This is a genomic window from Bilifractor sp. HCP3S3_D3 (assembly GCF_052063915.1).
Classification (GTDB): Bacteria; Bacillota; Clostridia; order Lachnospirales; family Lachnospiraceae; genus Bilifractor.
Genome location: NZ_JBQHWP010000012.1, coordinates 1 through 115,343, shown reverse-complemented (window position 1 = coordinate 115,343; position 115,343 = coordinate 1). Strand labels below are relative to the sequence as shown.

Annotated in this window: 120 protein-coding genes, 1 rRNA gene and 2 pseudogenes (1 of these 123 running past the window's edge); 17 read left to right on the top strand and 106 right to left on the bottom strand. The window is 48.0% G+C overall.

Annotation, left to right across the window (positions count from 1 at the left end):
• The 8 genes from ACTNDI_RS08965 to ACTNDI_RS08930 form a co-directional block, all read right to left on the bottom strand.
• A protein-coding gene (locus ACTNDI_RS08965; RefSeq protein ID WP_441100643.1) for an EAL domain-containing protein crosses the window boundary here: on the bottom strand, positions 1-136 show its beginning. Its footprint begins 1,469 nt before the window's first position; 136 of the gene's 1,605 nt are visible here — the first part of the coding sequence; it begins with the start codon at positions 134-136; its stop codon lies beyond the left edge, outside the window.
• 83 nt (positions 137-219) lie between these two features.
• Positions 220-540: a type II toxin-antitoxin system RelE/ParE family toxin gene (locus ACTNDI_RS08960; protein ID WP_441100642.1), complete on the bottom strand. Its 321-nt coding sequence runs from the start codon at positions 538-540 to the stop codon at positions 220-222.
• Positions 540-818, bottom strand: a complete 279-nt coding sequence (locus ACTNDI_RS08955) for a type II toxin-antitoxin system Phd/YefM family antitoxin (protein WP_441100641.1) — start codon at positions 816-818, stop codon at positions 540-542. The genes ACTNDI_RS08960 and ACTNDI_RS08955 overlap by 1 nt, the downstream gene beginning before the upstream one ends.
• A 245-nt stretch (positions 819-1,063) precedes the next feature.
• Entirely contained in the window at positions 1,064-1,498 is a 435-nt protein-coding gene (locus tag ACTNDI_RS08950; protein WP_441100640.1) for a hypothetical protein, read from the bottom strand.
• Between the two features lie 197 nt (positions 1,499-1,695).
• Entirely contained in the window at positions 1,696-1,923 is a 228-nt protein-coding gene (locus tag ACTNDI_RS08945; RefSeq protein ID WP_441100639.1) for a hypothetical protein, read from the bottom strand.
• Between the two features lie 290 nt (positions 1,924-2,213).
• The gene (locus ACTNDI_RS08940; RefSeq protein WP_441100638.1) at positions 2,214-2,534 is read right to left on the bottom strand and encodes a helix-turn-helix domain-containing protein; all 321 of its coding nucleotides are present in this window, start codon (positions 2,532-2,534) and stop codon (positions 2,214-2,216) included.
• Positions 2,535-2,757: 223 nt separating this feature from the next.
• Positions 2,758-3,231, bottom strand: coding sequence for a transposase (locus ACTNDI_RS08935; protein ID WP_441100637.1), 474 nt, complete (start codon positions 3,229-3,231; stop codon positions 2,758-2,760).
• Positions 3,232-3,695: 464 nt separating this feature from the next.
• Entirely contained in the window at positions 3,696-4,127 is a 432-nt protein-coding gene (locus tag ACTNDI_RS08930) for a Panacea domain-containing protein (RefSeq protein ID WP_441100636.1), read from the bottom strand.
• A gap of 289 nt (positions 4,128-4,416) precedes the next feature.
• Between ACTNDI_RS08930 and ACTNDI_RS08925 the strand changes: the two genes are divergently transcribed.
• The gene (locus ACTNDI_RS08925; RefSeq protein ID WP_194611575.1) at positions 4,417-4,659 is read left to right on the top strand and encodes a type II toxin-antitoxin system Phd/YefM family antitoxin; all 243 of its coding nucleotides are present in this window, start codon (positions 4,417-4,419) and stop codon (positions 4,657-4,659) included.
• Between the two features lie 29 nt (positions 4,660-4,688).
• On the opposite strand, the gene istA is transcribed toward ACTNDI_RS08925, so the two are convergent.
• The 46 genes from istA to ACTNDI_RS08695 all read right to left on the bottom strand — a co-directional run bounded on the left by istA (position 4,689) and on the right by ACTNDI_RS08695 (position 44,302).
• Positions 4,689-5,519: an IS21 family transposase gene (gene istA / locus ACTNDI_RS08920; protein ID WP_441100635.1), complete on the bottom strand. Its 831-nt coding sequence runs from the start codon at positions 5,517-5,519 to the stop codon at positions 4,689-4,691.
• Positions 5,520-5,899: 380 nt separating this feature from the next.
• Positions 5,900-6,673, bottom strand: coding sequence for a hypothetical protein (locus tag ACTNDI_RS08915; protein ID WP_441100634.1), 774 nt, complete (start codon positions 6,671-6,673; stop codon positions 5,900-5,902).
• A 1-nt stretch (position 6,674) separates the two neighbouring features.
• Positions 6,675-7,058: an SMU1112c/YaeR family gloxylase I-like metalloprotein gene (gene gloA2 / locus ACTNDI_RS08910; RefSeq protein ID WP_227617353.1), complete on the bottom strand. Its 384-nt coding sequence runs from the start codon at positions 7,056-7,058 to the stop codon at positions 6,675-6,677.
• 103 nt (positions 7,059-7,161) lie between these two features.
• Positions 7,162-7,494, bottom strand: coding sequence for a hypothetical protein (locus tag ACTNDI_RS08905; RefSeq protein ID WP_441100633.1), 333 nt, complete (start codon positions 7,492-7,494; stop codon positions 7,162-7,164).
• Between the two features lie 45 nt (positions 7,495-7,539).
• Complete coding sequence (locus ACTNDI_RS08900) at positions 7,540-7,845, bottom strand: hypothetical protein (protein WP_441100632.1); 306 nt, start codon at positions 7,843-7,845, stop codon at positions 7,540-7,542.
• Positions 7,846-7,972: 127 nt separating this feature from the next.
• Positions 7,973-8,875 (bottom strand): sugar phosphate nucleotidyltransferase, encoded by a 903-nt coding sequence (locus ACTNDI_RS08895; protein WP_441100631.1) that lies wholly within the window; start codon positions 8,873-8,875, stop codon positions 7,973-7,975.
• Between the two features lie 241 nt (positions 8,876-9,116).
• Complete coding sequence (locus ACTNDI_RS08890; RefSeq protein WP_441100630.1) at positions 9,117-9,563, bottom strand: VanZ family protein; 447 nt, start codon at positions 9,561-9,563, stop codon at positions 9,117-9,119.
• A 261-nt stretch (positions 9,564-9,824) separates the two neighbouring features.
• Positions 9,825-11,150: a Gfo/Idh/MocA family oxidoreductase gene (locus tag ACTNDI_RS08885; RefSeq protein WP_441100629.1), complete on the bottom strand. Its 1,326-nt coding sequence runs from the start codon at positions 11,148-11,150 to the stop codon at positions 9,825-9,827.
• A 14-nt stretch (positions 11,151-11,164) separates the two neighbouring features.
• Positions 11,165-12,241 carry a pyridoxal-phosphate-dependent aminotransferase family protein gene (locus ACTNDI_RS08880; RefSeq protein ID WP_441100628.1) on the bottom strand — a complete coding sequence of 359 codons (1,077 nt, stop codon included), beginning with the start codon at positions 12,239-12,241 and terminating at the stop codon, positions 11,165-11,167.
• A 16-nt stretch (positions 12,242-12,257) separates the two neighbouring features.
• Positions 12,258-13,457 carry a CDP-glycerol glycerophosphotransferase family protein gene (locus ACTNDI_RS08875; protein WP_441100627.1) on the bottom strand — a complete coding sequence of 400 codons (1,200 nt, stop codon included), beginning with the start codon at positions 13,455-13,457 and terminating at the stop codon, positions 12,258-12,260.
• Between the two features lie 20 nt (positions 13,458-13,477).
• Positions 13,478-13,627, bottom strand: coding sequence for a hypothetical protein (locus ACTNDI_RS08870; protein ID WP_441100626.1), 150 nt, complete (start codon positions 13,625-13,627; stop codon positions 13,478-13,480).
• A gap of 14 nt (positions 13,628-13,641) precedes the next feature.
• A complete protein-coding gene (locus ACTNDI_RS08865) occupies positions 13,642-14,202 on the bottom strand; it encodes a hypothetical protein (RefSeq protein ID WP_441100625.1) in 561 nt (186 codons plus the stop codon).
• Positions 14,202-15,647: a lipopolysaccharide biosynthesis protein gene (locus tag ACTNDI_RS08860; protein ID WP_441100624.1), complete on the bottom strand. Its 1,446-nt coding sequence runs from the start codon at positions 15,645-15,647 to the stop codon at positions 14,202-14,204. Before ACTNDI_RS08860 ends, ACTNDI_RS08865 begins: the two co-directional genes overlap by 1 nt.
• Positions 15,648-15,800: 153 nt before the next feature.
• Positions 15,801-16,151 (bottom strand): acyltransferase, encoded by a 351-nt coding sequence (locus ACTNDI_RS08855; RefSeq protein ID WP_441100623.1) that lies wholly within the window; start codon positions 16,149-16,151, stop codon positions 15,801-15,803.
• Positions 16,148-17,332, bottom strand: a complete 1,185-nt coding sequence (locus ACTNDI_RS08850) for an O-antigen ligase family protein (protein ID WP_441100622.1) — start codon at positions 17,330-17,332, stop codon at positions 16,148-16,150. The genes ACTNDI_RS08855 and ACTNDI_RS08850 overlap by 4 nt, the downstream gene beginning before the upstream one ends.
• Positions 17,316-18,038, bottom strand: coding sequence for a glycosyltransferase family 32 protein (locus ACTNDI_RS08845; RefSeq protein ID WP_441100621.1), 723 nt, complete (start codon positions 18,036-18,038; stop codon positions 17,316-17,318). Before ACTNDI_RS08845 ends, ACTNDI_RS08850 begins: the two co-directional genes overlap by 17 nt.
• Before the next feature lie 3 nt (positions 18,039-18,041).
• Positions 18,042-18,581, bottom strand: a complete 540-nt coding sequence (locus tag ACTNDI_RS08840; protein WP_441100620.1) for an acyltransferase — start codon at positions 18,579-18,581, stop codon at positions 18,042-18,044.
• Positions 18,578-19,168: an acyltransferase gene (locus ACTNDI_RS08835; RefSeq protein ID WP_441100619.1), complete on the bottom strand. Its 591-nt coding sequence runs from the start codon at positions 19,166-19,168 to the stop codon at positions 18,578-18,580. Before ACTNDI_RS08835 ends, ACTNDI_RS08840 begins: the two co-directional genes overlap by 4 nt.
• Entirely contained in the window at positions 19,168-20,250 is a 1,083-nt protein-coding gene (locus ACTNDI_RS08830) for a glycosyltransferase family 4 protein (RefSeq protein ID WP_441100618.1), read from the bottom strand. Before ACTNDI_RS08830 ends, ACTNDI_RS08835 begins: the two co-directional genes overlap by 1 nt.
• A gap of 21 nt (positions 20,251-20,271) precedes the next feature.
• Positions 20,272-21,009: a WecB/TagA/CpsF family glycosyltransferase gene (locus tag ACTNDI_RS08825; protein WP_441100617.1), complete on the bottom strand. Its 738-nt coding sequence runs from the start codon at positions 21,007-21,009 to the stop codon at positions 20,272-20,274.
• Between the two features lie 16 nt (positions 21,010-21,025).
• Complete coding sequence (gene manA, locus ACTNDI_RS08820) at positions 21,026-21,985, bottom strand: mannose-6-phosphate isomerase, class I (protein WP_441100616.1); 960 nt, start codon at positions 21,983-21,985, stop codon at positions 21,026-21,028.
• Positions 21,985-23,322, bottom strand: a complete 1,338-nt coding sequence (locus ACTNDI_RS08815; RefSeq protein ID WP_441100615.1) for a sugar phosphate nucleotidyltransferase — start codon at positions 23,320-23,322, stop codon at positions 21,985-21,987. Before ACTNDI_RS08815 ends, manA begins: the two co-directional genes overlap by 1 nt.
• Positions 23,323-23,335: 13 nt before the next feature.
• A complete protein-coding gene (locus ACTNDI_RS08810; protein WP_441100647.1) occupies positions 23,336-25,003 on the bottom strand; it encodes a phospho-sugar mutase in 1,668 nt (555 codons plus the stop codon).
• Between the two features lie 686 nt (positions 25,004-25,689).
• Positions 25,690-26,091 (bottom strand): hypothetical protein, encoded by a 402-nt coding sequence (locus tag ACTNDI_RS08805; RefSeq protein WP_441100614.1) that lies wholly within the window; start codon positions 26,089-26,091, stop codon positions 25,690-25,692.
• A gap of 161 nt (positions 26,092-26,252) precedes the next feature.
• Positions 26,253-26,435, bottom strand: coding sequence for a hypothetical protein (locus ACTNDI_RS08800; RefSeq protein ID WP_441100613.1), 183 nt, complete (start codon positions 26,433-26,435; stop codon positions 26,253-26,255).
• Positions 26,436-26,526: 91 nt separating this feature from the next.
• Positions 26,527-28,239 (bottom strand): recombinase family protein, encoded by a 1,713-nt coding sequence (locus ACTNDI_RS08795; RefSeq protein WP_441100612.1) that lies wholly within the window; start codon positions 28,237-28,239, stop codon positions 26,527-26,529.
• Complete coding sequence (locus ACTNDI_RS08790) at positions 28,239-29,141, bottom strand: hypothetical protein (RefSeq protein WP_441100611.1); 903 nt, start codon at positions 29,139-29,141, stop codon at positions 28,239-28,241. Before ACTNDI_RS08790 ends, ACTNDI_RS08795 begins: the two co-directional genes overlap by 1 nt.
• Before the next feature lie 180 nt (positions 29,142-29,321).
• Positions 29,322-29,474, bottom strand: a complete 153-nt coding sequence (locus ACTNDI_RS08785) for a LysM peptidoglycan-binding domain-containing protein (RefSeq protein ID WP_441100610.1) — start codon at positions 29,472-29,474, stop codon at positions 29,322-29,324.
• 48 nt (positions 29,475-29,522) lie between these two features.
• Positions 29,523-30,596, bottom strand: a complete 1,074-nt coding sequence (locus ACTNDI_RS08780; RefSeq protein ID WP_441100609.1) for a glycoside hydrolase family 25 protein — start codon at positions 30,594-30,596, stop codon at positions 29,523-29,525.
• A gap of 118 nt (positions 30,597-30,714) precedes the next feature.
• On the bottom strand, positions 30,715-30,984 hold the full coding sequence (locus ACTNDI_RS08775) for a phage holin family protein (protein ID WP_441100608.1): 270 nt from the start codon (positions 30,982-30,984) through the stop codon (positions 30,715-30,717).
• A gap of 3 nt (positions 30,985-30,987) precedes the next feature.
• Positions 30,988-31,317, bottom strand: coding sequence for a hypothetical protein (locus ACTNDI_RS08770; protein ID WP_441100607.1), 330 nt, complete (start codon positions 31,315-31,317; stop codon positions 30,988-30,990).
• An 18-nt stretch (positions 31,318-31,335) separates the two neighbouring features.
• Positions 31,336-32,196 (bottom strand): hypothetical protein, encoded by an 861-nt coding sequence (locus tag ACTNDI_RS08765; RefSeq protein WP_441100606.1) that lies wholly within the window; start codon positions 32,194-32,196, stop codon positions 31,336-31,338.
• Positions 32,186-32,980 (bottom strand): hypothetical protein, encoded by a 795-nt coding sequence (locus ACTNDI_RS08760; protein ID WP_441100605.1) that lies wholly within the window; start codon positions 32,978-32,980, stop codon positions 32,186-32,188. The genes ACTNDI_RS08765 and ACTNDI_RS08760 overlap by 11 nt, the downstream gene beginning before the upstream one ends.
• Positions 32,977-34,365, bottom strand: a complete 1,389-nt coding sequence (locus tag ACTNDI_RS08755) for a hypothetical protein (RefSeq protein ID WP_441100604.1) — start codon at positions 34,363-34,365, stop codon at positions 32,977-32,979. The genes ACTNDI_RS08760 and ACTNDI_RS08755 overlap by 4 nt, the downstream gene beginning before the upstream one ends.
• Positions 34,362-36,491: a hypothetical protein gene (locus ACTNDI_RS08750; RefSeq protein ID WP_441100603.1), complete on the bottom strand. Its 2,130-nt coding sequence runs from the start codon at positions 36,489-36,491 to the stop codon at positions 34,362-34,364. Before ACTNDI_RS08750 ends, ACTNDI_RS08755 begins: the two co-directional genes overlap by 4 nt.
• 38 nt (positions 36,492-36,529) lie before the next feature.
• A complete protein-coding gene (locus ACTNDI_RS08745) occupies positions 36,530-36,898 on the bottom strand; it encodes a hypothetical protein (protein ID WP_441100602.1) in 369 nt (122 codons plus the stop codon).
• A gap of 3 nt (positions 36,899-36,901) precedes the next feature.
• The gene (locus tag ACTNDI_RS08740) at positions 36,902-39,553 is read right to left on the bottom strand and encodes a phage tail tape measure protein (RefSeq protein WP_441100601.1); all 2,652 of its coding nucleotides are present in this window, start codon (positions 39,551-39,553) and stop codon (positions 36,902-36,904) included.
• A gap of 54 nt (positions 39,554-39,607) precedes the next feature.
• The gene (locus tag ACTNDI_RS08735; protein ID WP_441100600.1) at positions 39,608-39,742 is read right to left on the bottom strand and encodes a hypothetical protein; all 135 of its coding nucleotides are present in this window, start codon (positions 39,740-39,742) and stop codon (positions 39,608-39,610) included.
• 32 nt (positions 39,743-39,774) lie between these two features.
• Positions 39,775-40,149 carry a hypothetical protein gene (locus ACTNDI_RS08730; protein WP_441100599.1) on the bottom strand — a complete coding sequence of 125 codons (375 nt, stop codon included), beginning with the start codon at positions 40,147-40,149 and terminating at the stop codon, positions 39,775-39,777.
• A gap of 15 nt (positions 40,150-40,164) precedes the next feature.
• Positions 40,165-40,818 (bottom strand): major tail protein, encoded by a 654-nt coding sequence (locus tag ACTNDI_RS08725; RefSeq protein WP_441100598.1) that lies wholly within the window; start codon positions 40,816-40,818, stop codon positions 40,165-40,167.
• 1 nt (position 40,819) lies between these two features.
• The gene (locus ACTNDI_RS08720; RefSeq protein ID WP_441100597.1) at positions 40,820-41,146 is read right to left on the bottom strand and encodes a hypothetical protein; all 327 of its coding nucleotides are present in this window, start codon (positions 41,144-41,146) and stop codon (positions 40,820-40,822) included.
• Between the two features lie 15 nt (positions 41,147-41,161).
• On the bottom strand, positions 41,162-41,533 hold the full coding sequence (locus ACTNDI_RS08715; RefSeq protein WP_441100596.1) for an HK97 gp10 family phage protein: 372 nt from the start codon (positions 41,531-41,533) through the stop codon (positions 41,162-41,164).
• Positions 41,530-41,862, bottom strand: a complete 333-nt coding sequence (locus ACTNDI_RS08710; RefSeq protein ID WP_441100595.1) for a phage head closure protein — start codon at positions 41,860-41,862, stop codon at positions 41,530-41,532. Before ACTNDI_RS08710 ends, ACTNDI_RS08715 begins: the two co-directional genes overlap by 4 nt.
• 12 nt (positions 41,863-41,874) lie before the next feature.
• Complete coding sequence (locus tag ACTNDI_RS08705; protein ID WP_441100594.1) at positions 41,875-42,189, bottom strand: head-tail connector protein; 315 nt, start codon at positions 42,187-42,189, stop codon at positions 41,875-41,877.
• 36 nt (positions 42,190-42,225) lie between these two features.
• A complete protein-coding gene (locus tag ACTNDI_RS08700; protein WP_441100593.1) occupies positions 42,226-43,419 on the bottom strand; it encodes a phage major capsid protein in 1,194 nt (397 codons plus the stop codon).
• Between the two features lie 13 nt (positions 43,420-43,432).
• A complete protein-coding gene (locus tag ACTNDI_RS08695) occupies positions 43,433-44,302 on the bottom strand; it encodes a head maturation protease, ClpP-related (RefSeq protein WP_441100592.1) in 870 nt (289 codons plus the stop codon).
• 328 nt (positions 44,303-44,630) lie between these two features.
• Between ACTNDI_RS08695 and ACTNDI_RS08690 the strand changes: the two are divergent.
• The 3 genes and pseudogenes from ACTNDI_RS08690 to ACTNDI_RS08680 all read left to right on the top strand — a co-directional run.
• Positions 44,631-45,641 (top strand): annotated as a pseudogene (locus ACTNDI_RS08690) (IS110 family transposase); the annotation flags it as partial.
• A 129-nt stretch (positions 45,642-45,770) separates the two neighbouring features.
• Positions 45,771-47,087 carry an IS30 family transposase gene (locus tag ACTNDI_RS08685; RefSeq protein ID WP_441100591.1) on the top strand — a complete coding sequence of 439 codons (1,317 nt, stop codon included), beginning with the start codon at positions 45,771-45,773 and terminating at the stop codon, positions 47,085-47,087.
• 253 nt (positions 47,088-47,340) lie between these two features.
• Positions 47,341-47,601 (top strand): annotated as a pseudogene (locus tag ACTNDI_RS08680) (IS110 family transposase); the annotation flags it as partial.
• 93 nt (positions 47,602-47,694) lie between these two features.
• Here ACTNDI_RS08680 and ACTNDI_RS08675 read toward each other — a convergent pair.
• The 13 genes from ACTNDI_RS08675 to ACTNDI_RS08615 form a co-directional block, all read right to left on the bottom strand.
• A complete protein-coding gene (locus ACTNDI_RS08675) occupies positions 47,695-49,035 on the bottom strand; it encodes a phage portal protein (RefSeq protein WP_441100590.1) in 1,341 nt (446 codons plus the stop codon).
• Positions 49,036-49,049: 14 nt separating this feature from the next.
• On the bottom strand, positions 49,050-50,645 hold the full coding sequence (locus ACTNDI_RS08670; protein WP_441100646.1) for a terminase large subunit: 1,596 nt from the start codon (positions 50,643-50,645) through the stop codon (positions 49,050-49,052).
• Positions 50,646-50,665: 20 nt separating this feature from the next.
• Positions 50,666-51,139, bottom strand: a complete 474-nt coding sequence (locus ACTNDI_RS08665) for a phage terminase small subunit P27 family (RefSeq protein ID WP_441100589.1) — start codon at positions 51,137-51,139, stop codon at positions 50,666-50,668.
• A 139-nt stretch (positions 51,140-51,278) separates the two neighbouring features.
• Positions 51,279-51,506, bottom strand: coding sequence for a DUF7678 domain-containing protein (locus ACTNDI_RS08660; protein WP_441100588.1), 228 nt, complete (start codon positions 51,504-51,506; stop codon positions 51,279-51,281).
• A gap of 180 nt (positions 51,507-51,686) precedes the next feature.
• Positions 51,687-51,917, bottom strand: a complete 231-nt coding sequence (locus ACTNDI_RS08655; RefSeq protein WP_441100587.1) for a hypothetical protein — start codon at positions 51,915-51,917, stop codon at positions 51,687-51,689.
• A 64-nt stretch (positions 51,918-51,981) separates the two neighbouring features.
• Positions 51,982-52,416, bottom strand: a complete 435-nt coding sequence (locus ACTNDI_RS08650; protein ID WP_441100586.1) for a DUF7698 family protein — start codon at positions 52,414-52,416, stop codon at positions 51,982-51,984.
• 129 nt (positions 52,417-52,545) lie between these two features.
• Entirely contained in the window at positions 52,546-52,725 is a 180-nt protein-coding gene (locus ACTNDI_RS08645; RefSeq protein WP_441100585.1) for a DUF5049 domain-containing protein, read from the bottom strand.
• A gap of 1 nt (position 52,726) precedes the next feature.
• The gene (locus tag ACTNDI_RS08640) at positions 52,727-52,951 is read right to left on the bottom strand and encodes a DUF4314 domain-containing protein (RefSeq protein WP_441100584.1); all 225 of its coding nucleotides are present in this window, start codon (positions 52,949-52,951) and stop codon (positions 52,727-52,729) included.
• The gene (locus ACTNDI_RS08635; RefSeq protein ID WP_441100583.1) at positions 52,948-53,655 is read right to left on the bottom strand and encodes a virulence protein; all 708 of its coding nucleotides are present in this window, start codon (positions 53,653-53,655) and stop codon (positions 52,948-52,950) included. The genes ACTNDI_RS08640 and ACTNDI_RS08635 overlap by 4 nt, the downstream gene beginning before the upstream one ends.
• A 121-nt stretch (positions 53,656-53,776) precedes the next feature.
• On the bottom strand, positions 53,777-55,033 hold the full coding sequence (locus ACTNDI_RS08630; protein ID WP_441100582.1) for a site-specific DNA-methyltransferase: 1,257 nt from the start codon (positions 55,031-55,033) through the stop codon (positions 53,777-53,779).
• 580 nt (positions 55,034-55,613) lie between these two features.
• Positions 55,614-55,940 (bottom strand): type II toxin-antitoxin system HicB family antitoxin, encoded by a 327-nt coding sequence (locus ACTNDI_RS08625; RefSeq protein WP_441100581.1) that lies wholly within the window; start codon positions 55,938-55,940, stop codon positions 55,614-55,616.
• A complete protein-coding gene (locus tag ACTNDI_RS08620; RefSeq protein ID WP_441100580.1) occupies positions 55,930-56,193 on the bottom strand; it encodes a type II toxin-antitoxin system HicA family toxin in 264 nt (87 codons plus the stop codon). The genes ACTNDI_RS08625 and ACTNDI_RS08620 overlap by 11 nt, the downstream gene beginning before the upstream one ends.
• Positions 56,194-56,224: 31 nt before the next feature.
• Positions 56,225-56,584 (bottom strand): HNH endonuclease, encoded by a 360-nt coding sequence (locus ACTNDI_RS08615; RefSeq protein ID WP_441100579.1) that lies wholly within the window; start codon positions 56,582-56,584, stop codon positions 56,225-56,227.
• A 71-nt stretch (positions 56,585-56,655) separates the two neighbouring features.
• Between ACTNDI_RS08615 and ACTNDI_RS08610 the strand changes: the two genes are divergently transcribed.
• Positions 56,656-57,303, top strand: a complete 648-nt coding sequence (locus ACTNDI_RS08610) for a SprT-like domain-containing protein (RefSeq protein WP_441100578.1) — start codon at positions 56,656-56,658, stop codon at positions 57,301-57,303.
• A gap of 351 nt (positions 57,304-57,654) precedes the next feature.
• On the opposite strand, the gene ACTNDI_RS08605 is transcribed toward ACTNDI_RS08610, so the two are convergent.
• The 6 genes from ACTNDI_RS08605 to ACTNDI_RS08580 form a co-directional block, all read right to left on the bottom strand.
• The gene (locus tag ACTNDI_RS08605; protein WP_441100577.1) at positions 57,655-58,077 is read right to left on the bottom strand and encodes a sigma factor-like helix-turn-helix DNA-binding protein; all 423 of its coding nucleotides are present in this window, start codon (positions 58,075-58,077) and stop codon (positions 57,655-57,657) included.
• Positions 58,067-58,339 carry a hypothetical protein gene (locus ACTNDI_RS08600; RefSeq protein WP_441100576.1) on the bottom strand — a complete coding sequence of 91 codons (273 nt, stop codon included), beginning with the start codon at positions 58,337-58,339 and terminating at the stop codon, positions 58,067-58,069. The genes ACTNDI_RS08605 and ACTNDI_RS08600 overlap by 11 nt, the downstream gene beginning before the upstream one ends.
• Complete coding sequence (locus tag ACTNDI_RS08595) at positions 58,333-59,763, bottom strand: SNF2-related protein (protein WP_441100575.1); 1,431 nt, start codon at positions 59,761-59,763, stop codon at positions 58,333-58,335. The genes ACTNDI_RS08600 and ACTNDI_RS08595 overlap by 7 nt, the downstream gene beginning before the upstream one ends.
• The gene (locus tag ACTNDI_RS08590) at positions 59,753-60,097 is read right to left on the bottom strand and encodes a VRR-NUC domain-containing protein (RefSeq protein WP_441100574.1); all 345 of its coding nucleotides are present in this window, start codon (positions 60,095-60,097) and stop codon (positions 59,753-59,755) included. Before ACTNDI_RS08590 ends, ACTNDI_RS08595 begins: the two co-directional genes overlap by 11 nt.
• A gap of 257 nt (positions 60,098-60,354) precedes the next feature.
• Complete coding sequence (locus tag ACTNDI_RS08585; RefSeq protein ID WP_441100573.1) at positions 60,355-62,922, bottom strand: VapE domain-containing protein; 2,568 nt, start codon at positions 62,920-62,922, stop codon at positions 60,355-60,357.
• Positions 62,906-63,412: a hypothetical protein gene (locus ACTNDI_RS08580; protein ID WP_441100572.1), complete on the bottom strand. Its 507-nt coding sequence runs from the start codon at positions 63,410-63,412 to the stop codon at positions 62,906-62,908. The genes ACTNDI_RS08585 and ACTNDI_RS08580 overlap by 17 nt, the downstream gene beginning before the upstream one ends.
• A gap of 448 nt (positions 63,413-63,860) precedes the next feature.
• On the opposite strand from ACTNDI_RS08580, the gene ACTNDI_RS08575 reads away from it, so the two are divergent.
• From ACTNDI_RS08575 to ACTNDI_RS08535, 9 genes are all read left to right on the top strand, one after another.
• The gene (locus ACTNDI_RS08575) at positions 63,861-64,319 is read left to right on the top strand and encodes a hypothetical protein (protein ID WP_441100571.1); all 459 of its coding nucleotides are present in this window, start codon (positions 63,861-63,863) and stop codon (positions 64,317-64,319) included.
• Positions 64,309-65,448 carry a DUF2800 domain-containing protein gene (locus tag ACTNDI_RS08570; protein ID WP_441100570.1) on the top strand — a complete coding sequence of 380 codons (1,140 nt, stop codon included), beginning with the start codon at positions 64,309-64,311 and terminating at the stop codon, positions 65,446-65,448. The genes ACTNDI_RS08575 and ACTNDI_RS08570 overlap by 11 nt, the downstream gene beginning before the upstream one ends.
• A 139-nt stretch (positions 65,449-65,587) precedes the next feature.
• Positions 65,588-66,154: a DUF2815 family protein gene (locus ACTNDI_RS08565; RefSeq protein ID WP_441100569.1), complete on the top strand. Its 567-nt coding sequence runs from the start codon at positions 65,588-65,590 to the stop codon at positions 66,152-66,154.
• Between the two features lie 119 nt (positions 66,155-66,273).
• The gene (locus ACTNDI_RS08560) at positions 66,274-68,268 is read left to right on the top strand and encodes a DNA polymerase (RefSeq protein ID WP_441100568.1); all 1,995 of its coding nucleotides are present in this window, start codon (positions 66,274-66,276) and stop codon (positions 68,266-68,268) included.
• A gap of 169 nt (positions 68,269-68,437) precedes the next feature.
• Positions 68,438-69,433, top strand: a complete 996-nt coding sequence (locus ACTNDI_RS08555) for a hypothetical protein (protein ID WP_441100567.1) — start codon at positions 68,438-68,440, stop codon at positions 69,431-69,433.
• Positions 69,434-69,456: 23 nt separating this feature from the next.
• On the top strand, positions 69,457-69,618 hold the full coding sequence (locus ACTNDI_RS08550; RefSeq protein WP_441100566.1) for a hypothetical protein: 162 nt from the start codon (positions 69,457-69,459) through the stop codon (positions 69,616-69,618).
• 124 nt (positions 69,619-69,742) lie between these two features.
• On the top strand, positions 69,743-69,922 hold the full coding sequence (locus ACTNDI_RS08545; protein WP_441100565.1) for a hypothetical protein: 180 nt from the start codon (positions 69,743-69,745) through the stop codon (positions 69,920-69,922).
• Positions 69,923-70,275: 353 nt separating this feature from the next.
• A complete protein-coding gene (locus tag ACTNDI_RS08540) occupies positions 70,276-70,611 on the top strand; it encodes a DeoR family transcriptional regulator (RefSeq protein ID WP_441100564.1) in 336 nt (111 codons plus the stop codon).
• 306 nt (positions 70,612-70,917) lie between these two features.
• Complete coding sequence (locus ACTNDI_RS08535; RefSeq protein WP_441100563.1) at positions 70,918-71,658, top strand: hypothetical protein; 741 nt, start codon at positions 70,918-70,920, stop codon at positions 71,656-71,658.
• A gap of 200 nt (positions 71,659-71,858) precedes the next feature.
• Here the strand turns inward: ACTNDI_RS08535 and ACTNDI_RS08530 are convergent, their stop codons facing one another.
• From ACTNDI_RS08530 to ACTNDI_RS08400, 27 genes are all read right to left on the bottom strand, one after another.
• Positions 71,859-72,305, bottom strand: a complete 447-nt coding sequence (locus ACTNDI_RS08530; protein ID WP_441100562.1) for a hypothetical protein — start codon at positions 72,303-72,305, stop codon at positions 71,859-71,861.
• Between the two features lie 81 nt (positions 72,306-72,386).
• Positions 72,387-72,860: a VanZ family protein gene (locus ACTNDI_RS08525; protein WP_441100561.1), complete on the bottom strand. Its 474-nt coding sequence runs from the start codon at positions 72,858-72,860 to the stop codon at positions 72,387-72,389.
• Positions 72,861-72,875: 15 nt separating this feature from the next.
• Complete coding sequence (gene rfbC / locus ACTNDI_RS08520) at positions 72,876-73,490, bottom strand: dTDP-4-dehydrorhamnose 3,5-epimerase (RefSeq protein WP_441100560.1); 615 nt, start codon at positions 73,488-73,490, stop codon at positions 72,876-72,878.
• A 261-nt stretch (positions 73,491-73,751) separates the two neighbouring features.
• Positions 73,752-74,777 (bottom strand): dTDP-glucose 4,6-dehydratase, encoded by a 1,026-nt coding sequence (rfbB, locus tag ACTNDI_RS08515; protein ID WP_441100559.1) that lies wholly within the window; start codon positions 74,775-74,777, stop codon positions 73,752-73,754.
• Positions 74,778-74,781: 4 nt separating this feature from the next.
• On the bottom strand, positions 74,782-75,270 hold the full coding sequence (locus ACTNDI_RS08510) for a GNAT family N-acetyltransferase (protein WP_441100558.1): 489 nt from the start codon (positions 75,268-75,270) through the stop codon (positions 74,782-74,784).
• A gap of 6 nt (positions 75,271-75,276) precedes the next feature.
• On the bottom strand, positions 75,277-76,731 hold the full coding sequence (locus ACTNDI_RS08505) for a lipopolysaccharide biosynthesis protein (protein ID WP_441100557.1): 1,455 nt from the start codon (positions 76,729-76,731) through the stop codon (positions 75,277-75,279).
• Between the two features lie 7 nt (positions 76,732-76,738).
• Positions 76,739-77,821: a DegT/DnrJ/EryC1/StrS family aminotransferase gene (locus ACTNDI_RS08500; protein WP_441100556.1), complete on the bottom strand. Its 1,083-nt coding sequence runs from the start codon at positions 77,819-77,821 to the stop codon at positions 76,739-76,741.
• A gap of 21 nt (positions 77,822-77,842) precedes the next feature.
• A complete protein-coding gene (locus ACTNDI_RS08495; RefSeq protein ID WP_441100555.1) occupies positions 77,843-78,301 on the bottom strand; it encodes a sugar 3,4-ketoisomerase in 459 nt (152 codons plus the stop codon).
• A gap of 51 nt (positions 78,302-78,352) precedes the next feature.
• Positions 78,353-79,267, bottom strand: a complete 915-nt coding sequence (locus ACTNDI_RS08490; protein WP_441100554.1) for a glycosyltransferase family 2 protein — start codon at positions 79,265-79,267, stop codon at positions 78,353-78,355.
• A 56-nt stretch (positions 79,268-79,323) separates the two neighbouring features.
• Positions 79,324-80,646, bottom strand: a complete 1,323-nt coding sequence (locus tag ACTNDI_RS08485; protein WP_441100553.1) for an O-antigen polymerase — start codon at positions 80,644-80,646, stop codon at positions 79,324-79,326.
• Between the two features lie 15 nt (positions 80,647-80,661).
• Positions 80,662-81,573, bottom strand: coding sequence for a glycosyltransferase family 2 protein (locus tag ACTNDI_RS08480; protein ID WP_441100552.1), 912 nt, complete (start codon positions 81,571-81,573; stop codon positions 80,662-80,664).
• Between the two features lie 2 nt (positions 81,574-81,575).
• Positions 81,576-82,352: a DUF4422 domain-containing protein gene (locus ACTNDI_RS08475; RefSeq protein WP_441100551.1), complete on the bottom strand. Its 777-nt coding sequence runs from the start codon at positions 82,350-82,352 to the stop codon at positions 81,576-81,578.
• Entirely contained in the window at positions 82,349-83,209 is an 861-nt protein-coding gene (locus tag ACTNDI_RS08470; RefSeq protein WP_441100550.1) for a glycosyltransferase, read from the bottom strand. The genes ACTNDI_RS08475 and ACTNDI_RS08470 overlap by 4 nt, the downstream gene beginning before the upstream one ends.
• A complete protein-coding gene (locus ACTNDI_RS08465; RefSeq protein WP_441100549.1) occupies positions 83,206-84,021 on the bottom strand; it encodes a glycosyltransferase in 816 nt (271 codons plus the stop codon). Before ACTNDI_RS08465 ends, ACTNDI_RS08470 begins: the two co-directional genes overlap by 4 nt.
• A gap of 72 nt (positions 84,022-84,093) precedes the next feature.
• The gene (locus ACTNDI_RS08460) at positions 84,094-85,599 is read right to left on the bottom strand and encodes an exopolysaccharide biosynthesis polyprenyl glycosylphosphotransferase (protein ID WP_441100548.1); all 1,506 of its coding nucleotides are present in this window, start codon (positions 85,597-85,599) and stop codon (positions 84,094-84,096) included.
• Positions 85,600-85,831: 232 nt separating this feature from the next.
• Complete coding sequence (locus ACTNDI_RS08455; RefSeq protein WP_441100547.1) at positions 85,832-86,767, bottom strand: hypothetical protein; 936 nt, start codon at positions 86,765-86,767, stop codon at positions 85,832-85,834.
• 167 nt (positions 86,768-86,934) lie between these two features.
• Positions 86,935-87,669: a CpsB/CapC family capsule biosynthesis tyrosine phosphatase gene (locus ACTNDI_RS08450; protein ID WP_441100546.1), complete on the bottom strand. Its 735-nt coding sequence runs from the start codon at positions 87,667-87,669 to the stop codon at positions 86,935-86,937.
• 2 nt (positions 87,670-87,671) lie between these two features.
• Positions 87,672-88,403 carry a CpsD/CapB family tyrosine-protein kinase gene (locus tag ACTNDI_RS08445; protein ID WP_441100545.1) on the bottom strand — a complete coding sequence of 244 codons (732 nt, stop codon included), beginning with the start codon at positions 88,401-88,403 and terminating at the stop codon, positions 87,672-87,674.
• Positions 88,403-89,227 (bottom strand): YveK family protein, encoded by an 825-nt coding sequence (locus ACTNDI_RS08440; protein ID WP_441100544.1) that lies wholly within the window; start codon positions 89,225-89,227, stop codon positions 88,403-88,405. Before ACTNDI_RS08440 ends, ACTNDI_RS08445 begins: the two co-directional genes overlap by 1 nt.
• A gap of 147 nt (positions 89,228-89,374) precedes the next feature.
• Positions 89,375-90,931 (bottom strand): LCP family protein, encoded by a 1,557-nt coding sequence (locus tag ACTNDI_RS08435; protein ID WP_441100543.1) that lies wholly within the window; start codon positions 90,929-90,931, stop codon positions 89,375-89,377.
• A gap of 236 nt (positions 90,932-91,167) precedes the next feature.
• A complete protein-coding gene (locus ACTNDI_RS08430) occupies positions 91,168-92,124 on the bottom strand; it encodes a ComEC/Rec2 family competence protein (protein WP_441100542.1) in 957 nt (318 codons plus the stop codon).
• Positions 92,121-92,864, bottom strand: a complete 744-nt coding sequence (locus ACTNDI_RS08425; protein WP_441100541.1) for an IspD/TarI family cytidylyltransferase — start codon at positions 92,862-92,864, stop codon at positions 92,121-92,123. Before ACTNDI_RS08425 ends, ACTNDI_RS08430 begins: the two co-directional genes overlap by 4 nt.
• A gap of 1 nt (position 92,865) precedes the next feature.
• Positions 92,866-93,957 carry an NAD-dependent epimerase/dehydratase family protein gene (locus ACTNDI_RS08420; protein ID WP_441100540.1) on the bottom strand — a complete coding sequence of 364 codons (1,092 nt, stop codon included), beginning with the start codon at positions 93,955-93,957 and terminating at the stop codon, positions 92,866-92,868.
• A gap of 54 nt (positions 93,958-94,011) precedes the next feature.
• Positions 94,012-97,059: a YfhO family protein gene (locus tag ACTNDI_RS08415; RefSeq protein WP_441100539.1), complete on the bottom strand. Its 3,048-nt coding sequence runs from the start codon at positions 97,057-97,059 to the stop codon at positions 94,012-94,014.
• A 29-nt stretch (positions 97,060-97,088) separates the two neighbouring features.
• Entirely contained in the window at positions 97,089-98,843 is a 1,755-nt protein-coding gene (locus ACTNDI_RS08410; protein ID WP_441100538.1) for an S-layer homology domain-containing protein, read from the bottom strand.
• A 536-nt stretch (positions 98,844-99,379) separates the two neighbouring features.
• Positions 99,380-100,075: a response regulator transcription factor gene (locus ACTNDI_RS08405; protein WP_441100537.1), complete on the bottom strand. Its 696-nt coding sequence runs from the start codon at positions 100,073-100,075 to the stop codon at positions 99,380-99,382.
• Positions 100,076-100,338: 263 nt separating this feature from the next.
• Positions 100,339-101,808, bottom strand: a complete 1,470-nt coding sequence (locus ACTNDI_RS08400; protein ID WP_441100536.1) for a sugar transferase — start codon at positions 101,806-101,808, stop codon at positions 100,339-100,341.
• 388 nt (positions 101,809-102,196) lie between these two features.
• Between ACTNDI_RS08400 and ACTNDI_RS08395 the strand changes: the two genes are divergently transcribed.
• Positions 102,197-103,402, top strand: a complete 1,206-nt coding sequence (locus tag ACTNDI_RS08395; protein WP_441100535.1) for a GGDEF domain-containing protein — start codon at positions 102,197-102,199, stop codon at positions 103,400-103,402.
• 508 nt (positions 103,403-103,910) lie between these two features.
• On the top strand, positions 103,911-104,783 hold the full coding sequence (locus tag ACTNDI_RS08390) for a nitroreductase family protein (protein WP_441100534.1): 873 nt from the start codon (positions 103,911-103,913) through the stop codon (positions 104,781-104,783).
• 269 nt (positions 104,784-105,052) lie between these two features.
• On the opposite strand, the gene ACTNDI_RS08385 is transcribed toward ACTNDI_RS08390, so the two are convergent.
• The 5 genes from ACTNDI_RS08385 to ACTNDI_RS08365 all read right to left on the bottom strand — a co-directional run bounded on the left by ACTNDI_RS08385 (position 105,053) and on the right by ACTNDI_RS08365 (position 113,051).
• Positions 105,053-106,444 (bottom strand): glycoside hydrolase family 25 protein, encoded by a 1,392-nt coding sequence (locus ACTNDI_RS08385; RefSeq protein ID WP_441100533.1) that lies wholly within the window; start codon positions 106,442-106,444, stop codon positions 105,053-105,055.
• Between the two features lie 131 nt (positions 106,445-106,575).
• Positions 106,576-108,498, bottom strand: a complete 1,923-nt coding sequence (locus tag ACTNDI_RS08380; protein ID WP_441100532.1) for a phage tail tip lysozyme — start codon at positions 108,496-108,498, stop codon at positions 106,576-106,578.
• Between the two features lie 207 nt (positions 108,499-108,705).
• Positions 108,706-109,926, bottom strand: a complete 1,221-nt coding sequence (locus ACTNDI_RS08375) for a hypothetical protein (RefSeq protein ID WP_441100531.1) — start codon at positions 109,924-109,926, stop codon at positions 108,706-108,708.
• 118 nt (positions 109,927-110,044) lie between these two features.
• On the bottom strand, positions 110,045-111,469 hold the full coding sequence (locus ACTNDI_RS08370) for a hypothetical protein (protein ID WP_441100530.1): 1,425 nt from the start codon (positions 111,467-111,469) through the stop codon (positions 110,045-110,047).
• Positions 111,470-111,833: 364 nt separating this feature from the next.
• A complete protein-coding gene (locus ACTNDI_RS08365) occupies positions 111,834-113,051 on the bottom strand; it encodes a hypothetical protein (protein ID WP_441100529.1) in 1,218 nt (405 codons plus the stop codon).
• 1,060 nt (positions 113,052-114,111) lie between these two features.
• On the opposite strand from ACTNDI_RS08365, the gene ACTNDI_RS08360 reads away from it, so the two are divergent.
• Positions 114,112-114,903, top strand: coding sequence for a YoaK family protein (locus tag ACTNDI_RS08360; protein ID WP_441100528.1), 792 nt, complete (start codon positions 114,112-114,114; stop codon positions 114,901-114,903).
• 355 nt (positions 114,904-115,258) lie between these two features.
• Here the strand turns inward: ACTNDI_RS08360 and ACTNDI_RS08355 are convergent.
• A 23S ribosomal RNA gene (locus ACTNDI_RS08355) occupies positions 115,259-115,343 on the bottom strand; the annotation flags it as partial.

Genomic DNA, 115,343 nt, shown 5'->3' with positions numbered 1-115,343 from the left:
GGGCAAGCGCCTCGGCGCCCGCAAAACTATTCGTTATTGTACGGATAATTGGCTGAAAATAAGGTGTAACCCATCCCTTCGCCAATGCCTCCTCCACATGCGAGGCAATATACTGATCTATATCATGTGTGTCCATATGAAAATATTCCTTTACTGAATTTCATCAATATCTTTCATTCCGCAGCAGTCTGTTTTTGAAAAGTCTCATGCTTACGGACTTCACAGTCCAAGAATAACGTTCAAATAATCCTGTCTCTGATCGACGACCGCATACACAATTACTCTTCTTCTATTTTCGTCTATCTTATAGAATATAAGGTCCTTTTCCAGAATAAGAACCTTATATCCTTCGCGTTTCAACACCAGATATCGCGGATCAACTCCTGCAGAGGGATTGTCCCCCAGAGACAGAATGCTTTTCTCCATATCGTCCAGTTTTTTCAGCGCAACCTCCGCTCCAAAATTCTGTGCAACATAAAGTATGATGCGCCGGATTCCCTCATCTGCGGTATCTGTTCTTACAATCTCGTACTTTTCCATTAGCGCACCTGAAGCTGCTTCCTCAGATCATCGAATGTTTCCGTAATCGGTGCCACACGACCGTTCTTCACGTCGTCCTCACCTTGTGCCAGAAGCTCCAGCAATTCGATCCGGGCTCTCATATTCTGATATTCTTCATAGGAGATCGAAACGGTATCGCCCCTGCCATTTACTGTAATAATTACTGCCTCTCGGTTCTCCTTGCACTGCTTTGAGATCTCATTGTAATGATTTCGTAGATCAGCCGATGGTCTGATGGATTCCTTCAAAGTCATCATGTCAAACACCTCCCAACAAATCTATATGCAAATTATATCATTGATTACATATATCTTCAACGCCAGTTATCGCATCCGCACCACCGCACAAATACATCTCTTCAACTACAGCTGGGATTCCTCATCTCCGATCTTCCGGTCGTTTCCATTTACACGGATTGTTTACCGTTTACAACCCATCCGAAAAAGGCAAAAAAGAAGATCCCCACAGAAGGGATCTTCCTTAGAAAAGATGATTTAAATTTTTATGCAGGCTGTTTGGTTGCCAGTTCCTTTACTTCGTCAACGGTTAGTCCTGAATATTGAGCTATCTTCTCATAGCTTAAATCTCCGTCTTTGATCATCTCACGAGCCGAACGAACGGCGTTTTCTTTTGAACCTTCAGCTCTTGCTTCATTTCTCATATCTTCCATAGCCTTGCACATAGCCGTCACTCCTTTCTCGTCTTCTTTAAAATATCTGACCCGATCCGCCAACACATGATAATACATGTCCTTTGCTTCGGTACAAGCGAAATCATGCATCAGCTTTCCGAAAGAAGTTTCATCTTTAATCTGTGAGTTCACATAAACGATATGCTCTTCATCTTCAAACGGCTCTCCGGTTTCCGCAATCATGCGCTCAATGTGATAAATCGGAAGGCTCTTCCCCAGCACATCGTTTTCTGTGATGAAGATCACATAGCTTTCATTGAGCGCTTCATATTGTGCTCCCGTCAACTTCCTGAAAAAATAACCCTCAAAGCTGCATGCTCCCTCATTCCTCGTCTAAATCCGATTTTCCGGCAAGGAATTTTATGATCTCGTCGTAGGATCGTGGGCTTGCTTCGATTGCCTTCAGCAATTCCTTCATGAAGCATTCACAGACATATCTAATGTCAGGAACGAAGTTTTTCCAGTGCCTGGTCTATGGTAAGTCCTTGTGCCGTGATCTCTGCCATTACTTCGTCCACACGCTGTTCATTCAGTTCATCTTCGATCTGCTTTATCTGATCGTTTATTACCTGAAGTTTCTGTGTATACTTTACCTGATCTTCCTTTAACTTTTCCAGTTTGCTCTGCAATACCTCTGAGCGACTGCGACGTGTACGTTTTCCTTCTGCCATGTTATACCCTCCTCCACGCAAAAAATATTCTGTGACTTTTATTAAGAAATTACAGTAGGTATCTCATGAAATTCATATTAACATAAGGGAACAGCCTCTGCCAGACTTAATAAAGGCAATCCTTTACGAATTGACCTCTTCGCAATATTAAATGGTGACGTTTTCCGGATCTTCTTCGATAGAGATATTTCCATGTTCCTATAATGAATAGCAAAGGCCGTCGCGGTGCAGCAGATTGGAAGCAGGAGATACTTTTCTTCAAATAGGGCTTGCAAAAAACATTCTATTCTTTACGCTTTAACTTCAACAAAAGGATATTCCCTTGTCAGATTGTCATTCTCTTCCATCATGCTAAGGAGCCTGCTTGAGCTTCCAGATGGATGATTTCGTCCTGACTCCCATGCTTCCACTGTTTTATCAGAAACTCCCATGTACTCAGCAAACAACTGCTGAGACATTCCTGTCCTCTTTCGAATCTCCTTTACTTCATTTGCTGTGTACGTTTTTACTGGCGTCACAGAAACAATTCTTCTTTGAAGCTTTCTTTTCCCTTTGGCGTCATCAACAGCTTCCTGAAGGCCACGCATGATGCTGTCATAGATTTCATTCATCCCCATCACCTCCATGTAGTTCTCTTGCCTGTTCTTCTAGCATGGCAATCATCTATGTTGAATCTCTTTTCACTTGTATATAAAAAAGTATACCCTATCAGATAGGGTATTGTCAATCAGTACCGATACGTCGGATTGCTGTCCTCTGTGAACTTCCAGAGATTTTGCAACTAAAACTCATTGATCTTTTGCTCCAGTGCATCTCTGCTAATTGTTCTTGCCATTACTTTGTTCCCTCCTTTAGCGCACTGCTGATGCAGGCAGCCTTATATTTCACATGAGATGCATCAATTCCAAAGACGCTCAGGATTTCTTTCTGTGTCTTCGTCACCGCATGATCCATCCTGTATACGTTATCCAACTGCCTGCACATCTCGATTTTTTCAAGTGTGTGAACCGTCTTCCCGTACACGCCGAATTCCGCGATCTGATTACGCCAGTCGTTTTCAAAGGAGCCTTTCTGCTGACGGATCTGATCATGAATAAAGTTCTTGATGCCTTTCACCATGATAATAAATGCAAATCCGTTTTCATCCATAAACTTCTGGTTTTCTTTGCTGAAATAGCCCCGATCCAGAATAAAACCAATGTTGTTGTACCCGTACCCTTTTGTCTTCGCGGTCATGTACTGCAGCTGCGAAACGTCATTGATGCTTCCCGGATACTTCTCGTACATCAGTGGCTCACGGTTGTTCACATCGTAACCAATGGAATAATCGCTTTCAGCTGCTTTTCTCGATTCGATATTTTAGGGTTAGATGCCTGAGGGTTAAAAAGTTAGAAAAGTTTAGGAAAGTTAGGAAGCTTCAGGAATTCATCAGCAATTCTTGAAATGGCTTGCACTTAATCCCGGTCTGTGTTATATAAGTAATACGAATTGCGGTGGTCGTCTTCGGACAACACCTAGAGGGAGCCTGATGCGTCGGGCTCCTTTTTTGTTCACTTCTCCCTGAACATCGGCTTACCCAGAACCACCTGATACTCTTCCATCATCAGGTAGGCGTTGCCCTGCTCATCGAACTTTCGGGTAAACGGCAAACAATCCGTACCTTGAAAAATGGGGCTGTGAAAAAAGCATAGCCTGAAAATCGCTCAGGATCTCCACCCTGAGCGATTATTTTCCTTTGGGAACTTCTTTTCTGTTTCACTTCCTTTTTTCTCTTAGAGCCCGCCATAGTATACCGCCATGCTTTCCTTTGTAATCACATTGTTACATCCTGCACCAGACGGAACACCTTCTCTCGCTTTTATCCACGGATCTTCCATATGTGTCAATTGGCTAAGCCATTGAGCGTTGTGGCTGCCATAATGCTCTAGCACCTTATCTATGGTGTCTTTTTGATTGTCCGATAAATCGCCTTCTCCGCCAGTCTCATCACTCGCACTTGCCGAATACTTCCCTTGTGTTTTGAAAAACAATTCAGGACATACAGGACCATTAGCCCACGCCTGAAAGTCTTCCTCAAATAAAGGAGAATCATCCCAAACAAGTGACCATGCCTGAGAATAATAGCACAGTTTCTGAAGCTTCATCGTTGACATAGAGCCAGACTGCTCTAGAATATATTTTGCTGTATCAAAAACATTTGCCATTTTTTTGCTCTCCATTGATATAATATACCACAACTACAGGATCCTAAACAGTAGGCAAATTGTGAAATTTGTATGGTGGAGAAAGCCACTATCATGTGAACTTCCAGATATTTTGCAACTAAAACTCATCCTTTGCAATAATCTGCAAAATGTAGGTGCAACGACCTACAAAACCATTTTGCAACGACCTACATTTTCATTTTGCCTTTGGGGGTGCAAAAAACAAAATAATCCATTGAATTTATCCTAGAATTTATCTGTAATCAAAAATACCAAGGAGGTACTCATTATGATTATTGACACTGATAAAACTGTTTCGATGACAGAAGCTAATCAGAACTTCTCCAAGGTTGCCCGTATGGCAATGGAATATGGTGACGTCACGATTCTGAAAAACAACAAAGTTTTTCTAACTGTCCACTATGCTCCACAAGATGATTCTGTAAAAGCTGCATCTGATGCAGATGTGCTTGCTTCCTCAGCAAAGCTATTAAAACGAAACAAACACGTTTATGAGGAACTTGCGAAATAAATATGCTGACAAAGCAGCAGATTCTTCTGTTACATACACAATAGCTGCTCAGCCTGAAATCTGCCGTGAACATCGGACTTCAGGCTGAGATTGCCGATAACACTTTTTCGCCGATAATCTTTCGGATGGCGTATCCGCGCAGGAATGATTGCAGTTCCATAATGTTCTGCCAGTTCATGGTAGGAGCGGTTCACCTGCGGATCTTCCCAGCGTTTATTGTGGACTACTGCAGTCTTCGTATTATCAGGGACCAGGATCTTTGGTACACCGCCGAAGAACTGGAACATATGTACATGAGCGGTGTTCCATGCGGCTTGCTTTTCATCGAGAAAGGCTTCCGCGTAGGTGTACTGACTATAGGGCATGACCCCGACGAAAACGTAGGCATTGACAATTTCGCCGGTCGCAGGATCGGTGAAATGAGCCGGATCTCCGGCCCAGTCGACTTCCACACGTTCACCAGGCTTCCGGTTGATGTGCATTGTTGCACGCCGTTTCTCCTCGTCCTGCTGGATGTAATAGCAGAACTGGGAATACATCAGCGGCTCATCGCCAGCCAGCTGGCATTCGTTGACATACTCGGTCCAAAGCAGCTTCTTGGTTACGCCGTTTCGCATCAACTCCTTTCTGACGCGGTTATAATCCGGCAGCCTTTTGTGGCTGTCAGTTACTGGAGGATAAAGGATCTTCTTCAGGTCCGCATTGGTTACATTTGCGGACAGCGGCCAGGTAAGGCCATGATCCTCAGCCCTCTGTAATACTTCGGAAACAGTGTTCCGGGAACACGAAGCAGCAAGAGCTATATTTCTCTCGCTGTACCCCTGGCTTTTCAGCCGGAGGATTTCTCTGTAGTTCGTCACTTCTGTGACCTCCTTTGAATGAATCTCAACGCACTATTGCGTTTGTCATCATTGTAGGAGTCCCAAACAAAAGTGGCTCAGTTATCGCCGGAATGGTGGCTCTGTTAATAACGAAATGGTGGCTCAGTTGCACCGGACAGGGTGCTCAACGGGCTCCGGATTCTTCAAACTGTGTTTTTCTCTACTGGGTTGTTCTCCGTGTAATGCTCGTAGATCAGATCAAGCAGGTTCTCCACTGGCGGATAATACTCTGGTTCCGTTTTCTTCAAATACTCCTCCAGCATTTTCTTCAATTTTTCTATAATGCTACCATCCTTCCCAACTGAGATTCACATCCTCAGTTACGGCACATCTTACCGTAGACTTTTGCACATAGCAACCTATTTTTTGCGGTCTTTCGGATGCCCCATCTTCTCCTTCACTTCATCCGGCACATCGATCAATCCGAACCGATAGAACATTCCGTAGATGTAATTCACTCCCCGGATATCGCCCAGAGCTTTCGGGCGGTCTACCACTTCTCCTTTAATATTCTTCAGCGCCAGCAGCACTGAACTCCATGCTAGACTTTTACTCTTCTCCCGGCGGTCGATCCACAGCTCTTTTGTGTACTCACCGTTCCTGCCTTTTTTAATTTCGTAAGAGAATGACAATCCAGAGTAGGTTTTAAATCCTACCCCGGCATAGGACACAACCATGCCCCAAAAGTTTTCTTCTGTCGGATCAACCCTCCACCGCTTCATTGCTCTGTATCTCCGCTGCCGCTCTGCTCCGACACTGATCTTCCCTTTTTCTGCTGTGCTTGGGAAGTACACACCTTTCCGATATGGCAGGTACGAGGTGACGGAGGCTTTGGAAAGTTTCAGAGTGTTTGCAGTTGAGAGTATGGAGGTTTTGTAGTCTTGTGTTTCACGGTATTCTTGAAAGGTAGCTTGCACCTTCTCCGCCACTTCAGATTCGTACACATCGGCCGTGATGAGCAGCTTTCTTACTTTGATTGGATTTAATCCCAGTTCTTCGCCGATGGCCTGCAAGGACATCTCAGAATCATAAAGTGCCACAGCACTTTCCATCTGCTCTTTCAGATTTTTCCCGGCATCGTACTCTGGCTTCAACTTCTTCCGGCCACCCCCTGGTTTTCTTGTTTTCTTCATTTTACTCATGCAGCTCCAACGGCAGTCCGTCCGGGTCATGGAAGAAGGTCATCTTCTTGCCGGTGTAATCATCCACACGAATTGGCTCACATTCAATTCCTACCTCTGCCAACTCATTCACTGTCTGCTCCACGCTCTCCACACAAAATGCAAGGTGACGCAGCCCACAGGCCTCCGGGTGGTTCACACGCTTCGGCGGGTTTTCTTCTGCAAAAATCTCCAGCTCTGTGTGTTCGTTAACACGCAGATCCAGCTTCCAGTCTTTACGCTCTGGGCGATAGTTTTCTCTGATGACAGAGAATCCCAGCTTGTTCACATAGAAATCCTTAGCTGCTTCATAGTCAGATACAATGATTGCAATATGATGTATTTTTGATAAATTCATTTTATGTCACACTCCATTTCTTTTATTTCCGTTATAAACTATATAGCGACCTTCAAAAAAAACGTGTGAACTTCTGGAGTTCAGTTTGTCCACACGGCCGATCTTATTTCAGTTTTTCGAGGATTTCGTCCGCACTCATGCCGCTGGCCAGCAGCTTCTTCAGCACAGCCTCTGCTTCGGTCTTCTTAGCTTCTTCAGCGGCCTTAGCATCTGCCTTTGCCTTCTTCGCTTCCAGAGATGCCACTTCTTTTTCGGCCTTCTTCAGAGCAGTCTTCTTCTCCTTCAAATCAGCCTTCAAAGTGTCAATGTTGGCGGTGATGGATGCGATTTCAGTATTCAGAGACGCAATAGTCTCTTGCTTTTCTGCGATCTGGGATGCGTAGTCTTTGGTGATATTGGTTTTGGGACGGTTTTTGCTGCCTTTCGTTCTGGGCATATTAATTCAGCCTTTCTTTTACATACACTCATTTACCATTGATCTTTAAATGTACTGCTTGACAATAGAACTGAGCTCATCAATATAATTTCTTACCTCATCGGCTGCATTATTCTCGTCCGGATATTCAAAAATAGTCTCATATTTATTGAGAAACTCATCAAACTGGTATGGACCGCGCTCACGATGATTAGCATGAATATAAGAAACAACCAAAACTGCTGCCTGAATTGGATGATCTTCAAAATAATCTGCATCAGCCATACCAGAGATGCCACCTCGATCACAGCCATAAAGCCTTCTAACCTGATGTTCCAACTCAATTGCGTCATTGTGATTAATTCTATACATTTTATTGTCCCCCAATCTAATTTTCTTTTCTCACATCTTCGCCGACCATAAGATCGTTGCCTGCTGCTCACCACGGAGAGGTGTGCAAAGTTTCAAGCAGCGTAGGGAGCTACCACTCCCCTTTATATCACAAGTCTGCAAATAAATCAGTCATGTATACGCCATCCGCTAACATTTTCTCGAAGCTATCCCTTACTGCTGCGACATCTTCATGATAGGTCATTCCGTACCAGGTGTCGTTGGTCTTCAGGACCTTTACGGACATCTTTCCCTGCTCCAGCAGTTCACCGATGAAGATAGGAATCAGATATTCTGCTTTCTGCGGATTACCCGGTACTTCTTTCTCGAAGAACTCCTTGAAGCCCTCCTCCAGCACATCCAGAAAATCAGGAGTCAAGCCCCACATATTCATGGATACCAGAGAATTCACATCAACAACAACACCGTCTGCCTCTGCTCCATCTGCAGTCTTTACGATGTTCTTGGTTTCCACAACCTCAGTCAAGTTTCCATTCTCATCCATCTTGCAGATACCACGAGTCACACCACCGTTATCAGACAGCGTGTTCTTCAGAACGAAACCAGCCATGCAGGACTTGTCGCCATTCACCAGATACTCATGGACGGCCTTGAAGCCTTCCTTGCCATAGTAATCGTCTGCGTTAATGACGATGAACGGAGTTTTAATTACGTCCTTCGCTGCAAGAACAGCCTGACCGGTTCCCCACGGCTTTGTACGGCCTTCCGGAAGTTCTCCCGGAATATCGTTGATATCCTGGAAAGCGTAATCTACTGTTACGTTATGAGAAGAGCAAATGGAGGCAATTCGATCCCCAATAATCTCTTTAAACTCTTTCTCGATATCTTTGCGGATGATAAACACTACATGGTTAAAACCTGCCTCAATCGCATCATGGATTGAGTAGTCCATAATGATATGTCTAGCATCATCCACTGGCTCCAACTGCTTAATTCCCGTTCCGAAGCGGCTACCGATACCGGCTGCCATGATAAGTAATGTTGTTTTCATTTTCTCTCCTATGCTCGTGTGTTGGTTTATAATTAAAACTGACCCATGTTTAACGTTTAAAACTGACCCACCCCTGGAGATGGAAAGTACCTGGCCAGTGCAACAGCATGAAACCGCTCTATTTTTATTCTATCGTGCTGCCATAGCCTCCCCCATCCACCTGTTACTAGGATAGCAGCTACAGCGTTACTTATTCAGGATGCGGAGGAAGTACGGGTATTGAGAAGCAGAGTGAATCACATCACCTCTGTTTGAACTTATGCCACTCATGGCTCGCTACATACACGAATAAGATTCCGATCAGATATCCCATCACATCGAACGGAATGTCTGTAATGTCGAATTCGCGTCCTGGTACAACGATCTTACTGAGCTGGTCACATATCGACACAACAGCGCAGAATACTACAGCCAAAAGATATGGATGTTTCTTGCCCCACACAAGGAAGAAAAAACTTGACGCTACTCCCATCACCAGGTATTCTACTGAATGGGCAAACTTTCGGACGAGAATGTAGAAGGAATACCAATCTGCCGTGGTGTGATTCAATTTATTATTCACCTTCGCAATAACGTTGACAAAATGCATAGCAAGCGCAGCTGACGCCGAGCCTGGTTGTAGCGTAAATGCAATGATGAGGAGGATGGATAGGATTACAAGTAGGATGGAAATATACTTTTTAAACAATAAATCAAGTTCACCTCTATCATTAGTTATTGTGGAATAGAGCCGGTGCGGGAGTAATTGTGAGGGGAGATATCTACGGTATCAGTATTCCGGACAGGATGAAGAGGAATGTTGGCAATCTGGTAGCGGAGTCGCGGTGGTGCGCCCGGATTGGCGGCTTTTTAAGTGCGGAATATTCATCAAGTCACCTTTAAACGGTTTATTTTTAAACTTTCTTTCAACAAATGTTGCTGTTATATCGTTCCTTCAAATGTTCTTATATTAGCAATACTGATTTGTGAACCTCTCCATCACATCCACGATAGCTCCGGTAACATTTCGGTTAATATAGAATTCTGCATCACCTTTCTGTATTGCATGAGCGAATTCTACCAATTCATACCGGATGCCATCGCCTTCCAACTGATAGAACTGCCGTTTGTTGTCTTCTGGATGTTCGTAACGCACTTCAAAGTAATCCGTCTTCCACCACGGAGCTGGTACATAAATATACCCTTTTGTTCCTGATACAATTAGCTCCCCTTCTGACTTCACTCCAGTACCAACCTTAATGGTTGCTGTGGCGTCCGGATAACTGACATTTACTTTTGTGAAAGCGTCTGTACCTGGATATTTATTATCTTCAATGGAAAAGAAATCCACCTCAGTATATCCTGTACCGAGGATCTGGAACACAGGAAGAAGCGCCGTCGGACCCCAATCTTCAAGGCTTCCCCATTTCTTACTATTCTCTCCAAAATTTCCATAAGTACTAAGGCTGGTACAAGTTGCATCTACAGACACTACTTTTCCAATCTTTCCACCTTTTACAATAAGAAGTAATCTAGAGTAAGCCAGCATATAAGCTGTTCGAATCGCTTCCATAAGAATCAGATTATTTTTACCAGCGAGCTGAAGCAACTCATCATATTGTTTCTTTTGGAGTACGACTGGGCTCTCGCACAGAACATGTTTACCTGCCTCAAGAGCCTTATGAATCTCATCATAATGCAGAGTTGGGTGCGAATGAATATATACCGCATCCACATTATCCAACATTGCGCTATAATTATCAGTACACTGTAGAGTTTCTTTTCTGATATCTTTCAACTTGGTAAAATCCGATGAGCAAATAGAAGTTACATCGACTGCATTGACGAACTTGGATTCTCTGTAAACCTTATTTAAAAAGGACGAATAGCCCACCATCCCGATTTTTACTGAGCTCTTTTCCGCACGTAGTTCAGAGCTGGATACGCCCTGTGTTCGAGGGAGATATACTACTTTACAGTATTCATTCAAATAGTCAAAATAACCTTCCCAGTCAGACCCCACCGTGAAGATATCCACACCATAGCGTTTGATGTCGTCAATCTTCTGACCTTCATACTCCTCAATGATAATTTTATCTGCAATTCCGGTTTCTTTAACTGCTGCAACACGTTCTTCCAGTGTCTGTTGGACATTGATCTTACCGCGCTGTCTATCAAAATCATCTGCTGTAACCCCGACAATCAGATAATCTCCCAATGCTTTGGCTCTTTCAAGCAGCCTGATATGACCATAATGCAGCAGGTCATAAGTGCCATATGTAATTACTTTGATCATATCAGTCCTCCTTCTTATCCTAAAAGTCCCTTGCTTTGCATATCCTTAAACGCTTCTACCAGGGTTGTATTGTCATCATGATTCAGATATCCTATATGGCCGACTCTGAATATAGTATCTTTCATATCACCACCGTTCGGACAGATCCAAATACCATATTCATCCTTCAACTTCAGAAAAATATCATAGGCATTTGCATGAAGCGGATGAAGTGGCGTTACTCCATTCGCAGGCGATTCTGAAACCATTTCAAACGGCAGATCTTTAATCTTCTCACGAAAATCAGCTGCCTGTGCTGCAACTCGAGCAACTTCTACATCCTCTCCGCCAGCGGTCTCGATCTCTTTCATTCTTGTGTTGATCTGAAGAAGGATTCCAACTGCGGGTGTGAACGGTGTCTGCCCACGCTCCATATTTTTCAGAGCATCCGCTAAATTAAAGTACATTGATCTAACATGTGCGTTCTTGACTCTCTCCACTGCATCAGGTGCCATTACAACAATAGAAATTCCAGGAGGACATGCAAGAACCTTCTGTGATCCTGTCAGCATAACATCAGCACCACATACTGCCATATTGAATGGATCTGCAAGGAATGAAGATACGCAGTCACAGACATAGAATAGATGATTCTTCTTACAAAACTCACCGATCATCTGTGTATCGTACAAAACACCGGTCGAAGTTTCATCTACATTTACCAGAAGCCCAGTAAATGGCTTGCCATCATACTGATACAGCATCTCTTTTGTAAGTTTCTGCCCATGCTGGAGTCTAATTTCTGTGTGTGGAATATCATGGATTTTGCACATCTGGGCGAATCGAGTGCCAAAGCTTCCACCATTAACTACCAGAACGTTGTCATTCTCCGTAAAGCAGTTCATAATAACTGCTTCCATTGCACCTGTTGAAGAATTTGTCAGAAAAACTGCCCTAGAACCCTCCGAGGCCTTAGCAAACTTAAGCATCAGTTTTTCATTTTCGAACATAGTTTCTGAAAATTCAGATGTTCTAAAATATGGAACCTGTTCTGCACCAACTGCTCGAACAGCTTCTGATGACATAACCGGACCAACTGTAAAATTTAACATAATGTTTCCTCTCATCTCATAATTTCAATAATTCAGCCAATCTCTGACAACTATTACCATCATGAAATTTGTATGACTTGTTAAAAACTTCGTGCCGCTTTTTTTTGTACGGATCTTTATTATTTAAAACATCGTTAATAAAGCTTACAAAATCATTCTTATCGTTAATGATCTGCCCTCCAATTAACTCATCAGGATTATCAACAATGAATCCCAATTTATATTCGTTCGCATCATCCATCGTAAAACCAACTGGTCTATCTAAATGCATGTAGTCATAAGCAGCAGATGAATAATCGCTAACTAATGCATCAGCATCTTTCATCAACCTATCATTATCAACGCCTAGCTTTTTTACCGAATGACCATTCAACACCTTGATATTAGAATAGTCATGTAATTTTATAGAACTGAGATCTTGCATTGGATGAATTTTTATAACTAGTAGAGCATTATTAGTTTTTAGATAACCATTTAAGTCTTGTACTTCATCCATTGTTTTAAATATAGGAATTCCAAGCGGTTCGATAGCGGTAGAGTCTTCTCTTCCAAATGCAACCCCCTTTCTGAATGTAGGCATCCATAAAATTACTTTTCTGAATTTATCGGAAGTGATTTTATGCAAATCTCCTCTTTCAGATGTATACAAACAATCATGCTGAGGATAGCCTAGAATTTCGGCTTTAATTTTACTATTTTCTATTTCATACTGATCATTTAGAATAGGCAATAAGTATTCAGAAGGCATTAATATATATGTTAGATTTCCCGGCAAATCGCATTTGCCTTTGAAAGCTTTAAGTCCAAGAGGGCCATGCGTCATGTATACCGAAATCTGTCCCTCTCTAACCGAGCCAATCGCATCCTGGCATGTGAGGATGTATTTCGCTGTACAGATCGTCATTTGCTTTCTCAGACTTGGCTTATACAAGTAGTATGCAGATACATTCTTTGGAAGATGATCTGGCTTCTTGTTCTTCAGCAACCAGACAATTTTATATTTATCGTTATAATGATTTTTAATAAGATAGTCATAAAAAGCACCACCATTTGAATCAAAATCATTGTGACTCTCGATGACAATAGTATCCTTTAAAGGAGTATTAGCGGTTATTTTTATAGCAATCTTGCGTAGAACCTGATTTATTTTATAACGATAAACAATATCCCATGTACCTTTGATGCCATGGTTTTTAATATAATTAATTGGATTCATATTTATTTCCTATGCGTAAATTAATTTTCGTCTGCTTCTTTGTCCTTTCCAGAATCGTCTTCATGTGAAAACGTTTTAAATGCAGTCATCGGTTTTTGGGGGATTTTAACGTCTTCCATGGGACGTTTGCCTTTCTTATCTTTTGTTTCACTCTTATTATCTTTACTCATTGAATACCTCCAATTCAAAATACACTGACTCCTATTAATGTCCATCCAATAATAAACACAATAGATAAGTAAAAGAAATATCTTGAAATCATTACTAGTATTACTCTCCTATCATTAGCCACTGTTACATCTTTATCGATATCAATCATCATTGTTACCCATTGTTTATCCTGTTGCGCTTTTGATCCCAAAAGTTCACAATTATCATTAATATACTTCTCGATATCTTCTACATTCAACATAACATGTCGTTTGACTCTAAACTGAGCGAATGAGGCCATGAGCAAGCTGACAAGCAATGCCAAGAGAACGCTTCCAAAGGCGACAAATAAGAATCTTCTACTAATTTGTGGTTTTATATTTACAAATATATCAGCGGCTGCCATAATCGCTGCAGACATAAACGCAAATGCAGTTTGCATTGAATTAGATTGCTGTATCAATGATTCTTCTCGGCGGATCTCCTCGTGATACTTTTCGTTCGATAGCTCTTTTGCGTATTTGTATAATAGTTCTGCTGTAGAAGGCTGTTCTGTGCTTTTGAATTCTGAGTTGATTTTCTTTTTCTTCTTCATTAATTTTTTGCCTTAAATTGACTTAGCATCTTCTTCAGTTCATCTCTCTTGATATATTCGATCACACAAATCACCGTAATAATTCCGTATCTGAGCCATATCTCTTTATATGTCAATGTCATAATAAACATCACAGCAAGAACCAGAATCGCACTAAGCATAATTGCCCTCATATCGTACAGATTCTCATCTGCATGTGCTTCTTCTCGTAGTACGCTTCGATAAAAACGATAGTGTAGAAATGCTAGAAGTATATAGCTGACAAGTGTTGTATATCCGGCTGCGTAATACCCAAAGGCTTTGATGAACACATAATTGAGGACAACATTAAGTGCTGCTGAAATAAATGTTGCAATTGCGATTCTAACAGTCTTCTGATAGTAATATTCAATCGTGCTAAACATTCCATACAAAAATATAAAATATACGGAGGCAGCCACTGGTGGGACCACATAAATCGCCTGCGTATACTTCTTTCCTGCAAAAATCATTATCAGCTCAGGTGCAAAGGCCATAGTAACAATGCACATTAGAGCCATAATAAAAAATGCTGGTGCAGTCGTTTTTTTTATTTCTTTACTTTTCCCAGCATTTATTGACTGATAAATATATGGTGTCAAAGCATTATTAATTGCAGTAACCACCAGATTCATCATCGTAGCAATTGTATAGGCTACGCTATAATATGCCGCTTGTGCGTTCCCAATCATCCTGCTGATCATCAGGCGGTCGGACTGATTTAATGCATAGTTTGAAAGGTAGTGTGGAATCAACGGCAAGTTGAACAGGAAATTGTACTTCCAGAATTTCTTGTTAAAAAGTGTACGTCCTTTGGCAATTAGCAGGATAAATATCGGAACAGCTACCGTTGCTTTTGCAAAAATATCCGCATCTACCCTTGCCACAACGCGATGTGAGTTCGTCAGTACAGCAATCACGCCAAAAATGATACTAGACATGCTCATCCAAACAGAAGCAAATACGACTGTTTTATATTTGTATGCAAATCTAGACTTTGATGACCATAATTCGTATGCTGGCATAATTAATAGTTCAATGAACATAGCGGCCATCATATGTGGAGTGAGTTCAAATATATTTGTCCAAAACGATATATTGATGAGATAAACGATACTCCAACAACAAGTAATAAAAGTCGTCATTGATAAGGAAGATGATGTATAGGAATCCACCTCGTCCTTATATTTCAAGAGACCTTTTGTATATCCCCCTAGAAAAATATTCAAAGATGTAAATATAAGAATTATTCCGTACCATGATTGAAAAATAGAGTAAGTACCATACTCTGTCTCAGTCATAACTCTGGTAAAGATAGGAGTCGATAATAACGCCACTCCTTTTACTAGAATATTTGCTATCGTATACCACAGTGTCGCTTTTGTCACAGTTGTTAAATTCTTATATTTAGTAAGAATTTTCCTCATACTAATGGAATCTTCCTTCTAATTTCAGTTTTTTATAATGTTCAATGTCACGGTATTTGAACGGAACTGCAGGATGTCCCCCGGCAATAGCATAGGCAGGAACATCTTTGCACACTACGGATCCCGCCTGAATAATTGCTCCTTCCCCTATATTCACCCCCCCAGAATAATTACATTATTTCCTAGCCAAACACAATCACCAATAATGACATCTTTATCAATATACTGATTATCATAAGGGATCTGTTCACCTTCGTATTTGTGAAATGATGTGATTATCTGACAGCCCGGTCCAGAATGAAAATAGTTACCAATTTTTATATGCCCTTTTCCAGACATAGCCATGCCATTAAAATTAACATGATCTCCAAGTTCCGTATTTGAAGTCACATAAGAATTGCCGCCCACATATAATCCAGTACCAACACTTTTGGCTACTTCTATAATTCTCTTTTTGCAGTGCGATTTAACAAAATTCTGGCACCAAGTCCTAATAATATTCATGTCGTTGATTCTCCTTCAAGTTCTCTCATATAAGGAATAAGAGATAAAAACATAAAGAAATAATAATATTCGGTTATACTTTCAAATTGTCCAACAAATAAGAATGTTATAAAAAGTACGTATATCACATATTTAATATTATGATCTTTTATATTTTTTTGGGTATGATGTAAATATGTAAATAATACAATTATAAACATTGTCATTAATACAATTCCTCCATCCAGCAATAACTGAAGAATTGTATTATGTGCATAGTTAAATCCTAATCCATTGTTTGTCCACTGTACCCAGAATGGCCTAATCTCTGCTCCATAAGCACCATATCCAAAAAGTGGTTTTTCTTTGAATAACTCTATTCCCTGATTCCAGATAAATGTTCGTCCATTTGAATAAAGAACTAAAGCATTATGGAACCTTGAAAAAATTGAAATATTATCAACGTTGATCCACATAAATGTTAATGCAATTAATATCACAGTAATCAACTTTATGTGTCTAACAGTAAATTCTTTAATCTGTACAACTTTCCCAATCAGAAGTAATACCGTTATCAATGCAATAGAAGCATAAGATGCTGTCGTTTTCGAATATATCATCGTAATAAATGACAATACGATGAGTAACGTGGCTTTGGCCTTATGCATTCCATGTTTATATTCTGCATAGGAAATCAATACTCCTAGTATTCCTATTTCGGCAGCAACCTGAACATGTCCTATGAATGTAATATGATTATTAACTAAAAAATAAGAAGGAAAAAACCATTGATTAAAAATCAGAATGTTAAGCAGAAATTCTATTATTAAAATATTACAAGTTGCATCAATAATATTAAAAAGATTTCGCCTACCGCCCTCAGCTAACAACAAACAAACAGCTGGTGCTACAAATATTTTTTGAAGACCCTCAGTTATTGTTCCTTGTTCTGATATAGTTATCACCAATAAAACGATATGATAAAGCAATATCAACATTAACGGAACGTTTAACTCTATAGTCCAGTGGAAACATGCGCCAATAACAAGTTCGCGCGCAAGGATTATAAATGTAGCAATGCCAAGGATCAAAACACTGAAAGCTTTATAGCTAGAAAAATATTCGGCAAAGCCCTTCGGAAATAAAAATGGTATCAGAGCCAGATACCATATAAAATTGGATGTATTAATCTTTATCTTCATTTTTGCTTAATAATTTTTTCAGCTTATAAATCCGTTCCTGTCCAACAGCATCAAATATCTTTCTCTTCAGCCTGTTAGGTGTCGATGTCCAACTGGCTGAATAATGATGAATCGAAATTGTGTCTTCACATAAAAGATTTTTGCTATCCCCCGGTGATAAAGGATCCATATACCTAGGAGGTAAAATTGTCATACCATTGACTTTAATCATCTCATTGCACAGTTTATAACCGAATGATTTTACAACTGAATCATTGATATACGGACAAGCTAGTTGATCTTTCTTCTCTTGATCAAATTCCATAGATTCATAAACTTCCATCATCTTCCTTACAACAGGATTCCCAGCTTCAGCTCCATAGCCCAACCCTGAGCTGCAAAGATTCTCGACCTGACTGACACACGCAAAGAATGAATTATCTAGAAGGAAGTCTAGATTCTTCAGAAGTTCTACATCAGTGTCTAAATAAATGCCACCATTATCATAGACTATCTTTAATCTCGCATAATCAGATACAAAAGCCCACGCTCTGTTGTCATAGGCCTGCCTAACAAATTTGCAACAATCTATATCGAAATTTGATTCATTCCATTCCTTAATCTCGTAGTCAGGGCAATACTTTTTCCATGTTTCAATATATCTCTTTGTATCGCTCGGAAGTTTATTATGTCCGAACCAGCAATAATGAATGACCTTGGGAATCATCAATTAAATCTCCTTTAATATTTTGATTGGCACTCCGCCAACGACTGTATGCGCGGGAACGTCTTTATTTACAACTGCCCCTGCTGCTATCACAGCTCCATCACCGATGGATACCCCAGAAAGAATCGTTGCATTTGCGCCAATCCAAACCTTGGATCCTATAATTACAGGTTTCGTTACATACTCGTTCCTAATACCATTTTGATCCACCATATGATTATGGTCGACAATCACAATATTGTTAGCAAAATTGCAGTCATCACCAATTATGATATTGTCTGCACAAGTAATAGAGCAGTTGTGATTAAAGAAAACTCTATTTCCAATCTGAAGATGCCCCTGCTGAAAAGTCTTAATATAAAGAGGACCAGCCGACATTAAAAACTTTCCTATGCTAAGTTTTGTTCCTGCAGCTAACTGTATAATCAAATTTCCTCGAATGGCATTTAAGCAATGCCACTCAATTCTGGATCCATATTTTGCTTTATATTTAAGATATAGAATAGTAGACTTGATCCCATGAAGACACTTGATAATCTTCATAGGGCGTTACCCTCTAATGAAGGAGCGGCGCAGCTCCAATCTGATATCTTAATTCTGTAGTTCTGTCTCGAATTTTTCTTGCCGGGACACCCTCCCCATATTTCATAAGGCGGTATATTTTTTGTCACAACGGCTCCGGCTGCTACAACTGCCCCATCCCCGATTGTGACCCCCTGCAGCACAATAGCTCCAGTCCCAATCCAGCAGTGACTTCCAATCTTTACAGGTTTAAAATCCGCAGTATAATCAGGATCATCAACATCATGACTCCCCGTAATTATCTTCACATGACTGGAAATATTTGTATTGTCTCCGACCTCAATACCACCTCTTGCATCTAACTCAGCAAACCAGCCAACTGCAACTCCATTACCAAGTTTCAATCCCATAGGCAATAACACTTCTACTCGTCTGCACGGAAGAGTTCTCTTACCAATTTTGGCGCCAAACAGTTGTAGCCACCATTTACGAAGATGTCGACTAGGGATCTTATTGATGACCACATTACCAAATAAGACAAGCGCATAATATGCTGCCTTTTTCGGCTTGGACATTGAGTTTCCGAGGCTCTTATGATGTTCTTTCATTACAGCTCCTCATAGTACTTGATAAATCTATCTTTAAACGTCTCAAACGAGAACTCCTTCTGGAACTTTTCCTGCGCAGCTAATTCAAATTGTTCCAGCTTATTTCGATTCTCAGCTAATTCTACACTCTTCTCTGCAATTACATTTCCGACTCTTGGCGGTACCAAATATCCATTTATGCCGTCGTCTATTATTTCTACTGTCCCATCAACTGCAGTGGCTACAACTGTTCTTCCAACACTGAAGGCCTCGATTGGCGTCAGAGGTAACCCTTCCCAAAGAGAGCTAAGAACAACCAAATCTAGCTGGCTCATAACGTTCTGAACATCCTTACGGAAGCCAAGCCAGATCACATCCTGCTCAAGATGCCGTCTTGCAACTCTCTCTTTTAGTGATTGTTCTAATTCTCCGGCACCAACAATAATGAATTTCGTTTTTGGGTGTCTCTTTAAGATGTCTGGCATCGCATCAATGAAGTACTCGAAGCCTTTCTGCTCAGTTAGTCTACCAATATTTCCTATTAAGAAATAACCTTTATCATGAAGTGCTGTCAAAGTTAAATCTGGAGCAACTGGCCCAGCAAATTTCTTGACAGCATTATGGATCGCAGTTACGTCATGCAGATTGAAGATTTCTCCCAGATTCTTTTTTACCATCTCACCACAGGCGATCAGATGAGCGTGCCTATATGAGAATTGCGTCAGCTTTATTTTATTATAAAAGGTGTTATGACTTGTATTGATAAAGATTCGGTTCCGATATAATCCAAGAAGCGATACATAGAAAGCAGCCATTCTGTGATGCGTATGAATGACCGTGATCTTTTCTTTCTTTACCACATGTCGAAGAGTTTTTGAAACGGTCAGTATTGTCCCGATGCTTTTTTTCTCGATATCCGGGATCTCATAAAACTTGATATGGAGTTTTTCCAGTGCTTTTTGATCAAATCCTTTTCCTGCGCAAACGACGATTTTGTTCACAAGAGGATTGAAGATCTCGCAGAGTTGAAGAATGACATTCTCTGCACCGCCATGAAAATTTGCTCTTGATATAAATAAAATATTCTGATCTGCCAGGTTCATTGATAACACACTTTCATGGATTTATTTATATTTCCACACCAATTTGAATATAATTCTGTCATCTACTAAATACCGCTTTGCCAGTCTCTTCGGATCCTGTGTGATCCTGAACAACCATTCCAGTCCATGATCCGCCATCCACTTTGGAGCTCTCTTGATATGTCCGGCTTCGAAATCCAGACTTGCGCCAAGTCCGAGCGAGATCGGTACCCCTAATCTTTCACGATTGTGATATATGAACTTCTCCTGCTTCGGAGCGCCAAGACCAACAATCAGGATATGCGGTTTTGTCTCGTGGATCATATTGATGATCTTATTCATTTCATCTTCGTTTTTCTCGAATCCGTAAGGCGGTGAATAAGTACCAACCACTTGCAGTCCCGGATAGCGATTGGAGAGATTAATAGCAGCCTTCGCTGCAATCCCCTCTGCTGCCCCAAGAAAGAACATCCGGTAACCCTTTTTAGCAGCTCTTTCGCAGAGGCGCGGGAACAGGTCCGACCCGGAGATCTTCTCCTTAATCGGGGTGCCATATAACTTAGAAATCCAGATCAGCGGCTTTCCATCGCAGAGAATAAGATCTGCATTCTTATAGACTTCTACAATTTCTCCTCCACGCTCCAATTGGATGATGTGGTCCACATTTGGAGTGACAACGTAAGCGTTCTTATTCTGCTTAATCAGATCGTCAATCGCATCGAGAGCCTCATTCATTGTAAGATTGTCTATTTCTGTATTCATAAACTTAATACGCGACATATCTACCCCCACCTACTTAACATCTAATCTTCAACAGGTCACATTCGCCAATTACATGGCATCTTCCAAGTCCTGCGGGAAGGAAAATGCAACTTCCCTTTTGGAATCTCAACGGTCTGTTGCTTCCGTCTGTCTCCAGACCACCTTCTCCATTTGTACAGAGAAGCACCTGGAAAGAGTTCTTCATCACCGAGAAAGAAAATCCTTTAGTAACCTGAATTTTTTCTGTTTCAAAATACTTGCACCGACAAAGCATTTCTCTGGAGCATCCGTAGAAATACCGGACATAGCGTGGTTTCTGACTGGTATCACCGATGGGATTCATATTGAGAACCTGCACCGCCTTGCCAAAGTGAAGCTCTCTGAGGTTTCCATTCTTATCTCTCCGGTTGTAGTCGTAAAGCCGATAGGTCAGATCGGAACTCTCCTGAATCTCTGCAAGAAGAATTCCCTCTCCAATCGCATGAACCGTTCCAGACTCAATGAGGAACACATCGCCTTTATGAACCGGCACATAATGGAGATCGTTCTGCAAAGTGCCCTCTGCGATATCCTTCTCTAGGATCTCCTTTGTAACCTTGTGCTCAAATCCCCAGACGAGCTTTGCCCCTTCTTTTGCCTCGAGCACATACCACATTTCCGTCTTGCCGTTTTGTCCGTTTTCATATTCTCTGGCATACTCATCAGAAGGATGCACTTGAACAGAAAGATCCTTTGCTGCATCAATAAACTTAATGAGTACAGGGATCTTGGTATTCTTGTTTCCCACATACTCCGGATGCATCTTGATGATCTCAGCGAGCGTCATTCCTTTATACTCTCCTGAGATGGCATAACATGGGCCGTTTGGATGAACCGAACACTCCCATGTCTCTGCAAGTGGAGTTGATTTAATGTCCTTCCCATATTCTGTTTTCAATCGGTTACCACCCCAGAGATAATCCTTCCCTGACGGTGCCAGCAAAATAGGCGACATTAAATTCTTCCTTCTACAAACCTGCTATCAAGTGGAAATTTCTTCTTATCGTCAAAAGTGATTTCTTCCCCAACTTGTGTTTCCAATGCAATGATTTCAGTCTCAGCAATGAGAGTATGTTTGCATCCAGCTGCCATGGTAACGATGTCACCTGGACGAACAATTTGCTCCATGCCGTCGATGACAGTCTTTCCATTACCACTTAGAATTGTGATGGACTCGTCTCTTAACTCATGACAGTGATAGGAGGTTCGTCTTCCGGCAGTCAGTTTAACCTTTAGAAGACGGTATCCTTCTCCAGCGTCCAGTACATGATAAGATCCCCATGACTTCTCAATATACTTTGCCTCTGTGGCAATCTTCTCCACATATGGCTTCATATATCCGGAGCGCTCTTTATCAGCGACAAGAATTCCGTCACCGGATGCAGCGACCACCATGTTTTTCTCGCCCATAACAAGGATAGGAATATCCAGCTCGTTTACGATATTTACGTTCTCACAGGTCTCATCAACAATTGCATTACCCTTGATCGGATTCGCCATAACCTCGGACATGGTGTTCCATGTGCCGACATCCTTCCACTCTCCGGAATAGCGAGTCACCCGAATGGAAGGCTCTTTCTCTACTACTGCATAATCAAAGGAAATTTTCGGACACGATGCGTATTTGGCATAGAGATCCTTATAATCTTTAAAGTCAAGCATCTCGTGTGCTTTCTTTACGAGATACTCCAACTTGAAGGCAAATACACCAGCGTTCCAAAGAGCACCTCGTTTTAAATATTCTTTTGCTGTTTCACTATCCGGTTTTTCCTTGAATTCTTTTACGATGCTGACCTGATTCTTGGTCTCCGGGATGATGTATCCATACTTTTCAGAAGGATATGTAGGCTCAATGCCCATAAGAGTCAGATTAGATCCACCGTTCTTTACTAATATCTCCAATCCTGCTACTGCCTCATAGTAGGAATCATCCACATACGGATCGACCGGGCAAACTACAACTGCTTCATCATCACTTACATTCAGTTCATCATGCAGATAAGTTGCAGCCAGTGCGATTGCCGGGAAAGTATCTCTTCTCATCGGCTCAATACAGACTGACACAGAATCGCCTAGCTGGTTGTGGATAGCAGCAACCTGCGATTTGGATGTTGCGATCGTAACCTTGGCATCCTTATCCACTCTGGAGATTTGACGGAAAACTCTCTGAACCATGGATTCATAGTTTCCCTCCTCATCTTTAAAGAGCTTGATGAACTGTTTGCTTCTTACATCATTAGATAACGGCCACAGTCTTTTGCCGGATCCGCCTGAAAGTAAAATGATATTCACGACTTATCTCCCCTTACTGCATGTATTCTGTCATCTGGTCTGCGATCTTCTGTTCTTCAGACTTCGCTGTCTCCATAGAGTTCGCAGAGATGGAAATGTAAACCTTGAGCTTCGGCTCTGTTCCGGAAGGACGGACTACCACCGAACTGTTGCCCTCGATCAAAAATTTCAGAACATCCGACTTCGGAAGGCCGTTCAGCCCTTGACTGTAGTCCAGTGTGTTTTCTATCTTTTTATCGCCAAACTCAGTCATCCCCTGGTGAAACCTCTTCATAATCTCCTGCATCTTCTCAAAGCCTGCAGATCCATCGAACTCATAGGAATGAAGGGTGTTAAGACGATATCCGTATATCCTATAAAGCTCATCCAACTTATCCAGGAGAGAGATTCCGCGTGTCTTGTAATATGCGAACATCTCACAGATCATGAATGCCGCATCCACAGCGTCTTTGTCGCGGACATAACCACCAGTCAGATATCCGTAGGATTCCTCAAAACCGAAGATGTAATCATCCACATGTCCCTGCTTCTCCAAGATGCCGATCTGCTCACCGATAAATTTGAATCCCGTAAGGACATCAATCGTTCTCACACTGTAATGGTCAGCGATCTGCTTCCCCATATCGGAGGTAACAATGGTCTTGATCATCACCGGGTGCTCCGGCATAGTTCCATTCTTGATCCGTTGACTGCAGATGAAGTCAAGAAGGAGAAGCCCTGTTTCATTACCAGTCAGCAGCTGGTATTCCCCTTCGCTGTTCCTTACCGCAATGCCGCAACGGTCACAATCAGGATCGGTCGCTAGCATCAGATCTGCGCCAACCTTCTTGCAGTACTCAAGCCCCAATTGCATTGCTTCGCGTATCTCCGGATTCGGATATGGACAGGTTGGGAAATTTCCATCCGGCTGTTCCTGTTCCTTCACTACGTTGATATTGGTAAATCCAGACTCCTTTAATGTCCTCGTTACGGGTATCAAACCTGTGCCGTTAAGAGGACTGTAAACAATAGCAACATTCCGGTCGATGTCTTCCTTTACGACGGACTGTTTCTTTACCTCTTCGATAAAGGATGTCAGCACTTCATCCGGGATATAAGTGATCTTGTCCTCTGCCTTGAGCTCCGGAATCTGCACATCAAAAAAATCAACGGCTTCGATCTCTTTCAAGATTTCCGTCGCTGCTTCTGTAGTGATCTGACAGCCATCATCCCCATATACCTTGTATCCGTTATACTTGGATGGATTATGGGATGCGGTTATCATCACACCTGCTGATGTATGTAAATAACGTGTAGCATAAGAAACGGTCGGAACCGGATTGAGCCTCGGCCAGATATTCACAGAAATGTGATTTGAAGAGAAGACAGATGCTGCAACCTTGGCAAATACATCTGATTTGATACGGGAATCGTAACCTATTACGACTGATGCCTTTGTACCATATTTACGAAGAAGATAATTACTGAGGCCCTGTGTGGCTTTTGCAACCGTATAGACATTCATCCGGTTTGTACCTGCCCCGATCGTGCCTCTCAGTCCGCCAGTGCCAAATGCAAGATTCCTGTAAAATGCGTCCTCGATACCTGATTCATTCAATCCCTTTAACTCTGGAATCAGATCCGCATCTGCTGTTGCTTTTTGACACCATCTTTGATATTCCTCGCGGATCTTTTCACTAATCATCTACTCTTCTCCTTAAATTTATGCTATTCTTCGGGTTAGCATTCTATCCCTCATCTTCGTTTTATAAGCCAGAAAGTCTTCCAAACTTCCCGTGAATGAATTCCATAAGAATCCCAGTACCTACTCTTCCATTCACCCGCGGGTCTAATTATTCTCTCGCCGTTCAATCACTGACCAACCCATGAATGAATGCCGGAGTATGGAATACAAACGTTCATAAGCAAGCGATTGTTAAGCTCAGTGAGGAAAAGGCACCCCACGAATCGGTTCATCGCTATATATTGCGGTATCGAATTCGTACAGCTACTAGATATTGATTTGTTAAGGGGTATTACCACGATATGAGGGAAGGATCGTGGGAATCGGCAGAAATGCCCGGGAATAGGAGATTTTGAAAAAGGAATAGATAGGTACTATAGTCTATAAGTCATAATCACCCCTATCGTGATTATGAGTCTGATTATGAGCTTGATTATGGACTATATATAATAAGGAAGAAACTCGTTCCTGATTAGGGGCTTAAGAATGATGGAGCGACTCTGGGAGGTGAGACTAGATTCCTCCTCCCGGAAGGTGGCAGCAGCTCGCTCGAAATGTGTATATATAATAAGGAAGAAACTCATTCGAAAAGGACAAAAAAAGAAGACCCCCACAGAAGGGATCTTCCTTGGATAAATAGCATTTTAGTACACGCCCTTGATCATCTGAACCATTGGCATATCCTGATCCGGAACTTTTGTCAAAGTCTTAAATCCATTGTTCTCATAAAAAGAGATCAGCTTTGGCTCATTGTGGCATTCGATCATTGCGTATCTACCGCCTACTGCATTCACAGCACTCGCGATTACATCAATAGCACACTGTAGCAATTCACTTCCAGAAAGATCGGAATTGGTATATCGTGAATCTCTCGCCAGCTGTCCGATGAGATAAACCGGGAATTCTTGAATTGGAATTCCATGCATCTTTGCATTGAACCCGTCCAACTTCTTCCGTATTCTGTTTGACTCATGCTCTGAAATCGTCAGGATTTTTAATGCAAGTGAAATATACCCACAAATCACAAATTTGCTGTCTTCAGCCATCAACTTATCTGCATCAACAATAAGATAGGTTCTTGCTTTTGATATTTTTTCAAATTCAATGGCACGATTGTGCAGGAAGTTTTCGATATCCTCATCCTCCTTGCACACAAAAGAAGACAGGATTTCTGAAACCCTGTCTTCGGAAAAGTTCTCGTCATCAATTAACGTTTTGAGTGGGAAAGATAATGTCTTAATAGTTCTTCACTCCTTTTCCTATCTTCATAAGAAAAAGGATGTCTGGATGAAGGCTTCTTCGGCTTATCGGCAGTGAGAATTTTAATTAAATTATCCGCAGACTCGTCGTCATTGATTACGATTTTGCGATCAAATGTACTTGTTGCCATAGTGCAGTCCTCCTTTCTCTTGACATACTTCTTTAACTTAAGTATACACAAAATTGCAAAAAAATCAAGCCCGCCTTGTCTTCTGCTCCGCTCACTTCTCCCTAAACATCGGCTTATCCAGAACCACCTGATACTCTTCCATCACCAGGGAGGCGTTGCCCTGCTCATCGAACTTTCGGTATCCCATGAATGCATTCAGGGTTCGCTGATTCCTTATGCTCCTCAGTTTCACACCAAACCTTGTGGTGTACTCTGCCTCATCGCCGATCAGGTCCATGTTCGTAAAGTACCTCTCTGCAAAGGCTCTGTCGAAGGTTAAGATGTCAGGAGTTTTCTGGATCTTGTCGTCTGTCACCTTGGTCCTTCCGTGCTTCACCATGGAGTAGGCTCCGGGGATGATGTACCCTTCCACGGTCCGCATCAATGTTCCCTGCGCGTTGACTCCGTTGACCATGAGCGGCCTTCCGGTCTTTGTGGTAGTCGGTAACTCCGAGAGCGCCTTCAGAAAGTCCTGGTACTCTTCCATCATCTGGTCTACTTCACCCTGTGGAGCTTTGCTCAACCGTGCCGCATCGTACTTCTCGTTGAAGTCCATCGCAATATCCGATCCGTCTCCGTAGGTCTCGTAGTCTTCCTTGCAGACGTAGAGCATTTCCATAAAGCTCTGCTCCAACGTAAACGCATACCATTTCTCGCCGGTACTGTGCTTTCTTATAAATTCTCGCCGGAAGTAGTAATGCCCTTCTCCCCGCTCGTCTTCATAGTTCTGTACTGACCGTTCATTACGAGATTTGTAATAGTCTTTGTCGTGTATAAGGTTCAACAGCTTAAACGGCGGTTTTGCCCGGTTCTTTTTAAAGTTCTCAAGTTTTGCCGCTTCCCTGTCCTTTGTGATCTGGTTACATTCCTCCCAGAGTTCCCGGGAAACCAGCGGTACGTGATGATCCTTGATGTAGTAGGATTTGGCTTCTCCTTCATTCTTCTTGCAGATCTTGTTCTTCCGGTCGACGGTGATCGTCTTTTGCATCTGGACATCGCCCTTATACTTCTCGTTCTTCATCAGCTGGATCACGGTAGACGGATACCAAATCTTCCCACCCGGTGCCGGAACGCCTCTATCCATCAGGTCTTTTGCGATGTCCCTGGATGCCCAGCCCTCCCGGTATTTCTCATAGATAAAGCGAATGGCTTCCCCCTGCTTTGGATCAATCTCCCAGCTTCCATCTTCGCCTTTCCGGTATCCGTAGATTCGGTTCGGGTTGACCAGCGGATCTCCGGCAGCAAACTTTCTGCGGATCGTCCAGGTGATGTTCTCTCCCGTAGAGTCGCTCTCGCTCTGGGCAATGCCGGTCATGATTGTGAGCAGAAACTCAACACCCTTCTGCATGGTGTCCAGATTTTCCTTCTGGAAGTAGACCCCGACCGGCGGGTCCTGATGCAGAAGTTCATTCACAATGGTTAATCCATCTACCGTGTTTCTGGTAAAGCGGGAGATGGACTTTGTGATGATGTAGTCGAACATTCCCGCCTTTGCGTCCGCGATCATCTGCTTGAAGCCGTCTCTTCCCTTGGTGCTCATGCCGGAGATACCGTCGTCTGCATAAATTCCCGCGAAGATCCAGTCTTTCTGCGCTGCAATGTACTGCTTGTAGTAGTCCATCTGGTTCTGATAGGAGTTTTCCTGATCTTGTTCGTCTGTGGAAACCCTACAGTAAGCAGCCACACGGACTCCTTTGGACCGCTCCAGGGTATCGGCAGTCTGGAAGAATTTCTTGGTTGCCGGTAGTACAGTTATCTCACTCATTACATGGCCTCCTCTCTTCTTAGCAGTCTCTCAGTCCTTAATGCTTCCCGGTTTTTCCTTGTCCTTTCGAGGATCTTTGGCATGGCCTCCTCTTTCCAGGCATCATACTTTTCTTTCGTAGGAAAGCCAGTGTATCCGGTAAGGTGGCGGTACAGTTGCTTTCGATCCTCTTTATACTCCGGGCCTGTCATGCCAAGGCGTACCAGCCAGCTTCGAAAGATGAACTTGTCGCTCCCGTCCCGGTTCTCGAAGCTGCTTGCCTTTCTCTGATTGATCGCCGCCGCATTGATGAAATTGGTAAGGGTCTGACAGGCATGAAGATCAACATCTCCGTATCCGGTGTAGATCAGAAGGTCTCCCTTTATGGTAAGGCCCTGAATCGCTTTTCCGTGTTCTTCCTCGTAGGTTTCCACAGCGGTAAGGAAGTTTCGGACTCCATAGACCGCCTCATCCTGCATGTTGATCCATGCAATGAAATCATCATCGATCGCAAAGTGCCCAAGCGTGGCATGGTTCAAGACAGTCTGGTGTGCGCGGATCAGGTGAACTAGCCTTAGCAGGCTGTTTCCTGTGTGCTGGTTCAGCGGCACGGCGATCCCGACTTCGGTTTCCTTTGATTGTGGCATCACCAGCTTTTTCTCTGGCCTTTTTGGCTCTTCCGGTACCTGTTCCGGCTTGGTCTCCTCAAACACCTCATCTGTGAGGATCATCCTCTCCCTCGCAAGAGTCGGAACCACATTTTGCTCATCCTCTTCAAAGGACAAAATCATGTTGCTGTCCACCGTGTAGTTTCCGACCTGGTAGGCCATACTCGGAATTCCGAGATACTTTGATTTCTGTCCGGTAAGATCCATCATCCGTTTGATGATTTTTTTCTTATCGGTAATGATTGTGTATTCCATGTTTGCATGTCTCCTCTCTGGTCTATTCATCACTCTAAAACCTGTTTATAGCAACGAATAAATCCCGCAGAAACCACCAAACCTGACCATTCACAAAAGGTCAGAAATTGGTAGATCTGCGGGGTAATGCAGGCACTATATCTTCGGTTACTTCACTCTGATCTTCCATCCCACCTGAATCTAGTTTACATTTCTGATCAGAGAGGCATTCATCTTCTGGATCGCAGAAACACTCGTTCCATATCTTGCTGCGATTGTGGAGAGTGTATTCCCTCTCTGCACCGTATAGTAAATGCCCTGCGGCCTGCTCTGTGCGTGAAGCAGTTCATTCACCTTTAAGCATCCTTACCGGGTGCTTTTCATTTTACCCAGTTGCCCGATTTAAACCTTCTCGATGCTGCTCCGTTTGACTGCCGCCGTGACTGTCCCGTTGACACCAATGACTACACGATCACCAGTGATTTCCATCACCGTATAGGTGCCATACCAGACAGTGAAGCGTCTGCCATCATAGGTCACAGGATGGATAACTTTTACCTGGTCACCGACAGAAAGATTATCACCAGAGGAAGGAGCATTCCCTCCACCAGATACTTTGGTAAGGTTAGCTGCATTAACTGCTGCTGTCACCTGACCGCCGATGCCAATCACAACCCGGTCACCTGACACTTCCATCACGGAGTATTCGTTGTACCAAAGTTTGAAAGGTACTCCATCATAAGTCACTGCATTGGTAACCTGAACAACATCGCCAACGGCAAAGCCGGAACTTCCTGGCTGTGATGGTGCAGGAGAAGGTGCTGGTGTAATCTGCACCGGTTTACTTCCCTTGCCATAACCATTGAAGCCTCCGGCAGTGATGACAGAAGGATAATCCTGATAGGAAATATCCAGATCCACATTGCCATTAATACCGAAAATTCTGCCAGAAGATGAATACTGCCAGATTCCGTATGCTCCGCCATAGGTGCACTTTGAAGCATACTGGGCTACCCAGTGCGTGAAAGACGTGAGTCTGGAATCATCCATCCGGTCACGGAATCCGGAATAGGTAGATCCATAGATGCCAGCAAAGTATCCTGCCGCCTCAAGTGCCCGACAGAATGCGATCGTTGCCTCTGTAATTCCTGCTTTTGCAGATACAGGCTGTGCTTCGTTATCCATAAAGACTGGATATTCAAGCTGCTTGCCCTTAAGCTGCGCAAGAAACCTCTGGGCATCAGCTTCACCATCCTCTGCCGATGTGCAGGCAGGTCCTACAAAGTAGTATGCTCCGACAGCAATCCCATTTGCTTTTGCTTCCCGATAGTTTTCTTCCCATCTGGGGTCCGTATAGAAGCCAGCATCCGATCCGCCCGCCTTGATGATCGCAAACTGGATGCCTGCAGCCTTTACCTTTGCCCAGTCAATGTCTCCCTGCCAGTGGCTTACATCAATTCCTCTGAATTCACTCATGTGTTTCTCCTCCTTCATTCCAACAAGAAAAGCCCTCCGGGTTTTGGAGCCCGAAGAGCCAAACGTAACATTGCTCCCTTTACGGAAGGAGCTTCCGAGATATGAGGATCACCTCCTCTCACGCATCTGTCTTGGTGAGCTGCTTGTAGATCTGGTTTACACCAGTCGCTGCAAGACCGGACACGATGCCGACAGCGAGGGCATTGATGACATCCTTTGCCGGAAAGTCCGGCATGAGATACAGTCCCGCAACGCCGAGCACCGCACCAACGCATCCGCAGATCACCGGGATCAGCTCATCCTTCACCGAGCCAGCTGCCTTGCAGCCGATGCCGACAAGGTAGGCGATCACTGTGATTGCCGCCACACTTGCAATTCCAAAGTCCATAAGTCATTCCTCCTTTTCTTTATTTCTGTCTGCCGAAAGCGGCAGTTCCAGACACTTCTTGTACAGGGACTCTCCGGTGCCATTCCCACCGAGTGCCTTGTACGGCTTGTACAGGTACTCAAGGTTGCTCCGATCCTCAGGAGAGCACCATCCCCGAGCAATAAAAAAGCTGCAGGCCTGATAAATACGGTCATGCAGCAGTGCCATCATTCCTTCTTTAATTTCATCGTTCTCCTGCTTTCGCCGGAGCAGCGTCCGCCAAAGCCACGTGAGGACGGCAAGGATCATGGCAAAGAGCTCCTGAATCCAGTATTTCAAGATAAAGTCGATCAATGGAATCACCTTCCTTCTTTAATCTTCCACATACACCATGAGGTACTTGTACTTGAGCGTTGCCTGGTTATAAGCCATCAGAGTTGTCTCATCGTTAGCAACACCATCGGCAAACTTGAAATGCCCGATCTGATCCGCATCTGGATAACTTCTTGTTCCGTTATCTTCGCTATCTATGATGCACTTTCCTGTTGTGGCGTAGAAGCGGAATCCGTTATAGGTATCCATGTCCGTTGACAGGGTTCCGTCCGAAAGCTGTACTTCCACGACTTTCAGGCGGATATCCGGATCACTCTTCGTGATTGAGGATCTCTTCAAATGCACAGCGCTGTTTGCGGGATAGGTAATGAAGCCCCTCCCGTCATCCACGTCCAGCGCAAGCTTTGTCACCGCAGCGACGTTCTTGATGTGATCGAAGGAGGGCTTGCCTACTTCCGTGACCTCCCCGGAAGATCCTCCAGATCCGGATACCGGAAGAGTCAGCACCTGTTTGGTTCCTTCCGAGGAGCGGATGGTGAGCTTGCCGTCACTTAGTTCAAAGGTGTAGGTCGTATCCGTAAAGAGGGCTCCTTCTGGGACATCGGATTTTACAGTATGACCGCCAAGGGCTTCTGCATTTTTCTGGATGGCATTGGCGTTTTCCTTCACGGCAGCTTTGATTTCCGTATCGTCATAAGCGGTATCCGTAAAGACCGCATTCTCAGGTACGTCGCAGGCCACCGTGTGCCCGTTCACCTTTGCGGCATTGTCCACAACTCCGTCCCCGTCGGCATCAAACTCCGCTACTTGTTTCACCTCATCAATCAGCTGGTTCACTGCCTCGCAGAGCCGCTTGATCACCTTGTGCGCTCCACCATACTGGATCTTCTTAATCGACATTGAAGTACGCCTCCTCCCGCTTCTGCGCACCGGTGTTCCGCGAGACATACCGCTCGAGATCAGTGAGGATCTGGTCCGTTGTATTGAGGCGATCCACCAGTTTGTAACTGTCGATATACGGATCAAAGTAGGAAAGATTCTCCGGCTCGATAAACGAGGTATCCTGCATATCATGAACGCACTTCCGGCACAGCCTCGTGGCTGCCCTCTCTTCTTCCCGGCTTGTGGCAAACCAGTGTGCATCATGCCATTTGCAGTTCCAGTAGCAGTCCGTGTTCGGAATCAGAATATAGCGGTACTTCTTTGGCAGATTTCTCAACGCATCGAGGTGACGGGAGAACCAGTAGAACAGCACGATGTGGTCGTACATGGAGAGATCCCGGCTCTGGATGTCTGCCGCTGTAAGAGCGCTTGTGATCGAAAGTGTGACCGAGATCTCCGGATGTCTGCTCTTTGCGGCAATCGCCAGCGCATCCTCGCTGATCGTGAAGATCCGAATACCAAGGTTGTAATACTTCTCCAGAGCGTCCAGTGTCGCATCTCTTTGCATCAGCACGCAGAGTGGAAGCCCCAACTGCTGCAGGCATTTCAGGCGAAGAACATACTCCTCATAGGATTTTGGATACTCCTCTCTGGTCTCGATGTCCTGTCGTGTGCTTATGGCATCCTCCTTCCATGCCGGAAGGTAAATGCAGCGAATGTACGAAAAAAGCTCCCGTTGTCGCGAGAGCTTTGGAATAAAGTCGTAGGAAAAGTTGTAAGGGAGTTCATACTGCTTCTTCATGCGTCCTCCTTATCCGTCAGCGTATACGTGATCTTCATAGTCTGTGAGGCGTTCTTTGTGATTGGCGACGACAGGTTGTTGATCGTGCCAAGATAGGCGCATCGGAGTGCGGTGCGGATCCGGTCGTTGTCGTAATACCCGTCGTAGTGATAGGTGGCAAGGAGCTTCCCATCAGAATGAAGAATCGGTGGAATCTCGATTGCAGCTCCGTCAACCGCCTCCTCGGAGTGAGACGCATCCGGATAAAGGAAGCCGGTCTTGTAGTAGCTGTCCCCGTCCTTCTGGTACCGATACTGGTACTGAATGCCTCCGTTATAGAGCATCGGCGTCATCCCATCGAAGGTTCCGCTGTTATCAAAGGTAAAGGTCTTGATGTCCACCGGATTGGACAGGTTCACGATGTAGATACCGTGCTCGTCATAAGATTTGGCATAGAGATATCCCTTGTTGACCACAATCGAATAGTCACTTCGTGAAGCCAGATGTACCCCGGCTAATGTGATCACTTCCTCCGGCTGTTTCTCAAAGGAAAGATCGGACATCTTGTACTTCGTGAGATAGAGCTTCGCATCGTTCTTCTCGTTCCCCTCATCGTAATAATAGTTGTAGTAGGTGTTCCCGTAAGAGGTGTAGCTGCTGATCCGGTTGTTCTGCGTGATGAGGTAAAGGTAGCCGTCCGTGCCGGGCATCCAGTATTTTGCCGGGCCGATATTGCTAAAGTTCTGGTAATCCGGAAGCTTAAGCGTCGTCACCGTTTCATACGGGAGAGTAAAGGAACCATAGGTCTGGTCTGCGACCTTCACCGCATAGGGATCAAATCTTCCCCGCTGCACCGTCACACCATCTGAGTTCAGCCAGTACACAAACTCATCCTGAACGAGGAAGGGTCTCCCGTTATGCTCTTTGTTCTCGATGGTGTCCATGTCACAGTAGAAATCCCCGCAGACCTGTCTCTGGAAGGGATTTACTCCGGCATAGGCACTCGTCAGAGCAACCGACTGGATGGTTCCGTTTGCCTGTGCAGTGCCAAAGTCCCAGACGGAAACATAGCCGGTATCCGTTTTATGTGTCTCGATCGCATTCAGAGATCCCCGCATCGCATCATCCGTGTTGGTATCTCGGGAAGCGTAGCCCACAAGCTTTGCCTCTGTCGGGAAGTTCGTATTGTTCACGTCTTCGGTGAGCTTTCCATCAAAAAGCAGGATGCCGCCGAGCGCATTCTTTGCGATGGGAAAGACGTTATAATTCATCGATCTTCCCATCATGGTCTGGAAGGCAATCAGCTCCTGCACAGCATTGGTGACGAGGTTATCTTTCTCGTATTGAAATTCGCGCTCTCCGGTATCCGCATTAAAGAGCTCGATTTTGGTATGTCCTTTGATCATTCTTCCACCTCTTTCGTAAAGATCTGGATGTCCGTAAGTGTTCCTTTCTCGTGGATGATTGCCTTCAGCTGAATGGATCCATTGAGCTTTTCTGCCCACTGCTTTTTGGTGATCTCCTTCATTGCTGGAGCAAACATGCCATAGGATTCCTTCGTGGTATCCGGCGTGATCCAGCCATTGGCGTATTCCCACCAGGTACTGCCGTGATCGAAGGAGGCGAGGAAGTTTACGTTATTGCTGTCACAGTTCGAAGTAACGGAAAGGATATGATCCGCGGCATTGTCCGACGTCACAAGTTCCGCGATCGTCACACCATCCTTCAGCTTCCATGCGCCATCCTTCACCTCAATCTCATCGTTGCTGTAGGTGACGGTATCGAGATGCTCCGTATCAAACCGGTGCAGAAACTTCACCGCGCCAATGGCAGCCGTGATCGGCTGCAGCACGCTCGCAAGAGACATCGACGGAACGATATCGGAATAGCCTGTGGTTTCAGGCGAGAGCAGGCCAACGGTTACGGAAGCATCAAAACTGCGATACACCGGAAACAGGTTCATCTCCGGAACCGTATCATAAACAGAAATGGTGCCATCCCACGCACCGCTTCCTGCGAGTCCCTGTCCTGCCATGTAAGCTCTTGCATCCCCACGTGCGATGTGACAGCTTCCTCCTGAAGCGGAGAGCCACACCTCAAAGTTTCCGGTAAGGTTTGCCGTGCTGTTCCAGGTGAACAGAAGATGCAGAAGGTGCGTCCCGTCCGGCAGCATTTCCACCGGGATGTAGTCTTTGATCTCCTCCCCATTCAGGTAGTAGGTGACTGTCATCACCACATCGGTATCAGACAGGAGTTCCTCGGTTTCCGTCTCCATCGTGTCGAGCGTCAGCTTGATCTCCGCGTGGAAGTCAATGTGGGTATCCTTCACCGTGACATAGCGGATATCGATGATCTTGGCTTTTGCTGTATCCGCGATGTCGAAATCAGCAGCGTTCTGGTAATCGTAGTAGCGGATATAGTCCTGATTCTCATTGGAGGACAGGATCCCCTGCAGGTTCTTGTCCGTCTTAGACTTTGCCGATGCCAGAGCCGGATCCTGCCCTACGCCCTGCATCGTGAAGGACTTGTTGTACTGGAACGTGAACTTTGTCATGCAGAAGAGCTTATCCTTATCAGCAAGCCCATCGGTAAAGCGGAACACGTCCATGAGATCATAGGCGGGATTCCCGATCAGCTCCGCCTTAAACGGCACGTAGTCAACCTTCGAAAGTGCGGTGAGGATAGCCCTTCTCTGTGCGTCCTTTTTCTCCTCCACACCATACTGGAGGAAGGGATCCGAGCCGATGTTGTAGGTAAGGCCGTCATCCGTATCAAGGGCATAGTAGGATGTACTCTTCGCATCAATATTCACAACAGAGAAGCCGGTGTATCTGGTTGAGAAATCGGAGAACTCACACCCCATGAAGCGGTGCTCTGTGTCGATCTCATCCACCACTGACTGATCGTAGGCACGGACATAGATCTTTCCATCCCGTCCGGCGTAGACATTGGCGGCAATCGAGGCAGCCACCCACGAAACAAAATCCCGCCAGGTTTCGATATCTGATTCACTATAAAGGGAAAGCTCATCCGAGCCGTTTGCCATTGCCGCGAACGCTTCACTGGTAGTTCCAAGAGAGAGGCCACAAGCCGTACAGGCTGTCAGCATCAGGTTGTAGGCGGTACCGTTGATGGACGTGACGGAGCAATTCTTATCGAACTTTGCCATGTGATCGTAGGCTTTGATCACCACACCGGAAGCGGTATGTTTCGCAGAGTCTATGGTGAACACGCCAAGCGGCACATCCTCGAAGCTTCCGTCTGCAAGCCGCATTCCGAAAATCGGTGCGATCTCCTGGCCCTTCCAGCTATACCGAGGAATCTGCAGATTCATGAGCGTCACATCCAGTTCCCCGATGTAGACCTGTCCGATCTGGACGGAGGAATCATCCGAGCACTGGTTCGTGATGGAGAAGGATCCGGATAGGATGTTGTCATCTGTAAAGGACACCCTCCCGACTTTTCCAGTCATCCGAAATCTCTGCACCGGCTGCTTCATGGCAGCCCTATATGCATCACTTACGCTGTACATTCCACAGCCCTCCTTTCCCACTGTCTCATCACACTCTCTTAGAACTCTTCCAGATCGAAGCTTACGGTATAGAGCCCATTTGTTTCTCTCGTCTTCTCTGAATTCTTTTCCGGTCCGGTCTTGAAGTTCCGCATCCGCATGGTTCTTGTCTTGTAGCCCTGTGTCTTCAGGTCATAGAGCCTTACCTGTATCGAATCCTTATCCCGGAACGTGGCAAAGGCCGCCGCCCACCGACTCGAACACGGAAAAGAGGCAGAGACGGACAGCTTGTCATACCTAGTGACAATGACCTGATCCGTTCCTGCCTCGGTCTGATTGGTACTCTCAACGACAGCGTAGCTCTCCTCCCAGCTTTCCGGTGTGAAGAGCTTTACATCGTCAAAGTAAATTGGGTAATCACTTAACATGCATCATCGACCTCCTGACCGATAGTTGCTCCGCTGGGTCGCCCGGACGACGATCTCATCAATCCGCTCCTGCCCGATGTAGACAGGGATAATGATGTCACCGCCACCTACTCCTGCGAGGGCACCCTGCACAATTTCCACAAGCTTATCCGTACCAACCACGGCTTCCTGCCCTGCTTCACCGCCTCCAAGGAGCCTTCCTCCGGAAGCTCCGAAGATCGTCGGACTGTTTAAGAGATAGGCATCATCCATAGCCTTCCGGTACCAGCTGACCGACAGGTGCGGAACCGAAGGCGGATCAATGGAGAGTTTTCCACTGATCGAAAAGTGCGGGAGCTTGATATGCGGAAGCTCCAGATGGCAGCCAGAGAAGAATCCCTTGATCCGATCGAGGCCGCCACTTACGATGCTCTTGGCATTCTCGATCATGGAGGAGAAAGCTCCCTTGATCTCACCAAGTTTCCCCTGTGCGGAAGAAAGCGCATCGCCAAGCTTGCCGCCTGTGAGATTGTTGATGGTAGTAAAGCCCGCCTCCCAGATCGACTTGTAAGCATCCACAGCCGTTCCGATGATGCCCTTGATCCCGCCTCCGTGCTGATCGATGGATGACTGAATCGCATCCCATGCATTCCCGGTGTTCGTCTTTACGGTCTCCCACGCGGTACTGATTGTGGTCTTGATGTTGTCAAAGGTCGTGCCTGCTGTCGTCTTGATCCCGTCCCACACACCGGAGAGAGTGGATGTAATTCCATTCCATGTGTTTGATGCCGTGGTGCTGATGGTCGTCCAGGTAGTTCCGAGGAAATCCGAAATGCCAGTAAAGACCGTGGTAGCTGTCGTGCTGATCCCTTCCCAGAGTCCTGTGAAGAAGCTGCTGATGCCATTCCAAACCGATTCTGTAGTAGATTTAATCCCATCCCAGAGGCCGGAAAAGAAGTCGCCGAGGCCTTCACCAACGCTCTGTACACCAGAGCAAACGGTAGACCAGACACCACCAAACCACTCGGAGATTTCTCCCCAGTGCTTTACGATCTCGATCACTGCGACTACAGCAGCCACCACCGCCGCGATGATTCCAATGATCGGAAGAATCGGAACGGAAACTGCTGTGATCGCCGGGATTGCCGTTGTGGAAAGGAAACCGACCAACTTTCCGACCACACTTGTGACGGAACCCACAGCGGTGACAACCTTACCAACGCCAACGACGACTGGGCCGACAGCGGCAGCGATGAGGGCGGCCTTGACGATTGCCTCCTGCATTCCCGGGGACAGACCATCCCACGCACCTTTCAGGGCCGTCACCACATCTTTGATCTGGGTCATCGCTTCCGTGATCATCGGTGCCGACGCATCTACGATCTCCGCGCCGAGGTCTTTTAAGTTGTTCATCACAACTGTCATCTGGTCGAGCGGATCCAGAGTTTCATTGAACGTACTCTCCACCGATCCCGCATAATCTCCTAGCGTGGTAGAGAGGTCGCTTAAGGAGAGCTTCCCCGTCTGCACCGCATTGTAGATCGCGCCACCGGCACGGGAGCCAAAGAGGTCGTAGGCCGCCTGCAGCTTCTCGGTATCGGAGGCATTGCTGTTCATGGTTTTGGAGAAATCCTTCAGCGCATCGCTTAAGGACTGTCCATTCTTTGTTGCAACCTTCTGCGCCTTGGTAAGGCCGGTGAGCATCGTCGAAGTATCAAGACCGGACATCTCCACCGCGCCCATAAATCCTGCCGCCTGTTCCGCAGAAAGTCCCATCGACTGGAACTGTGCGGCATTCTTGGAAAGATCCTGCGAGAGCGTATCCATTGACACACCGGTTGCCTGTCCGACCTGATTTAAGGCATCGAGGAGGTTCCCGGCATCATCGGACGACTGCCCGAAGGCGTTGAGGACGGAAGATACGTTATCGACAGAAGTAGAAACATCGGTAGAATTCAACGTCGAGAACTCCACGAACTTCTTAGAGAGGTCTTCAAGTGCATCACCCGTCAAACCGAACCTGGTGTTTACTTCGCCAATGGCGTCCCCGGCAGTCTGGAAGTCTGTCGGAATGGTCTCCGCGATCGACTTGGCGCGCTTCTGCATGTCCTCAAGGGCTGCACCGCTTGCTCCTGTTTTCTGCGTCACGGTATCGAGCGCTTCATCGACTTCCTTCCAAGCGGCAACCGAGGCAGCACCAACCGCAGCGACAGGGACCGTGATGCCTTTGGTGAGTCCTTCACCGACATCACTGATCTTGCCGCCGACTTCCTTCATCTTGTCCCCGGCAACCTGAAGCTGCTGTCCGGCAATAGAGCCAAACTTCTTATACTCGTCCTCGAGTCCTTCGAGGGACTGCTTGGTCGCCTCGATCTCCCGGGTCAGTGCTTCCTGCTGTTTTTGCGTCTCCTCAGTCTGAGGACCAGCCTTTAGCTGAGCGAGGGCTTCCTTCTCCTCGGCAAGCTTTTTCTTTGTCGCATCGATCGCTTCGGTCAGGTACTTCTGCTTCTGTGCCAGAAGATCTGCATTGCCCGGATCCATCTTGAGAAGCTTGTTCACGTCCTTAAGGTTACTCTGGGTATCCCGGATCTCCTTGTTCACGCCTTTCAGGGCATTGGAGAGCTTGGTCGTATCGCCGTCCAGCTCAATTGTGATTCCTTTAATGCGATCTGCCATAGCCTACTCCTTCCTTCATGGCATGAAAAAGCACCGGCTCATCACCGATGCGAATTAAAACGAATCGAAGTCCTCCTGTGTCGCCACCTGCCGGTACTCATCGTCGCAGAAGTCATTCCCGGACTCAATGATCATATCCATCACAGTCCCCTCATCCAGTTCATCCAGCTCAGACAGTGTCAGTCCCATCTGCTTCGCCCTCAGGAGAAACACTGCCGTGTTTACTTCCCGCTCCGTTGGGCGGCTTCTTTTTTTGGCTTGGAGCTTGTCCTCCGCGATCCAAGATAGAGCATAACGAACTCCTGCATGTGAAGAAAGAGCTCTGCCCCGTCGAACTGATCCGCCCATTCGAGGAAGGCGTCCTCGTTCAGCTGGTTCATGTCACGCTTTTCTGCCTGCGCGTTCATGATAAAGGCCAGCTTGTCGCCGACGGTCATATCCGTCTGGTCATCCTCGCTGTTCTCCATCTTGTTTAAGAGGATCATAAGATCCTGGTGGAACACCTGCTTAAAGCGATACGCTGTGGTCCCCGTTGCGAGAAACGGGAACTTCTGCTCCGACCCATCATTGAGCCGGAGGGAAATTTCCTGATACATGTTTGCTCCTCCTTATCACTTGCTGGAACTTGTCGTTGTCGACGGTGTAGTACTACCGCCAGACGCAGAAGAACCTCCAGATGCTTTCCCTGCAGCAGGCGTATAGACCTTACTGTACCAGTTCTGGTAGGTGGCATCGGTGGTATCTGCACTGGAGCGCGCCTTCACGATGTTCTTCCCAAGCGTCGCATCCTTGATCGATGTCGCGTTGATCGTAAGGCTCTCGGTCTGTACCTCGATGGAATCCTCCTTGGTGCTGGATGCCACGGAAGGTCTCGATGCCGTGCAGTTATACATGACGTGGCGGATCTCGTTCACATCGCCATCAAACTCAAAAAGAAGCGCAAAGTGAATGGGCTGCGCATCAGCATCCTCGATCAGAACCCCGTTGCCGTCCTTAATCTCTCCCAGCACGTTCTCACGGAAATCCTCCGGTACCATTGCCGACTCGAAGTCTCCGTTATAGCCGCTGTTCGCATTCGTGACATAGTACTGCACGCCATCCGCCCAGAAGATCGTCTGGTCTCCCTGTGCATCCAGCGAGAGAGATACCGCACCCGGCCATGCAATCGGATCCGCAAATGTGGCGGTCCCATCCTCCGCAATTGTCGCGATGGCATAATGTACGTTTTTCAGGTTGTACTTGACCTTGTTCTTTTTACTTGCCATTTCAGGCCTCCTGTTCAAATGAATACAGGACCTCGTAGAGCTTCTCAGAATCTATCCAGGTCTCTGTCTTTTCAAAGAAGATCCCGCTTTGGATCAGCTGATCTTCCAGTCTCTTTTCTATCTCCGGATCCTTCTTATCCGTGTAGAGCTCGATATCGATCTCTGTGATCGGGAAATACACGGTTCCGTCCGCAGCGAAGTTGTCGCTGTTCGGACAGCGGAAGCAGAGAAAGGGAGGATCCGGCCCTTCCCCTTCCGCAAAGTGATCATAGGCATAAGGGATGCCCTGCTTCTCCAGTTCTTCCAGAATCTTTATGATCTTATCCATTGCTTCCTCCCATCCTCAGCCCTTTAATTCCTTCTCAATCTCACCTGACAGCTTCCCGGTGATCTCTTCTTCGACCGGAGCGATGTGCGGGATGCCCGCAACCCTTCCGCCTCCACGCTTGGCATGGCCTTTCTCCAAGAGGTGTGTCAATCCATAGATCTTATTGTGAACAACCACTTCTGCGCCAACCGCCGTCTCCTTCTGGACGGTAGATCGCCATCCTTTTGCGTACTTTCCGGTGCGCTTTGGCGATTTCTCCTTCAGCTCTTTTACAGCTTCTTTCCCGGCATCTTTAATCTCCTGCCTTACGATGTCGTTCACATCCTCCGCGTAGTCCGAGAGGGTCTTTTCCACCGTCGCCGCTAGATCATCTACTTTCACCTTCATCGCTTCACCTTCTCACACTTAAACTTCAGGCTCCGTTTCTTAAATCCCATCGGGTCAATGGCGGTCACGTTGTAGATCGCATTTCCCAGTCGGATCCGAATCTTTGTGGAATCCAAGTCTTCGAGACACTTTGCATACCGGACGGTAAAGTCGATCGCATCGATGCTAGTCGTCGTTCCGGCTTCCAGTTTCTCAGATCCACCACTCTGTACCGGTGTCGCCCAACAGGTGTAGAAGTCTGTCCAGGTGTTAGTATGGTTCCCATACTTGTCCTTGATGACCTCATGCTTCTGGATCGTAAGCCTTACATTCATTGCCGCGATATTCATCCCGCACCTCCATCAGAACCTGGCATCCCGTTCTCCGAAGAGGAGGTTTCGAAGCGTGATGGTCAGGGCGTGATGATCCGCTTCCTCCCGGTGTTCGTTAAGATAGGCAAGGGCATAAAGGACTGCCACAACGACAATCGGACTACTTTCGTCCTCGAGACTGTCCTTTCGGAGCACCGATGCCACAAGGCTCTCAGCAGCGTCCAGTTCCTGCTGGATCACATCGTCCTCATCGTTTGCGTCAACCCGGAGATATTTCTTTGCTTCCTCCAGCGTGATCATCCTGTCCTCCCTTCGAATCACAAAGAAAGCCCAGAGCTTTGACACTCTGAGCCTCCATCATTTCTGAATTACTTCTGCAGATCAGGCAGATGCTCCTGCCTTCAGGATCTGCACGGCTTCCGGAAGAACCAGAAGTCCATCGACACGCTCCTTGGCGACATACCCGATCATGCCGTTTCCGGCAAAGAGCTCACGAAGCTCCTGCATGGAACGACTGCCGCGATCGCCGATGTTGTAGTAGCTGTAGTCACCAAAGGCCATCACAGGCTTTCCTGCCGCAAGCTCCGGTGCAAAGGCGCTGGTGTGAACCGCATAGCCAAGAAGTCTGTCCGGCTCCCCTGCCTGATAGGACGGCTGCCAGATGTAGGCGCCGTTGTTGTCCTTGAGCTTCCGGAGAGCTGCAAGGGTCTGGTCGTTCATGATGAATGATGCCTTCTTCCGGTACGGACGCTTCAGGGCGTAGACCAGATCCAGCACATCATCGGTGCCAAGCTTGGTGCCGGTGAGGGTCTTTGCGACCGTGCCGCCATTGGTCTCATCAAAGAGACCTGTGGGCTTTCCCTTCCCATCGCCGTTTAAGAAAGCATCCTCCTCGGCATTGGCGATGGCGATTCCGAACTGGGTGGTGATGTAGCTTGCAAGGTCAAACATGGAGTCATACAGAAGCTCCTCGGTAACCTTCACCGCCACATGGAGCTTATGCGCATCCATGATCTTCTGTCCGAACTTCGCGTCGGTAAACTGCAGTGCACCGCCCTCTTCAATCCATGCTGCCGTCGGTTTGGCTCCCGCGATGTTGATCTTGTGCTCACCGGAAGTCGTGATGTGGGTTGCAAGGCCCCGCATGATGTTCTCTTCATTCAGGACATCGATGAGGCGGTTGTCCCACTCCTCCGGAACGAGGTATCCGCCATCGGCATCCACACCCTCCTGCAGGATGTCGGAAACCTGATGGAAGTTCGTGCGCATGGCGGTCAGCATATCTTTTGCATACTGATCGGAAGCGCGTCCCTGCTTCTTCGGCTTATCACTGCCTGCGGAAGGCATGTTGGAAAGAGGAGAAGAAGTCGGCTGACTCAGCTGTGCCTCAATAGCAGCCTGACGATTCAGACGGTCGATCTCCTTCGTAAGATCTGTGATCTCCTTTTCCATGCGGTCATAGGTTTCTCCATCGGCGGCAGAAAGGACGCCGTTCTCTCCCCGGTGTGCTTCGAGGAAGGCCTTTGCTGCCTCCCACGCTCTTGCTCTCTTTGCAATCAAATCCTGTACGTTCATTGTGTTCTCCTCCTCACATCATCGTGTGCAGCAGATTCAGGCGATCCATCAGAGCATCCACGCTCCGGCCTTCCTCTACTTTGCTTTCGGCATCAGGACCATCCTGTGCCTTGTTTCTAACCTTGTAGTGTTCCTTCACCTTGTTGGTGAAGGCAGCCGCCATCTGACGACTGGAATAAAGAAAACCCGCAGCAAGCAGATCCTTGTTCTTCTTGGGACCATCTGGTTCTTGCTCGGTTTTCTCTTCAGATTCCTCCGGATTCTCCTTGGCAGGATCGTCCTCTTCCGGTTTCTCTTCCTGTTCCCTGCGATAGAGATCCGGTCTCTCCATCACACGGTCTGCAAAATGAAGCTCCACCGCCTTGCTCGCATCCATCCAGGTCTCATCGTCCATGAGCTTACTGAGCTTGTTCTTGGAGAGCCCGGTCTTCTTGACGTAGGCATTCAGGATCGAATCCTTGACGGAATCGAGCATCGAGATGGCCTGTGCAAGATCATCCTTGTCCCCCATTGCCATCGTGGACGGGTTGTGGATCATCAGCATGGAGACCGGGCTTACAAGAACCTCATCTCCTGCCATCGCAATGACCGATGCTGCCGATGCTGCAAGGCCGTCGATCTTCACGGTGACCTTCCCGGAATAAGATAAGAGCATGTTGTAGATCTGTGCCGCCGCCCAGACATCCCCGCCCGGAGAATTGATCCAGACCGTGATCGGTCCTTTCCCGGAATCAAGGTCAGACTTAAAAAGAGCTGGTGTGACGTCATCGTCAAACCAACTCTCCGAAGCAATGGTTCCGTTTAAAAACAGCGTGCGTGCTGCAAGGTCCGGATCTTCTCCATCTGGTGCCTTGTTCCGCACCCACTTCCAAAACTTGTTCATGTGTATTACCCGTCTTTCTGCGAAAGACACCGATGGGGTTATGAAACTAGTGATCGGCTCTCTCGCTACTTTGTAAATTTTCTAAAGTTTCTTCCTTCTGTTATTATTCCCCTATAAGGCTGACACACTACAGAACACGTGGAGGTGAGTGGCGGGGCTGTATAGCGGCAACCCCGTATGTGTATATGTTGTCGGTCATCCGTTAAAGGCATCAATGAATGGCGCATTACCATAGCCCGTAAACTTATCTCTTCCGAAGTCGGCTCGATCTCGCCGGATGACCAGTCCCTGTCAGTCTTATAACTATAAAGAACAGGAGGTTATTTTATTGTCGTTTAAAATCATCAAAAACAATTGTTGCGGACTCGATGTCCACAAAACATGGATTTATGCTTGTATCGGCATCACCGACTCACACCAACGCACAGAATACAAGGAAGCTCGCTTTTCGTCCTTTACCAAAGGTCTGAATGAGCTGTGTGACTGGCTCTCCAAGTACAACTGTAAGGATGTGTGCATGGAATCTGCCAGCAAGTATTGGATCCCTGTCTTCAACGTCTTGGAAAAGCGTGACTTTTGGGTGACGCTGTCACATCCTAAATACACCAAACCGATGAAAGGAAACAAGACCGACCGCAAGGATGCCAGATGGATCTGCGACCTGTATATGTGTGGCATGGTGAAGCCGTCCTTTATTCCACCGTCGGACATCCGAGAGTTAAGGGATTTGGTAAGGTACCGTTTCAAGCTCACCTGTATGATCACAGGAGAGAAAAACCGTGCCCAAAACTGCCTCACCGTGTCCAATCTTAAGCTCGACGATGTCTTTTCGGACGTATTCGGTAAATCATCCCGCTCTATAACAGAGCAGATTCTACAACACCCTGGGGAAACATTTGATGTGGCACCTTTTGTTGATGGCAGATGCAAAACTCCTATTGAGGAGATACAGGCAGCCGTTGATGGTGCGATATCCAAGGAACAGGCTGTTAAGCTTAGACAGTGCCTTAATCACATCGATGAATTGGAAAAGCACAAAGCAGAAGTAGAACGGGAAATCTTTCGTCTCAGTGAAAAATATGAGGCTGCGCTCGATTTAATGAGAACCGTTCCCGGATTTGATAAAAATCCGCTGACTGCAATTCAAGTGCTTTCAGAGATCGGTGGTGATATGTCTGTCTTTCCCACAGCTAAACACCTTGTCTCATGGGCAGGATGCTGTCCTCGTAATGATCAAAGCAACCAGAAAATCAAATCGACCCGGATTTCCCGTGCTGGCTCTTATTTTAAGCCGGTTCTGGTGCAGGTTGCAAATGCTTTGATCAAATCCAAAAAGCATGAAAAATGAAATTTTAAATTCCACTCTTGGTTTTATATGTGGAAGTTAGTCTTGCATAGGTAGCATTTACTCTTTCATATAATTGTACTATGATTGCCCTGTCCTTCTGACAGCAGTAGAAGGAAATCAATGAGTAAGTTAATACCAGGCAATCAAAAACATTTGACACTCAATGACAGACTGTACATTGAAAATAAGCTGAACGAAGGTAGTACCTTCAAGGATATCGCTAAGAATCTCTGCAAGGATCCAACCACCATCTCAAAGGAGGTCAAGGCTCACCGTCTCAGCGTGTGGAAAGATCATGGCCTCTTCGTAAACCTGAAGAATTTCTGTGAGCATCGCTATCATTGCAGGAAGACCAATGCATGTGGAAAGATCATTCGCTGCGGGATCAAGTGTGCCTCGTGCCCAACCTGCAATCAGCACTGCCCGGACTTCAAGCGAGAACGCTGTCAGCGCCTCGATAGGGCACCCTATGTCTGCAATGGATGTCCTAAGCAGCTCACACCATCCAAGTGCCATATCAGCCAGAAGTACCGCTATGATGCCAGATTTGCGGACCGGAAATATACCGAGCTGCTCTCCAGTTCACGAGTCGGCATCAACCGCACACGAAAGGAGCTACAAGCCATTGACCGGGTCGTATCTCCTCTGATCGATCAAGGCCAGTCTCCCTATCAGATCCTGACGAATCATCCGGAGATCGATATGTCTGTACGAACCCTGTACCAGTACATCAATGACGGCCTTTTCTATGCCAGAAATATTGACCTCAAGCGGAAAACGAAATTTAAGCCCAGGAAGTGCCACAAAATTCAGATCACCGATCGAGAGGTCTTCATTGGGCGAACCTATGACTGTTTCCAGAAACTGCAGCTTCCAAAATGGGTCGAAATGGATACCGTAAAATCCACAAGGGACAGTCGAAAGTGTCTACTGACCTTTTATTTTACGCAGGAGCGACTGTTTCTGGCCTTCCTGATGAATCGATGTACTCCCGGAGCCGTACGCCTTGTTTTTAACCATCTCGAAGGTAGGCTTGGAACTTATGAGTTCACACGGTTATTCGGTACGATCCTGACGGACAGAGGAATCGAATTCGGGAAACCACAGGATCTTGAGACAGGGATCCAAGGCATCGAGCGCACCAGTATCTACTTCTGTGATCCAATGAGAAGCTGCCAGAAGGGTGGTGTGGAGAATGTTCATACCATGCTGCGAATGGTCCTGCCCAAAGGTACCAGCTTTTCGTTTTTGACCCAATGGGATGTCAAACTGATCGTAAATCACATAAACTCTACGCCTCGAAAAAGCCTGAACGGGCGTACACCCTATGACATTGCTGCCGAGACATACGGCGAAGATGTCTTAAAAAAACTACAGCTTAGACGCATTGACCCGGATGAAGTCAAACTCTCGCCTAAGCTGATTCGAAACAACTAACCAGACAAAAATCTGCTGTCAGACTGGAAGTAAACTTTTCACATTTTTTCGATGTGGCTGGTGGAATTCAGTCTCGCATACTGCATTTCCAGCGGCTTACCAAGTATGCCTAAATTTAGGTTTTTGTCGGAGAAGTTATCCTAATTATATGTATTTCAAACGAGAATTGCATCTGAAATATTAAAAAAATGCAGTTTTTTAAGATGTAGTAGAATTTACTTCTGCACTGGAATTTACTTTTTCAATTCACGAATCCAAAAAGCATCCCGAGTTCGTCTCTCGCTACAGACGCATAAAAGCACGCCGTGGTCACAAGAAAGCCATCATCGCTATCTGTCGTATGCTCCTGACCGCTATCTGGCACATGCTCTCAGATTTAAATCCCTACACTCCTGAAGGCTTTCTTGAACAACGGCCTGTGAAAGAGAACAAGGTTTTGACCACTTCACAGGCACTTAATCTTCTCAAGCAAAGAGGCTATACCATTAAAGACGAGCCTGCCGCTGCTTCCTGATTAGGTGTTGTGTCTATATTCAGTTTTTCGCGCCACCGAAAGATGGCTTATTTGTTATGCCGGTAGGTATACCCTACCCACTACCTTTCTGTTTCAAACTTTCCTCCTTCCCCTTCTGTGGGGCTTTTTGTTTTCGGTATCTTCCTCAGGTTCTTCATCGGGCTCATCCTGCTCCGGAGGATCACTACCTCCAGAACCGCTCTGGTAGGCTGCGCCAGCACTCCGAAGAGGCGTCATGGTTCCGTTTACAAGAAACAGGTTCCCGCCCTCTTCGTCGGGCACGAGGTCCATGTTCTCTAAGCGCCGGACATCGTTCACACACAAAAAGCCGTTACTGATGCCAGTCGCGTATCCCTGCATGCGGCTCTCATAGTTGCCGCGAAGAAGACCATCCACGTTGAAACGCGCATAGTAGATCTTCTTCTCCTCCGGGGTAAGAAGCGACCTTGAGATCGCAGACTCGATTCTGGCAAGCCACGGCTGCAGACTGTACGTCACGAATTCCAGCGACTGTTCCTCAATGTTAGAAAAAGTCGCATGTTCAAGATCTCCAATCATGTGCGGCGGCACCCGGAAGATCCTTGCAATCTCATCGATCTGGAACTTTCGGGTATCCAGAAACTGCGCCTCCTGCGGATTGATGGAGATCGGCGAATACTTCATGCCCTCTTCGAGGACTGCCACCTTCCCGGCATTCTGGCTGCCGCCAAAGGCTGCCTGCCAGCTATCCCGTACCTTCTCCGGATCCTTCAGGATGCCGGGATGCTCGAGAACACCGGATGGCGCTGCACCGTTCTCAAAGAACTTGCTGCCGTATTCTTCACAGGCCATCGAAAGACCGATACTGTTCTTTGCCATCGCAATCGGGCTGTATCCCACAAGGCCATCAAAGCCAAGGCCCGGGATCTGCATCACCTCATGGGGAGAGAGCTTGACGATCGTCTCTTTCATCGTCGGTGCATCGGATCCCTTGGACCAGAGGTACTGATAATAGATGTGGCCGTTCTCGTCGCGGTCCACCGTCATGCGGTTTGGCATCAGGGGATACAGCGCGGTGATCTCGCCCTTTCCATTCCGGATAATCTGTACATAAGCATTACCCCACAGGAGAAGGTGTGTGAGGAGCGTCTCCCAAAAGGTGTAGGCCGTCATCTCCTCATTCGGCTCACTGTGAAGAAGAAAGTACAACGGATGATCCGTTGCCTTTACCTTGCTGCCGTCCTCCTCTTTGTAGAGGTGTAAGGGCAGGCTTGCCACGGCCTCTGCCAGCACCCGGACGCAGGCATACACAGCGGTCACCTGCATGGAGCTTCGCTCCGTCACGGTCTTTCCGGAGGAGGTGTGTCCGTAGTAAGCCCGGTACACGCTCCCAGATGTCATGTCCTGCGGATCTGCTCTTGCCTTCCTTCTGTGAAATAGATCGTTAAATCCCATCGATACTTCCTCCATCAAAATGTGATCAGCCCTCGGCTGTCGTAAACACTCTCTGCTTGTTCCTGCCGGATACAGCGATCCAGCGCCATAATCGATGCAACGATACCGTCGATCTTTTCGGGTGATTTCGCCTTCGTCGGTTTGATGTTATCGGCAGCGTCCCGATCTACTACCACGTTCAGGGCCATCCACCGAAGGACCGGATTACCACCGTGGATGATCTTTCCTTCCATCATCAGCTTGTAGAACTCCTTGGTCGGGGCGGACATATCTTTGAAGCCCTGTCCAAAGGGCACCATCGTCAAGCCGTCATCCTGAAGATTGATGATGAGCTGAGTCGCATTCCATCGGTCAACCGCGATTTCCTTGATGTTGTAGATCTTGTAGAGATCCAGGATGAACTTCTCGATGAAGTTGTAGTCGATCACATTTCCTTCCGTCGCCTTCATATATCCCTGCTTCACCCAGACGTCGTAGGGAACCGAAGCCCTTCGCACCCGGATTGGGATGGTGTCCTCCGGAACCCAGAAGAATGGCAGGCAGATGTACTTCTCCGTTTCATCTCTCGGCGGGAACATCAGAACCAGTGCTGTGATGTCGCCGGTGCTCGAAAGGTCGAGTCCACCGTAACATTCCCTTCCCCGGAGACTGTCCAGATCAATCGGCTCATTGCCCCGATCAAAAACCTGCTCCGGAATGAAGGCGGTCGTTGAAGATACCCACATGTTCAGTCGGAGTTGCTTAAACACCGCCTCCTCCGCCGGATTTTCCATTGCCTCGTGGTAATGCTCCCGGACACGTTCAATGTCAATCGTCTGCCCGAGACTTGGATTTGCTTTGTACCAGTTCTTCTCATCGTGCCAATCCTCATCTTCTTCCAATCCGTAGACGACTGGATAAAACGTATGATCCACACGCTGCCCGGAGAGGATGTCTTTTGCCTTCTGGTGCAGCTCGTAGCAGATCGAATTCTTATCGGTTCCGGCGGTAGTAATCAGGAAATATAGCGGCTGCTCTCTCGCATCACCGGAGCCTTGGGTTAGAACGTCATACAGCTTTCGTGTCGGTTGCGCATGAACCTCGTCTAGCACAAGACCAGAAACATTCAGTCCATGTTTCGTTCCCACCTCTGCGGACAGCACCTGGTAGAATCCGGCGTTCGAGTAGTTCACAATCCGCTTGCTGGCTGCCATGATCTTGGAGCGCTTTAAAAGCGCCGGTGTCATGTTCACCATCTGGTGGGCGACATCAAAAACGATCGATGCCTGCTGGCGATCTGCGGCAGCGCCATAAACTTCTGCAGACGGCTCGTTGTCCGCATACAGCAGGTACAAGGCCACAGCTGCGGCAAGCTCCGACTTTCCATTCTTCTTGCCAATCTCGATGTAGGCTGTCCGAAACTGCCGGTTTCCATCGGGCTTTACGATTCCAAAGAGATCCCGGATAATTTTCTCCTGCCAAGGGAGGAGCCAGAAGCGTTTTCCGGCCCACTTGCCTTTGGTATGGCGGAGCATTTCGATGAACATCACCGCCCGGTCCGCTTTCGCCGCATCATAGTGGGACGTTGGAAGCATAAACCGGGTCGGCTGATAATCGTTCAGCTTTGGCATTTCCTTGGGTCTCTCCTCCATTAAGGATCACCTCCCAAGAGTTCCTCCATCTCATCTCCCGGCGTTGCCTTCCCGGCATCCGCGATCAACCTTGACCTTGATGCCGGAGTCAGACCGAACTCGGTCGCGAACTTTCCCATCTGCTTCATGTAGGTCTGCGCGATGGAGACCTGCGGAACCTGCTGCCAGTAGCCAGAAGGTGTCCGGACAAGAGTGCCGTGTTCTGTGATGAACTCCTCGGCTTCCTTCCATCTCGCATAGGACTGGCAGTATGCAGCAAAGGCAGCCATATCGACTTCGGTGAGGACACCGATGGCTTCCATCTTCTTTGCCAGCCTGTGCCATTCCTTTCTGGCATCCTTATCGAGCCACTTCGGACAGGCAGGTGCTTTCCGCTCTGGCTTTGGCTCATTCTCATTCAGTTTTCTTTTCCCGGGATTTCCTTCCAACTCCTTGATTGCGGTTGGAGTTGGCTTTCTTCCTCTGGTTGCCATAGGGAACACCTCCTTTCTGTCCATCAAAAAAGGACCGCCGAAGCGATCCTGTCCCATGTGGTGTATATGAACGAGAGAAAGAGCCGTGTGGCTCTCCTCCCGGATTTAACTTATTTGCTTTCTGTTCAGCGCCTTCTTGTCAGTTTAGATCGTACAGGATGATAAGAAGCGCAAGCTGCGCGTTTTCTGTCTCCGGCTCGATATCCCAGCCTCTGTCGTATCTTGCAACCGGGATTCCTCCGAAGCGGATCTCAAGCTTGCTGATCTTGCCGCCATCGATTCCGTAGTCCTCGCTCGGATGCCCGTAGACCTTCGCGCTGTAGGTGAATATCTGGCTTTTAATTTTGATGCTTCCTTTTTTCCACATGGTCTTTTTCCTCCGTTTTCTTTCAAGTGCCCTTTTCCTTTGGCATGTACATATATCACTCTGCGCCGGATATAAAGCAAGGAGAACCAACACATATATGTGACAAAGATCAGCGGAAGAAATTGTGTGTATTTGTACGAGGAACAGGGCCTTTCATAAGGGCTCCGTTCCCGATTCTTTTTACTTGAATGGCACCTCCGCTCCGGCGATGCCTCTCGGATCCATCTGCATCGATATGGCATCCGGGTAATGGCTTAAGTGCGCTAGTTCTTCCCAGAGCCGGTTCTCTTCCTCGTACAGAGAATCGTAAGCACCGGGAGGCGCCATTCCGCATCCAAGCTCATCATCGACGGCAATAAATGTTTCGATTTCGTCAATCTTCTTCAGGATTTCCTTTTTCTGTCTTGTCATGGCCTTCGTCTCCTTTCCGTGTTCCAGAAGTGGAAGGCCCCTCTTCAGGGCCCTCCCAATTCCCTTAATTCAGGATCATCTTGAAGGCGTGGCCTTTTTCATATCCTTTGCCCCAGAGGTCTTTCCGGAGGTTGACCTCAACCATCTCGCCGATTGTGCAGCCTGCCTCTTTAAAAAGCCATAAGGTTTCGATTGCATCCGTTGCCCTGCAGGAGTAGGTGAAGGCCTTGATGCCGTTCTCCTTCATGCAGGCGGTGAGGGCTTCCACATCCCTGTCCCAGATGATGTCGTCGAAGTCGAGGATCTCGTTCTCGTTGTCCCTTGATTTCTCGTAGGCTCTCCAGATCTTCCAGGCAATGTCGCCTAGCTCGTCGATCCTGTCCTCGGTCGCCTTCGCGGCTTCTCTTGCGGCATCCCTCTCCTCTGCTGAGGTGGCTGCCTTGTAGGCTTTCTTTACTTCTGCGATGGTGTTGTAGGTTTCTTCAAAAATGTTCGTCATGGCTTTGTCCTCCTTGCTTTGTGCTTGTTTGCCTTTTCCTTTGGCATGTACATATATCACTCTGCAGGCGATATATAGCAAGGAAATAAGCCTCATAACCTGCACAAAGATGTACCGAAAATCCTGTGCTTATCTGACATCTCCATGAAGAATAAAGCGGACGTATTCGTCCCGGTGCTCCTCAATAAAGAGCACCAGATCGTAGTAGTTCCGGTCGAAGGCGAGGCGCTGCACGTAGGGCAGGTCGAACATGTTCGTAAGGCCGCTGTCTCGAATCGCAATAATCTGTTGCCTGATCTTCTCATCCATATCAGTCCACCACCTTCCGCACGATGTCCTCGCCATAGATCACGCTTAGTCCTGAACCGTTATCCCAGTGGACGAGCAAGGATCCCGTGTCATCGACACCATAGACAGTTCCTTTTGTGCCGATTGGCGGTGCCTGGATGTCGTCCATCTGAAGAAGCTCCACACGGGTGCCCTGCGGGTATTCCTCCCGCAAAGCGCTAAGTCTCTTTTCACTTATCATCCTCATGAGAGCACCTCCTTTGCCGGTGCGCCGTTTTTAAAGGCAGAGCTTCCTGTCAGGTTCTTAAGGAGAACTTTGCGGTCTTCCTTGTACTCAGCTCCGATGAATCCGAGCCGGAGAAGAAAACAGCGGAAGGTGTACTTTTCGTTGACTGCCGGATGTTCTTTTCCGCTGCAGCGGTTCACCTCTTTGGAAAGCTTGCAGAGGAAGGAAAGAAATCTGGTGTAGGCGTTTACCTCTTCCGAGGTAAGCTCGCGGTCAAACCAAGGGAACTCGATCTTATCATCCGTGATGTTGATCTGGGTGTCGGTGATCCCGAGCGCCTTCTTGATGAGGCTCTCCTTTGCGCTGATCAGGTTCTTAAGCGTATCGATGTTTGCGGATGCAAGCGGAAGGCTGATTGTCAGCGCCGGTTCCTGCCCGGTAGCGTTCTCCTTCTCTGTAGTTGCTACCTGCTCAGGTTGTTCTGCTTTACCATCTTCCTGCTCACCCTCAGCGGTGAATCCCTTCTCGTTCAGTGCTTCCATCACCTTCTTAAGCTTCTCCTCATCTTCGCAAGTGACCGATCCGTCCTTGTCAACCGTGATGTCTCCGATCTCGTAGGCGCAGGTCGGCATCCGCTTGTAGTCGGCTTTCTCTCCGGTGATCTCTGCGATTGCGTTAACAAGCTCTTTTCTCTTAGTTCCTGTCAGGTTGTAGTTTGCTTTCATGGCATGTGCCTCCTTTTCTTTTGGTAGTACATACATCACTCAGGAGCGCCGCAATAGCAACTCATACTGGCAGGAATTATGAACAAAGATCAGGCAGAGCTTTTGGCGGATGTATACCTGCTTATGCGCTCTCCTCCTTCGGCATCGCCGCGATCGCTTCATCGAGCGTGAGCTTCTGGCCGTCACGAAGTACATACGCATCATCGGAGTTCCCGACCTGTTCGACGTAGCGCTTTACGATGACATCCACAAACTTGGGATCCAGCTCAATGCCTCGACAAATCCGGTCGGTCTGCTCACAGGCAATCAGGGTAGAGCCGGATCCGAGGAAGGGATCCAGAACAATTCCGTTTGTCATCGAGGAGTTCCGGATTGGATATGCCATCAGCTGCACCGGTTTCATCGTCGGATGATCCTTGGATGCTTTCGGACGATCATACTCCCAGATGGTGGTCTGCTTCCGGTCCGAGTACCACTCATGCCTCCCGCCCTTCTTCCAGCCAAACAGGCACGGTTCATGCTGCCACTGGTAGGGAGAGCGTCCCAGGACCAGTGCGTTCTTTTTCCAGATGCAGCAGCCGGAAAGGTAGAAGCCTGCATCCGCAAATGCCCTGCGGAAGTTCAGTCCCTCCGTATCTGCATGGAATACGTAGATGGAACCGTCATCGGCGAGGTTGTCATGCATGCAGGTATAGGCAGCAAGCAGGAACTTGTAGAAGTCCTCGTCGGCCATGTTGTCATTCAGGATCTTCCCTGCCGTTTCCTCCACATTTACGTTATAAGGTGGGTCCGTCACGATAACGTTTGCCTTCACACCATCCATCAGCTTCTCGTAGGAAGCAGGATCCGTGGAGTCGCCACAGAAAACGGTGTGTCGTTCCAGGAGCCATAGGTCCCCGGCTTTGGAGAAGGTCGGATTCTTCAGTTCCTCGTCCACATCAAAGTCATCCTCTTTGACTTCTTTCGATGCCACCTTGTTAAAGAGCTGCTCCATCTCCGGAGGCTCGAAGCCGGTGAGCGCGGTGTTGAAGTCGCTCGCCTCAAGATCGTGCAGAAGATCGGCAAGGAGGTTTTCATCCCACGCACCTGTGATCTTGTTGAGCGCGATGTTTAAGGCCTTCTCTCTGGTCTTATCGATGTCGACGACTGCGCAGGGAACCTCGGTGTAGCCGAGATCCATCGCAACAGTCAGTCTCTGATGTCCTCCGATAATTGTCATATCGGCATTCACAACCAAAGGATCCGCAAAGCCAAACTCCTGAATGGAGTTCTTGATCTTCTCGTATTCTTTATCACCCGGCTTCAGTTTCTTTCTCGGGTTGTAGGCTGCCGGTTTCAGATCCTTCACTGGTATTGTTTTTAACGTTGCTGTCTTCACGTTCTCTTCTCCTTTCCCGTTCCATCCTCTTGTTGAATGTCCAGCGGCAGCGGTTACTGCAGAAGCACCTGGGCCTGCCTCGCCGATTCCCTTCGATCGGCTTCCCACACTCCGGACAGAACCGCTTCGCACAGGACTCGAGGAACAGGGAAAGATCCTGCTTTCTTTCGATGTCTTCCATACTGTTCTCCTGTCCGCAAAAATGCCCGAGGCCTTGGAAACAAAGGACTTCTGGGCATGAAAAAAGCAGTGGCGGATCTTGCTCCAACACTGCCTGTAAAAGTTATCAATTTTTCAAACAAATCCGCATTCTATGCGGATATTGCACGTGAAATGTACCTTTCCGGGACCCGTCCGGCGGCCGTCTGACCCCGGGGTATCAATTTCGCGGAAATCAACGCAAGAGGGGGCGCCGGTCCCTGAGGCTCGAGCACGTAGAGATTTTTACCTCCCCCATGAACACGAACACAGCGTTTGAACACAAAATCCCAATAAAAAAGCACTCGGGAGATTTCTCTCTCGAATGCTCTGTCATCAATCTTATGTTGTTACTCTTCCGGGCGCTTCTCACCCGACAGGCTCAGCCCTGCATCAACTCATCTTCTGCAGCCTTTTCCATGAACTTATTCACGGACATCTTTTTCTTCTTTGCAGCAGCAGCCACACGTCTGTGAAGGTTCGGATCAAACCTCAGCAACATCTTTCCTGAATATGGTTTCTCAGGATCGACACCATCCTCACTGCACCACTCAAGGTAATCGTCCACAGAATCATGAAAGGCCTGCTCCAATTCAGAGACAGACTCACCCTGAAACGTAATGACGTCCTTGAGACCCAGCACTTCACCGGAGAAGATGTGGGCGTCCTCATCGAACTCTGCTATTCCCTCATATCCTTTATACATCATCTCGCGTCACCTCCGCTTCCTGCAATAACCTGCGCACCGATTTCACAGCTCCTTTGTCCGTGACTTTCTCTGGGTGCGGTCGATGGAAAACGGCTCGTATACCATTTAGCTTCACCCTGACTCGCGATCCGTTCCCTTCCGTGATCTCTGCACCAACTGCTGCGAAGAGAGCTTCGATGTCATGCCACTCAATGTCAGACTTTACAGGATCAGTGAAGATCGCGTCCCAGGTTTTCTTATTCTTGCTACTCATGAGATGATGATATCACTTTTTGATATCATTTTCAATACTTGTATTCCGGTCTGCTGTCGAACTCTCCTGTCTTCTTGTCGTGGCAGGGTTTGCAAAGCGCCTGCCAGTTATCCGGATTCCAGAAGAGCTCCGAATCACCACGATGAGGCTGTATGTGATCGACCACTGTCGCCTTAGTGTACCTGCCTTCCTTCAGGCACTGCTCACAAAGTGGATGTGCAGCCAGGTACATCTTCCGGGCTTTATTCCACCTGGAACCGTAGCCTCGGGACGTTGCCGACCGCACCTCTTCCGGGTGCATCTTCCTGTGCTTCTCACAATATTTCTCTCCATACGGCACAAGCTCCGGACAGCCGGGATGTGCGCAGGGGTGCTTTGGTTTATGTGGCATTGCTTTTACCTTCTTTAACACGTACCATTTAGTTTTGTGTTATAATATGCAGTAGAAATAAGGAGGTTCGCATGAAAGAGCTCGAAACTTCAATCGATTACACAAAGGAACTGAAGCGCCTTTTCACAGACTTCAACAATCACTACTGGGACGGCAACCTGCCGGATGTCTTCTTTACCATCTCCCCTACCCGAGGTGCTCATGGCCATTTCACAGCTTATGAAGCTTGGCAGAATGATGAAAACGGTGACGGCAAATATGAGATCAATATCTCTGCAATCACCATCTCCCGCCCTCCGGAAGAGGTCTCGGCAACACTTCTTCACGAAATGTGCCACCTTTCAAACTTTATTCGGAACATACCTGACTGCAGCAACCATGGCCGTTATCACAACGTGCACTTCAAAGAAGAGGCTGAGTCTCATGGACTTATCTGCAGCAAAGACAAAACATACGGCTGGTCTCATACTTCTCTCAATGAGGAAGCGAAAAAATACTGCGCTAAAATCAATATCAAGCCCTTCCAGTACCGCCGTGTTGATCCGAACTCCAAGCGAAGGAGCAAGATCAAGTATGTCTGCCCGAATGCAGAAAACAGCGAGGACTGCAAGAGGAATAACGTCTGGGCTAACCATGCTGTAAAGCTCATCTGCTCTTACTGCGGCTCTGAACTTGTCCCAGACCTTGGTCCTTCCAAGCCTCGCACCGATCATGAATAAAGCTTATTTAAGGAACAAAGAAGGACGGGTACAGCGAAAGGAGTAAAGGCTGTATCCGTCCGGCACCTCGCGTCCACCCTCGCGAGGGAAACGAAAAGGCCCTGCGGAGTATGTGCTCTGCAAGGCCCTCGTTTTATTCTTTGTTCGATTATATACTATCATAGTAGCCAGTATGAAAAATAGCGCAAATCGCGCAAATTCGTGCAAATCGCGCAAAAACGTGCAGACTTTTTTATGTCTGGACTTCTTGGACTTGCTCCATGTGACGGTATGTGTTACACGGTATCTGATGCACAGTATCCGCAGCACGGTATCTGCCGCACACTATCTGCTACACAGTCTGTGTGACACTCATGCAGCGCGATACTCTTCCGGCACCTTCACCGCTTCCAGTGCCTTGCCGTGAAGGGTCTGGACAGAGCGGACACTGCAATGAAGGTCATCCGCAATTTCCTCCCAAGTAAAATAACAGAGATACCGCTCTTCAAGAATCAGCCGATATTCCGGTCTTCTCACCCCATCAATGACATGCTTCAGTTCCACCTTCAGATTGACCAGCTTTACGATGTCCTCGCGGATCTCATCTTCTAGCGATGTCATCTTCACAATGGCGTTCTCCATCTTATGGATGTTACGGTTCGGTGATCCCGGCATACCGCTCATCGCCTGTGTGGTACTCGTCGCCAGAGCCTTCAGCGCTTCAAGCTGCTGATTCTTGGACTTGATCTGCTGGTCTATGCTAAAAGCCTGCTGTAAAAATTCTTTAGCTTCCATGATGCTTCTTCCTTTCTTTTGAAATCTTATCGGCAAATTCCTGATCCAGCTTGTCGATCAGATAATCTGCCGGAATCGAGGTCAATGTCGTGTACCAGTCAGAGTGGAAGAAGGATAAGAGTTCCTCCTTCTCAATCTGGGCATCTTTGTTCTTCGGATGGCGATGCAGCCGCCTCAGACAGGCGCGGTAATCGTAAACTGCCTGCATGACGATAGCGTTCGCCAGATTCTCGTAAGGATCGCCAACGTTCCGCTTCAACATGCGATGGCACCTCCTGTTCCATCACCGAGCTCGGCCTTGACTGCCTTGATAAGATCATCCTGTGTGGTAGCTTTGTCGCTCAGGGCTTTGGCAACCCGCTCATCGATCGTGTCCTCGCAGAGAATGCGATGCATGATAACGGTCTCCTTCTGTCCCTGCCTCCAGAGTCTTGCCACGGTCTGCTGATACAGCTCAAGGGACCACGGCAGCGAGTACCAGATCATGAGATGCGACTGGTGCTGCAGGTTCAGGCCATGTCCAGCAGATGCCGGTGAAATGAGGCCGATGTTAATCTTGCCTGCATCCCAGTCGTCGAGATCGTCAGCGGTCTTCAGGTCGCGGACCTCGTAGCCATCCTTCTCAAGGTAATAGTGGATATTGTCATGGTCGCTCTGGAACCAGTCCACGATGAGAACTGTCTGGCCGTTTGCCTGCTCGATCAGATCTTCCAGTGCTTCCAGCTTTCTTTGATGGATCATGAGCGGCACATGCGCGTCATTGTAAACAGCGCCGCTGGCCATCTGTCGGAGCTTGTTGGAAAGGACTGCCGCATTCTTGGCATCAATGATCTCGCCATCCACGGTCAGGACAAGTGAATCCTTCAGCTCTTCGTATCTTGCCCGCTCCGATCGGCTCATGGAGACCTCGTGATCAACCGTAACCAACTCCGGCATATCGAGATAGTCGAGAGCCTTCATGCTGATCGTGATATCATCGATGGCGTCGTAGATGCGATCGTCAGCACCGGGAAGCAGTTCATATTTATAGATCTGCCCGGTGTAAGGATTAAACTCACACGGACGGAAGTACTCATTATGAAAGCGGGTGAAGAACCTTCCCAGCCTCTTCCCGCCGTCCAGGATGCCTACTTCACCGAACAGGTCCTCCAGACCGTTGGATGCCGGTGTTCCGGTGAGGCCTACCATGCGCTTGATGAAAGGACGTACCCTGCGGAGAGCTTTCCACCGCTTGCTCATGGCATTCTTGAAAGAGCTCAGTTCGTCGATCACAACCATGTCGAAGGGCCAGATCTCGCCTGCATGGTGCTCCTCCATGTAGTCGACCAGCCAAGCAGTGTTCTCGCGGTTACAAACGTAGAGATCTGTGTCCGCTTCTATCGCTGCCTCACGTTTCTTGGGCGCTCCGGTGATAAGTGAGACCCTTAGGTCCTTCGTGTGCTGCCAGACCCTCACTTCTTCCGGCCAGACCTTCTGACAAACTCTCAAGGGAGCAATTACCAGTGTCTTATGCACCTTGCCCTTGCTCATGAGATACCGGATGGCTGACAGAGTGATGATCGTCTTGCCTAGTCCCATCTCCAATATCAACAGAGCAATCGGATGCTCTACGATAAAGCGGATACAAGCCATCTGGTACTCATGCAGTTCGCTGTACTCATGCAGTTCGCTGTATTTATGTGTCATCTTTCTTCTCCTTAACTCTTATCGCATCGATGATCATCTGTGCCTGATCGAAGTCGTCCATGACAAAGACCTGAAAGCCCATATCACGGAGTTGCTGATGCCGGTACAGTTGCAGCGGTCTGGGCTTTTCACCCGGAGCCTTTAGCTCCACGAAACCGATGTGGCCGTACGGCATCAGGACAATTCGGTCCGGCATTCCGTTCGTACCGGGCGAGACAAACTTCGGTGCCCAGCCGCCCTGCTTCTTCACCTCATTCACAAGATGCTGCTCGATCATGTGCTCGGATATTTTCTTCTGACCATATACCTGGTTAGTGATATTCTTCTTACTCATCTAGCTCTCCTCATTCTGGGCTGTAATAGGGGTGGGACAGGACAGGCCAAAACGAGTCCAAAAAAATAAATAGCGTGTTTGTCGTCTGTGCTCCTCATCCCTATACTCCCCTATATATAAATATTTATTACTCTGTATAGAGAGGTTGTCCCACTTGTCCCAAAGGGCTGAAAAGCCTTATTTTATGCGGGTTTGCGGCATGGACAGGAGGTGGGACAGCACCGGGACAAGCCTGAGCCTGTCCCAGTTTTGACCCTTCAAGAGGCGCTATCGACACCCCTGTCAGAGGTGTTTGAGGCGGTACGCACATACACTCTCTGCCTGCCATAGCCCTTGATGCGCCTGCGACCCTCAGGCCTGTCCCACCCATCAATGGACTTCATGATGGCTGCGATCTGGTAAGAGTCTCTCTGCTGGATCTTGGCGAGATCCTGTCCGAAGCACTCGCACCAGATCTCTGCGTTGCTGACCTCCGTGCGCTGCACGACTCCCTTGGGTGCGGTCGGGCTGTCCGGATCCTGTACGTACTGACGTCTCGCGAAAAGATCCATACTGTCCCAGTTGGCAGGGAGCTTTAAGTCAAGGTAGTTCTCGACGAGTCCCTTGCGGTCATCCATCTCCATAGCGTCCTTCTGTGCTGCCTCAGCTTCTGGGATGAGATAGTCAGGAAGGTACAGTTCTTCGCCAGCCTCGTAGTAGTGCTTGGCCTCAGCCCAGATCTGCTGCCGATCAGCATCTGAGAAGTGAAAGTTTACCCGCTGCTCCGACTGATGAAGGTTCACCACCCAGAAACGGCGATTGCCGGTGATGTCACGAAGGAAACCCTGCTCCTTACCGTTGACCGTTCCGACGATGATGCACTGACGGGGATGCGACTCGACCACATGACCATAGGAAGGTCTGTACTTATCATCCGACGTGCTCAGGAAGGACTTCACCTTCTCGATGTCCGCCTTCTTCATGCCTGCCAGCTCTGCCACTTCGATGATGAGGTAGCCTTGCAGCTTCTCAGCGCCGGTCTTGTCATTCATGTCAGTCAGCGACAGTGTGTCGGAGAAATATTCCGGCCCGATCAGATCCTTGAAGAAACTGGATTTGCCGATACCCTGATCACCGGAAAGGACCAGCATCGTATCAAACTTGGTTCCCGGCTCATAGATGCGGGTGACCAGCGCAGTCAGTGTCTTCTTGGTGACAGCCCTCACGTACTCCGTGTCGTCTGCCTGAAACGTATCGATGAGAAGCGTCGGTATACGCTCCGTGCCGTCCCATGCTGGGAGGTTGTCCAGATAATCTCTGGCAGGGTTGAACTTTCTGTCGGTCGATACCTTCGTGAAGGCGATGTCAAAGTTTCGCTCTGAGAAGGCTGTGTAGCAGATATCCACGTAAGCTTTGATCTGTGCGGTGTCCTTATCCGTCCAGTACTTGGTGCCGCTAGGACGCTTCCACGGGACCGGACCTGTGATCTGGACCATGTTTGCCATCTCGTTGTAGCCGAAGCTCTGGATGTTCTTGTCCATCTTCAGGATCAGGATCTCGTTGTAGACGTTATTGATGAGCTGTCCTCTCCTGTTGAGCTGCAGCTTTGCCTTCCATGCATCTGGAGCTGGGGTGCCTGACGTAGGTCCTCCCCCGGAGGTAGCATCTCCACCTGAAGAAGCTCTAGTGTTCTCATCCCCGTCTGCGCCTTCATCCCCGTCTGTGTCCTCGCCTGTGCTTGTGCTCTCATCCGCGCTTGTGCTCTCGTCCGTGTGCGAGAACTCAGCGAAGTCAGCCGCTGCACTGTGGTTGCGTTCGTTGATCAGCTCTGCCTTGATCTTCGGGTCCTCCACAGCAAATGCCGCCATCTCATCGAAGGACTTCTTCTCATCCTCGTCCGGGAACTTATGCGTCCTGACCAGATCGAAGGCGTTCATCAGCTTCCCGCAGGCAGGGTCCGTCGCGTGATGGCTGTACGCAAACTTATCATCGAAGATCTGGACGCCTGCAGAACTCTCGCCGGGGATGTAATCGTACCTGCCAGCGACAGCGCTCGGTGCATACACGTCAGGAAGGAACTTCTCGATCGCGTCCTGAATCGGGTATGCCCTGCAGAACGCGCCGACCGGTCCACTCTTCTCCAGCGGGTCCTTCTGCTTCGTGACTTCCTTCTTCATCACGACGGACTGCCGGGAACTGACCGGCCATGTGCTGATGTCGTGCCAGTCATCGTACTTGGCAAGAACAACATCCGGATCGAGCAGTTCCCTGTCGGTACGCCGATACATGTAGGTCTGGTCCTTCGGTGTAGACGGCCAGTACATGAGACGGTGCGGCTCGTAGGTGCTGTCGTCGAACAGGTCGATCCCGATCTCCTTCGCCACCATACGTGCCACTGCCGGATACTCCTCTTCGGTCATCTCACGGCTGGTCGGAATGACGATCCTGAGTCTCGGCTTCTCCGCGCTGCACTTGTGTGTGCCATAGGCCACGTATGAGAAGCCATGGAGCAGGTCCAGATCATCCAGAACTCCGGGATAACCGAAATCCATATCCAGAACCACGGCGGAACGCGTCAGAACATGACCTGCCCTGCGAAGTCCTTCTGCGAGATGCCCCATGACGAAACCACCGACGTCCTTGATGGAGTCCTGATCGCCCTTTTTCATATGAAGATACTCATCGAGCGTTTCCGTTGTGACCTTTGTCTTGGAGAGAGCCTTGTTCAGCTCTCCCCAGGTGATCTCGCCATTCTTCCACTTCTTCGCCATACGCGTGTTGGCAGTGGCGATCTTCAGCTTGTAGTCATCCGTGATTGCGGTTGGGTTATCAGTCTGCATAGCCATGTGTCGGGTCCTCCTTATCACAATCCGCGCATCTAAGAACAGCTTTCAGAAGTGCTTCGTACGGGTCGTACTGATCTTCTGCATCGGAATCGACGTCGGTCTTTGCGGGATCGGCATCGGTCTCGTCTGGAGTGCTCTCTTCAGAGTTGTGTCCGTACCAGACCTCGCTCTCTCCTGCCTCCGCATCCTTCAGCGCCTGCACAGCGAACTCCAGTGCCTTGCGGAGAGCAACGGTGTTCTCTTTGCCGATTGTTCCGATCACGACGCTGTCCCCATCAAGACGGATGAGAAGTCCCTCTCCTTCGAGACGAACCAGTGCTCTCGTGTCGTCCGGCTTCCTGTCCTCGCAATCTTCACAACATCCGTCGCAGGCGCTCTCGCAGATCCCTGTGCCACCTGCCTGTACGGTTGCCGCATCATCGACATCTCTTTCGTACGTCGGGAAGAACACATCGCCGACCTTAGACATAAACTGCTTCACTCTGTACATATGATTTCCTCCGAATTCTCCGGAACTTCGGCTCCGGTCAGGTTGTCTTGAAGAGAACCATCTCCCTTCACCTTGTATGGAAGAATTAGGGGCTGAAATTATGACGGTTTTGAAAAGTTTCTTCAGAAAAACCGGGACTGTCCCAGAGAATGGGACAAACTTCTCTCGCATAGGTTCCGCATTATATAAAGAAGCAACTCATACGTCGCGTACTCTCTCGCTATCTTCCGTTCATCATCCACGCCTATCTCCCGCCGTACTGCCCCTCTGCGCTGCTCCATCTGTACCGCCATGCTGCGCATATTAAATAGGGAAGCGACACACTCTGCCTGTAAAAAAATCCGCCTAAACGTCATAAAAACGACCGCTAATTCTTCCATATATGGTGAAGGGACAATGACAAAGCACCTCACCCACAGCGGTGAGCAGACAAGAAAGGAGAAATCCTATGAACCTCATGGCAGAAGGACTTGCAGAAGTGATTGCAGGACTTCAGAAGATTCAGGCAGGACTGGCCGTTCAGGGCACGACTCCCGAAGAAGCAGCGACAAAGCCTGTAACAGCAGCAAAGCCTGCGACGACAGCAAAGCCTGCGACGACAGCAAAGCCTGTGCAGGCAACCGAGCCCGTGAAAGCAGCGGAACCCGCGACGGCAGCCGAACCGAAGGATGCTGAACCGGTGACCACAGCCGAACCGGCAGGGAAGGAACCCGCAGAGAAACCGAGCGGCAAGAAGTACACCACCGAGGATGTTCGCGGAGTGCTGGCAAACGCAGCTCACAATGGTCATCGCGATGAAGTGATCCAGATCCTGAAGGATCACGGAGCGAAGAACATCACGGAACTGAAGGAAGGCGACTACGCAGCGGTCGTGGCACAAGCCGAGGTACTGACCAATGCCGGATAAACACGCCATACTCTCTGCTTCCTCTTCCAACCGCTGGACGCACTGCACACCGTCAGCACTCATCAACGCGAAGCTCCCGGATGTGCAGACCACCTACAGCAAGGAAGGCACCTGCGCACACACCCTCTGCGAATACCTGCTTAAGAAGGCACTCGGATACACGGTCAGAGATCCAACAGAAGATCTGGAATACTACGATGCCGAGATGCAGGAATGCGCTGAGAAATACAGAGACTTCTGCATGGACAGCCTTGCTGAGGATGGACCGGACGCAAAGGCGTATGTCGAACAGCATCTGGACTACAGCAGATGGGTCAAGGATGGCTTTGGCACCGGTGACTGCGTAATCGTGTCGGACAAGGTCCTGCACATCATCGATTTCAAGTACGGCAGAGGCGTTGAGGTTCCGGCATCGGGTGAAGACGGAAGTCAGTACGGCAACACGCAGCTCATGTGCTACGCGCTGGGAGCGCTGGACACCTTCGAGTGCCTGTACAGCTTCGATACCGTGAAGCTTTCGATCTTTCAGCCGAGGATGAGCCACTACGACACTTTCACGATGTCGAAAGCCAAGCTGCTGGAATGGGCAGAGACAGTTCTCCGTCCGAAGGCAGAGCTCGCATGTCAGGGAGCTGGTGAATTCGAAGCCGGTGACTGGTGCCGCTTCTGCAAGATCTCCGGAACGTGCAAGACCAGAGCAGACGTACAGCTGGCGATCGCACGAGCGGAGTTCCGGGAAGCATCGGTGATGAGTCCGTCAGAGCTGGCAGAGCTTCTTCCGAAGCTGGATGACCTGATCACATGGGCAAACGATGTGAAAGAAGCTGCCCTGCAGGAGGCTACGGAAGGCACAGAAATCCCAGGTTTCAAACTGGTTGAAGGACGATCGGTACGCACATACCGCGATAAGGTACAGGCTGCTGAAGCAGTCAAGAGAGCCGGATACGATCCTTACGACAGGCAGATCCTTGGGATTGGCAAGATGCAGAAGCTGCTGGGAGCTGAGAAGTTCGATGAGATTCTCGGGCCGTACATCGTGAAGCCGAAAGGCAAGCCGACACTGGTCCCGGAGTCAGACAGGCGTCCTGAATGGAGCTCTGCCGAACAGGACTTCAAGGATGCTGGCTGATCATACGGCATCAAGTGAACAGCATCTGACAACAACTGAATATGGTAACAAGCCCGCTGGGGGACTGATTGTTCCCCATGAGAGCGGGCAAGAAGCAAAAACGCCTCATGTGAGGCAGCACAAACAAGGAGAAAAAGTTATGAGTAAGATGACACATGTTGTAACTGGGCCGAAGACCGTTCTTTCGTACCTCAATGTCAATGAGCCGAAAGCAGCACCGGGAGGCAAGCCGAAATACAGTGCCTCTCTCATCATCAGCAAGGATGATACGGATACGCTGGACAAGATTCACAAGGCGATCGAGGCGGCCTATGAGGAAGGTGAAGGTAAGCTGAAAGGCAACGGAAGAACTGTACCGCCTCTGGCAGCCATCAAGACTCCTCTTCGCGACGGCGATCTGGAGCGTCCGGATGACCCCGCATATCAGAATGCCTTCTTCCTGAATGCCAACAATCCGAGAAAGCCGGGTGTGGTGGATGCACATTGCAATCCCATCACGGATACCTCCGAGCTCTACTCCGGCATCATCGGAAGGGTTTCTATCAATTTCTATGCGTTCTCCGTCAACGGAAATCGCGGAATTGCCTGCAGCCTGAATAACATCCAGAAGCTGGAAGATGGGACTCCGCTCGGTTCTCAGATCTCTGCCGCTGAAGATTTCGCCGCTTTCAAGGCAGCTGATGGCGCGGATGATTTTCTGAATTAATCGGTTCATGGGGGTGGCGGAGCAATCTGCTGCCCCTTTACTTCCTGAGAGTTCATCGTGGAGAGTCACCATGAAAACATAATCACCCAAAGATAACCACATATTGAAAGGTCAAAAGAATGAAAAACAAAATAGTAAGGATGCTTCTGCTGGACTATGAGACGCGTTCCTCGGTGAACATCGCCAAGGCAGGAGTCTACAGGTACACGGAGTCGCCGGACTGGGCACCGCTTCTCTTGTCCGTATCAGTAGATGGCGGACCGACTGTCGTGTATGACATCGCAAACGGGGAGGAACCGCCCGAGGAAATCCTGAAAGCTCTGGTCGATCCGAACGTGATCAAGCTGGCGCACAACGCGGTCTTCGAAAGGATCGCCACCTCCGTGTATCTCAGGCGATGGCATCCGGAGTTCTTTCACGGCTATGGCACCGGCGACGATACGGTTGGCGGATACCTGGACCCGCATGGCTGGCACTGCTCTATGGTATGGGCCAGTTACCTTGGTCTCCCGCTCTCTCTGGAAAGCGTCGGTGCTGTCCTTGGGTTTGAAAAACAGAAGCTGAAGGAAGGTAAAGACCTGATCCGGTACTTCTGTACCCCGTGCAAACCGACGGTAGCGAATGGCGGCAGGTGCTGGCACACACCGGAAGATGCGCCGGAGAAGTGGGAGCTCTTCAAATCGTACAACAAGCGCGACACAGAAGTCGAAGTGCAGATCTATGAGAAGCTCTCCCGCTTCCCCGTCCCGGACTTCATCTGGGAGCAGTACTGGAGGGATCAGACGATCAACGACAGAGGTATCCTGATCGATCCGGATATGGTACAAAATGCCATCAAGATCAGCGAGATCAGCAAAAACTCTCTGACAGAGAAACTGCAGGTCATGACCCACCTTGACAACCCGAACAGCGTGGCCCAGATGAAGCAGTATCTCATCAGTCAGGGTGTCCATGCAGAGTCTCTTGGCAAGAAGCAGGTGGCCGCTCTGATTCCGACTGTATCACCGGAAGTTGCAGAGGTTCTTGTCCTCCGCCAGCAGATCAGCAAATCCAGCGTCAAAAAATATGAGGCCATGGAGAACGCGGTCTGTGAGGATGGACGGTGCAGAGGCCTCTTCCAGTTCTGGGGCACTCACACAGGGAGGTGGGCTGGCAGGCTGATCCAGTTGCAGAATCTGCCGCAGAATCACATGCAGGATCTCGAACAGGCGCGGAATCTCGTAAAAGACGGGGACTACGAAATGCTTTCTATATTATATGAGAACATTCCGGCAGTCCTCTCCGAGCTGATCCGGACGGCCTTCGTCGCAAGAGATGGTTATAAGTTCATCGTGGCCGACTACAGCGCGATCGAAGCTCGGGTCCTCTCCTACCTTGCAGGTGAGACCTGGAGATCTGAAGTCTTCCGTACTGGCGGTGACATCTACTGTGAGTCCGCTTCTCACATGTTCGGAGTTCCGGTCGTCAAGCATGGCGTGAACGGAGAGCTTCGGCAGAAAGGGAAAATCGCAGAACTGGCGCTTGGCTATGGCGGCAGCGTCGGTGCGTTGAAACAGATGGGCGCTTTGGAGATGGGTTTGACCGAGGACGAGCTCCAGCCGCTGGTGAACAGCTGGCGAGGCACGAATCCCCGCATTGTCGAATACTGGTGGACTGTCGACCGGGCGATCAAGACCGCCATAAAGAAGGGTGTAAAGACCTCTGTCGGTCCGATCGACATCTGGGTGGAATCACAAATGCTGTTCATTCGTCTCCCGTCAGGCAGATGCATCGTCTATCCGCAGCCGTCCATCGGTACAAACAAGTATGGCTCCGAGAGCATCACGTACGCAGGGACTGACACGGCAAAGAAATGGACCCGCGTCGAAAGTTACGGTCCGAAGTTCGTGGAGAATATCGTTCAGGCTTACAGCAGGGATGTCCTTGCGAATGCCATGCAGAACCTGTCAGACCGCTTCATCTGCGCTCACGTCCATGACGAGTTGATCATCGAAGCGCCTGTGGACACAGATCTTCAGGCCATCTGCGACATCATGGGTCAGACGCCGGACTGGGCACCGGGACTGATCCTCCGGGCAGACGGATATGAGACACCTTTTTACAAGAAAGACTAACTTCAAGAGCTGGCATGGCGAATGGCTGTGCTGGCTCTTTTTCATATTTATGATATTTTCATTTATTTGCAAATTTGTTTCGCATTTTGCTTGTAAAATTGAAATGGCTGTGATATGATACTTGCAGATAGTTGAGAAATATCAAAATTATGAAAGGCAGGTAATAAAGATGTTCTTCTTTTTCTTCTTCCTTACAGATCCGTCTGACTGGGAACAGAAACTTCTGCCGAACTTCGAAGCACTCAAGGTACTGATAGATGAGGCTATGGCGGGCAGAACACTTGAAGAGTTCGCTGCCCTCTGCGGAACCAATGCGTCCAAGCTTTCCCGCATTCGGACAGGCAAGTTCAAGAAGCCGCTTGATGTAGAACTGCTGCAGGCAATCGCCGCCAACGCTCCGAAGGGCAGCAAAGCCACTCTCGCTAACCTGTTATACGCCAACGGCATGAGGCCAAAAGAAGGTACCGAAGCAGCTTCTCAGTGCAACGAGGTCAAGGAAAAGACCAAGGACTTGAAGCCGGTTGCTGAAACATCTGACGCTGTTGTCGTAGCGCCTCAGCGAGAACAGAATTTCGCCAGAAAGCGCATGCTCGAAAGACGACAGCAGGAGGATCGTATTCGTGAGCTTATCACCTCAGCTCTTTTGAAACGCGGTGCTCAAGTCTATGTACAACAGCTTCGAGGGCTGGATGACGAAATAACAACCCCCTATGGATATCGGGTTTATCCGGATTTCCGATTTGGAGTTGATATCTTTGAAGGCATCAAGGAATGGAATATTGATATTCTTCCCATGGCCAGCAGTGCTCAAATGCCTAAGAGCTTTATCCAGAGACGTGTGCTCGAAAGATTGGCGTCCTACTTCGTCATAGATTCATGGTCTCCTGAGGTTTTTCAGGACACGAAGACAACCTTTGTATTTACGAATGAAGATACCTACAATGCAGTCAAGGAGAAGCTTCTGAACGCCAGACCGAACAACTGCTTCACGATGATGTTGATTGACAATGGTCAGATCGTAGAGGAAACAGTTATCGGCACTAAGAAATGGCGCGACGTTCTGCTTTCTGATATACCGGAGAGCAAGCCTGAGGATGACTTCAAGGATCCCATGGACGTCATGAGATGGCACGGTTACAACAACGGGGAGGACGACAATAATTGAACAGAAACGTAAGGAGGGTGCCGATGGGCAGAACTGATGCAGATGAAACACGACGAGCCGTAGACCTGTACAGAAAGGTAACGACAATGCTGGATACCGACAACGCAGAGGTCAAGGTCAGAAAAGCGAAGAACGGTGAGCTGAGAATCGTTCAGCTGAACTGCGGAACTACCGCTACCGTTTAACATATATGTTGCTGACGCCGATTGGGGCGTCGTAGAAGCCGATTGGGGCTGGGATGTATGAGTCGATTAACGTGACTCAGATTACCCAGCCCTTATTTTATCCACTGAGGAAGGAGTAAAGCCTATGGATGAAAAAGTAACCTACAAATGTCCGGAGAATAAGAGCCACTGCAAGTTCAGGAAGAACTGCACCGCTCTCATACTTCCGGCCCCTCTCACGCAGCCGTTCCCGATGTACATCAAGTGCCCCGCCAGACACGAGGAGCACCTGTTCATCATCCAGCCGGAGAACAAGGCCGCCTGAGAGCACTGCATGAGATCCATTGACAACTGAATACTGCTGAGTTACTCGATGAGAAGCCGCTCTGTCGCGCTTGGGATCAGAACTCTGAACCAACCTTTTATATAGGTTCAGATATTCGATTACAGGACGTCAGAGCGGCTTTTCTTATTTTTGAGTCTTTCTCACATATTTAAGTTAGAGGTTTCCGGGAAATGAACTTCGCATATTAGCACTGAGGGGCTTTCAGAAATAGCGCTGGATCGCGCTGACATAATACAGAAAAGTTTTTCAGAAAGATTCCCAAAGTGTCCATGAGCTGAACACTTTGACCGGTATCCTTCAGACATCAGATAGGGAGAGGGGGTGATGAACAGTTGGCAGCAGAAGCAGAACGAAAGCTGGCCATGAGAGATTATCTCTCGCAGGTCCGCCATACAACGTTAGCTGAGCTGATGGATGAATTCCATGTCAGCAAGTCAACTGTTCGTCGCGACCTCGACTATCTGGAGACAGAGCTGAATGTCCCGCTGCTGAGAAATCAGGGCAATAATGGCGGGATCTCAGTAATGGACGGATGGTCCGCCCAGCGGATTTATCTCTCCCCGGCTCAGGAGCAGTTACTGCAGAAGCTGCTTCCAACGCTGGCGGATGACGATAAGGCCACGATGGAAACCATCCTTCAGAAGTTCTGTAACCCGTGCTCCAGATGAAAGAGCACATCAACCCGTGTTCCGGATGAGTAGTCATCTCTGAACATCACCCGCGCAGCCGGTAAGCTGCCTTCTCTGGTGCGGACCAGCTACCCGCTCCTGAGCATGACTTACAAACATGGCCTGATCCGAACCCCGGGTCTTTCACCGGTGACGGCCATCATATGCAAAACCAGCGAAATGTGAAAGTAACGCTGGATCACTTACAAACGCGGAGAAATCCGAATGAGGTGGTCCAATGTCAAAAACTTTGAGCTGGCTGTCGTCATTTTACGGTTCTCCGCACGACAACGGAGGATACGTAAAATGTCAAAAGCAGTCGTAATTTTGTTCCTTGATAACCTGAATAACGTCGTAGCAACACCCTGCACCGATCAGCAGAAGGCAGTAAAGCTTACCGCCGAACAGAGCTCTATGCTGATGAATCTTGGCATCACTGAAATCATCATCGATCTGAACGGAAAGCTGGCTCCCCACAAGGGAAAGGTTCTGGACTACTATCCGATGGATCATGATGCAGTGAAGTTCAACCACATCCCGTCCTGCCTGATCGTTGCGGACAAGTACAACGTCTCTGAAGGCTCCGGCATCGTCATGGTCGTTGAAGTCGAGGCGAAGATCAAGAAGTACAACCAGAATGATATCCGTACTACAAACCTTCAGTACGAGGAAGACACCAGATGCCAGATTCCCGGAAAGCGCAAGGAGCTCGTCGTCTGCCGCAAGAAGTGCGATGCCAACTGCCCGTACTTCACCGAAAGGGAGGAGCGTTCTCGTAAGCCCGTTTCTTATGGGATACTGGAAGAGAACGGTTATGAAGCCGTCGCAAAGGAAAATACTGAGGAAACCGTAATCTCCAAGATGATGTGCGAAGGTTTCTACGAGAGCCTGAAGGATGACAAGCATGCCAACGCCGAGCAGATTGCAGAAGGTCTTGCGAAGGGTGATAAGCCGACAGAGATCGCAGCCGATCTGGGTATGAAAGACCAGACGGTCTACTCCACCTGCAAGGCGCTGAAGAAACCGGCAGCTAAGTACTTCAAGTAATCTTGACGCAAAGAGCCTCGGAAGCCGTGGAGCGATACCACAGCCGCCGAGGCTCTTCTATTCAACATATGTTAGTTTTATCTAACCGTGTGGCAAAAAAATACCCCAGAGCGGCCTGAAAACCACTCCGGGGTGTTGTTGTTCTGTGTGTCGTTGTTTTTCTGTGTGTTATGTTCTGTGTATTGTTGTTCTGTGTGTTGTTATTTTTTCCTCTTCTCTCTCCACCGCTCAACTCTTCGAGCATTTCCGCTTTTCTCTTCCAGGTCATAGACCACCTTATTATATGGAAGGTACGTCTTCACCAGCGTTTCCGACAGACCAAGTTCCATGGCCACCTTCGCCACCGATTTATACTTTGCATAAAGGTCTGCAACCTCCCGACTCCGCTCTGTGGTCCAGCATCCGCCAGTGATCAGAATCTTTCGAATCTTTGCCGTGGACAGATTGTAACCGTAATCCTCCAGCTCTTTCTTAAATGTTGCCAATGATGTGTGGTTTGCCGTCTTCCCCGGAGCCCAGTCGTCCCCTCCAATGCTGCTGTCCTCCTCACGATCGTCATATACATCGTCATATAGAGTGCAGATCTGTTCTATAAAGTCTGCACTTGGATTCTTCTTTTCACGCCTTCGACCATCGTCTTTTTTCATGTCAGTTCCTTTCTAGTCACACATTACAAGTCACACATGCTAATCCCGAGCCCCGGTGCGGAACTGCCGCAGTACCGAGGCTTATATGTCTGTCATTCGCTTACATCCCCAGAGCAGGATGACTCCAATCCCCGCTCCTACTGTATTCGCTCCCCAGTCATTAAGATCGAACATACCGAAGCCGGTGAGTTCCTGCAAGAGTTCGATGGTGAGGGAGAGGGATGAGCAGATCAGGATCGTCATCCATGGTTTCTTACATCTTACCAAATACCCCATCGGCACGAACAGCATCACATTCAGGATACACGCCTCCCTGTAGCTGCTCGTCTTCATTCGGAAGATTTCATAAGCTGCGTTCACCCACCAGTGTTGCACTACCGGAGTCGATGTCGCTACTACTGCTTCTGTCGTAGTGGTAAGTTCCATCCTTGACAGGAAGGTGTAGTAGAAAAGAGCTATAAGGTAGACGATACATACCACCGGATAAAGCTTACGTTTACGACTAAGGAAAAAGCCTACAACTATGAAGGTGAGAAATACAATATATCTAAGCACCAACGATCCTCATCATTACAGATCAAACTTGAAGGTATCCTTCAGTCCCGCCCACTTCTGATCCTTATCAGAAAGATTAAGCGGTGTCCCATCATCTAAGTGATAACCCTCAGCAGAAGGCGTGCCCTTGTACTCTCCTACCAGGTGTGGCCATGTAATACCAATCTCCGGATCATTCCAAGACATGCCGCCTTCATCGTTCGGATGCCAAAAATCATTGACCTTGTAGCAGAACTCTGCCTCATCAGATAATACCAGGAATCCATGAGCAAATCCTTCCGGAATCAGAAACTGCTTCTTGTTCTCGGCAGTCAGCTCAACGCCATACCACTTTCCGTAAGTCTTTGAATCTACTCTGAGGTCAACAGCTACATCAAACACAGATCCTCTAACAGCACGGACCAGTTTGCACTGAGGGAAATGTTTCTGGAAATGAAGTCCACGGAGAACGCCCTTCGTGCTCATTGACTGATTGTCCTGCACAAAGTTGATATGGAATCCTGCTTCTTCCATGTCTTTCTGATTATATGTTTCCATGAAGTATCCACGTGCGTCACCATGAACTGCAGGAGAAATCACACACAGCCCTTCAATTCCACCGACATTCTTTTCTACTGTAATCTGACCCATTGATAAACTTCCTTCTCAAATCTTGTGATTTGGATTGTGAATCTCGTCTAAGATAATCTGATTGAACCTATTTGCATCTCCGTTGCATTCTATATATGCTCTTTCGAATAACTCTGCATACAGATCGAAATTCCAATTACTGCTTTCTATAAGAGACTTTGTTTCTGACGACAGAGCACCCCGAATAACATTTATTTGTTCCGTCCCCAATGAACTGACATGCAAGATCGCTCGTAACTTATCTTCAAACTTCAAGATTTCTCACCCCAGCACTTCCCTGCTACCATACATCTTCTGGTAGTAGTTCTGATATTCACCTGAAACAATGTCTTCCCACCAAGCCTTGTTATCCAGATACCATTGGATCGTCATCTTGATTCCATCAGCGAACTTCGTCTCAGGCAGCCAGCCAAGTTCATTATGGATCTTAGTCGGATCGATAGCGTAACGCTGATCATGTCCTTTACGATCTGTGACATGCTCAATAAGACTGTACGGCTTTTCCAAGTAATCGCAAATCAGCTTTACAATATCAATATTGTGCATCTCATTATGTCCGCCGATGTTATAGACCTCACCGACTGTTCCCTTACGGATGATCAGATCAATTGCCTTGCAGTGATCCTCAACATACAACCAGTCACGGACATTCATTCCTTCGCCATATACAGGAAGAGGCTTATCTGCCAATGCGTTAGCAATCATAAGCGGGATAAGTTTCTCTGGGAACTGATAAGGTCCGTAGTTATTGGAGCAGCGGCTGATTGTCACCGGCAGACCATAGGTTCTGTGATATGCGTTGACGAGAAGATCCGCAGATGCTTTGGAAGTGCTATACGGGCTCGAAGTATGAATCGGTGTATCTTCATGGAAGAACAGATCTGGACGGTCAAGAGGAAGATCACCGTACACCTCATCTGTGGACACCTGGTGATAACGCTTGATTCCGTACTTTCTGCATGCGTCCATTAGGACCGATGTCCCGATGATATTTGTCTCAAGGAAGATCGTTGGATTCTCAATGGAACGATCCACATGAGACTCTGCGGCAAAATTCACAACGATGTCCGGATGCTCTTCTTCAAAAAGTTTGTACACACCATCTCTATCCCTGATATCGAGCATTACGAAACGGATCTTGTCCATTACAGGAGCAAGGGTCTTCAGATTGCCCGCATAGGTTAATGCATCCAGGCAAACAATCTTATCCTCTGGGTGTGCTTTCAGTTCGTAGAAAATAAAGTTACTTCCGATGAAACCTGCTCCACCGGTTACAATAATTGTCATCTTCCTATCTCCTATTTTTTATTTCGTACCAAAAATAATGATCTATTTGGGATTTGGTATAATTTTCTAAATTATCTGGTGCCTTACACCTATGATATCCATTTTTATCATAAAATCTAACTGCTCTACAATTTTCAGGAGCAACACACCAATAAATACATTTCAAGCCTCGAGAAAATCCTTCTCGAATTATTTCCGACATTCCGAATGATGAGTACCCCTTTCCCATTGCACATTTACGAATTGTTATTGCAAACTCGGCTGAATTCTTATGAATATCCTTCAAGCTAACAGTACCCATATACTCATCATTGTCGTCAACAATGGCAAGGTGAAGGTTCTCTGTTTCATTCTTTGCAATGTTAATAAACGTCTTACAATCATCAATATCCTTTGCTGCAAAGTTTGTCTGCAGGAAATGCACCACGGAATCATCATGCATCCACTCAAGCATCAACGGAGCATCTTTTTCTTCAAGCTTTCTTAATCTCATAAACCTTTATCTCTTTTTTATTTTCCCCATCAGCATCTTCACTTCATTCCTATATAGATAAACGAAGGCAGCGCTGAAGGCTATCGCCAGCAATGTTCCAAGGATTATATTCCTTGCGCAGATCCATCTCCATAAGAAAAAATAGACTGCCATAAGCACTGACGCCAGGATGAACTTTCCGCTTATCACCATCAGCTTCATCTTCAGCAGCACCAGGACGCAGAAAACGTCAGATACCACATATCCAAGAAGCGATGCGATAGCAGCTCCTTCGATTCCTATTCTAGGTATCATAATAAAATTAAAGACGATATTGAATACCGCTCCGCTTGAAAGAATGAACAGATTCGGCCATGTCTTCTTCACCACGAGGAACTGGTTGGCAATGACCTGAAACAGCATCTGAAGAAGCGGTGCCAGATACAGATACGGCGCTACAATGAATCCTTCCACATACTTTCCGGTGAAGAACAGCTTATAGATTCCGTAGCTCCACGCACAAATAAAAGTAGCAGTAATGAAAGAGATGATGCCAAGGTACTCGAATATCCGCGAGTTTGTCTTGACCTGGTCATCCTCCTTCATCGTGCTGAATGCAAAGAACTGCCATCCTCCGGCAAATGCTGTATAGATAAGCTGGCTTGCCATTCCAAGTTTCGCGCCAACCGCATAGATACCGGAATCTCCGATGCTCATGAGGTTCGTAATCATAACCCTGTCGCTGGAATTAAAGACCCAGTAGATGATGAAGTTAGGGAATAGCGGTACTGCGATAGCAAGTAATTGTTTTAAGAGCTTTCCATCTATTTTCTGTAGCTTAAACCAGCTATGGTTCAGAAACCAGAAAGTAAGTTCCATGACGGCAGCTGCGATAGCTCCCGCAAGAGGTAAAGCAATAACATAGTATCCTCTAAGCAGCAGTGGAATTGAAATGCTGTATGAGAGAATCGGTGAAACAGTGTTAGTAATTAGAAAAATCTTCCTCTGGTTCTGCATTCTGGTAGGCGCGGAGATTATTCCATTTGTGGCCCCTACCAGAGTAGCTATCGCCGTAATGTACACAACATAAGCGTATTTCTTATCGCTAAAGAAAAATTTAGCTATCTGAACACGAAAGATCAGCATTAACAAGAAAACAATTACCGATGTGATCAGCGTGAATTCAAAAGCATTCGAGCAGACCTTCCTCTTGTACTCCTCTTCATCCTTCTCAAAAAACATCCTGTACATGGCGTCGTACATGCCCATGATCGCAATGGCGCTGGTGAACGACATAACTGTGTTCGACATATCGCTGATTCCAAAATAAGTGGAATCCGGCATCAGCCTAGTCACGATCGGAAGCATGATGAGAGGAACGATTTTGCTGATCACCCCTCCGAGTCCATATACGAGCAGATTGTCAATAAAAAGTTTTAACTTACTTTCCTTCTTTTCAGTCTTTTCAATTTTGTCTGCCATCTTCTAATCACTTGAACTCGTTGATTGCGTCAATCACATACTGCACTTCGTCATCGTTCATGCCATAGTACATCGGAATGCTGAGCTCCGTTGCGCTGATCTCTTCCGCTATCGGGAAGTCGCCATGCTTGAAGCCGAGACTCTTATAGCACTCCTGCTCATGCATAGGGATAGGATAATGCTCATTCGTACCGATTCCATTGCTCTCTAGATAAGCCTTCAGATCATCTCTTCTCTTGCATCTGATAGCAAAGATATGCCAGACAGGTTTTGTATCCGGATCTACATAAGGAAGGATAACCTCAGGATTCTTGATACCATCCAGATATTTCCTAGCAGTAGCCCTTCTGTTGTCATTCACCTTGTCAAGGGAAGGAAGCTTTGCGGCAAGGAACGCTGCCTGCATCTCATCGAGACGGCTGTTGTTACCCTGATAAATGTGATGATACTTGTAGTCAGAGCCATAATTTCCAAGTGCACGGATTTTATCAGCAACTTCCTTATTATTAGTAACTGCTGCTCCAGCATCGCCAAGTGCTCCAAGGTTCTTGCCCGGGTAGAAACTGAATCCAGCCGCATCACCAAATGAACCGATTCTCCTCCCTTTATATGTAGCACCATGAGCCTGAGCACAATCCTCGATAAGGAATAAGCTTCTCTCCTTACAGATCTTTACAAGCGGGTCCATATCACAAGGCTGTCCATAAAGGTGAACCACTACGACAGCTTTCGTCTTATTTGTTATTTTTTCTTCTATCCTGCTTGGATCAATATCATATGTCCGGATATCAGGCTCTACAAATACAGGTGTGGCTCCTGTATAGGTAACTGCAAGTGCTGTAGCAATAAAGGTATTTGAAGGTACGATCACTTCATCGCCAGCTTGGATTCCAAGTGCTTTCATGGAGAGCATAAGCGAATCCAGACCATTTCCACAACCTACAGCATACTTAACTCCGCAATATGAAGCAAATGCCTCTTCGAAAGCCTTATCCTCTTCGCCCTCGATATACCAAGATCTTGTATACACTCTTTCAAAAGCCACACGAAGCTCTTTATCAAGCTCCTTCTCTAGTGGTTTAAATGTCACAAACGGGACTTTCATAATATTTTAATCCTTGCCTTTCTTTCCATCTTCGGTAACGGTACCTTCTGCTACTGTAGTATCTCCCGTATTCTTCACGAATTCAAGGAATTCATCATAGTCCCTGATGTAGTCGGATTCATCATAAAGCTCCGAGGCAAGAACCATGAGAACGGCATCCGGGGAAAAGTCATACATTTCTCTCCACATGGCATTTGTCACATAGAGCCCCTCATAAGGTTTTTCAAGAGGAACGATTTTCTTCTCTTTTCCATTATCGAGCAGAATCTTACAGCTCCCGTGGATACAAATTAATATTTGCTGAAGAGACTTGTGAGCATGTTTTCCTCTTGTAACGCCAGAAGCAGTATCATACATATAGTAAACACGCTTAATTCGAAAAGGAATATCCTTAAATTCTTCAAGCGCTACTAATTGTCCTCGATCATCACCATGCGGTTGAAATACATATTTGATTACTTGCATATTAGTCCTCAGCTATTATTATTTCTATTAATCAAACGGGAAAATCCATTTTTATAGTGAATCATAAAGGCTCCAAAACCGTTGTTCATTGCCATTTTTCAGCTTATTCAGCACTCTTTTGCCTAAGTATTTAAGCAGCAATAACAGTTTATGGTTATCAAACAAACATCTCTGAATACTCTTCTGATGTTCATAGCTTTCTAAAAATAACCCTAACACTAACTTATCTTTATTATCACTTAATGATTCATAAAAAGGTAAAATAACATTTGACCTTAATCTATCATCATCTGCAATCAACTGGGGACTCTTTCCACCAGCGGACGCTCCGTTCTCCCCATAAACTATTGAAACATTGTTAATAAATCCAATTTTATATCCCATTAAAAGGGATTTAAGTACAAAGGGGTGATCTTCCATTAGACGATATGTTTCATCAAAATAATTCATTTTTTCAAGAAACGATTTTTTATAATATATACAAGCTCCAAAAATGATGTTTTCACACATTTCCCTGAAGAGAAGAATACTATCATTTTTTTCTAACAATTCGCAATCTCGAGAACTTGGTACTATTGCATTCGAATATTGGCCTTTTCTTTTAGTAGTACAAATACCATAATCGATATGGTGTTCAAAGAAATCATTAATATCTTGCAATACATTATTATTAGCAAAACAGTCATCTTGAGAGAGCGGAATTATTATTTCTCCAGACGCTATTTTTATAGCATTATTAAAATTTTTAACAGTGCCTACATTATTATCATGGTGTATTAAAATAATATTTAAAGTTGGAAATTGATTGATTATTTCTAACATGTTTTCTTTGCAATAATTTGGCGATCCATCATCAGAAATTATTACTTCAATTTGATCTTTAAAAATTTGATTTTCAATACTTGCTAATGTGTGTGCCAAGTTATCAAATTTATTATATGTTAAAGTAATAACAGTCAACTTCATTTCTGCACCTATGTCTTTGCAATGTTTAATAGTTTATATGAGAGCTGTCCATATAATTAATATTTTATGGGTTTAGAAATAGTGATACGATCAATAAATAATCTAACAAAAATAACAGCAATAACAAATTTAACAAAGTATAAACTGATAAGCTGATTAAAAAACCTATTCGAAAAAAAGGAAAATAATATACACGGGATAAAGTATGAATACAAGACTGCACTCATTGGAATCCGCTTTTTTTTGTAGCCTATAGTTAACTTATAAAAAACATGCATGATGATTGAGGAGAGTAAAGGCAGTATAAACACGCCAAACCATCCAAGATCATACCAATAGCTTGAAAATGCAGTATAAACATTTCCAATTGAATTACCATTAATAAAATTCCAAGGCATCGACGGAGTTTGCTCTGCCAGAAATTTTTCTGAAAAAAGATTTGAGAAATCGTTAAAAAGTGAACTAAATGTTGAATAATGAATTCCATCCCAATTGATATATCTTTTAATAAATGTATCTAAATTTATCAGAGGACCGCCAATATATACTGCCGTTTCATAAGATGCCCCTTTGATAGCTGGTCTACCTAAAGCGATTCCTAATATAGGTAATAACGAAACAATCGCGATACCGGCTATAATTACTCTTACAAGCAATTTAAAAGAAATGTGAATCTTATCGTACTTATATCCCAGCAGGAAATAGACCCCGAAGAAGGCAACGATGAAATTGAACATGCCTCCTCGTGCTCCGAGAATTCCCTCGAGAAGCAGGCTTAGAATTAGGTTGATCAGGACTATGATGCTGTTCTGCTTGAACTTGTTCACCAGATTATAAGCCAACACATAGATGAGGCAGTATCCGATTGCGCTCGATGTCAGTCTGAAAAAGCTGAGATACTGCGGTATCTCAATCACCCTACCAAAATCTGCTGTCTGTGATCTGTAATAATAAATTTTCGCAGCTAGGTTCCCTCCGGGCATGTTTGAATTCATAAACAGAACATATCCCGCCAAAGTTAAGAGCTGCATTACGATGAATATTATCAACTTCCAGTTTTCGATTTCAAATGGCAGGATTTCCTCATTCTCCTGTGCATAACCGGATCGCCATTTCTTCTTGCTGATGACAAATCGCACCCGGCTGTTTTCCAATACCCATGATGTGACGAAAAAAGTAAAACAGCCAAGGATAATGGCACCGACTGTCGTGCTACCTAAGTTGATAGACCATTCCTTCGTATAGAAGAAGCAGAAGAAAACCTGAAGCACAAAGCCAACGACAAAGGCAAAAGATGGCGACAGAAGATATTCGAATTCGTGCAGCGAAAGAAACATCAATGCCATCAATGGAATGAATAAAATAATAAGGGACGCCATATATCTCCACCAAAATTATACAAACAAGCAGGTAAACAGATTGTCCGGCTCTATATAGGAATTCTTCACGAGCGATACAGCTCTGACGGCGGCCGGTTTGCTCATAATTGCAGAATATCTCATAAGTCTAGAATCTTTTGGTACCAGATTGAGAAGCTTCTGCATTTGCCTCTGGCATAACTCTGCTTGTGTCTTCCTGCTATGTATGGACTTATTGAAGTTCTTGATGTATTTCTGTGCTTTGCTAAAATAATTATTGCTATCTGCTCCAAGAACGTTGTTGCCATGCTGACGGTATTTCATGAGCGGCTCCTCAATGTATATAATTCTTCCCAAGTAGGCAGCAACAAGCATCAGCCACCAGTCATGCATCACAAAATCATCTGGCGAGACGACAGGGATGGCCTTTAATAATAGCTCCCTGTTCACGCACATCGTGCAACCCGCTGCAACATTCCTATATGTCAAACTATTAGGAAACTTGTTGTAATCCTTCATGTTTTTATGAATCGAATTCTGTGCAGGCACCAGCTTCTTATCCACAATTTCCTGAGCGCAAAACGCCAGTGCAGGCCTATCTGTACTGCTGATTTGTTCGATCTCTACCGCCACCTTCTCCGGCAACCAAACATCATCCTGATCGGAGAATAGAATATACTCTTCGTTGCATGACCGCATGTAATAATTGATCAGTTCAAAGAAGTTATATTTTGATCCATGCCTAACGCTTTCGGTCGTAATCAGGATAAAATGTTCCGGGTCTTCCTTGACAAACGATTTAATAATCTCAACCGTATGATCAGAGGATCCGTCATCTCTTATATAACACCTGAAGTCCCTGTATGTTTGCTTCTGGATAGACTTTAATTGTTCTTCTATATATTTTTCTCCATTGTAGGAGGCAAGTAAAATTGCTGCGTTAGGCATTCTTATCTCTTCTTTACCAATCTTCTCAGTCGGTTGGCATTGTATTTGAATACAGTCTCATCACGAGTCTCCGTATTAAAAACCGGATACTCTTTCACTGAAAACTTATTATGATCCACAAAGACCTTCACCATTCTCTCGGACAGGAATCCATATACCCGTCTCTGGTAGTCGTCCTTGTACTTGTTCAAATCAATGTGTTTTTCAAGCTCGAACAACACTGGGAACACCCACGCGCAATATTGGTCTAGCACCCGCTTCCGGCAGATCATCATATTCGCGTAGTAATATTCTTTTGCTGACATTGCCTGATCGAAGGAAGGAAGATACTCCGGACAAACCGTAAATATCGAATTTCTAAGCAGGTCTATATCCTCACCCAAATGCTGATATGCATACACCTCTCGCGTTGTTCGTATTGCTTTCTTTCTCTTCGGTAATATAATATCGTTTTCTAAAAGGGCACCTTCTATCGTGCTGTAACGCAAAATCTTAGGCATCCGATTAAAATATGTGTAAAGATAGTACTCTTTATTCGTAGTAAAATACCTACGATAATGTACAAGTCCGGTAATCTCTTCCGGATCTGTAGTATCATTTTTCCAAATCCAGTAGAGTCCTGTAAGCTCGCAGAAGTTCGGATTCCTGCTTGAGATGTTGATTCCAGTATCATCCCTCAGGTATTCAGGACTGCAGTTATCATTCAACCCGACATGAAGAATTTTGTAGTGTTCATCTAAATTTGCATCGAATTTCTTATGCGTGATAACATAGATCATGTACTTAACTCTCCATTGATATGGCGAAAATAATCGTGCAGTCCTTTTGAGATGTAATGAGCCCTGGCTCCCTTATCAGGCAGCATTACCAAGTGCAAGATCGGTCTGACTGTCACCTGTGCTATGAAGCGTGCCTTGTATTTTGCAGGAGTATATTTCTTTCCTATAAGTTTCAGGCAATCCCTTGTCTGATAATACTCTCTTATCGGAGCGCCTTCTTTTGCCCGGACAACTCCGGCGGATACTTCTTTACTCCCGATCCTATGAGAGAAGGTTACTTTCTCGGTATAGCAAACTTTATAGCTATGAGACTGCATCCTCCAGCAGAGATCCCAATCACAGAGATCCAAAAACAGATCCTCATTCCAGAAGCCTATTGACCTGAGCACTCCGTACCGTGTAAGCATTGAGGAAGTCTGCACTGCATCCGTAACATAGGTCCTCCCCCCGAGCTTTTGCAATTTAGCCTGCTGGTAATACTGATTTGAGCTCAGATTGAAAATCGAAGGGATGAGGCAGCCAACCTTGATTTTTTTCTTAAGAAGTTTCTTATATTCAGCAACAAGAGTGGAAATATGATCTTCTTTTATGGAAGAATCCTGATCAAAAAAGATTACGTAGTCCTCAGCCTTCCAACCGTACTTATCATCCTTCAGCACTCTGTTGAAAGCCCCAGACAATCCGAGATTCTTATGCACCGTCGTATAAATCACAGACGGGATGCCTTCGAACATCTCAAAATGATCATCTCTACTGTTATCGCAGAGGATGACCCTATCCGTCTGTGTTACGAATCCCTTTACATGATCGACAACCGACTCGTCCGGGTTGTACAGCGTTACAATTGCGCTTATCATTTTCTCAGCACCTTTTTGTACAGCATCTCTCGCACCCAGTTCGGCGCCATCGCACCAACTGCTCTGCTTGTTACCGCCTGATAATATTCGTTCTTACTTATATACCCTTTATTGAGCATGTAGCTGAATAGCTTTTTCTCTGACTCGATATACTTCCAACCGCCACGCCTTCCATACAATTCACTCCCAGCCCGCATCCACAGGACAGGTTCCGGAATGTTGTACCCTTGACTCCCCTTCAAGATCATACGAATCCATAAAAAATAATCCTCTAGCAAGTAGAAGTCCTTATACCCACCAGCGGCTTCCACTGCAGATTTCCTGTACATGACTGCCGGATGATTGAAAGGATTTCGCTTTTTGGCGAACTGAACTATCTCGTCATTCGCCTCGGGCAGAACCCGCCTGCTGTACACTTCATCCGGAGAGGTTATGAACTCCTCGATAGTTCCGCTGACAATGTCTACATCAGGATGATCTGCAAAGACCTTCAACTCTTTCTCACAACGGTCTGCCCTGCTGATATCATCTGAATCCATTCGGGCAATCAGCTCGTGCTGGCAGTACTTCATTCCCTCATTCAAAGCATTCCCAAGACCACCATTTTTCTTGAGCCGGACTACATGGAGTGTGCTATAATTTTCAATAACAGAATCGAGTTCCGGAATGAGAGGTCCATCACATACCAGTACAAAGTCATCTGTGGGCACAGTCTGATTGAGAATACTCTCAATGCTCTGTTGCAAATATTCAGGTTTTTCTTTGTAATAAACGGACATTAAGACCGAATATTTGTCGTCCACAATCGCCACAATAACTACCTACTCTCTCCCTCACCAATTCGTTACAAAACAGTTCTGTTCATAAAAGATATGGACCCTGAACTACCTCTTCTCCGCATCCTGCTGTTTCGGAACCTCAGTATTTCCAAGGCTTTCCGCGCTTGCAGTGGTCTGCCCTTCTGCGACGCCCTCGGTGCTCTCCTTCATAAACAGGATTTTCACTGTTGCAAAAATGATCTTCAGATCTTCCGCCAATGAAGGCTTACTGATATACATTAAATCCATAAGAAGCTTGTCATAAGGTGTGGAATTGTATTTTCCGTAAACTTGCGCATATCCAGTCAGCCCACATTTACACTGAAGTCTGAGTTTAAACTCAGGCAATTTCTTCTCATATTCTTTAGCAATCTCTGGTCTTTCAGGTCTCGGACCAACGATGCTCATGTCACCCTTGAGAATATTGATCAGTTGTGGGAGTTCATCCATACGGCAAGCTCTGATGAATCGTCCGACTTTTGTTATTCTCGGATCATTCTCCCCAGTACTGAGTCTTGCCACTCCATCCTTTTCAGCATCCATGCGCATTGAACGAAATTTCAGCACATTAAACTCACGTCCATCCTTGGTAAGTCTCACCTGCTTGTAGAATGCTGTACCGCCATCGCTTCTGATGATAATAGACAGGATGATCATGAGGGGACTTAAGATCACAAGTGCCATACCACTCAGAACAATATCACAGAATCTTTTAATAGCTAGGTACTCAGGTTTTGGATCGTATCTTCCAACAAGAAGCATCGGAAGATGCATCAAGTGAAGCTGTTCTGCTCCTGAAATAATCACATCGCCGATTCTTGGAATAACAAAAGCTCTGATGTTATTTGCAACACAGAACTTCACGATCTGATTTCTCTCATGACTGTGAATACTACAAAGGAATACCAACTGGGCTTCTTTGAGTTTATTATTCATATATCGGTCATCAACTTTATCTATCGGAACGACATTGATAACCTTATATCGACTGTCTAATCCATTTTCTTTTATTAGTTCATCTACGCCATCAAGCTCATCATAAATGACAATGGTTTTTTTCCTTGCATAATGTCTAAAGAACCACTTATGCGCTACTGTTGACCAAATTGCAATAATAACAATATCGAGTGCCAGGCATAGAAGCATAGGCAGTAAATTCGGCAATCTTCTGATAAGAAGGACTGAAATAAAATAAATCAGAAAGTTTGATATTACTGCTGCTAATGTTTGCGAGTATATAATTTCCGATATTCGGGAAATATGTAAATAAAAGCCTTGATATATATGAGCCAAATAATAAAAGAAAAGCGCGTAGAGGAAAATCATCACAATATTGCCGACTCGATAAAATGGTTGCATATAAACTAATGAGGAGTAACAATGCATCCAAATGATACCATATACAATTACTATGACTAAAACATCCAGAAGCTTTACAAATCGAACCAATACACGGTTTTCATTTTCTACTTTCCCATTCCGGATACCGGTTCCTAATTTTGATTTTGCATTTTTATCTTCGTAATTTTTTTTTCGAACCGGAAGCTGATTGAAGACTTTCTTGTCCTTCATGATCTTACCTCTTCCATATGTGTTTTTCCTCTATACCTCAAAAAAAGTTGATGATTGAGCTTTTGATTCAAGCATAGCTTGATTAAATTTTGTAATTATACTTATTGATCTGCAAATAATATTATTACACGATAAGTATGTCATTAGCATAACACCGATGCTCACTAAAGTAAATGGTGAACCGACTAATTTAACATCTCTACAAATACATCGCATATTTGTGCATGATCCGTCAGCTGATATAGCCAAGCTCCTTCAGTTTATTAAAGATCGTCTGAGCAATCTGCTGTCTTCCATCGTTGGTCATCATCGATGCAGTCACGGTGCTGTTCAGGCTGATGTAGTGATTGCCGAATGCCTGGGTCATGGCCGTGTCATAGGCGCTGTGATCGGTCCAGCCGGACGGGTAGGATCCCAGAACCAGGTAGTCCCTGGTTCCGTTCTCATAAGTCGCGAGAACTGCCTTTTCCTGTTCGATCAGCTCGTTCAGGTCATTTCCCCAGCCTCCGTGGTATCCCATGGTAAGGACCGGAAGATAGGATTTGTCGTCACGGTCCTTGAGATATTCACTGAGATCCGCGCGGACGATGGTGTCGTAGCTGTCGGTCAGACCATTCTGCGTGTGATTGTTGATGTAGTTCTGAACGGTCTGCTGGTCGATACCTGCGAGGGACATCTGGGAAAGGGTTCCCGCCATGTCCCAGGTATCATCCTCCACCGTCATATCGGAGCCTGCAGCCTGAAGAAGGGCCTGGAGCTTTGCCGGATAACCGTTTGCTTTGTCCGCGTCATCCTCCATGTAGCTGTCGCCGCGGATACTGATGGCGGTGTAGCTGGTCTTCTCATTCTTTGTGTCAGATGCGGATGACGAGGAGACGGAAGTTGCGGATACTGCGGACACAGAAGACGAGGAAGAGGACGACGACGTGGCCGTGCTGTCTGTTTCTTCCGGTGCTGCGCTATCCGAAGCGGAGGATCCCGAGACGACGGTCGTCTCATAGGTGTTGTTTCCATCCTGCATCATGGCCTGCGTTGCCTTTGTCTCCAGTTCCTTTGTTGTTTTCTTCTGCTGGATATGGCTTACCATCAGAAGCGCTGCAAGGACCAGCGCCAGAACGACACAGCATAGTGTCGTTAGAAATTTTTCAAATCCCGAATCATGATTCATCGCTTTTCCTGCTTCTCCTCACTTAATTGATCGTATCCGCCCGGGTACAGAAACTGTCTGTCTGATCTGATGATTGCACCGTATGCCGATACGGATTTTGTATTATCCTATTGCTGCATGATATGGACCTCTGTTAATCCATCATACTGCATGATACAGGTCCTCTGTTATTCCATTGCCGCCTGATAGATGGCCGCATTATTCTCCAGAATCTCGTCCGACTGTCTTCCGAGGTGTTCCTTTCGCAGTATCTCCAGACCGTCCTTCATATTCGGGCACCGGCTGTCGAGATTATGAGAGTCAGTTCCGAGGATCTGGGTGATGCCGTTTCGCACCATGGTCACCGCGCGGCGGCGGCTGCTTCGATGCAGCAGGGCACCGGCGTTCATCTGGATCAGGACATCCATCTCCAGAAGTTCCCCGATGGCGTCCTCTCCCGCGTATTCCGGAAAACGCTCCAGGTGCGCGATGACCGGCCGGATTCCGTTCGCGATCAGGACGCGGACATCCCGGAGCACGCCGGAGGTCCACTTCTCAAAAGGCATTTCAAGCAGCAGATAGCGGGAATGACCCATGCAGAGCTTTTCCAGATCCGGGTCACAGACCAGTCCGTTGTGGTAGGCTGCTTCCGCCCCGAGTCCGATCCGGCCTTCCCAATCAGGCAGTTCTTCTTCGATCCAGCCCTGCAGCTCGTCAAATGCTCTCTTCCGTCTCGCAAGAAAGTCAGAGATGGACTCGGTCGGATAATAGTGCGGAGTGGCAATCAGTCCCTCGCAGCCCTGCCGGATCTCCTCCCGGAGCATGCCGGCGGACATCTGTAGATCTCTGGCGCCGTCATCCATGCCCGGCAGAATATGCAGATGCAGATCATAAAATGGTTTCTTTTCCTGTCTGAACAGCATAATTACTTCTTGTAATACCCCTTGTAATAGCCTTTGTAGTAATGGCCTCCTTCCGAGGTCACATCGTTGTATACAAAACCGAGAACCTTTGCCTCCGCCAGATGCAGCTGTGAAAGCGCATCCTCAAGGGCAGGCATCTCGGTGATCTGATGCCGTACCGCGATCAGGAAGCCGTCCGCGTACCGGGACATAATCGAGGCATCTGCAACGGTTGTGACGGGCGGGAGGTCGATCAGGATATAGTCGTAGAGCTTCCTGAACTGCTGGATCAGTACTTTCATCTGGTTTGACTGTAAGAGCCAGGTCGGATCCGGCGGAATATTTCCGGCCGGAAGGACATCGAGACCGTTCCTTACGTTTCTCCGAAGGGCTTCCGAGATCTGCGCGCCGCCGATCAGGGTATCGGAAAGGCCCGGTACCGAGCGGATCTCCAGCTTTGTGCCTACCGTCGGCAGACGGAGGTCACATTCGATTAAGAGGACCTTCTTGTTGAGCTGAGCGAAGGAAATGGCGGTGTTGATACAGATCGTGGATTTTCCGTCGTGCGCCTGGGCGCTGGTTACCGCGATGACCTTGCACCCTGTTCCCGGAAGGGAGAAGGTGATATTGGTACGGAGTGCCTTGTAGGCTTCCTGAACCGGCCATGGAGACTTGTCGGAAAGGATCAGCTTGGTTTCTGATTTTTCGATGGAATTGGAACGTCCGGACGTTCTTCTGTTGTCAAATACTCCCATTATCTGCGGTCTCCTTTCCTGTTTTGCGCCCTGTAGTAATATCTCTCCCGGCCGGTGTTACCTTTCACCGCCTGCTCGTAGTTCGGAATCGTTCCAATGATGGAAAGGCCGAACCGTGTCTCCAGCTCCTGGGCATCCTTTACACGGGTGTCCATCAGGCTGCGGACAACGACGATAATCATCATCAGCAGCATACCGATGATGAAGCCGACCGCGACGTTCTTCGTCACACTGGGGCTGTACTGCTGCGTCGCCATGACCGGTGCGGTCACGACCTTCATGGAGGATCCTTCTACGATGCTGGCGATGTAGTCCGGAGCGATCTCAGCGATGGCCTTGGAGAGATGGTAGGACTCCTCCGCGGACCCGGTTATCACGTAAACCGTTACGAGCTGTGTGTTCTGCTCGATGTCGGTCGTGATATCATCGGATATGTCCTTATACTCGTATTTGGAATCGAGACCTGCCTTCTTGAGTGCGTCCTCGATAACCGGACGGCTCTTCATGATGGAGGCGTAGGTGTAGGTCAGACTCTGCGCGGCGCTCACGTCTCCGCTCTGCAATGTCGTCGTATCCTCACTGCTGCTTGTACGGTTGTTGACGAAGGCGGTGAAGTAGGAGCGGTAGGTTGGCTTGATAGCGAACATGGTCACAGCCAGTGTGATAATGGCAAACGCGAGTGCAACCAGCAGGATCTTTCCGAAGTTTGCTCCGATCGTCCGGAATACGTCTGTCAGATTGATCTGAATAACGTTGTCATCCGGCTGTCCGCCCTGGATCGGCACGTTTCCGGTCGTTCCGGTCCGTTTACTGTTGTCTTCCATTCTCTTTTTCCTCCATCTCTCAGTGTGTGTCTCTGTATTTATTTGTCACTGTATCTCTTTGTAAAAGTATTTCTCTGGTTCTTTCTTAGATTGACATTCTGCCGGCAATCTTCCTGTCATCGGTCTGCTTCCGGGATGTGAACCGTCTTATCCGATATCTGAATCACTCAGCGTCTCCCCGTTCATCACCTTGTCGATCAGATCGACGCCCTTCTGCACCATATCCTTGTTCTCATACATGACATAGGCCTTCATGCTGGGCATGGAATATGTGTATTCTGATCCGCCCGTTCCGGTGACTGCGTAGGACTTCACATTCCAGGAACGGTTGTCATCGATCTGCATCTTCACAAGGGAGGCAATGTCATCGGAAGTGAGGTTTGTAACGAACATGCCCTGGAGGCTGTCGAGAACCTCGTTGTAATGAAGCAGCAGATTCGTGCTGTCCCCGGTGATCTTCTGGATGACTGCAGTGATGACGCGCATCTGGTTTCTGCCGCGCTCATTGTCTCCGGAACTGAAGGAGTGCCGCTCCCGCGCGAAGACGAGGGCCTGCGCGCCGTCCATGGTATTCGGTCCTTCGTTGAAGGAATAGCCATTCGCTTCAAACGCCTGCGGCGAATCCACGGTGATGCCGCCGATGGCGTCGATCAGCGTCTCAAATCCGGTGAAGTTGATCTGCCCGTAGTAATCCACATCTTCCTGATACAGATCGGCGAGTCCCTTCATAGATACATCGATGCCATAGATGCCGAGGTGAGTCAGCTTGTCAAGCTGGCCGTCTCCGGCGGGGTTCGGGATGTAATAATCCCGGGGCGTATTCAGAAGGAGGATCTGCCTTGTCTGGGGATTGACCGCCATCAGGATGTTCACGTCGCTTCGGCTGGTGTCCAGCATCTGGCTTCGTGTGTCTGAGCCGCTGATGTAGACGACGAACGGATCCTTCGTGATGTCGGAATTCGCCGCCTTCTGGTTGAGTTCCGTTTTCTCGTCAGAGCCTGAAGATGATGCTGACAGCCCGGTTTCACTGGCATCGATGGTCTCGGTTTTCTCCACCGGGATCTCGCAGAGAAGCCGTGTCTTGTCGGAGAAGTCCGCGTACTGCTCTGTGTCGGTAAGGGCGCTGGTATACGCTTCGTTCATGATTACTGCCTGGACGCTTTTGTCATACAGAGCCTGTGCGTTCTCGGTCATGGAAGGACGTGACACCGTCTCAATCTTTGAGCCGAGCTCGTTCTCTATGGACTTTACTGCCTGTGTGGTGTTGTCCTGGTCATAATCAGCCATGATGCCGAAGCTGTAGTTCTGCGCGTCCTGGATGCTCTGGGCCTTGTCATCTTTGAGCACATAGACGCCGACCATCGCCTGCAGCGTTGTCTTTGTCGTTGTGACCGTCTGTACCGTCTCATCCACCTTGTACATTACAAGGGAAGCCGCGAGAGAGCCCACAGCCATGACTGCTGCGAGCACACAGGCGATAATCCTCCGAACCTTCCGGGCTCTGTGTGGTCCGTGGCCCAAACCTGCGAATAAAAGCAGACACGATAAAAGGACCATTGCTGCAAGTACAGCCACGGCTGCCAATACGTATTTATCCGGCAGCATGTTCAGCCAGATCAGCCGGTACGCCGCGAATGCCTCCAGTACAATCTGAACGGTAAGAACACTGCATGCGATCGGCAGCCATTTCTTTTTTGGCAACATAAAAACTGCTTTCCCCCTAACCATGGCTCATCCGGACAGAACAGATAAGAATGCCCATGAAAAGCCAAAATATCACAATGCTTTTATTCTACTCCTATGTTCTTTTATCATGCAACCGAAAATATATTACAAATATGCCAATTATTGACAAGCTATTTTATTCATAATGTATAATATCTAAGACGCCGTCGCGGGTCAATATTCTGTTCTCACCATTCTGTCCTCATGCGTAACTGTTACTCAAGAACGACATGATTCGGCGCGGTGTGGAAGGAGTATACGGTCACGCCTTTTCCCTCGAACCAGGATTTGAGCTGTGGGGCGTCGTAGGTGCCGGTCGTGTCATTGAGGATCTGGTCGGGGCAGTCCATGAATGCTGTCTTCGGGTCGACGAGGTCGTAGAACCTGGTGTCCAGTCCCCAGTTTCCGTGGTGTCCGCATTCGACGTAATCGGATTTCAGATCGCCGGAATAAGAGGAAATGATCTCATCCTCCATCTCCTTCTGCACGTCGGCGCAGAAGAGCATGGAGGTTTTTCTGCCGGAGATCCGGAGCATCAGAGAACCGTCGTTCAGCAGATTGGCCTGCTGCTGTTCGGTTGCCTTGTCCCAGGCGTGCAGCACCTTCAAATGAAGTCCGATGAGGTCCAGCTCATCTCCCGCCTTCAGATAAGTGACGTTGTTCATTTTCTGCGTCAGTCGGTTGAAGGTGTACCAGGTGTCGATACCGTCGTAATCGTGTGCGGTCTCCTCGTACCGCTTCTGGTTGATCTTTGTCGTGTAGATCTGGCCGATCGTGACGTTTGTGTCCGGATAGGTGGCCAGGATGGCGTTGAAGGCTCCCGCGTGATCCGGATGGGCGTGGGTGATTATCCACGCGTCCGCATGATAGTTATACTGTTTCAGGATGTTCAGAACATGCTGAGCGTCGGAATCATAGCCGCCGTCTACGATGACGAGATGGTTGTTCTGATCGGTAATGGTGTAAAAGGTTCCCTGGTTTCCGTTTGCCGGCGCGTAGGAGGTCACGGTCCACCTGTTTCCCGCGTGGCGGGTATGATACAGAGTAAGACCGAAGACGGTCAGAATGATGGCACACAGAAGGATGCAGGCGAGGATCTGCCTTTCCCTGCCCGGCTTGTCTGCGGCTCTGCCCGGGGAAGCCTTGCAATTCCGGATTTTCGAGTCTGTCATTCGTACTCTCCTATCTGATTATTCTCCCTTGCGTCGTACAGTGCCCGGAAGATGTAGAAGTCGTCGGGTGTGGTGATCTTGATGTTGTCGCTTCTGCCGATGACGACGTGGAGCGGCTTTCCGTACATCCGCATCATCGTACAGGAGTCAATGACGTTGTCCCTTCCCTCTGCCAGACACTGGCGGTGGGCCGCCAGAATGTCCTTCAGATAGAAGCTCTGGGGCGCCTTGGCGAACCGGGAGCGTGAGCGGTCGGGAACCGCGTCTACCTTCTCGGTGTCGTCCACAAGGATGACGGTCTCCTTCGCGACGGTACAGGTGATGGCCGAGCCGAACTCACGGACGGCAGTGATGTTCCGGCTGATGGTGTCCGCGTCAATCAACGGACGCACGCCGTCGTGAATCAGAACGACGGTTCCGTCCGTTCCGAAAGCTTCTTCCGCCGCGCATAGACCGTTGTAGATGGAGAGCTGTCCGGTTTTCCCTCCGGGAACGACGCTCTTCACCTTGTCGAGCCGGTAGCGGTAGATCATGTCGTTCATATAGTCGATCCAGCCCTTGATGCAGACCACGACGATGCCGTCGATCTCCGGATGATTCTCAAACTGCTCGATGGTGTGTACGATGATCGGCTTGCCGTGTACGAGCAGAAACTGCTTGGGCTTATCCTTTGTGTGCATGCGTCTGCCGGAGCCGCCGGCGAAGATAACAGCAATGTTTTTTCCGCTTCCTTCTTTCATGTCAAAGTCCTCTCTCGTCCATATCGCGTATCAGTCTCCGGTAGGCGTCCTCGAGTCCGATCTCCGGTTTCCAGCCGAGGGAACGGAGCTTTTCGGACGACAGGCGCATCTTCACATCCTGAGCGTATCCGTAGACATTTTCCTTCGGAATGTCGAAGACGACGCCGGATTTTCCGCCGGAGATTTTCTCGCAGACCATGCTCGCCATATCGGCGATGGTCGTGTGCGCCGCTTCGTTTGCCACGTTGTAGGCTTCTCCGCTGCTGCCCTTTTGCAGGATGATGATCAGTGCCTCGATAGCGTCGCTGAGGTAGCAGTAATTGCCGTCGGATTGGCCTTTCGTGTGCAGGACGATATCCTCTCCCTTTCGTATACTTCTGGCGAACTGCGCGAAGACGCGGTTCTCCGTCGGCAGTATGCCTGCGCCGAAGGTCTGTGCAAGCCTCGCGATCTTCACCGGCACCTGATATTCGGACAGGTAGGCGACGCACATATTCTCGCAGAGCCGCTTGCTTTCCGGATAATTGCTCCGTACCTTCAGCGGGTCGATGTATCCGAGGTCGTTCTCCGTCACGGGATCCATGCTGCAGGTGCCGTACATCTCCATCGAGGAAAGGTAGACCACCGAGCGGCATTTCTTTCTGGCGGCGAGCCGGAGAATTGTACGGGTCCCGAGAATGGCCGCGTCCAGCGTCTCCGCGGGCTTTGTGACCATCAGCCTTGAGGCGGTTATTCCGGCGGTGTGGAAGATGTAATCGACATCGCGTCCGGCGCAGATCTCTTCTGCGGACGCTTCGGTCAGGCTGCAGATCTCAAAGGTAAGGCATCTGTCCGTGATCTGCCGGAGTGCCGGACTTCCGTTTCGGAGATCGCCGAAAATCTGATCCGCCTTTTCGCGATTCCGGATCAGCGCAACGATCTGTATGCCGAGTCCCCGGACCGCGTTCAGGTACAGAAACGTCCGGACAAGATTCGATCCGACAAGCCCGGTGGCGCCGGTGATCAGGACGGTGCTGTCCTTCAGGGCCGCGTAATCAATGGCATTGCTTTCGGAGATCCGCTGCAGATCTTCTATATATACAGAGCTGAACATGACAAATCCTCACTTTCTTCATACAGTTCTGATACTGCTCAAGCGATCATGTATTCATACCTTCTGTTTCTTCCGGAATACGACGATCAGGATCAGCAGGGCGAAAATCGTGACGTACAGTCCTGGAAGGATTCCCGGTGTCAGATAATGCATGGTGATATGATGGCTACCCGAATTCAGGCTGACAGCCGTAAAGGCAAGATCCGCCTTCTGCGCGCTGATCTCCTTCCCGTTGTCATAGATCGTCCATCCCGTCGAATACGGAACGGATGCGAACAGGTAGCCGTCCTCTTTCATGGACACATAGCAGGAACAGGAGTTCACCCCTGTCCTGGTGTTCGTTACGGAATCGTTCAGGGCATGAATGTTCCGGCCGATGCTTTCGTCGCTTCGCTGCAAGAGATCCATGTCGTCGATTGTATAGGTGCCGGCCGTATGGAAGCAGATCCGGATTTTGCTGAAGGCTCCGGTGAGTCTTCCGATGTTCAGGAGATAGTTTTTCTTGCCGGTGTATTTGGAGTTGTAGGTTGTGTAGCCGTTCAGCTCCGCGCCACCTCCGTCGACGGGATCCTGATGGTACATCTCCTGCACGGTGATCCGGTAGCTCTCCATGCCGCCGTTCACAAAGCTCAGGTTCTTGAGATAGAGGTAAACCTCTCTGCTGTCGTCCTCCGCGGAGACGGGATTGTCCAGAATCAGGTCGACATAGGCGTCTGGTCTGTTTACCGAAACCATGTAGCTGACCTGTCCGGTGCTCTTCTGCATAACCTTTGTCAGTTCCACGCTGTCCCCGGTCTCGATGCTGTAATTCATGACGCCGGTGTCCAGCGTCAGCTGATCGGTGGAGATGGTGTTCTGCGAGACGGACGGGTCGGTCACGATTGCTTGCATCAGTGCCTGCTGACGCTCCAGGGGCGGGAGGGACAGATAAGCCTTCTCTGTGATGCCGTTCTGGAATACGTAGAACAGGGAGTTCTTTTCGGCAGGTGCGTAGGAATTGAATCTGGTGCCGGTTTTCTCCGGCGTATCGGAGAATCCGACCGGGAGTTTGTGTGTGCCGGAGCTGGCGAGGTAATGGTTTACGCCGAACAGTGCCAGAAGCTCGCTTCTCTGATTGAGTCCGGAGTAGGAGAAGGCCGACGGACTGCTGGCGAGGGCGATGCTGTCATGGAAATCGTCGATGTTCTGGTTATAGACGGTTCCGGAGAAATCTGTGCCGCTCACCCCGTAGAGCCACTGGGTATTCCCCAGGCGGCTCGTCCCGTCGGTGTTGAATCTGGCGCCGTCCGAGAAATCGAGGCTGTCGAGCACGGAGAGACCGCTCTCCTGCGTCACCCGGCTGTACGCCTCACCGCTTGTCACCTGGTTTGCGAAGATGTTCTCCCTCCGGATCGACATGCTGCTCATAATTACGGAGGACAGGCAGACCATGACAATCGAAAGAACAGCGGTTGTCCGCTGCCCTGAGGGATGATAGGACGGCTGTCTGTTCATGGCCGCGTTTCTGGCGGCCTTCGCGACCGCGGCGGCTGTCTTGAGGCGGTCTGTCGGAGAATATTCCGTCAGCTGCGACTGCGGCGCGGACTTCTTCTTCTGCTCCCGCTGTACCCTAAGACTGTGGTTGACGCATACAGCGGTCATGCCCACGAGAATCACGGAGACCCACAGCATGACGAGATAATCCTGTGTAAACACAAGAAAGCCCGTGGCGATGTATGCGGCCGACATGCCTGCGAGTCCGATGCACTGTTTCCGGTTTATCCGCGGAATTTCCGGAACCGCTGCCGTTGTGATCAGCGCGGTCACCAGCGTGTAGGCCCAGATCCACCTCGCGGTCGTGTACTGAAAATCTCCGGCGGAGTGTCCGATGAACGGCACACAGAGGAAAATGGTCATCAGGAGAAACTCGGCCTTGATGAGCAGATATTTCTTCCGGCAGGTGAAAAGCACGAATACACAGATCATCGTGAAGATGCCGAATCCGAAGCAGCTGCTGTGATCCGGAAGCCCCGCGCTCACCGTGAAGCCAAGGAAGCAGTTCCGGAAGAAGTCATGCGCCGCCGTTGAGGTCAGGAGGCCTCCCTGCAGATTGATCGTGGAAAGGCCTTCGCTGAAGCTGTTCCGCATATATGGAATCAGGCTGATTGCGGAAAGGGCAAGGGCAAGAAGTGTCTCCAGGATGAAGCGGAGATAGAGGCCGGCGATGAAGCGTCCTCTGCCCTTTTCCGGCATGATAATCCGGAATTCCGAGCTGACCGATGTCTGGGCCGGCCTGTCGGCGCTGTCTCTGGCTGCCGATCTCCTGGCCACGTACATGGCGTAGTGCTGCGCGCGGGTGTCTGATCCCTTCTTGACCGGATCGAGTCTTGAGATGATCCGGTTCTGCTCAATGTCCTTCCGTTTCTTCCGGTTTCGCAGTCCGATTATTTCTCCGGTCAGCCGGAGCGTATAGGACAGGACAATCAGGACCAGCATGATGCATGCGGTGGAGAAACGCTGCGCGAAGCTGAACGCAAGGATGATCACATAGAGCCTGGATTTTCTTTTTTCGTAGAGGTGATCCGCCCCGATCATCAGAAGCGGAAACAGAATCAGCGGATTGATCAGCGTGGATTGTCCGAATGCCGCGTAGGATACCGCGGAAAAAACATAGACAAGTGCTCCGCCGAGGACTGCCGCCGAAGAAGCTCCGCCCTCCCGGAACCGGTGAAAGGCGTACCGGCTGAACGCCGTGCCTGCGGTGTACAGTTTCAGAACGATCATGATCTCATAGCCGTATTCCGCAAACCGTGAGGGAAAGAATACAGAGATCCAGCAGAACGGATCCCAGAAGCAGAACGCGAAGGTCGTGGGGATATCCGCCCCATATCCGATGGAGGGATCCCAGAGCGGGATCTTCAGGCTTCCGTTCTCGATCAGGCCGCGCAGAATCGAGCGGGCCCACCGTCCGAGATAGAGAAAGCTCATATAGTACTGATTCAGGCCGTCGGGGATCCGCAGAAAGCTTTTGTGATGAAGAATCAGGTAAATACCGAAGCATGCCAGAAACAGCACAGCAAACAGTATTGTATAAATCAGGTCATATTTCTTTTTGTCAGTCATTTTTCTTCAATCCTTAGAGACAGATCCCTTTATGCGCCGACATTGGAAGGATAGCCCAGGCTGCTGAATGCGATTACCGCCGGCTGCTTCGAAAGCGCATTCCCCCTGCCGGGGACATTATAGATATAGAGCTGCTTCTGGCGGAACAGGAGGACGCTGTCATAATTGGTCAGATCCAGAGTCTGTCCGCCGACATTCATGCGGAACCCGCTGTTCACCGCGCTCTTCTGGCCGGTCTGCTCGGCGCCGGTGTGAACATAGGCGTCCCCGGGAACGCTCTCAAAGGTGTTGGTTCCGAAGCGGAGCTTTACGATACCGGCCTGTGTCGGATCGTCGGGATAGTACGCGCTGTACACGGCCGATGTCACATCCAGCATAGTCCAGCTTCCGTTGATCAGCACCTGGTTCCACTCATGGTCCATGGACGGACTGATGACGCTCTCGACCGGAATTCCGGCGATGCTGCACAGATCATAGGTGATTAGCGAGCACTCCCAGCAGATGCCGGTTTTCCGGATGATGGCGGACTCCAGGTCGTCTGTGGCGTCGTACTTCCAGTTGAGGTCATTGAAAAACTGCAGAATGCTTATGATTTTTGAAAAATCGTCCGGACACCGGCTGCTGTATTTTCTCTGGAAGGTTCCGTAAAAGTTCGGATAGGCACCGAGTACCGCTTTCGCCCAGGAAGCCTGGTCGAGGGTGCGGTCATAAGCCTTGCCCTGATATAGGACGGATTGCTCATCGTAATATCCGTCTACATACACGAGGAACTGATATTTTCTGCCGTTGTAGGTCGCTGTAATGCAGGAGGCTCCGGGCTTTAACGCGGTCACGGTCGCGGCATCTCCCGAGGACGACAGGCGGACGGAGCCACTGACGTATTTCCGCGCGCTCAACCCGTCAATCGGAATCTTATGATAGGAAAAGATATCATCGGACAGCTGGTTTTCTGCCCCGTCGTTCTCGGAAGTGGCGATTGCCCATTTCACAGCCTTCGCGTCACCTTCGGGAACACCGTTCAGATAGATGTTTGCCTGCGGGTTTGTGTCAAGGTTGAGACTGGTGTACTCACTGGATACCTTGATAACCGGTGTGTCGGACGCGCTCTGGTGTAATTCCCCGGCAGCGGTCTCCTTGTTGAGCATCCGGTAGATGAAGGTAACAATCTGAAGACGGGTGCAATTCTGGTTCGGACTGAAGGAATTGGAAGAGGTTCCCGCGGTGATTCCGTTCGATACCGCCCAGCTGACAGCGCCGGCATAGTACTCGGAGACCGGGACATCCCGGAAGACCTTGGACGCCTTTGATCCGGAATCCGGGGAACCGGCGCATCTCCACAGAAACGTGATGGCCTGCGCTCTGGTGCAGATCTTCTCCGGAGAGAAGGTCCGATAGCCCGTCCCGCTGGTGATGCCATAGCGCACCGCCCAGTTTACCGGATCATAATAGTACATGCCTGCAGGAACATCCCGGAAGTCCGCCGCAGCATTCGAGTTTTCCGTTGCGGAAAGTGCAGCTCCGTTTACCCTGTTCTTGTAGGTCCGGCAGAGGAAGGTCACGATCTGCGCTCTGGTGCAGCTTCCGGATGGGGAGAAGGTGTTCTTTCCGGTTCCCACGGTGATCCCGTTCTCGACCGCCCATTCTACAATTCCCGCTGACGCTCCGCTCACGTCCCGAAATCCGGAGGACGCATAAGCCGGGTGCGCCGTGAACAGAAGGCAGACCAGAACCGGCACCAGAAGCATGATCTTTCTGAAAGGTTTTAGTAATCCATTTTTCTTCATTGTTATCCCCTGCAGGATTGCGGGAGCGTAAAGCAAGGTGCAATCCATTGTTCTATAGTTTGAGGCACGATATATAGTATCTGTCGTATGGCGTTTTACACGATGATTATAACCGTCCATACAGGGAAATTACAATGTCTTTTTTGACATAGCGGCTGTATCCGGATTTCCCGTTCAGATTCCGCCTCATAATCGACCGCCCTCGTCTTCGTCCGGATTCTTCCCGCTAAGGGGCGGATTCCCGACTTTCACCGGTTAGAAACGTGCGTCACCGGGCGCACACGAGAACCGGTGGGCACACACGAGCACCGGCAGGCACACACGAGCACCGGCAGGCACACATAAAAGCAGCCTGCCGGATTTGAAGAGTGCCGGCAGGCGTGACATGATGATATCTGAATGACTGCACCCGTAGGAATGTGCTCCCGGCCTGATTGGCTCCAGCCGTAGGAATGTGCTCCCGGGCTGATTGCCTCCAGCCGGAGGATTGTGCTTCCGGGCTGATTGGCTCCACTCCGAAGATTCTGCTCCCGGAGTCATTTCGTACTGAAGTAATAACCGACGCCCCATTTGGTGCGGATCATCTGCGGATGCGAGGGATCGGTTTCGATCTTGTTCCTGAGCCGCCGGATATGCACGTCCAGCGTCTTCTCGTCTCCGCTGAATTCTGTTCCCCATATCTTGAAGATCAGGGCGTTTCGCGTGAAGATCTTGCCGGGCCGGGAGGCGAGCTCCTTCAAAAGCTGATATTCCTTTACGGTGAGGTCGATCTTCCTGTGGTCTACTGACGCCGTCCGGCTGTCCTTATCCAGGGTCAGTCTGCCGGCCACGATTATGCGGTCGGACTCGGGACGGTTCCCGGCATCCTTCCGGTAACGCTTCAGCACCTTGCGGATGCGGATCTTGAGTTCTCTTGTATTGTACGGCTTCGATACATAATCATCCGCGCCGTAATCGAATCCCATGATCTTGTCCATGGGTTTATTGCGCTCGGAAAGGATGATCACCGGTACATCGGAAAATTCACGGATGCGTTCACACAGCTCAAAGTCAGCCATGCCCTTCAGAACCGCATCGGTAATTACAAGATCATACCAGTTTTTCTGCGCCAGTTCCAGCGCCTCCGCGCCGCTTGCGGCTACGGTCACCTGGTAGCCGTCCTGTTCCAGCGAACTTTTCAGACGGTTGATCAACAGACTGTTGTCATCAGCAGCCAGAATTTTCTGTGTCATTATTTACTTCTCTCCCCTTTTACAGCCGGATGAGATCATCCGGCTCTTTCATTTACGCGAACAGTGAGCCGCAGCCGAATGCGAAGTATTCGTGTGCGGCGAGCGTCGCGATAGCGAGATAAAACTCGCGCAGCGTGTTTTATCTCGTTATTACTCCCGTCTGATTATTTTAACTGTATCCTCGGGGAAGAAAGTAAATAATTCTTTACAAATATGTTACTGTTTATGTTAACCTGTCTGAAACTGGATCATAGCTGAACAGTTCACTGTGCTCCCTTGTGTCGAAAGACCTGCACAACGGTTTTCAGAAGGATTTTCAGGTCAAGAGACAGACTCCAGTTGTCGATATACTCGCAGTCGAGCCTTACGACTTCTTCGAAATCCCTGATCTCTGACCGGCCGCTGACCTGCCACATGCCTGTGATTCCCGGTTTCATGCTGAGACGGCGTTTGTGATAGCTGTCGTACTGGTGGAATTCATCGGGTGTCGGCGGCCTTGTTCCGACCAGAGACATATCGCCCTTCAGAACGTTCACAAACTGAGGAAATTCATCGATGCTGTATTTTCGGATAAAGTGCCCCACGCGGGTGATGCGGGGATCATCCCTGATCTTGAACATCTTCCCGCCTTCCATCTCGTTCTGTTCCAGAAGCTCCTGCTTTCTTTCCTCAGCGTCCTGATACATCGAACGAAATTTATACATGCGGAAGGTGCGTCCGTTTTTGCCGATCCGCTCCTGCGCGAAGATCACAGGACCGCTGGATTCCAGCTTTATCGCGGTTCCGAAGATGAGATAGAAAATGCCGGCGAAGACACAGCCGATCAGGGAACCGAGAATGTCGAAGAACCGCTTCAGAAATACATAGCGCAGCCGCATCTGCGGCTCCTCCAGAATGAAGAAGGGAACGCTTCCGATATAGGTCAGCCGTTTATCCAGCCGGGGTGTGTAGCGATGCTCGGTGATGCTGATTTTCTCCATGGCATGTTCTACCTGCGGGATATTCATCTGCACATCGATGCCCATCTGGACGCATTCCGAGATGGCAGGCATGGAAGCATCCAGCTGCCCGGAATCTCCGATGACGAACAGCTCGTCGATGGCATTTACACGGATCCATGAAGTCAGATCTCCGGAACTGCCGACGACCGGGACGTGATCAATTTCTCTCGGCCGCGGCTCTCCGGATTTTCCCTCGTCAAATAAAATCAGGCCCACCAGCTTCACGGACCAGTCCTTCTTCAGAAGTGCCGTGATCTCCGGCGCCCTCTCGCAGGAGGTCATAATTGCGGCGAATGTGGCGCTTTTGGTCTTGTAAAATGCCTGTCTGAGCGATTTCTGCGAGAAGTAAAGAGAAAAGGTCAGAAGCACAAAGTAAAAGGCAATGGTGAAGATGAACAGATACCTGGATTGTGTCACCGCGTTTTTCTCGATCAGGAGCATGACTGCCCATGCGCCCGCGAGCACGACTGAGGAGCGGAAGCTTTTGCGCAGGCAGAAAAGAAAGGTGGGTTTCCGGATCGAATATTGTTCATCGTGAAGGGTGACGAGCATCATGAAAAAGCCTGCGATCAGATACGGCAGAACGATCTCCGTGAACAGATTCTGCGCCAGAAATGCGCGGACAAACTTTCCCCATAGATAAAGGATGGCAAAGGAACAGATGCCGCTGATCATCAGGGACAGAAAATGAATGGTGACCGAAATTAAAAATTCAAGCTTGCGACGTCTCATACTATTCTACCAATTCCATAATTATATCAATTACTGTATAAGCTCTTCGAAAACGCAGACAGGATCGTCACGCGCGAAGCGCGCGTAAGAGACTGTATGCGATTTCGAAGGCAACAGGTTCTTGCGGCGAAAAGGTTCCGCAAAACCGATTGCGTCAGAATCACGTACATCTTAACACCCGCATTTTGCCGCGTCAATTTTTTCACGATTGGCGTATATAAAGTCCGCATAGTCGTATTACACATATATGTATTTTGCACAGATTTATTTTGTCATATACCATTGAAGTTGTTGAAGATGTTGATATAATTAAAGCATTAGAAAACAAATACGTTTCACTACTCTTGAAAAGACATGTTGCAAACAATATGACGAACGGAGAATTCCATTGAAGAAATTTATCCATGTGCGAGAGCGTATTTCTCTGAACTGCAAAAAGTGGACCTGCAAAGTCCGGAAGACCATGTTTTCTCCTGTACTGGAGAATAACACGGCAATCCTCAATTATAAAAACTGTGTATCGACGAGATTCCTGCTTGTATTTCTGCTGCTTCTGTTTCTGATGGATCTGATCTGCCAGGTACTGTTTTTTCGCTTTGCCGAATTTGGGTACTGCATCTATATGTTGATGGGCATTGGATTTATGGCACTGATCTATTACGCGTTTGTCCGTGAATCCGGGAATGCGTTTCCCCAGAAACCAGCAAGTGAGGATGAATCAGCTGCTGAAAACAGTGCCACTCGTCAGACGCATCTGCCGACGATCATACTTTATATCTATGAAATACTGATTCTGTTATTTACTGCATTCCTTCATACCGCATTAAATCCGGGTGATATTCCGATCATCTTCCTGGTTCTGCTGATCATCCTCCCGATGCTGATCTTTGATCAGATCTGGCGGGTATATCTGATGATTCTCTTCGTATCCACAGTATACCTGATTCCTGCGCGTTTTATACTATCCGCCGGAACTTATGGCCCGATTCTGATCTATGTCCTGATGGACGATGTCATTTCACTGACCTGGAGCGGCATCATGATTAACGCTAGAACCGTTTCTCTTCAGACAAACGGAATTACAGAGACGTACGCCTCGCATGACGGCCTGACCGGAATCCTGAACCGCCGCGGCGGCGACGCTCTGATCACTAGCTGTATCAAAAACGGTGTGCCGGGAGCGTTTATCATCTTTGATATCGACAATTTCAAGCACATCAACGATACCTACGGGCATCAGAGGGGCGATGAAATCCTGAAGGCCGTTGCCTCCTGCCTTTCGGATTCCTTCCGGAAGGAAGACATTGTAACCCGTATGGGCGGCGATGAATTTCTGGTGTATGCGATCCGGATGGTTGACCGGAAGTTTGTGGAGAGCAAGCTCGCGGATGTGGAAAATAATCTGCACACAATTGTGATTGACGCACAGGACGGAGATCATGTAACTGCCAGCATCGGCTGTGCCATCAATGATGGAACCTATATCGACTACTCTGCGCTGTTCCGGACGGCGGACCACATGCTCTACACGGTCAAGCAGACCGGGAAGGATTCCTTTGCCGTAAAAGACGCGTCGTTTCGGAATCAGCCATGATGTTTGGTTTCCGAATTATTCTGTCTTTGTATATATGCTTTAGCATTGTATCTTTTCAGTATTATATAAGCATAGTATTATATCGTTTTAGTATTATATAACCTTAGTATTGTATGTTCTTGGCATTGTATGGTTTTAGAATTGCATGGTTTTAGTATTGTATTGCTTTCGTATGATTTTGTTTTTGTAGTATAACTTCAATTTATCATATCTGATAATTACCGTTAATTATGCTTCATTCATACGATTCACAAACTATTTTCTGCTCTTGCATTCACGAATCTGCCAATTTATAATAAAAACACACGTTGAATCGTCGATACGAAGCCTATACGGAAAATACCATTCTGTAACCGGAAGCATATGCTGCAGATTGGCACGCACACATCAAACCATAGCGCATGCTGCAAACAGATTGGCGTTCTTCAAATGGCAGCGTGCACTGTAAACAGCAGCACACTTCCGATATTAGACTGCGTATCACCAGGATAAGGATATGGAGGCACTAATGAATGACAAACAATTAATTGAAGACCGGCAGTCCGTGCGTGAGTTTAAGAAAAGAACCATTCCGGATGAGGACCTGAATGAGATCCGAAATTTCTTTACAGAGACCAGAAAACTGGTCCCGGATATCCGGACAGAACTGAAGATTTACAATGACAGTGATATGAAGAACCGCCTGGAGGGTGTAGCCGGATACCGCGGGCTTGCATTCGGCGCTCCGGTCTACCTCGTCGTATTTTCCGAAGAGAAGGACAATGATCTCCTGAATGCCGGATATATCGGCGAGCAGCTATGCCTGAAGCTCACCGATATGGAGATTGATCATTGCTGGCTTACCGTACATGATATCAAAGCCACAAAGCGGGCGCTTCTGGCGGACACCGAGATGAACCCGGCCGTGATTCTTGCTGCCGGATATGGAAAGGCTGTTTCCGCGAAACCGCGTCTGGATATTGAGACGCCTTCGAATCTTAAGTACAACAAGCGGGCAGAGCATGTTGCGCCAAAGATCGCACAGGATGATATGGTATACTCCGGTACATGGGGAACGCCGATGGACTGGAGTGAGAATGCGGTAGATCCGCTTCTGGATGAGGCTCTGTATGCGGCAAGTCTCGCTCCTAGTTTTCTGAACCGGCAGCCGTACCGCTATATCGTGCATGGAAGCTATGTTGTTCTCTGCGTAAAGCAGGAGGAAATCACAACCGCTGCAGACACCGCCCTTGACATTGGCGCGACCATGTACAACTTTGATACCATATACGCACATCGGAATACCGGAAGGAATAAGTGGATCATCGGAACACCCGACGACGCGGAGAGCCTGCACGTGCCGGCGGATTACACGATTGTTGCCTACTATCCGATTGTCTGATATCGGACTGTGATCGTTTTAGCTGCGCCAGAACGTGAATTCTTTCACCGGTTATAAATATGCGCCGCTGGGCGCACCAAGAAAGACCGTGGCACCGGATGAATATTTCCGGTGCCGCGGTCTATTTCTTTTACTCTTTTTTATCTGATTGTTGCCAGTTCTGCTTATGGTGTATGATCGTTGCCGGCTCTGCTTCTTGTAGTATATGATCATTTACGGCTGTGCTTCTGGATATGGTCGTTACCGGCTCTGCTTCTGGTATAGGATCATTATTGGCTCTGTTTCTGGATCAGGTCCACTCCGCGGTCGCCCGCGCAGCTACTCTCATTACTCTTCCCAATTTCCGTTCCGCCGGAAGAATTCTCCAGTACGGCCTGCTGCAGAGCATCCAGAAGAAAGACCCCGTGACGCTCTACCAGATCACTTTTCGGAATCAGTTCGACATCCAGATCCACGGACCCGTTTATTCCGGGAACCGTACCGGAGTCGGTATACTGCCAGAAGCGGTACATATACGGTGTCTGCGGCGTTGTCATGTAGTCGGCGTACCAGACATCATAATTGCCGATCTTCGTCATATCATAGTGCGTTGCCTCCCAGAAGATATTGGAATACACGATCGGATTGTAACCCGCTGCCTTTACTCTCTCACAGAACGCAGATGTATCTGCCGTGTACTGTTCGGCAGACAGATCGTCATGCCGGGAGGTTCCGCTGCCGATCGTTTCGACATCAAGGACAATGCCGAGATCCAGCGGCTCACCGTTCAATTTTTCTATGATATAGTCCGCCTCTTCTTCGGCTTCCTGTTCGCTGACCGCTCCCGAGAAAAAATACACACCGGCGTCTAGTCCGGCTGCTCTTGCCTCCTTCAGGTTTTCTGCCCAGCGTTCATCTTCGTAAATCGATCCGCTTTCGTATCCTCTGGTTCCGACCCGGATAAAGACAAAATCAAATCCGGCTGCCTTTACCTGCGCCCAGTCGATGTCGCCCTGATACTGTGAGATATCGATACCGAGGCGTGACGTATACGTATCATCCGAATAGGTCATCCGCTGATCCTGACAGGAAAATCCGGACATCTGATATGGAGATTGTACACAAGTGAGATTGCGGTACATGGAATACGTATGTCCGTAAACATCCTGAAAATAATACAGCTCCTCGCCGGTGGTATCCGCGTCCGCGGACACGGAAGAATTGGATGAAACCGAAGCGGACGAATCCCGGGAATGAGCAGAACCGGATGAGACGGAATCGGATGAATCCCGGGAATGAGCAGAACCGGATGCGTTCGAGGAATCCGAGGAAACGGATGAAGACGAAGAATCTGAAGAAACCGAACGGGTCACTCCGGAAAGATCGAGCGGAAGACGGGAAGCATTTGTGTCGGCTTCCTTCTCACCGTTTACGCTGCCGCCGTGCGCTGTTCCCGCCTCATTTTCCGACCCGGCTGCATTCGCCTGTGATGCGTCCGCAGCAGCCGGACTGGTGCGGGAGGCAGTGCACTGCCCGACCAGTGTAGTCCCAAGTGTAGTTCCAGAATTATTTCCCGATGAAGCCTGAGATGCAGCTCCGGATGTACTCTGAGATTCAGTCCCTGATGTTGTCCCAGATGCAAGCTGGGATGAAGTCCCTGATGCAGTCCCAGATGCATTCACGGGTGTATTTCCTGCTGCGCTTACCGGAAGGGGACCACCTGCAATCATTCCGATGAACAGAACCGCGGTCACAATATTATGGATAATCTTCCTGCGCTTTTTCCCGCAGAGGCGCGATGCACTCCGGTTCGTTACATTTTGTGATAAACAGCGGTCCATGCAGCACCTGTCATTTTCTTTGTCTCAAGGTATCTGCAGTTGCTGATACCGGTGATGTCAGCCATCTTCTGATCCACTTCATTGTCCATGAAGATATAGCGATCGCTTCCCAGATATACAGCTGCTCCGGATTCCGGATTCCAGACAATATCTCCGACGGACAGTGACGCTTTCTTGGCTGCGATCTGAGCCTCTATGTTCTGATAGCTGTGCGTACACAGAACATGATCCATGGTGTCCTTTGTGAAGGCGGTATCCACATCCTTCAGCTCTCCGATGCTCTTAAGCGTCTGGAACAGGAAGGTGTAGCTGTCTTCATCGGTCTTCTTGATCTGACGGATGTTGTCGCTGTACATGTACTGCTTATTGGAAAGCTGATCCACCATCTTCTGCGCAAGCGCCGGAAGGCTGGCGTCCTTTGTCTTCAGCCGATATACCTTACGCTGTTTTGAGGTATCCAGCTCGCCGCTTCCCACCTCATCTGTCTGGTCTCCTGCTTTATTGCCCGAAGCCTTGTCCGCGTCCGTCTCCTTCGCCTGCCATACGAGATCAGCGGTCCGGTAAACCGCTGCCCCGGAATTGTCTGTATACAGGATGATGTCGCCGGCTTCCAGCTTTTCCGGATCCGTCTCTGCGTCAGATGCCTCCGCAAAGCCATGTTCCGTCAGCTCGGAGACGATGCTGTTCTGATCAAAAGGATTACGGTCACTCTCCGCCAGGAGATAACCGTTGTCATACAGCGCATAGAAAATCAGGGAATACGCATCCACGTCTGGATTGTTGCGTCGGCTTACGGTGCTGTATCCGTGAGATTGATCTGCAGTATAGGCTGCGAGCCAGTCCATGTATGCCTTGACATCCTTGTTCTGCTCCAGAATGTAGCTCTGATATCTCGGCCAGAAGACCTGCAGCGCATATGCGGTCCGCTCCGCGGCACGTGTCTCCGTGTATGCCGGACGCTCATAGTATGTGCAGAAAAACGCAGCGGCAGCGCCCGCGCCCTCAGCTGTGTTCGGAAGTCCCTTCAGGTACGCATAGACAGCGGGATAATTGGTTTCAAGGTCATATTTGAGATAATACATCTGGCCGTCAATGGTTGTGTAATCTCTTCCGTTGGCGCCGCACCAGTTCGCAAGACTTGTAAAATTCCCGCCGGTCCACTGGGCGAGTCCGTAAGCAATGCCGTTTCCGCCAACTGCCTTATACTGGAACATGGTCTCCTGATAAAAATTCGCGAGGAGTCCGGACGCTGCGGCATTGTTGAGACCGAGAACCTCTGTCAGATACGCGAAAGTCTCCTTCTCAGCAGCAGTCTGATCTACCGTACCCGCAACTCCCGCGGGAACGACCGGCTGTATGGACTGTTCATTCTGTGCTGCCCTTTCTGCTTCCTGCTCAGCCTGAGATCTCGTGGCATCACTGACTTCCGTAGACTTCTTGTCGGAAGCGTCACTCTGATCTTTACCTGCGGCGTCCGCGTTTCCAGATGCAGCCTCCTTTGTGCTGTCCGTGCCACCGGACGGATTCGTATTCGTATTGGAACCATTCTCCCCGGAAGTATTTGTGGCGGAATCATTCGAAGCGGCGGTGCCGGATCCGGCAGACGAAGAAGAAGTCGCGTTATCCCCGGACGCAGCGTTTTCCGGCGTTTCAACGGAGCCGGATGAGGTGTTTCCTGCGGAAGATGAGGAAACGGCTGCGCTGCTGTCCTGTGAGGAGGAAACCGATCCGGAAGTGGACGCGGAAGCAGAATCTGCACCTGAGGATGCAGAAACCACTCCGGAAGCAGATGATACAGAGGTGACGTTTGAATTTTCTTCAGCATAGGCAGGCACTGTCTGAGATGCGATCATGCCCGCGGCTGTCAGAGCCAGTATAATTTTCTTATAGTGCATTTTTGTATAATCTCCTTTAAGCTCCTATTATAATACTATTCGTTCCGGTTCCACAACCGGACAATTCGATTTTTACCATACGTAAGCTGCTTTTTACGTTCGATCAATTGATTTTTTACATTCGACGGGCTGGTTTTCGTACATGACGAGCTCTGATATGCATTTGATCCGGTGATGAGCTGAATCGGTAAACTTCCATTCTTCCATTTATGAGAAAATCAGCTGATAGATCTGTCCCCATTCGGCTGCCGCCTCTTCGCTGCCCTCGTCTTCCGATCTGTCGATGAACATCGGAACATTCATCTGCAGAGAGCTGTTGACATTCTTGTCAAACGCTTCCTTCTGGTCTTCGGAGAGGATCTTTCCGTCCTCGATGATCAGGTCTGTGCCGCCTTTCAGAAGCGCCTTGAGATCCCAGTCATCATACGAGCCTGCGTCCGTTTTGTCAAATGCGGATGTCAGGTTTTCCTTCTGAAGCAGCTTTTCTGCGCCTTCTGACGCGAGAAAAACGTTTGTCGCAGGTTTACGGATGACTACCGCTTCCTTCTCGATTCCTGCAATAAGTTCCGCATCCTCGGGAGCTATAAGATACTTGACAACCGGATTCTCATACAGGTCCGACCCGGAGGACGAATCCCGCAGAATGACTTCCACAAGATCGACGCCTTGATTATACCGGAAAATACGGAACAGGGAGGCATGCTGCGGCGAAATCTCGGACTGATATTCAAGTCCCGGAATCTGCGGTGCCGTATCATCAAGGGAATTGTACTGTGCAGATAGTCCGCTGCTCTCACTGCTGAAATCAGCGCTTCCGGCGTCCTTCACTCCGAAATACATGGTATAAGTGATCTCATGCGGTGTGGACATTGCGGTCGTGCAGCCAATCACGGTATTGTTCTGATTCAGCGAAACCGGTATGCGGAATGCACCGCTTCCGCTGCTGCCATTGATCTTCAGTCCTTCTGCCCGTACATAGATGTAATGGGTGCTGCTGAACTTGATGTCCGCGTAGCTTCGGCCATTTTTCACTGTGATGCCGGTACAGCTGATCTCTACGCGTCCTGAGCCGCCGCTCCAGCTGAATGGATCCGGCGTATAATCACCGTCTGCCAGGTCTGTCTGGTTGTCAAATCCATTTTCTTCCGCGGCCTGTTCCACAGAGGAACTTTCAACCGAGATGCTGCTCACAGCGCCGCTGTCTGTGACGACATCTTCTATGGCGGATAATGAACCGGATCCAGACTGCGCAGCGGACGATGCTGCAGATTCAGACTTCGTAACGGTTGATGCGGTCTCCTGCGGCTCTAAAGATCCCGATGAGATCTTCCCGCCTGCGGCAGCGTGATTACCGCATGCCGCCAGCATGCTGGCGGATACTGCAAGACTGAAAATGATTGAGAGATACTTTGTTCGATTCCTGATCATGTAATTATGCCCCTTTCTTGCATTGAGCTTTATTATGACTGAGTGCTTTCGTTCATTTTAATAATCTTGTCTCAGTGCACTCATTATTCTCTTTCTTCTTATCGCTTCGACTTTCTTCTTATTCGTTTTTCTCTTTTCTCATTTTTCTTCTTTCTCGTTTTCTTCCATTTCGTTTTTCTCTTTTCTCGTTATCTTCCATTTCATTTTCTTTCATCGGTTCTTTCCCGATCCCAGAAGGATTTCTGCTTAACGCGGAATTTTTCCTCTCTGAAGGGAGTAATGCCCTCTCGACAATATGATCGCCGGCTGCATTCGCGGCGGCTGGGCTGTCCTTCTTCGTGCTCTTGTCTCCTGGAAGTGCGTTGTCCATCATCTGCGTCTCGTTCGCATAGGGAACCTGCATCTGATAACCGTCGATCAGACTTCCGATCGAGGCATTCAGAACACGGTCGATCTGATTCTGTGTGACGTTCTGAGCCTGATATTTCGTCGCCCCGGATTCAAAATTGATCAACAGATGATCTCCTGCGGAGTCAAGATCCTCGCTCATATTCGGGATACGCAGGCTTCGGACAAGGACCGGATTGCGGAACCAGCCGAGATACTTGTTGTAATGAATCCGGTAAATTCTGAGATAGGATGTGTTGTTGCGGCCGTAGGAGGATGACGTGATCACATACAGACGTCCTTTATGCTTCACAATCTGCGCTCCCTGGGTAAAATAGCTGAGGTAGAGCTTGTATGTCACGACCTTCCCGGTCTTCAGGCTGTAGACCGTCGCGTAGCTTCTCGGATAGAAACTGTTGGCATTGAAGCTCCCGACAAAGAGTGTGTTTTTATATATGAAGATAAATGACGGAATGGTATCACAGGACAAATACTTGACCAGAGGTACATAGACAGAATCTCTGTTCTGGTTGACATACTTCCGGAGATCACGCATGGAGATCTGCCATATGCGGTAGACACCGGTCGGGTTTTCCGGCTGATCCGATTTGTTCGTCCTGGGAACCCGCTCATCCTTGAGACTGGAGTCCGCGATATAGACACGGTTTGTTCTTGTACTGTAGGCGAGCGCGCCGACATGACAGCGGGTGCTCAGCGCAAGGGTCGTGAGGTATTTTCCGGTGTCCCGGTCCAGCACATAGATTACGGAGCTTGTCCATACCTTATCTGAAGAACTGTATGCGGAAATCAGGATATAGTTACCCGCTATGCAGATTCCCTGCGGCACCATGTAGGGAGTAGCCATTCCGGAGACGTTCGTCTGTCTGAGGCCGGGAATCACATAGGAATCGTTCTGATACAGGGATCTGCTGAAGAAGCGGAACTGAGACCAGCTGTTCGTGCTGTTGATCAGATTGTAATAATTGTCGTCGAAGGTACTTCCCGTGTACGTCATGACGTTCGGATCGGATTCCGGGTCGTCCGGATTGACCAGCGAAAGCGAGCTCTGATAGAATTTCCAGAGATCATCGGTCTCTGTTTCCTTCCATCTGACCTGCCCGCTGTAGGTTCCGATCGTATAGGATTTATGAAACATACATAGAAATGAGGTTCCGATCAGTGCGGAGAGAAAAAAGAAAAGAGTGATCCGTGCCGTGAACCGGAGCGTTTTCGCAGTATATCTGCATCCCCCGGGCGATTGATGCTCTGAGAATCCCGGGAATACAACATCTTCAGTTCTTCGTTCTTCCCTGTTCTGCACGGTTTCCAGTTACCTTTCTGATGTCCTTTTCCTATTATACAAAAAAAACGGATGACTGAACACCCGTTTTTTCTGATTCTTTGTGTGAACATCAATTTCTGATTTCTTATTCGATAGTCTGCTTTCCAGGCTTACAGCTTTGTCCTCGCTTTTTCTTTTTCGTATTTTTTTACTGCTATGCCTTCGCATTTTTCATTTTTCACTGTTGTGCCTTCGCCTTTTTCTTTGCGAGAGAGAGCCGCTCCCTCTCCTCTTCCTCCTCCTGCAGCTGCTTCCGGGTCTTATTCTTCTGAATAAAATAAGCAAGCTCGGAGTTCTTGATGGCAAGATTAGCCCGATAGGTGTCCAGCTCGTTCTTCAGATGCAGCCGGTTGTTGTAGCTTTCCATGACTCCGGTATCGTCCAGCATGTGATTCGAAGTCAGAAAAGCAAGACTCATAACCTTGCTTCCTGCCGGGAACGCAACGGTCACCTTGTCGTCGTTTTGACTGGTAATCTTTCCTTCCCCGAACTTTCTGTGAGAGACAGATGCTCCGATTATATCCGCGCTGCCTGCATTTCCGATTTGCTCCTGCAGCATCCGGATATGATCCTCAATGTAGGAAATCTCATTTTCGATTTCCTGCTTCTTCTCTTCCTTCTCCTGCTTTGTGCGGGATGCCTTGGTGCGGTGAACGAAGGGGTGATCCATATAGTAATCATAGGTGTCGGCGGTGTACATGATATCAAATGCAAGAATGTGGCATTCAGGGTCAATTTTCTCAAGCCCCGGCATATTGTACTCCTCTGCCTGACTCACCAGCTCTTTTTGAACAATTTCGAGAAGCTCCGGACGGGTGCGGATCACTTCGGCAAGCTCACGGCACATCCGATAGTAGGCATCCAGACGAAAGGCCTTCCCGCTGCTGAAGTTCTCGGAAAATTCGACAGAATCGGCAAAATTCGATGCTGTCGTCGGTTTGTAGATGAAGTCCTTCTGCGGGAAGATCAGTCCGAGGTAAGAAAGCGCGGAACGTGAATTCTGAAGATAACCTTTACCGTTTGACCGGCTTTCCAGGAGACTGTTAATCTTGTGGATAAAGGTAAAGGTGTGTTCTCCTCGTGCTTTATCATCCTCTCCCGTCTCCTCCGTGAGGATCCGGAAGGCCTCACGGACTGCCTCCTGATGATTGCTGCGCTCATCACAGAGCATCATGATGCCGTTGTTCGGCCACCAGAAGCTGCTGGAGATGAGGTTGCCACTGTCCTTGAAACAGGACTGGAACATCCCGGCAAAATCCGCATTCTCCAGATTCCAGTATTTTCTGCACTTCCACGCAGAGCGCCACTTGAAGAGTTCGTCATGTTCTTTCCCGGCTGTTTTGTCAAACTTGTCAATATAGAAATTGATGATTTCATTTGTTTTGTCAATGTTCATATGAACTTCCTCTCATTTAAAGACATAGCCCAAGTAGCCCTTGCACATTTCACATATTTATAATTTTAGCACACTTCATTCGGAAAGATAAATAAAAATCCGAAGTTTCGACAGATATTTTGATCATTAATACTGAAAACAGCCTTGTCCAAAAACCGCGCAGCATAAACCACATCCTCTTCCTGTCATGTCCTCTGAAATTATTTCAATAGTACATCAGCACCTGTTCTCATTAATCTTTCAGGCGGCATGTCTGATCAGGTTCATTGCGATTTCAAGCTCATTCAAACATATATATTTAGATATCAGGCTGTTTTCGTAAAAGTTTTCGGAATTATTTTGATAGAATTGCTTGCAATGAAGCCCGGCTGTTGTTATAATCACACCAAATCAAGGCAAAGTTTTTCACCTTGGTTCAGGATGATTACCTCATCTTGATCATCTCCCCCATTTAAGGAGCCTCTGTCTGAGATCAACAGGCAGCGGCTCTTTTTTGTATATTCTCGTGTATGCATTCAATTAATCTATATACATTCTATATTTCATTTTATTTTCAGATTAATACTTGACAAATAGGCATTACGTCTGTATTATATAGTTAACAGCAAAAAGAAACAAAAGAAACGGAGGAGCAGTCCATTGCACATCTGATCAAGACCTAAGTAACCATCCGATAAATAAAAGAAAAGGAGGTTAAAGCATAATGATAAAGAAAGTAGAGACGATAAGGGCAGTTCATTAAAAGAGGATGTTGATGACGAGAAAATCAACATCCTCTTTTTATTTACGCGAACAGTGAGCCGCAGCCGAATGCGAAGTATTCGTGTGCGGCGAGCGTCGCGATAGCGAGATAAAACTCGCGCAGCGTGTTTTATCTCGTTACTGTCTTTTTCTGCTTGTTTCTGTTTTGCACTCTTTTGTCCTGCAAGGTTGTTTTTTTCTTCTGATGAACTATAATACATAACTATGTGCGGCTTTTTCGTATTCGGCTGCATCAGATCAGGCGTTTTCTTGATCGCTTAATAATCATATCGACCTGTTAATAAAGGAAGGATTTTATTTGGAACAGCCTGTAACGTATCACAAGAAAAGAAAACACATTCAGATGTCTGAATCAAATGCGGTGATGATTGTGCTCACTGCCTCAGGAGGGCTGCAGGACGCTTACTCCTATTTCGTGCGAGGCAGGGTTTTCGCGAATGCGCAGACCGGAAATCTGGTTCTCATGGCACAGCATTTTTTCACAGGAGACGTGACCGGAGCTCTGCACTATCTGATCCCGCTGACTGCATTTGCACTCGGCGTTCTTGTTGCCGAGCAGATCCGCGCAAGAATCCGGTCAGACGGGATGATTCACTGGAGACAGGTTATCGTCCTTATCCAGATCCTGATGCTCCTCGTGGTTGGTTTTCTGCCGATCAATGATATCGTCAACGTCTTTGCCAATGCCCTGACTTCTATGGCCTGCGCAATGCAGGTTCAGGCATTTCGGAAGGTTAACGGTTACGCATACGCCAGCACAATGTGCATTGGAAATCTTCGAAGCGGGATGGACGCACTGAGTGCCTACCTTCGTACAAAGGATAGAAAGCATCTCAGAAGATGCAGGCAGTATTTTCTGGTTATCCTTGTCTTTGTTCTGGGAGCAGGTGTCGGAGGTTTTCTTGCCTCCCGTGTCGGAGCCGGAACTGCACCGACAGGCAGACAGATCATATGGATCTCCTGTGCACTGCTCGCGGTGAGCTTTGTTCTGATGCTCGTCCGTGAGGAAGAAAAAATAGAAAAAGTCACTGATCAGGATGAACTCCGGGCAATCAGCGACTTAAAGGAAAAATTCAAAAAAAATTTGTGAGATGAATATTGAATAAGTTGAACGCTGCTGTACACCGGATGAATCCGGCTTACGGCGGTGTTTTTTTCGTGGTGTCTTTATCAATCTTACGGCGGTGTATTTTTCGTAGTGCCTTTATCTATGAAGTCGGGCCTCTTGGAATGCTGGGACAGTCTGCTGCAGCAACTCCATCCTGATAAAAAATAAAAACGCCGCCACATGCGAAATGTGTGGTTCGGTCTGGGCTAAAGCCTATAACAAAAAAGCCTGCCGAAGCAGACTTTCATAAGATCAACACATACCTTCAAAACTGAACACACAAACTCTTCCCGGGAATCCGTCTCCGGATGCCCTTCTTCCGTTCCAACTTATGCTTCAGGTCAAACCCTCGACCGATTAGTAACAGTCAGCTCCATGCCTTACGGCACTTCCACCTCTGCCCTATCAACCTTATCGTCTTT

Coding starts and splice junctions, on each gene's coding strand:
- ACTNDI_RS08895 (WP_441100631.1), bottom strand. CDS start 8,875: ATGAAAACAACATTACTTATCATGGCAGCCGGTATCGGTAGCCGCTTC.
- ACTNDI_RS08700 (WP_441100593.1), bottom strand. CDS start 43,419: ATGAACGTACAGGATTTGATTGCAAAGAGAGCAAGAGCGTGGGAGGCA.
- ACTNDI_RS08605 (WP_441100577.1), bottom strand. CDS start 58,077: ATGGAAGCTAAAGAATTTTTACAGCAGGCTTTTAGCATAGACCAGCAG.
- ACTNDI_RS08655 (WP_441100587.1), bottom strand. CDS start 51,917: ATGACAAGACAGAAAAAGGAAATCCTGAAGAAGATTGACGAAATCGAA.
- ACTNDI_RS08405 (WP_441100537.1), bottom strand. CDS start 100,075: ATGACACAGAAAATTCTGGCTGCTGATGACAACAGTCTGTTGATCAAC.
- ACTNDI_RS08730 (WP_441100599.1), bottom strand. CDS start 40,149: ATGTATCAGGAAATTTCCCTCCGGCTCAATGATGGGTCGGAGCAGAAG.
- ACTNDI_RS08880 (WP_441100628.1), bottom strand. CDS start 12,241: ATGTTAAATTTTACAGTTGGTCCGGTTATGTCATCAGAAGCTGTTCGA.
- ACTNDI_RS08790 (WP_441100611.1), bottom strand. CDS start 29,141: ATGGAATACACAATCATTACCGATAAGAAAAAAATCATCAAACGGATG.
- ACTNDI_RS08550 (WP_441100566.1), top strand. CDS start 69,457: ATGGGCAGAACTGATGCAGATGAAACACGACGAGCCGTAGACCTGTAC.
- ACTNDI_RS08370 (WP_441100530.1), bottom strand. CDS start 111,469: ATGTTTCATAAATCCTATACGATCGGAACCTACAGCGGGCAGGTCAGA.
- ACTNDI_RS08390 (WP_441100534.1), top strand. CDS start 103,911: ATGAATGACAAACAATTAATTGAAGACCGGCAGTCCGTGCGTGAGTTT.
- ACTNDI_RS08775 (WP_441100608.1), bottom strand. CDS start 30,984: ATGGACTTTGGAATTGCAAGTGTGGCGGCAATCACAGTGATCGCCTAC.
- ACTNDI_RS08485 (WP_441100553.1), bottom strand. CDS start 80,646: ATGGCGTCCCTTATTATTTTATTCATTCCATTGATGGCATTGATGTTT.
- ACTNDI_RS08850 (WP_441100622.1), bottom strand. CDS start 17,332: ATGAAGATAAAGATTAATACATCCAATTTTATATGGTATCTGGCTCTG.
- ACTNDI_RS08430 (WP_441100542.1), bottom strand. CDS start 92,124: ATGACAGACTCGAAAATCCGGAATTGCAAGGCTTCCCCGGGCAGAGCC.
- ACTNDI_RS08510 (WP_441100558.1), bottom strand. CDS start 75,270: ATGAGATTAAGAAAGCTTGAAGAAAAAGATGCTCCGTTGATGCTTGAG.
- ACTNDI_RS08400 (WP_441100536.1), bottom strand. CDS start 101,808: ATGAGACGTCGCAAGCTTGAATTTTTAATTTCGGTCACCATTCATTTT.
- ACTNDI_RS08665 (WP_441100589.1), bottom strand. CDS start 51,139: ATGGCAACCAGAGGAAGAAAGCCAACTCCAACCGCAATCAAGGAGTTG.
- ACTNDI_RS08840 (WP_441100620.1), bottom strand. CDS start 18,581: ATGAAGATTATCAAGTGTCTTCATGGGATCAAGTCTACTATTCTATAT.
- ACTNDI_RS08480 (WP_441100552.1), bottom strand. CDS start 81,573: ATGCCTAACGCAGCAATTTTACTTGCCTCCTACAATGGAGAAAAATAT.
- ACTNDI_RS08610 (WP_441100578.1), top strand. CDS start 56,656: ATGAAAGAGCTCGAAACTTCAATCGATTACACAAAGGAACTGAAGCGC.
- ACTNDI_RS08460 (WP_441100548.1), bottom strand. CDS start 85,599: ATGAAGGACAAGAAAGTCTTCAATCAGCTTCCGGTTCGAAAAAAAAAT.
- ACTNDI_RS08415 (WP_441100539.1), bottom strand. CDS start 97,059: ATGACTGACAAAAAGAAATATGACCTGATTTATACAATACTGTTTGCT.
- ACTNDI_RS08960 (WP_441100642.1), bottom strand. CDS start 540: ATGGAAAAGTACGAGATTGTAAGAACAGATACCGCAGATGAGGGAATC.
- ACTNDI_RS08435 (WP_441100543.1), bottom strand. CDS start 90,931: ATGTTGCCAAAAAAGAAATGGCTGCCGATCGCATGCAGTGTTCTTACC.
- ACTNDI_RS08675 (WP_441100590.1), bottom strand. CDS start 49,035: ATGGGATTTAACGATCTATTTCACAGAAGGAAGGCAAGAGCAGATCCG.
- gloA2 (WP_227617353.1), bottom strand. CDS start 7,058: ATGAATTTATCAAAAATACATCATATTGCAATCATTGTATCTGACTAT.
- ACTNDI_RS08565 (WP_441100569.1), top strand. CDS start 65,588: ATGAGTAAGATGACACATGTTGTAACTGGGCCGAAGACCGTTCTTTCG.
- ACTNDI_RS08640 (WP_441100584.1), bottom strand. CDS start 52,951: ATGAGGATGATAAGTGAAAAGAGACTTAGCGCTTTGCGGGAGGAATAC.
- ACTNDI_RS08740 (WP_441100601.1), bottom strand. CDS start 39,553: ATGGCAGATCGCATTAAAGGAATCACAATTGAGCTGGACGGCGATACG.
- ACTNDI_RS08625 (WP_441100581.1), bottom strand. CDS start 55,940: ATGATGTATAAAGGATATGAGGGAATAGCAGAGTTCGATGAGGACGCC.
- ACTNDI_RS08795 (WP_441100612.1), bottom strand. CDS start 28,239: ATGAGTGAGATAACTGTACTACCGGCAACCAAGAAATTCTTCCAGACT.
- ACTNDI_RS08930 (WP_441100636.1), bottom strand. CDS start 4,127: ATGGCAAATGTTTTTGATACAGCAAAATATATTCTAGAGCAGTCTGGC.
- ACTNDI_RS08715 (WP_441100596.1), bottom strand. CDS start 41,533: ATGAAGGTGAAAGTAGATGATCTAGCGGCGACGGTGGAAAAGACCCTC.
- ACTNDI_RS08425 (WP_441100541.1), bottom strand. CDS start 92,864: ATGAAAGAAGGAAGCGGAAAAAACATTGCTGTTATCTTCGCCGGCGGC.
- ACTNDI_RS08945 (WP_441100639.1), bottom strand. CDS start 1,923: ATGGCAGAAGGAAAACGTACACGTCGCAGTCGCTCAGAGGTATTGCAG.
- ACTNDI_RS08455 (WP_441100547.1), bottom strand. CDS start 86,767: ATGAATCATGATTCGGGATTTGAAAAATTTCTAACGACACTATGCTGT.
- ACTNDI_RS08440 (WP_441100544.1), bottom strand. CDS start 89,227: ATGGAAGACAACAGTAAACGGACCGGAACGACCGGAAACGTGCCGATC.
- ACTNDI_RS08725 (WP_441100598.1), bottom strand. CDS start 40,818: ATGGCAAGTAAAAAGAACAAGGTCAAGTACAACCTGAAAAACGTACAT.
- ACTNDI_RS08870 (WP_441100626.1), bottom strand. CDS start 13,627: ATGAGTAAAGATAATAAGAGTGAAACAAAAGATAAGAAAGGCAAACGT.
- ACTNDI_RS08555 (WP_441100567.1), top strand. CDS start 68,438: ATGTTCTTCTTTTTCTTCTTCCTTACAGATCCGTCTGACTGGGAACAG.
- ACTNDI_RS08470 (WP_441100550.1), bottom strand. CDS start 83,209: ATGATAAGCGCAATTGTAACGCTGTACAACCCGGACGAGTCGGTTGTC.
- ACTNDI_RS08450 (WP_441100546.1), bottom strand. CDS start 87,669: ATGCTGTTCAGACAGGAAAAGAAACCATTTTATGATCTGCATCTGCAT.
- ACTNDI_RS08710 (WP_441100595.1), bottom strand. CDS start 41,862: ATGAATATCGCGGCAATGAATGTAAGGCTTACGATCCAGAAGCATGAG.
- ACTNDI_RS08875 (WP_441100627.1), bottom strand. CDS start 13,457: ATGAATCCAATTAATTATATTAAAAACCATGGCATCAAAGGTACATGG.
- ACTNDI_RS08745 (WP_441100602.1), bottom strand. CDS start 36,898: ATGTTAAGTGATTACCCAATTTACTTTGACGATGTAAAGCTCTTCACA.
- ACTNDI_RS08760 (WP_441100605.1), bottom strand. CDS start 32,980: ATGAAGAAGCAGTATGAACTCCCTTACAACTTTTCCTACGACTTTATT.
- ACTNDI_RS08885 (WP_441100629.1), bottom strand. CDS start 11,150: ATGATCAAAGTAATTACATATGGCACTTATGACCTGCTGCATTATGGT.
- ACTNDI_RS08595 (WP_441100575.1), bottom strand. CDS start 59,763: ATGACACATAAATACAGCGAACTGCATGAGTACAGCGAACTGCATGAG.
- ACTNDI_RS08410 (WP_441100538.1), bottom strand. CDS start 98,843: ATGAAGAAAAATGGATTACTAAAACCTTTCAGAAAGATCATGCTTCTG.
- ACTNDI_RS08695 (WP_441100592.1), bottom strand. CDS start 44,302: ATGAACAAGTTTTGGAAGTGGGTGCGGAACAAGGCACCAGATGGAGAA.
- ACTNDI_RS08545 (WP_441100565.1), top strand. CDS start 69,743: ATGGATGAAAAAGTAACCTACAAATGTCCGGAGAATAAGAGCCACTGC.
- ACTNDI_RS08940 (WP_441100638.1), bottom strand. CDS start 2,534: ATGAATGAAATCTATGACAGCATCATGCGTGGCCTTCAGGAAGCTGTT.
- ACTNDI_RS08805 (WP_441100614.1), bottom strand. CDS start 26,091: ATGGCTGAAGACAGCAAATTTGTGATTTGTGGGTATATTTCACTTGCA.
- ACTNDI_RS08865 (WP_441100625.1), bottom strand. CDS start 14,202: ATGAAGAAGAAAAAGAAAATCAACTCAGAATTCAAAAGCACAGAACAG.
- rfbC (WP_441100560.1), bottom strand. CDS start 73,490: ATGGGTCAGATTACAGTAGAAAAGAATGTCGGTGGAATTGAAGGGCTG.
- ACTNDI_RS08845 (WP_441100621.1), bottom strand. CDS start 18,038: ATGATTCCCAAGGTCATTCATTATTGCTGGTTCGGACATAATAAACTT.
- ACTNDI_RS08575 (WP_441100571.1), top strand. CDS start 63,861: ATGAACCTCATGGCAGAAGGACTTGCAGAAGTGATTGCAGGACTTCAG.
- ACTNDI_RS08495 (WP_441100555.1), bottom strand. CDS start 78,301: ATGCAAGTAATCAAATATGTATTTCAACCGCATGGTGATGATCGAGGA.
- ACTNDI_RS08825 (WP_441100617.1), bottom strand. CDS start 21,009: ATGTCGCGTATTAAGTTTATGAATACAGAAATAGACAATCTTACAATG.
- ACTNDI_RS08580 (WP_441100572.1), bottom strand. CDS start 63,412: ATGTACAGAGTGAAGCAGTTTATGTCTAAGGTCGGCGATGTGTTCTTC.
- ACTNDI_RS08635 (WP_441100583.1), bottom strand. CDS start 53,655: ATGAAAGCAAACTACAACCTGACAGGAACTAAGAGAAAAGAGCTTGTT.
- ACTNDI_RS08475 (WP_441100551.1), bottom strand. CDS start 82,352: ATGATCTATGTTATCACGCATAAGAAATTCGATGCAAATTTAGATGAA.
- ACTNDI_RS08900 (WP_441100632.1), bottom strand. CDS start 7,845: ATGTATAGAATTAATCACAATGACGCAATTGAGTTGGAACATCAGGTT.
- ACTNDI_RS08645 (WP_441100585.1), bottom strand. CDS start 52,725: ATGGATGAGAAGATCAGGCAACAGATTATTGCGATTCGAGACAGCGGC.
- ACTNDI_RS08830 (WP_441100618.1), bottom strand. CDS start 20,250: ATGAACCTGGCAGATCAGAATATTTTATTTATATCAAGAGCAAATTTT.
- ACTNDI_RS08685 (WP_441100591.1), top strand. CDS start 45,771: ATGAGTAAGTTAATACCAGGCAATCAAAAACATTTGACACTCAATGAC.
- ACTNDI_RS08955 (WP_441100641.1), bottom strand. CDS start 818: ATGATGACTTTGAAGGAATCCATCAGACCATCGGCTGATCTACGAAAT.
- ACTNDI_RS08780 (WP_441100609.1), bottom strand. CDS start 30,596: ATGAGTGAATTCAGAGGAATTGATGTAAGCCACTGGCAGGGAGACATT.
- ACTNDI_RS08755 (WP_441100604.1), bottom strand. CDS start 34,365: ATGATCAAAGGACATACCAAAATCGAGCTCTTTAATGCGGATACCGGA.
- ACTNDI_RS08905 (WP_441100633.1), bottom strand. CDS start 7,494: ATGCCCAGAACGAAAGGCAGCAAAAACCGTCCCAAAACCAATATCACC.
- ACTNDI_RS08915 (WP_441100634.1), bottom strand. CDS start 6,673: ATGAAGAAAACAAGAAAACCAGGGGGTGGCCGGAAGAAGTTGAAGCCA.
- ACTNDI_RS08925 (WP_194611575.1), top strand. CDS start 4,417: ATGATTATTGACACTGATAAAACTGTTTCGATGACAGAAGCTAATCAG.
- ACTNDI_RS08590 (WP_441100574.1), bottom strand. CDS start 60,097: ATGAGTAAGAAGAATATCACTAACCAGGTATATGGTCAGAAGAAAATA.
- ACTNDI_RS08800 (WP_441100613.1), bottom strand. CDS start 26,435: ATGGCAACAAGTACATTTGATCGCAAAATCGTAATCAATGACGACGAG.
- ACTNDI_RS08750 (WP_441100603.1), bottom strand. CDS start 36,491: ATGTACAGCGTAAGTGATGCATATAGGGCTGCCATGAAGCAGCCGGTG.
- ACTNDI_RS08720 (WP_441100597.1), bottom strand. CDS start 41,146: ATGGATAAGATCATAAAGATTCTGGAAGAACTGGAGAAGCAGGGCATC.
- ACTNDI_RS08560 (WP_441100568.1), top strand. CDS start 66,274: ATGAAAAACAAAATAGTAAGGATGCTTCTGCTGGACTATGAGACGCGT.
- ACTNDI_RS08670 (WP_441100646.1), bottom strand. CDS start 50,645: ATGCCAAAGCTGAACGATTATCAGCCGACCCGGTTTATGCTTCCAACG.
- ACTNDI_RS08615 (WP_441100579.1), bottom strand. CDS start 56,584: ATGCCACATAAACCAAAGCACCCCTGCGCACATCCCGGCTGTCCGGAG.
- ACTNDI_RS08365 (WP_441100529.1), bottom strand. CDS start 113,051: ATGAACATTGACAAAACAAATGAAATCATCAATTTCTATATTGACAAG.
- ACTNDI_RS08855 (WP_441100623.1), bottom strand. CDS start 16,151: ATGAATATTATTAGGACTTGGTGCCAGAATTTTGTTAAATCGCACTGC.
- ACTNDI_RS08380 (WP_441100532.1), bottom strand. CDS start 108,498: ATGCACTATAAGAAAATTATACTGGCTCTGACAGCCGCGGGCATGATC.
- ACTNDI_RS08420 (WP_441100540.1), bottom strand. CDS start 93,957: ATGTTCAGCTCTGTATATATAGAAGATCTGCAGCGGATCTCCGAAAGC.
- ACTNDI_RS08620 (WP_441100580.1), bottom strand. CDS start 56,193: ATGAGTAGCAAGAATAAGAAAACCTGGGACGCGATCTTCACTGATCCT.
- ACTNDI_RS08765 (WP_441100606.1), bottom strand. CDS start 32,196: ATGTCGATTAAGAAGATCCAGTATGGTGGAGCGCACAAGGTGATCAAG.
- ACTNDI_RS08860 (WP_441100624.1), bottom strand. CDS start 15,647: ATGAGGAAAATTCTTACTAAATATAAGAATTTAACAACTGTGACAAAA.
- rfbB (WP_441100559.1), bottom strand. CDS start 74,777: ATGACAATTATTGTAACCGGTGGAGCAGGTTTCATCGGAAGTAACTTT.
- ACTNDI_RS08490 (WP_441100554.1), bottom strand. CDS start 79,267: ATGAAGTTGACTGTTATTACTTTAACATATAATAAATTTGATAACTTG.
- ACTNDI_RS08660 (WP_441100588.1), bottom strand. CDS start 51,506: ATGTGGAAAAAAGGAAGCATCAAAATTAAAAGCCAGATATTCACCTAC.
- ACTNDI_RS08505 (WP_441100557.1), bottom strand. CDS start 76,731: ATGGCAGACAAAATTGAAAAGACTGAAAAGAAGGAAAGTAAGTTAAAA.
- ACTNDI_RS08600 (WP_441100576.1), bottom strand. CDS start 58,339: ATGTTGAAGCGGAACGTTGGCGATCCTTACGAGAATCTGGCGAACGCT.
- ACTNDI_RS08650 (WP_441100586.1), bottom strand. CDS start 52,416: ATGACGAACATTTTTGAAGAAACCTACAACACCATCGCAGAAGTAAAG.
- ACTNDI_RS08585 (WP_441100573.1), bottom strand. CDS start 62,922: ATGGCTATGCAGACTGATAACCCAACCGCAATCACGGATGACTACAAG.
- ACTNDI_RS08535 (WP_441100563.1), top strand. CDS start 70,918: ATGTCAAAAGCAGTCGTAATTTTGTTCCTTGATAACCTGAATAACGTC.
- ACTNDI_RS08375 (WP_441100531.1), bottom strand. CDS start 109,926: ATGATCAGGAATCGAACAAAGTATCTCTCAATCATTTTCAGTCTTGCA.
- ACTNDI_RS08735 (WP_441100600.1), bottom strand. CDS start 39,742: ATGGGACTGACACTGTCTGAGCTGGATGAACTGGATGAGGGGACTGTG.
- ACTNDI_RS08445 (WP_441100545.1), bottom strand. CDS start 88,403: ATGGGAGTATTTGACAACAGAAGAACGTCCGGACGTTCCAATTCCATC.
- manA (WP_441100616.1), bottom strand. CDS start 21,985: ATGTCGCCTATTTTGCTGGCACCGTCAGGGAAGGATTATCTCTGGGGT.
- ACTNDI_RS08835 (WP_441100619.1), bottom strand. CDS start 19,168: ATGAAAGAACATCATAAGAGCCTCGGAAACTCAATGTCCAAGCCGAAA.
- ACTNDI_RS08530 (WP_441100562.1), bottom strand. CDS start 72,305: ATGAAAAAAGACGATGGTCGAAGGCGTGAAAAGAAGAATCCAAGTGCA.
- ACTNDI_RS08570 (WP_441100570.1), top strand. CDS start 64,309: ATGCCGGATAAACACGCCATACTCTCTGCTTCCTCTTCCAACCGCTGG.